The 86,905-nt window shown below is 75.0% G+C and carries 86 protein-coding genes, 1 tRNA gene and 2 pseudogenes (1 of these 89 running past the window's edge); 37 read left to right on the forward strand and 52 right to left on the reverse strand.

All coding sequences use genetic code 11. The annotated features are described in order from the left end of the window. The 4 genes from WJX68_RS18240 to WJX68_RS18255 all read left to right on the forward strand — a co-directional run. On the forward strand, window positions 1-1,074 hold the 3' portion of the coding sequence (locus WJX68_RS18240) for a spinster family MFS transporter (RefSeq protein ID WP_340292544.1). 279 nt of this gene lie to the left of the window's left edge; the window shows 1,074 of its 1,353 coding nt (coding positions 280-1,353); its start codon lies beyond the left edge, outside the window; the stop codon is at window positions 1,072-1,074. A gap of 491 nt (window positions 1,075-1,565) precedes the next feature. Next, window positions 1,566-4,733 carry an acetyl-CoA carboxylase family protein gene (locus WJX68_RS18245; protein WP_340292547.1) on the forward strand — a complete coding sequence of 1,056 codons (3,168 nt, stop codon included), beginning with the start codon at window positions 1,566-1,568 and terminating at the stop codon, window positions 4,731-4,733. A gap of 277 nt (window positions 4,734-5,010) precedes the next feature. Then, window positions 5,011-5,502, forward strand: a complete 492-nt coding sequence (locus tag WJX68_RS18250; protein ID WP_340292549.1) for an inorganic diphosphatase — start codon at window positions 5,011-5,013, stop codon at window positions 5,500-5,502. A gap of 28 nt (window positions 5,503-5,530) precedes the next feature. Then, the gene (locus WJX68_RS18255; RefSeq protein WP_340292550.1) at window positions 5,531-5,812 is read left to right on the forward strand and encodes a hypothetical protein; all 282 of its coding nucleotides are present in this window, start codon (window positions 5,531-5,533) and stop codon (window positions 5,810-5,812) included. Between the two features lie 12 nt (window positions 5,813-5,824). On the opposite strand, the gene WJX68_RS18260 is transcribed toward WJX68_RS18255, so the two are convergent. Next, complete coding sequence (locus WJX68_RS18260; protein WP_340292551.1) at window positions 5,825-6,889, reverse strand: amidohydrolase family protein; 1,065 nt, start codon at window positions 6,887-6,889, stop codon at window positions 5,825-5,827. 158 nt (window positions 6,890-7,047) lie between these two features. Between WJX68_RS18260 and WJX68_RS18265 the strand changes: the two genes are divergently transcribed. Genes WJX68_RS18265 through WJX68_RS18275 form a run of 3 tightly spaced genes read left to right on the forward strand, consistent with a single transcriptional unit; the run spans window position 7,048 to window position 9,802 of the window. Further along, entirely contained in the window at window positions 7,048-7,656 is a 609-nt protein-coding gene (locus WJX68_RS18265; protein WP_340292553.1) for a TetR/AcrR family transcriptional regulator, read from the forward strand. Beyond that, complete coding sequence (locus WJX68_RS18270) at window positions 7,653-8,834, forward strand: oxygenase MpaB family protein (protein WP_340292556.1); 1,182 nt, start codon at window positions 7,653-7,655, stop codon at window positions 8,832-8,834. The genes WJX68_RS18265 and WJX68_RS18270 overlap by 4 nt, the downstream gene beginning before the upstream one ends. Window positions 8,835-8,866: 32 nt before the next feature. Continuing rightward, window positions 8,867-9,802, forward strand: coding sequence for an SDR family oxidoreductase (locus tag WJX68_RS18275; protein ID WP_340292558.1), 936 nt, complete (start codon window positions 8,867-8,869; stop codon window positions 9,800-9,802). A gap of 45 nt (window positions 9,803-9,847) precedes the next feature. Here WJX68_RS18275 and WJX68_RS18280 read toward each other — a convergent pair whose 3' ends face one another. Continuing rightward, window positions 9,848-10,450, reverse strand: coding sequence for a TetR/AcrR family transcriptional regulator (locus tag WJX68_RS18280; protein ID WP_340292560.1), 603 nt, complete (start codon window positions 10,448-10,450; stop codon window positions 9,848-9,850). A gap of 78 nt (window positions 10,451-10,528) precedes the next feature. On the opposite strand from WJX68_RS18280, the gene WJX68_RS18285 reads away from it, so the two are divergent. Continuing rightward, window positions 10,529-11,383, forward strand: a complete 855-nt coding sequence (locus WJX68_RS18285) for an SDR family NAD(P)-dependent oxidoreductase (RefSeq protein ID WP_340292563.1) — start codon at window positions 10,529-10,531, stop codon at window positions 11,381-11,383. Here WJX68_RS18285 and WJX68_RS18290 read toward each other — a convergent pair. From WJX68_RS18290 to WJX68_RS18335, 10 genes and pseudogenes are all read right to left on the reverse strand, one after another. Further along, window positions 11,332-12,342, reverse strand: a complete 1,011-nt coding sequence (locus WJX68_RS18290; RefSeq protein ID WP_340292565.1) for a CPBP family glutamic-type intramembrane protease — start codon at window positions 12,340-12,342, stop codon at window positions 11,332-11,334. The genes WJX68_RS18285 and WJX68_RS18290 overlap by 52 nt on opposite strands. 149 nt (window positions 12,343-12,491) lie before the next feature. After that, window positions 12,492-13,109, reverse strand: a complete 618-nt coding sequence (locus WJX68_RS18295; protein ID WP_340292567.1) for a response regulator transcription factor — start codon at window positions 13,107-13,109, stop codon at window positions 12,492-12,494. After that, window positions 13,106-14,320 carry a sensor histidine kinase gene (locus tag WJX68_RS18300; protein ID WP_340292570.1) on the reverse strand — a complete coding sequence of 405 codons (1,215 nt, stop codon included), beginning with the start codon at window positions 14,318-14,320 and terminating at the stop codon, window positions 13,106-13,108. Before WJX68_RS18300 ends, WJX68_RS18295 begins: the two co-directional genes overlap by 4 nt. Window positions 14,321-14,340: 20 nt before the next feature. Then, window positions 14,341-14,592, reverse strand: coding sequence for a hypothetical protein (locus WJX68_RS18305; protein WP_340292572.1), 252 nt, complete (start codon window positions 14,590-14,592; stop codon window positions 14,341-14,343). 318 nt (window positions 14,593-14,910) lie between these two features. After that, on the reverse strand, window positions 14,911-16,515 hold the full coding sequence (locus tag WJX68_RS18310) for an alpha/beta fold hydrolase (protein WP_340292574.1): 1,605 nt from the start codon (window positions 16,513-16,515) through the stop codon (window positions 14,911-14,913). A 5-nt stretch (window positions 16,516-16,520) separates the two neighbouring features. Continuing rightward, on the reverse strand, window positions 16,521-17,471 hold the full coding sequence (locus WJX68_RS18315; RefSeq protein ID WP_340292577.1) for a CPBP family glutamic-type intramembrane protease: 951 nt from the start codon (window positions 17,469-17,471) through the stop codon (window positions 16,521-16,523). A 199-nt stretch (window positions 17,472-17,670) separates the two neighbouring features. Next, window positions 17,671-17,844: pseudogene (locus tag WJX68_RS18320) on the reverse strand (nucleotidyltransferase domain-containing protein); the annotation flags it as partial. A 90-nt stretch (window positions 17,845-17,934) separates the two neighbouring features. Beyond that, a tRNA-Val gene (locus WJX68_RS18325) sits at window positions 17,935-18,006 on the reverse strand. A 15-nt stretch (window positions 18,007-18,021) separates the two neighbouring features. Continuing rightward, a complete protein-coding gene (locus WJX68_RS18330) occupies window positions 18,022-18,483 on the reverse strand; it encodes a peroxiredoxin (RefSeq protein ID WP_340292723.1) in 462 nt (153 codons plus the stop codon). Continuing rightward, window positions 18,480-18,911 (reverse strand): DUF3052 domain-containing protein, encoded by a 432-nt coding sequence (locus WJX68_RS18335; protein ID WP_340292725.1) that lies wholly within the window; start codon window positions 18,909-18,911, stop codon window positions 18,480-18,482. The genes WJX68_RS18330 and WJX68_RS18335 overlap by 4 nt, the downstream gene beginning before the upstream one ends. Window positions 18,912-19,299: 388 nt before the next feature. Here WJX68_RS18335 and aceE point away from each other — a divergent pair, with 388 nt between their 5' ends. Continuing rightward, window positions 19,300-22,092: a pyruvate dehydrogenase (acetyl-transferring), homodimeric type gene (aceE, locus tag WJX68_RS18340; protein ID WP_340292580.1), complete on the forward strand. Its 2,793-nt coding sequence runs from the start codon at window positions 19,300-19,302 to the stop codon at window positions 22,090-22,092. Window positions 22,093-22,314: 222 nt separating this feature from the next. Continuing rightward, window positions 22,315-22,518, forward strand: a complete 204-nt coding sequence (locus tag WJX68_RS18345; RefSeq protein ID WP_340292583.1) for a cold-shock protein — start codon at window positions 22,315-22,317, stop codon at window positions 22,516-22,518. 89 nt (window positions 22,519-22,607) lie between these two features. Here WJX68_RS18345 and WJX68_RS18350 read toward each other — a convergent pair whose 3' ends face one another. Continuing rightward, complete coding sequence (locus WJX68_RS18350; RefSeq protein ID WP_340292585.1) at window positions 22,608-23,372, reverse strand: pirin family protein; 765 nt, start codon at window positions 23,370-23,372, stop codon at window positions 22,608-22,610. A gap of 9 nt (window positions 23,373-23,381) precedes the next feature. On the opposite strand from WJX68_RS18350, the gene WJX68_RS18355 reads away from it, so the two are divergent. From WJX68_RS18355 to WJX68_RS18375, 5 genes are all read left to right on the forward strand, one after another. Next, window positions 23,382-24,785, forward strand: a complete 1,404-nt coding sequence (locus WJX68_RS18355; RefSeq protein WP_340292587.1) for a PucR family transcriptional regulator — start codon at window positions 23,382-23,384, stop codon at window positions 24,783-24,785. 141 nt (window positions 24,786-24,926) lie between these two features. Beyond that, window positions 24,927-25,850: an ACP S-malonyltransferase gene (locus WJX68_RS18360; protein WP_340292589.1), complete on the forward strand. Its 924-nt coding sequence runs from the start codon at window positions 24,927-24,929 to the stop codon at window positions 25,848-25,850. Window positions 25,851-25,855: 5 nt separating this feature from the next. After that, window positions 25,856-26,836 (forward strand): beta-ketoacyl-ACP synthase III, encoded by a 981-nt coding sequence (locus WJX68_RS18365; protein WP_340292727.1) that lies wholly within the window; start codon window positions 25,856-25,858, stop codon window positions 26,834-26,836. A gap of 52 nt (window positions 26,837-26,888) precedes the next feature. Beyond that, entirely contained in the window at window positions 26,889-27,131 is a 243-nt protein-coding gene (locus WJX68_RS18370; RefSeq protein WP_068798712.1) for an acyl carrier protein, read from the forward strand. Between the two features lie 49 nt (window positions 27,132-27,180). Continuing rightward, window positions 27,181-28,428: a beta-ketoacyl-[acyl-carrier-protein] synthase family protein gene (locus tag WJX68_RS18375; protein ID WP_340292594.1), complete on the forward strand. Its 1,248-nt coding sequence runs from the start codon at window positions 27,181-27,183 to the stop codon at window positions 28,426-28,428. A 49-nt stretch (window positions 28,429-28,477) separates the two neighbouring features. On the opposite strand, the gene WJX68_RS18380 is transcribed toward WJX68_RS18375, so the two are convergent. The 4 genes from WJX68_RS18380 to WJX68_RS18395 form a co-directional block, all read right to left on the reverse strand. Beyond that, complete coding sequence (locus WJX68_RS18380) at window positions 28,478-29,023, reverse strand: hypothetical protein (RefSeq protein WP_340292596.1); 546 nt, start codon at window positions 29,021-29,023, stop codon at window positions 28,478-28,480. A gap of 46 nt (window positions 29,024-29,069) precedes the next feature. Then, the gene (locus tag WJX68_RS18385) at window positions 29,070-29,561 is read right to left on the reverse strand and encodes a DUF3145 domain-containing protein (RefSeq protein ID WP_340292600.1); all 492 of its coding nucleotides are present in this window, start codon (window positions 29,559-29,561) and stop codon (window positions 29,070-29,072) included. 227 nt (window positions 29,562-29,788) lie between these two features. After that, on the reverse strand, window positions 29,789-30,865 hold the full coding sequence (locus WJX68_RS18390) for an MBL fold metallo-hydrolase (protein WP_340292602.1): 1,077 nt from the start codon (window positions 30,863-30,865) through the stop codon (window positions 29,789-29,791). A gap of 14 nt (window positions 30,866-30,879) precedes the next feature. Continuing rightward, the gene (locus WJX68_RS18395; RefSeq protein ID WP_340292605.1) at window positions 30,880-31,548 is read right to left on the reverse strand and encodes a transglutaminase-like domain-containing protein; all 669 of its coding nucleotides are present in this window, start codon (window positions 31,546-31,548) and stop codon (window positions 30,880-30,882) included. A 196-nt stretch (window positions 31,549-31,744) separates the two neighbouring features. Here WJX68_RS18395 and WJX68_RS18400 point away from each other — a divergent pair, with 196 nt between their 5' ends. Genes WJX68_RS18400 through WJX68_RS18410 form a run of 3 tightly spaced genes read left to right on the forward strand, consistent with a single transcriptional unit; the run spans window position 31,745 to window position 33,015 of the window. Then, window positions 31,745-31,957 carry a helix-turn-helix domain-containing protein gene (locus WJX68_RS18400; RefSeq protein ID WP_340292729.1) on the forward strand — a complete coding sequence of 71 codons (213 nt, stop codon included), beginning with the start codon at window positions 31,745-31,747 and terminating at the stop codon, window positions 31,955-31,957. Window positions 31,958-31,979: 22 nt separating this feature from the next. Further along, window positions 31,980-32,726, forward strand: coding sequence for a methyltransferase domain-containing protein (locus WJX68_RS18405; protein ID WP_340292608.1), 747 nt, complete (start codon window positions 31,980-31,982; stop codon window positions 32,724-32,726). Window positions 32,727-32,778: 52 nt separating this feature from the next. Beyond that, the gene (locus WJX68_RS18410; protein ID WP_340292610.1) at window positions 32,779-33,015 is read left to right on the forward strand and encodes a hypothetical protein; all 237 of its coding nucleotides are present in this window, start codon (window positions 32,779-32,781) and stop codon (window positions 33,013-33,015) included. Between the two features lie 6 nt (window positions 33,016-33,021). On the opposite strand, the gene WJX68_RS18415 is transcribed toward WJX68_RS18410, so the two are convergent. After that, window positions 33,022-33,489, reverse strand: a complete 468-nt coding sequence (locus tag WJX68_RS18415; RefSeq protein WP_340292612.1) for an NUDIX hydrolase — start codon at window positions 33,487-33,489, stop codon at window positions 33,022-33,024. A 77-nt stretch (window positions 33,490-33,566) separates the two neighbouring features. Between WJX68_RS18415 and WJX68_RS18420 the strand changes: the two genes are divergently transcribed. Further along, window positions 33,567-34,574, forward strand: coding sequence for an alpha/beta fold hydrolase (locus WJX68_RS18420; RefSeq protein ID WP_422785726.1), 1,008 nt, complete (start codon window positions 33,567-33,569; stop codon window positions 34,572-34,574). A gap of 10 nt (window positions 34,575-34,584) precedes the next feature. Here the strand turns inward: WJX68_RS18420 and WJX68_RS18425 are convergent, their stop codons facing one another. The 5 genes from WJX68_RS18425 to WJX68_RS18445 all read right to left on the reverse strand — a co-directional run bounded on the left by WJX68_RS18425 (window position 34,585) and on the right by WJX68_RS18445 (window position 40,329). Beyond that, window positions 34,585-35,250: a hypothetical protein gene (locus tag WJX68_RS18425; RefSeq protein ID WP_340292615.1), complete on the reverse strand. Its 666-nt coding sequence runs from the start codon at window positions 35,248-35,250 to the stop codon at window positions 34,585-34,587. Between the two features lie 76 nt (window positions 35,251-35,326). Further along, window positions 35,327-38,194, reverse strand: a complete 2,868-nt coding sequence (locus WJX68_RS18430) for a vitamin B12-dependent ribonucleotide reductase (protein ID WP_340292617.1) — start codon at window positions 38,192-38,194, stop codon at window positions 35,327-35,329. 142 nt (window positions 38,195-38,336) lie between these two features. Further along, window positions 38,337-38,825, reverse strand: a complete 489-nt coding sequence (nrdR, locus tag WJX68_RS18435) for a transcriptional regulator NrdR (protein WP_340292733.1) — start codon at window positions 38,823-38,825, stop codon at window positions 38,337-38,339. Window positions 38,826-39,250: 425 nt separating this feature from the next. Beyond that, window positions 39,251-39,940 (reverse strand): hypothetical protein, encoded by a 690-nt coding sequence (locus WJX68_RS18440; protein ID WP_340292619.1) that lies wholly within the window; start codon window positions 39,938-39,940, stop codon window positions 39,251-39,253. 152 nt (window positions 39,941-40,092) lie between these two features. Continuing rightward, the gene (locus tag WJX68_RS18445) at window positions 40,093-40,329 is read right to left on the reverse strand and encodes a hypothetical protein (protein ID WP_340292622.1); all 237 of its coding nucleotides are present in this window, start codon (window positions 40,327-40,329) and stop codon (window positions 40,093-40,095) included. 219 nt (window positions 40,330-40,548) lie between these two features. Here WJX68_RS18445 and lexA point away from each other — a divergent pair, with 219 nt between their 5' ends. After that, a complete protein-coding gene (gene lexA, locus WJX68_RS18450) occupies window positions 40,549-41,307 on the forward strand; it encodes a transcriptional repressor LexA (RefSeq protein ID WP_340292624.1) in 759 nt (252 codons plus the stop codon). A gap of 30 nt (window positions 41,308-41,337) precedes the next feature. On the opposite strand, the gene WJX68_RS18455 is transcribed toward lexA, so the two are convergent. Genes WJX68_RS18455 through WJX68_RS18475 form a run of 5 tightly spaced genes read right to left on the reverse strand, consistent with a single transcriptional unit; the run spans window position 41,338 to window position 46,469 of the window. Beyond that, on the reverse strand, window positions 41,338-42,375 hold the full coding sequence (locus WJX68_RS18455) for a hypothetical protein (protein WP_340292626.1): 1,038 nt from the start codon (window positions 42,373-42,375) through the stop codon (window positions 41,338-41,340). Between the two features lie 38 nt (window positions 42,376-42,413). Next, the gene (gene hflX, locus WJX68_RS18460) at window positions 42,414-43,880 is read right to left on the reverse strand and encodes a GTPase HflX (RefSeq protein WP_340292628.1); all 1,467 of its coding nucleotides are present in this window, start codon (window positions 43,878-43,880) and stop codon (window positions 42,414-42,416) included. A gap of 55 nt (window positions 43,881-43,935) precedes the next feature. After that, on the reverse strand, window positions 43,936-44,808 hold the full coding sequence (dapF, locus tag WJX68_RS18465; protein ID WP_340292631.1) for a diaminopimelate epimerase: 873 nt from the start codon (window positions 44,806-44,808) through the stop codon (window positions 43,936-43,938). 9 nt (window positions 44,809-44,817) lie between these two features. Next, window positions 44,818-45,747: a tRNA (adenosine(37)-N6)-dimethylallyltransferase MiaA gene (gene miaA / locus WJX68_RS18470; protein ID WP_340292633.1), complete on the reverse strand. Its 930-nt coding sequence runs from the start codon at window positions 45,745-45,747 to the stop codon at window positions 44,818-44,820. Continuing rightward, window positions 45,744-46,469 carry a class III extradiol ring-cleavage dioxygenase family protein gene (locus WJX68_RS18475; protein ID WP_340292636.1) on the reverse strand — a complete coding sequence of 242 codons (726 nt, stop codon included), beginning with the start codon at window positions 46,467-46,469 and terminating at the stop codon, window positions 45,744-45,746. The genes miaA and WJX68_RS18475 overlap by 4 nt, the downstream gene beginning before the upstream one ends. Window positions 46,470-46,674: 205 nt before the next feature. Here WJX68_RS18475 and WJX68_RS18480 point away from each other — a divergent pair, with 205 nt between their 5' ends. The 4 genes from WJX68_RS18480 to WJX68_RS18495 all read left to right on the forward strand — a co-directional run bounded on the left by WJX68_RS18480 (window position 46,675) and on the right by WJX68_RS18495 (window position 51,569). Continuing rightward, window positions 46,675-48,054 (forward strand): DUF349 domain-containing protein, encoded by a 1,380-nt coding sequence (locus WJX68_RS18480; protein ID WP_340292639.1) that lies wholly within the window; start codon window positions 46,675-46,677, stop codon window positions 48,052-48,054. 59 nt (window positions 48,055-48,113) lie between these two features. Continuing rightward, the gene (locus WJX68_RS18485) at window positions 48,114-48,488 is read left to right on the forward strand and encodes an ArsR/SmtB family transcription factor (RefSeq protein WP_340292641.1); all 375 of its coding nucleotides are present in this window, start codon (window positions 48,114-48,116) and stop codon (window positions 48,486-48,488) included. A gap of 25 nt (window positions 48,489-48,513) precedes the next feature. After that, window positions 48,514-49,938 (forward strand): ABC transporter substrate-binding protein, encoded by a 1,425-nt coding sequence (locus WJX68_RS18490; protein ID WP_340292644.1) that lies wholly within the window; start codon window positions 48,514-48,516, stop codon window positions 49,936-49,938. Window positions 49,939-50,024: 86 nt separating this feature from the next. Further along, entirely contained in the window at window positions 50,025-51,569 is a 1,545-nt protein-coding gene (locus WJX68_RS18495; RefSeq protein WP_340292646.1) for an amidase, read from the forward strand. Between the two features lie 77 nt (window positions 51,570-51,646). On the opposite strand, the gene WJX68_RS18500 is transcribed toward WJX68_RS18495, so the two are convergent. Together WJX68_RS18500 and miaB are read right to left on the reverse strand one after the other, a co-directional pair. Then, window positions 51,647-52,093, reverse strand: a complete 447-nt coding sequence (locus WJX68_RS18500) for an Rv2732c family membrane protein (RefSeq protein ID WP_340292648.1) — start codon at window positions 52,091-52,093, stop codon at window positions 51,647-51,649. Beyond that, window positions 52,090-53,595 carry a tRNA (N6-isopentenyl adenosine(37)-C2)-methylthiotransferase MiaB gene (miaB, locus tag WJX68_RS18505; protein WP_340292650.1) on the reverse strand — a complete coding sequence of 502 codons (1,506 nt, stop codon included), beginning with the start codon at window positions 53,593-53,595 and terminating at the stop codon, window positions 52,090-52,092. The genes WJX68_RS18500 and miaB overlap by 4 nt, the downstream gene beginning before the upstream one ends. Window positions 53,596-53,658: 63 nt before the next feature. Here miaB and WJX68_RS18510 point away from each other — a divergent pair, with 63 nt between their 5' ends. Continuing rightward, entirely contained in the window at window positions 53,659-54,624 is a 966-nt protein-coding gene (locus WJX68_RS18510; RefSeq protein ID WP_340292652.1) for a TAXI family TRAP transporter solute-binding subunit, read from the forward strand. Here the strand turns inward: WJX68_RS18510 and WJX68_RS18515 are convergent. Continuing rightward, the gene (locus tag WJX68_RS18515; RefSeq protein WP_340292654.1) at window positions 54,618-56,057 is read right to left on the reverse strand and encodes a sensor histidine kinase; all 1,440 of its coding nucleotides are present in this window, start codon (window positions 56,055-56,057) and stop codon (window positions 54,618-54,620) included. The genes WJX68_RS18510 and WJX68_RS18515 overlap by 7 nt on opposite strands. Before the next feature lie 12 nt (window positions 56,058-56,069). After that, entirely contained in the window at window positions 56,070-56,753 is a 684-nt protein-coding gene (locus tag WJX68_RS18520) for a response regulator transcription factor (RefSeq protein WP_340292656.1), read from the reverse strand. Between the two features lie 122 nt (window positions 56,754-56,875). On the opposite strand from WJX68_RS18520, the gene WJX68_RS18525 reads away from it, so the two are divergent. From WJX68_RS18525 to WJX68_RS18540, 4 genes are all read left to right on the forward strand, one after another. Next, complete coding sequence (locus tag WJX68_RS18525) at window positions 56,876-57,604, forward strand: amino acid ABC transporter ATP-binding protein (protein ID WP_340292735.1); 729 nt, start codon at window positions 56,876-56,878, stop codon at window positions 57,602-57,604. Between the two features lie 29 nt (window positions 57,605-57,633). Then, a complete protein-coding gene (locus WJX68_RS18530) occupies window positions 57,634-58,524 on the forward strand; it encodes a glutamate ABC transporter substrate-binding protein (RefSeq protein ID WP_340292658.1) in 891 nt (296 codons plus the stop codon). A gap of 75 nt (window positions 58,525-58,599) precedes the next feature. Beyond that, window positions 58,600-59,247, forward strand: a complete 648-nt coding sequence (locus WJX68_RS18535; RefSeq protein ID WP_340292660.1) for an amino acid ABC transporter permease — start codon at window positions 58,600-58,602, stop codon at window positions 59,245-59,247. After that, complete coding sequence (locus WJX68_RS18540; protein ID WP_340292662.1) at window positions 59,244-60,137, forward strand: amino acid ABC transporter permease; 894 nt, start codon at window positions 59,244-59,246, stop codon at window positions 60,135-60,137. The genes WJX68_RS18535 and WJX68_RS18540 overlap by 4 nt, the downstream gene beginning before the upstream one ends. 78 nt (window positions 60,138-60,215) lie before the next feature. Here the strand turns inward: WJX68_RS18540 and WJX68_RS18545 are convergent, their stop codons facing one another. The 6 genes from WJX68_RS18545 to WJX68_RS18570 form a co-directional block, all read right to left on the reverse strand. Then, the gene (locus WJX68_RS18545) at window positions 60,216-60,965 is read right to left on the reverse strand and encodes an AAA family ATPase (RefSeq protein WP_340292664.1); all 750 of its coding nucleotides are present in this window, start codon (window positions 60,963-60,965) and stop codon (window positions 60,216-60,218) included. Window positions 60,966-61,045: 80 nt separating this feature from the next. Beyond that, window positions 61,046-61,966 (reverse strand): S1 family peptidase, encoded by a 921-nt coding sequence (locus tag WJX68_RS18550; RefSeq protein ID WP_340292666.1) that lies wholly within the window; start codon window positions 61,964-61,966, stop codon window positions 61,046-61,048. A 168-nt stretch (window positions 61,967-62,134) separates the two neighbouring features. Next, a complete protein-coding gene (locus WJX68_RS18555) occupies window positions 62,135-64,150 on the reverse strand; it encodes a dipeptidyl-peptidase 5 (RefSeq protein ID WP_340292668.1) in 2,016 nt (671 codons plus the stop codon). A gap of 49 nt (window positions 64,151-64,199) precedes the next feature. After that, entirely contained in the window at window positions 64,200-65,024 is an 825-nt protein-coding gene (locus WJX68_RS18560; RefSeq protein WP_340292671.1) for an HpcH/HpaI aldolase/citrate lyase family protein, read from the reverse strand. Between the two features lie 122 nt (window positions 65,025-65,146). Continuing rightward, on the reverse strand, window positions 65,147-65,485 hold the full coding sequence (locus WJX68_RS18565) for a hypothetical protein (RefSeq protein ID WP_253068382.1): 339 nt from the start codon (window positions 65,483-65,485) through the stop codon (window positions 65,147-65,149). Window positions 65,486-65,513: 28 nt separating this feature from the next. Then, window positions 65,514-66,182, reverse strand: a complete 669-nt coding sequence (locus WJX68_RS18570) for an alpha/beta hydrolase (protein ID WP_340292678.1) — start codon at window positions 66,180-66,182, stop codon at window positions 65,514-65,516. 80 nt (window positions 66,183-66,262) lie between these two features. On the opposite strand from WJX68_RS18570, the gene WJX68_RS18575 reads away from it, so the two are divergent. Then, window positions 66,263-66,517, forward strand: a complete 255-nt coding sequence (locus WJX68_RS18575) for a hypothetical protein (protein ID WP_340292680.1) — start codon at window positions 66,263-66,265, stop codon at window positions 66,515-66,517. A gap of 76 nt (window positions 66,518-66,593) precedes the next feature. Here the strand turns inward: WJX68_RS18575 and WJX68_RS18580 are convergent, their stop codons facing one another. The 7 genes from WJX68_RS18580 to WJX68_RS18610 form a co-directional block, all read right to left on the reverse strand. After that, window positions 66,594-67,373, reverse strand: coding sequence for a succinate dehydrogenase/fumarate reductase iron-sulfur subunit (locus WJX68_RS18580; RefSeq protein ID WP_340292681.1), 780 nt, complete (start codon window positions 67,371-67,373; stop codon window positions 66,594-66,596). Further along, window positions 67,373-69,304, reverse strand: a complete 1,932-nt coding sequence (locus WJX68_RS18585) for a fumarate reductase/succinate dehydrogenase flavoprotein subunit (RefSeq protein WP_340292683.1) — start codon at window positions 69,302-69,304, stop codon at window positions 67,373-67,375. The genes WJX68_RS18580 and WJX68_RS18585 overlap by 1 nt, the downstream gene beginning before the upstream one ends. 8 nt (window positions 69,305-69,312) lie before the next feature. Beyond that, window positions 69,313-70,128 carry a hypothetical protein gene (locus WJX68_RS18590; RefSeq protein ID WP_340292685.1) on the reverse strand — a complete coding sequence of 272 codons (816 nt, stop codon included), beginning with the start codon at window positions 70,126-70,128 and terminating at the stop codon, window positions 69,313-69,315. A 177-nt stretch (window positions 70,129-70,305) separates the two neighbouring features. Beyond that, entirely contained in the window at window positions 70,306-70,962 is a 657-nt protein-coding gene (locus WJX68_RS18595; protein ID WP_340292687.1) for an alpha-ketoglutarate-dependent dioxygenase AlkB family protein, read from the reverse strand. Between the two features lie 76 nt (window positions 70,963-71,038). Continuing rightward, a complete protein-coding gene (locus WJX68_RS18600; RefSeq protein ID WP_340292689.1) occupies window positions 71,039-71,788 on the reverse strand; it encodes a succinate dehydrogenase/fumarate reductase iron-sulfur subunit in 750 nt (249 codons plus the stop codon). A 12-nt stretch (window positions 71,789-71,800) separates the two neighbouring features. Continuing rightward, window positions 71,801-73,768, reverse strand: coding sequence for a fumarate reductase/succinate dehydrogenase flavoprotein subunit (locus WJX68_RS18605; protein WP_340292691.1), 1,968 nt, complete (start codon window positions 73,766-73,768; stop codon window positions 71,801-71,803). 3 nt (window positions 73,769-73,771) lie between these two features. After that, complete coding sequence (locus tag WJX68_RS18610; RefSeq protein ID WP_340292693.1) at window positions 73,772-74,449, reverse strand: succinate dehydrogenase cytochrome b subunit; 678 nt, start codon at window positions 74,447-74,449, stop codon at window positions 73,772-73,774. Between the two features lie 126 nt (window positions 74,450-74,575). On the opposite strand from WJX68_RS18610, the gene WJX68_RS18615 reads away from it, so the two are divergent. Next, window positions 74,576-75,535 carry a LysR family transcriptional regulator gene (locus tag WJX68_RS18615; RefSeq protein WP_340292696.1) on the forward strand — a complete coding sequence of 320 codons (960 nt, stop codon included), beginning with the start codon at window positions 74,576-74,578 and terminating at the stop codon, window positions 75,533-75,535. A gap of 13 nt (window positions 75,536-75,548) precedes the next feature. Here WJX68_RS18615 and WJX68_RS18620 read toward each other — a convergent pair whose 3' ends face one another. After that, entirely contained in the window at window positions 75,549-75,980 is a 432-nt protein-coding gene (locus WJX68_RS18620) for an STAS domain-containing protein (RefSeq protein WP_340292698.1), read from the reverse strand. Between the two features lie 123 nt (window positions 75,981-76,103). On the opposite strand from WJX68_RS18620, the gene WJX68_RS18625 reads away from it, so the two are divergent. Beyond that, window positions 76,104-77,471 (forward strand): mycothione reductase, encoded by a 1,368-nt coding sequence (locus WJX68_RS18625; RefSeq protein ID WP_340292700.1) that lies wholly within the window; start codon window positions 76,104-76,106, stop codon window positions 77,469-77,471. Here the strand turns inward: WJX68_RS18625 and WJX68_RS18630 are convergent. Beyond that, window positions 77,468-78,628 carry a low temperature requirement protein A gene (locus WJX68_RS18630; RefSeq protein WP_340292703.1) on the reverse strand — a complete coding sequence of 387 codons (1,161 nt, stop codon included), beginning with the start codon at window positions 78,626-78,628 and terminating at the stop codon, window positions 77,468-77,470. The genes WJX68_RS18625 and WJX68_RS18630 overlap by 4 nt on opposite strands. 62 nt (window positions 78,629-78,690) lie before the next feature. Between WJX68_RS18630 and WJX68_RS18635 the strand changes: the two genes are divergently transcribed. The 3 genes from WJX68_RS18635 to WJX68_RS18645 are packed head-to-tail and all read left to right on the forward strand — an operon-like array spanning window position 78,691 to window position 81,155. Beyond that, entirely contained in the window at window positions 78,691-79,839 is a 1,149-nt protein-coding gene (locus tag WJX68_RS18635; RefSeq protein WP_340292705.1) for a low temperature requirement protein A, read from the forward strand. Window positions 79,840-79,851: 12 nt separating this feature from the next. After that, on the forward strand, window positions 79,852-80,190 hold the full coding sequence (locus WJX68_RS18640) for a GNAT family N-acetyltransferase (protein ID WP_340292707.1): 339 nt from the start codon (window positions 79,852-79,854) through the stop codon (window positions 80,188-80,190). Continuing rightward, window positions 80,187-81,155, forward strand: a complete 969-nt coding sequence (locus tag WJX68_RS18645; RefSeq protein WP_340292709.1) for a pirin family protein — start codon at window positions 80,187-80,189, stop codon at window positions 81,153-81,155. Before WJX68_RS18640 ends, WJX68_RS18645 begins: the two co-directional genes overlap by 4 nt. On the opposite strand, the gene WJX68_RS18650 is transcribed toward WJX68_RS18645, so the two are convergent. Next, on the reverse strand, window positions 81,139-81,441 hold the full coding sequence (locus WJX68_RS18650) for an ACT domain-containing protein (protein WP_340292712.1): 303 nt from the start codon (window positions 81,439-81,441) through the stop codon (window positions 81,139-81,141). The genes WJX68_RS18645 and WJX68_RS18650 overlap by 17 nt on opposite strands. A gap of 186 nt (window positions 81,442-81,627) precedes the next feature. On the opposite strand from WJX68_RS18650, the gene WJX68_RS18655 reads away from it, so the two are divergent. Further along, window positions 81,628-82,380, forward strand: coding sequence for an SGNH/GDSL hydrolase family protein (locus tag WJX68_RS18655; protein WP_340292715.1), 753 nt, complete (start codon window positions 81,628-81,630; stop codon window positions 82,378-82,380). A 10-nt stretch (window positions 82,381-82,390) separates the two neighbouring features. On the opposite strand, the gene WJX68_RS18660 is transcribed toward WJX68_RS18655, so the two are convergent. Genes WJX68_RS18660 through pdhA form a run of 3 tightly spaced genes read right to left on the reverse strand, consistent with a single transcriptional unit; the run spans window position 82,391 to window position 85,952 of the window. Continuing rightward, window positions 82,391-83,899, reverse strand: a complete 1,509-nt coding sequence (locus tag WJX68_RS18660; protein WP_340292718.1) for a dihydrolipoamide acetyltransferase family protein — start codon at window positions 83,897-83,899, stop codon at window positions 82,391-82,393. After that, window positions 83,896-84,858, reverse strand: a complete 963-nt coding sequence (locus WJX68_RS18665; protein ID WP_340292737.1) for an alpha-ketoacid dehydrogenase subunit beta — start codon at window positions 84,856-84,858, stop codon at window positions 83,896-83,898. Before WJX68_RS18665 ends, WJX68_RS18660 begins: the two co-directional genes overlap by 4 nt. A 35-nt stretch (window positions 84,859-84,893) precedes the next feature. Continuing rightward, the gene (gene pdhA, locus WJX68_RS18670) at window positions 84,894-85,952 is read right to left on the reverse strand and encodes a pyruvate dehydrogenase (acetyl-transferring) E1 component subunit alpha (RefSeq protein WP_422785727.1); all 1,059 of its coding nucleotides are present in this window, start codon (window positions 85,950-85,952) and stop codon (window positions 84,894-84,896) included. Between the two features lie 181 nt (window positions 85,953-86,133). On the opposite strand from pdhA, the gene WJX68_RS18675 reads away from it, so the two are divergent. Continuing rightward, window positions 86,134-86,562 (forward strand): Lrp/AsnC family transcriptional regulator, encoded by a 429-nt coding sequence (locus tag WJX68_RS18675; protein ID WP_340292721.1) that lies wholly within the window; start codon window positions 86,134-86,136, stop codon window positions 86,560-86,562. 9 nt (window positions 86,563-86,571) lie between these two features. Here the strand turns inward: WJX68_RS18675 and WJX68_RS18680 are convergent. Beyond that, window positions 86,572-86,905, reverse strand: a pseudogene (locus tag WJX68_RS18680) (phenylacetate--CoA ligase); the annotation flags it as partial.

Here is an 86,905-nt window from a genome sequence, read left to right on the forward strand (position 1 = left end):
TGGGGCATCGTCGCCTGGAGCCTGCTGACCGCGGCCAGCGGCGCCGCCTGGAACTACGTGTCGCTGCTGCTCCTGCGGATCGGCGTGGGCGTCGGCGAGGCCAGCTACGCGCCCGCCGCGAACTCGACGATCGCCGACCTCTACCCCGCCGGGAAGCGGGCGCGGGCGTTCGGGCTGTTCCAGCTCGGGCTGCCGGTCGGTCTGGTCCTCGCGTACTTCTCGGTCGGCGCGATCGCCGAGGCGTTCGGGTCGTGGCGGGCACCGTTCGTGCTGGCCGCGGTCCCCGGACTGCTGATCGCGGTCGGGTTCTTCCTGGTCCGCGAGCCGCGCCGCGGCGCGTCGGAGCCTGCGGTCGCGACGGCGCCGGCGAAGCCCGCGGCCGTGGACCGCGCGTTCCGGCGGATCCTCGCGGTGCCGACGATGTGGTGCCTGATCATCGCCGGGATCGGCGCGAACCTGGCCGCGTACTCGGTGAACACGTTCACCGTCCCGCTGTTCCAGCGCTGGTTCGGGGCCTCGCTGACCGGGGCCGCGGTGCTGACCGGTGTCGTCGTCGGTGTGACCGGGCTGGTCGGGCTGCTCGTCGGTGGCTGGGTGTCGGACCGGGCGGCGCGGCGCTCGCCGGGGGCACGGGTGCTGGTCGGCGCGGTGGCGACGCTGGTGTCGGTGCCGCTGACCGGGTTCGCCCTCACCGTCGGGCCGGACGCGGTCGGCACCTTCGTGGTGCTCTTCGGCGCCGGGTGGCTGCTGCAGTACCTCTACTACACCTCGGCGTACCCGGCCGTCGCCGACGTCGTCGAGCCGCGGCTGCGCTCGACGGCGACGGCCGTCTTCTTCGCCGCGTTCTACCTGCTGGGCGGGGCGGTCGGGCCGGTCATCGCGGGCGCGCTGTCCGACGTGTTCGCCGCGGGCGCGCTCGCCGAGGGCGTGGCCCCGGCGGCGGCTGCGGCGAGCGGGCTGCGGCAGGCGCTGGCCGTGCTCGTGCCGGTGTCGATGGCGATCGCGTCGCTGGGGCTGTTCCTGGCGGCGCGCACCGTCGGGCGCGACCACGAGCGCATGACGGCGGCCGGCTGAGCACGCTCGGCGCGGCAGCCGCGTCCAGTCCCGCTCGCCCGGATCGGAGCCGATCGCGTCGAGGGTGACCGTCGTGGAGTCCCGGCGCTGCTCGGGCAGCCGCACCCGGCGGACGTGCGCGCCGTCGAGCCACACCTCGGCCGGATCGCCCTGCGCGGTGGTGACGACGAGCCGTCGCCACCGCTCCCCCCGGTGGGCGACGACACCGTGGTCCTGCGCGGTCGTCGCGCCGTCGAGCCGGTCGAACACCGCGAGCGGGCTGAGCGGCTGGTCCGCCGCGGGGGCGCCGGCCGCGTCGAGGCGGCGCCCGGGCCGTCCGGTCCGGACCCGTGGGGGTCTCGCCCGAGCCTGCCCGCGTGCGACGCGCCACGCCTCGGTCCGCAGGACAACCCCGGGGTCCGTCCGGAGGAGGCCGGAGGAGGGGACCGGGGTGGAGTCCCGGCCGCCGCGGCGGGGCCGGCACCGCCGTCACGCGTGCCTACAGTACGGACATGATCGTCCCGCAGCCCGCGCGCCGAACCGGACCCGCACCGGCCCTGCTGGTCGCGAACCGGGGCGAGATCGCGGTCCGGATCATGGCGACGGCGTCCGCGCTCGGGATGCGCACCGTCGCCGTGCACCCCGCCGACGACGCCGCGTCGCTGCACGTCGAGCGGGCCGACGAGGCGGTCGAGCTGCCCGGTGCCGGCCCCGCCGCCTATCTCGACGTCGCCGGGCTGGTGGCCGCGGCCGAGCGGACCGGCGCCGGGATGCTGCACCCCGGCTACGGCTTTGCCGCGGAGGACCCCGCGCTCGCCCGCCGCTGCGCCGAGCGCGGCGTGGCCTTCGTCGGCCCCTCCCCCGACGCGCTCGCGACCTTCGGTGACAAGACCGCGGCCCGTGCCCGGGCCGTCGCCGCCGGGATCGCGGTGCCCGCCGGCGGGCCGGCGTCGCACGCCGCGGAGCTGCTCGCCGAGCACGGCGCGATCATGGTCAAGGCCGTCGCCGGGGGCGGTGGCCGCGGGGTCCGGCCGGTCACCGACCCGGCGGCCCTCGACGACGCGCTGGCGCGCTGCGCGTCCGAGGCCCGCGCGGCGACCGGCGACGGCACCGTCTACGTCGAACGGCTCGTGACGCACGCCCGCCACGTCGAGGTCCAGGTCGCCGGGGACGGGCACGCCGTCGTCGCGCTCGGCGACCGCGACTGCAGCGCGCAGCGACGCCGGCAGAAGCTCGTCGAGATCGCCCCGGCGCCCGCCCTGACCGACGACGTGCGCGCCGCGCTGCACCGGGCCGCGACCGCGGTGCTGGGGCCCTACCGCGGGCTCGCGACCGTGGAGTTCCTGCTCACCGGCGACGACGTGCTGTTCTGCGAGGTCAACCCGCGGCTGCAGGTGGAGCACACCGTCACCGAGGAGGTCACCGGGCTGGACCTCGTGGAGGTGGGCCTGCGGCTCGCGCAGGGCGCCACGCTCGCGGGGCTCGGGCTCGCCGGGGGTGTCGTGGCCCGCGGAACCGCACTGCAGGTCCGGGTGAACGCCGAGACCGTGCGCGCCGACGGCGCCGTCGTCCCGGCGACCGGCACCCTGACCCGGTTCGCGCCGCCGTCGGGGCCGGGGGTGCGGGTGGACACCCACGGCCGGCCCGGCGCCGAGGTCGGGCCGCGCTACGACTCGCTGCTGGCCAAGGTCGTGGTCCGGGGCGACGCGGCGACGGTGGCCGGCCGCGCCGACCGGGCGCTGGCCGAGTTCGACGTCGCCGGGGTCGCGACGAACCGCGCCCTGTTGCGCGCGCTGCTCGCCGTCGACGGGCTGACCACGGGCGGGCTCGACACGGGCTGGGTCGACGCCCACCTCGCCGAGCTGGTCCCCGGCGACGACCGCGCCGACACCGACGGCGCCGGGCCCGGCGCGGTCGTCGCGGAGCAGGCCGGGGTCGTCGTCGCGGTGGAGGCCGCCCCGGGCGACCGCGTGGCGGCCGGCGCCCCGCTGGTCGTGCTGGAGGCGATGAAGATGGAGCACGTGGTCGCCGCCCGCCACGCCGGCACCGTCACCGCCGTGCTGGTCGAGGCCGGCGCGTCCGTCACCGCCGGTACCCCGCTGCTCGCCCTCACCGACGACGGCGGGGAGCCCGCGACCGCCGCCGCGGGCGCCGGGACGGACCCGGCGCACGTCCGTCCCGACCTGGCCGAGGTCCTGGAGCGGCGCGGCCGCCTGGACGACGGGAACCGCCCCGCCGCCGTCGCCCGGCGGCGCCGCGCGGGCCGCCGCACCGCCCGGGAGAACATCGCCGACCTCGTCGACGCGGGCAGCCTCACCGAGTACGGCGGCCTGGTGATCGCCGCGCAGCGCCGGCGCCGCGACGTCGGCGAGCTCGTCGAGCGCACCCCGGCCGACGGGCTGGTCACCGGCACCGCGACCGTCGACGGCGTCCCGGTCGCCGTGCTGGCCTACGACTACACGGTGCTCGCCGGCACCCAGGGCGTGCACAACCACCGCAAGACCGACCGGCTGCTGCGGCTGGCGCTGCGCCGCGCGCTGCCCGTGGTGGTGTTCGCCGAGGGCGGCGGCGGGCGGCCGGGCGACACCGACACCTCCGCGGTGTCCCAGCTCGACGTGCCGACGTTCCGGCTGATGTCCGATCTGGCCGGGCGGGTCCCGACGGTCGCCGTCGTCGCCGGGTACTGCTTCGCCGGCAACGCCGCGCTGGCCGCGGTGTGCGATCTCATCGTGGCGACCCGCGACAGCAGCCTCGGCATGTCCGGGCCCGCGATGATCTCCGGCGCGGGCCTCGGCGACGTCGCGCCCGGCGACGTGGGGCCGATGTCGGTGCAGGGCCCCAACGGGGTGGTCGACGTCGTCGTCGACGACGAGGCCGCCGCCGTCGCGGTCGCCCGCCGCTACCTGTGCGACGTCTCCGGTGTCGTGCTGCCCGCCGCGTGCGCCGACCAGCGGCGGCTGCGCCACCTCGTCCCGGAGAACCGGGTCCGTGCCTACCCGGTCCGCCCGGTGCTGGAGACCCTGTTCGACACCGGGAGCGTGCAGGAGGTCCGCGCGGAGTTCGGGCACGGGGTCGTCACCGCGTTCGCCCGGCTCGGCGGCCGCGCCGTCGGCGTGCTCGCGAACGACCCCGCGCACCTGGGCGGCGCCGTCGACGGCGACGCCGCGGACACCGCGACCCGCTTCCTGACCCTGTGCGACGAGCGCGCCCTGCCCGTGGTGTCGCTCGTGGACACCCCGGGGTTCATGGTCGGCGCCGACGCCGAGCGGACCGCGACCGTGCGCCGTTTCGGCGCGCTGTTCCGGGCGGGGGCACGGCTGTCGGTGCCACTGGTGGCCGTCGTGCTGCGCAAGGCCTACGGCCTGGGGGCGATGGCGATGACCGGCGGCGACCTGCACGCCGCGCTGCTGACGGTGGCCTGGCCGACCGCCGAGTTCGGCGGCATGGGCCTGGAGGGCGCGGTGCGGCTGGGCTACCGCGCCGAGCTCGACGCGATCACCGACCCCGCCGCCCGCCGGGCCCGCTACGACGAGCTGCTCGCGGACTACTACGAGCGCGGCAAGGCGCTCGGCGTGGCCACCGTCGGCGAGGTCGACGACGTCATCGACCCCGCCGACACCCGCGACGTGCTGCTCCGCGCCCTCGACGGCGCCGGCCGGGGGTCCGCGGGTGGAGCGTGACGCCCGCGGGCTGCGCGCCGTCGTCGACGACCTCGTCGCGGGCCGCACCGGCCGGGCCCCGGCCGCCGACCGGTTCGCCTGCCGTTCCTCTCCGTCCGCGAGGACGGCCCCGGCGGGAGGAGCAGCCCTGGGCCGGCGGCGCCGTGTGCACGGTGTGGGACCGGCCCCTGATCCGGCACTCCGGACAGGTCCGGGCGCGCCGGGACGTGCATCGGGGCGGCCGACCGTGTACTGACTGGTGGTTGCCGTTCCGCCACTGCGTCGAGGAGGACCCCCCGTGGAGTTCGACATGCTGGTCGAGGTGCCCAAGGGCAGCCGCAACAAGTACGAGGTCGACCACGAGTCGGGCCGGATCCGCCTGGACCGGACGCTGTTCACCGCCACCCAGTACCCCGGCGACTACGGCTACATCGAGGACACCCTCGGCGAGGACGGCGACCCGCTCGACGCGCTGCTCGTCTCCACCGGGGAGCCGCTGTTCCCCGGCGTGCTGGTGCTCGTGCGGACCATCGGCATGTTCCGGATGACCGACGAGGCGGGCGGCGACGACAAGCTGCTCTGCGTGCCCGCGCACGACCCGCGGATGGAGAACCTGCGCGACATCCACCACCTGCCCGAGTTCCACCGCCGCGAGATCCAGCACTTCTTCGAGATCTACAAGGACCTCGAGCCGGGCAAGAGCGTCGAGGGCGCCGACTGGGCCGGGCGGGCGGCGGCGGAGGCGGAGCTGGAGGCGTCGCGGAAGCGGTTCCGCGAGAGCGGGCACTGACCGCCCCCGCCGGGGTTACCGTGGACCGATGAGCCCCAAGGCCGACTCCCGTCTCGCCGAGTTCCTGCGCCGCGTGCTCGCCGCCGGGGGCGACGCGTCACCGGTGGCGGTCATCTTCGGCGACGGCGCCGTCGCCGAGTCCCAGGAGTCCATGGCGCTGCAGTTCGCCGCGGCGGTGCGCGAGACCGGCCACGTCGAGCCGGTCGAGGGCGCCGGCCTGCGACGGGTGCGCGTCACCGAGGCGGGCCGGGAGTGGCTGGCGGACTACGACGGACGCTCCCGCGACCAGCACCCGCGGTTCTCCTCCTAGCCCCGCCGCCGGTCACACGGGGCGTCCGCCGACCCACACCCGGCGGACCCCGCGGGTCGCGCCGACGCCGGCGCCCGGGTCGCCGTCGACGAGCAGCAGGTCCGCCCGCAGCCCGGGCGCCACCCGCCCGCGGTCGTCGAGGCCGAAGCAGCGCGCGGGCAGCGAGGTCGCCGCGCGCAGCACCTCGACCGGGGAGTACCCGGCGCCGGCCAGCAGCTCCAGCTCCCCGTGCAGCGTGGCGCCGAGCGGGATCGTGAACGGGATGCCCGGCTGCTCGACCGAGTCGGTGCCGGCCAGCACCGTCACGCCCGCCTCCCGCATCGCGGCCACCGAGTCCCGCGCCACGTCGTAGCTCGTGCCGGGGACGCGGCCCGCGAGCACCGCCGCCACGCTCAGCGTCGGGATCACCACCCGGCCCGTCCCGGCCATCCGGTGCGCGAGCGCGGCGTCGACCGGGACGCCCATCGGGACGTGGGTGAGCACGTCGACGCCGGCGTCCACCGCGGCCGCCATCTCGCCGGCGTGGGTGGCGTGCGCGACCACCCGCCGACCGGCGTCGTGTGCGGCCGCGACGACCGCCCCGAGCACCTCCGGGGACGGGCCGCCGTGTCCCGGCGCCTCGAGCACGATCTTGACCAGGTCCGATCCGTCGGCGACCCGCCGCGCGACGCCCTCCGCGGCGCCCGCCGGGTCGGTGAGCACCGCGTACCCCGGCATGCCGAACTGCGCGTGCGGGCCGCCCGGCCCGATGAACGGCACCCCGGCGCTGAGGATCTGCGTCGTGCCGGCCGCGGCCCGCAGCGCGGCGGTCACCGACGGCGGCCAGGACGCCATGTCGACCGCCGTCGTCACGCCGTGCGCGGCGAGCGCGTCGAGGTGCGCGCGCTGCGACAGGTGGACGTGGGCGTCGATCAGGCCGGGCAGCAGGGTCGCACCCCGGAGGACCTCCGCACCGTCGGGGACGGTCACGTCCGGTCCCGCGGCGGTGATCAGACCGTCGGTGACGACGACGGTGCCGGCGCCGTGCAGCACCTCGCCGTCGAAGATCCGGTCGGCGGTGACGGCGAACGTGGTCATCGGGGTGCCCTCCGGTCGCGTTCCGGACGGACGCCGTGCGCGCCCGGCCCGTAGCGCCGCGGGCGGAGCGCCGCGACGCGTCGACGCGAGTGTGGCGCGTCGTCCGTCCGGTGCACCGGGGTGGCCCCCGCCGGACAATTCGTACTACCGTACGAATTGTGGACGGCCGACATCACCGCAGCGCGCGCACCCGCGCCGCCCTGCTCGACGCCGCGGTCGAGATCATCTGCACCCGGGGCGTCACCGCGGTGACCCAGCGCGCGGTGGCCGCCCGCGCGGGGACCTCGCTGGCCTCGACGACGTACCACTTCCGCACCGCCGACGACCTGCTCGTCGCCGCGTTCGAGCTGACCAGCGCCCGCACCATCGCCGAGATGCGGCGGATGGCCCGGGAGGCGGCCGAGCAGGGGCTCGGGCTCGTCGACGGCGCCATGGCCGTCGTGGCCCGCGCGCCCTACGGCGACCGCCTGCCCCCGGACGGCGTCATCCAGCTGACGCTCAGCGCGATCCACAACCCGCGCCTGCGGCCGATCGCCGACGCGTTCGTCGAGGACCTGGCGGGCCTGTTCGTCCCGCTCGTCGGGTCGACGGACACCGCACGCACCCTCGCCCGGTCGCTGTCCGGGCTGATCCTGCACGAGATGGCGCGCGGCACCGGGGAGCCCACCGCGACCATGCGCGCCGATCTCGAGCGGCTCTTCGCCGCGTTCGGTGTCACCGACGCCGCTCCCGTCCCGGTCCGCCACCACGAGGAGGAGCACCGATGACCACCACGACCGCCTGGCCGAGCTCCCGATCGAGCCGGTCCGCCGTGCTCGCCCAGTTCGGCGAGGGCCGGGCCGACCTGATGCAGTGGGCGCTGACCACGGGTGACCCCCTGGCCGACGCCGTCGTCGCCGAGATGCGCGAGATCGGGGCGGCGACCGCGCGCCCGCTGCTCACCCGGGGCATCGAGCACGGTCTCGGCTCCCTGACCGACCCGCCGCCCGCGCTCGCCGCCCTGCTCACCGCCACCGAGACCCCGCCCGCCTACGTCGACGACGACCTGCTCGACCTCGCGCCGCGGCCCTGGTTCAGCTCCCCGACCCCGGTGCACATCCTCTCGCTGAGCGCGGGGGCGCTGGTGCGGGTCTACGAGTCGCCCTCGATCGCGAAGGTCCTGTCCACCACCGGCCGGCTCGTCGACCGCGCGGAGCGGCGGCTGACCGAGACCGGGACCTGGCTGACCCAGGCGATGCTGCCCGGGGGCCTGCGACGCGGCGGACCGGGCTACGTCGCCACGCTCAACGTCCGCATGCTGCACGCGCACATGCGCGCGCTCGCCCTCGACCGCGGCTACGACAGCGCGGCCGACGGCGTGCCCGTCAACCAGGTGGACCTCGCGCGGACCTGGATGGACTTCACCCTCACCTCGTGGGTCGCCGAGGAGATGCTGGGCTTCGACCTCACCGGGCGCGAGCTCGCCGGGCTCTACCGCTACTGGTGGTACGTCGGGCACCTGCTCGGCATCGACGCCCGGCTCGTCGAGGGGATCACCGGCCACGACGCCGCCCGCCGGGTCGACGACCTCCTGCAGGCCGTGACCGGCCCGGTGTCCGACGAGTCCGCCCTGCTCACCGCCGCGACGCTGGACTCGATCGCGTCCCTGCTCCAGGACCTGCTGCGGGTGCCGGCCCGGCTCTCCCGGCCCGCGCTGGACGCCATCACCCGCCGCATCCACGGCGTCGCGACGAGCACGGACCTGCAGGTCCGTCCCGCCCCGGTCGCCGACGCGCTGCTGGGGCCCGCCGTCGCAGGCCTCCGGCAGGCCCGGGCGCGCCGCCGCCGCTCGCCGGAGCGCTGGCGGGCGGCCATCGACGCCGGCGTCGCCGCCGAGCGCGAGCGTGCGGGGTCCCCCGGCGAACCCACCGCCTACCAGCGCGGGGCCACCGGCTCGGCCGACTGACCCGGTACCCGCGGACGACAGGAGACCCCGCCATGCCGCGCACCATCGACATCGCCCTCCCCGACCTCACCGGGACGCTCGCCGTCGTCACCGGCGCCAGCGACGGCATCGGGGCCGTCATCGCCCGCCGCCTCGCCGCGGCCGGTGCCGAGCTGGTCATGCCGGTGCGCAACCCCGCCAAGGGCGAGCGTGCGGCCGAGCAGATCCGCGGCCGGGTCCCCGGCGCACGGATCACGACGCACCCCCTCGACCTGGCCTCGCTGGCGTCCGTCGCGGAGTTCGCCGGGCGGGTCGTGGCCGACGGCCGCCCGGTGCACGTCCTGGTCAACAACGCGGGCCTGATGAACCCGCCGACCCGCCGGACCACCCAGGACGGCTTCGAGCTGCAGTTCGGCACCAACCACCTCGGCCACGTCGCCCTCACCCACGGCCTGCTCCCGGTGCTGCGGGCGGGCCGGGCGCGGGTCACGAGCCAGACGAGCGTGTCGGCCCGTCGCGGCACGATCAACTGGGACGACCCGAACTGGGAGCGCTCCTACGACGTGAACCGCGCCTACACCCAGTCCAAGATCGCGACCGCGCTGTTCGGCCGTGAGCTCGACGCGCGCAGCCGGGCGGGCGGGTGGGGTATCACCAGCACCGTCGCCCACCCCGGGGTCTCCCCCACGAACCTGCTGGCCGCGCAGCCCGGCATCGGACGCCGGCGCGACACCCTCGGCGCCCGGATGGTGCGGCTGTCGTCGCGGATCGGGCTGGTCGGGACGGTCGAGTCGGCCGCACTCCCGGCCCTGCTGGCCGTGACCGGTCCCGACGGACGGGGCGGGCGGTTCTTCGGCCCGGCCGGACCGGGCGGCGTCGGTGGCGCGCCCGCGGAGCAGGAGCCGTGGCCGCCGCTGCGCAGCGCGGAGGACGCCGCACGGCTGTGGGAGCTGTCCGAGGGGATGGTCGGCCTGCGTTTCCCGGCCTGACCGGATCCGGGCGGACGCGTCGGCACCGTCCCGGGCCGGGGACGCTCAGGGCGCCATGGCCCGGCAGGCGCGGCGCGCGACGGCGTCGGCGTAGGCGTGGTCGAGCGGCCCCGTCCGCAGCTGCCACCGGTGGAACACCGGCGCGACGACGAGCTCGAACGCCTCGGTGTCGCCGACCGCGTCGTCGATCCGTCCGGCCGACCTCGCCGTCGCGAAGCGCTCGGCGAACAGGGCGATCTGGGGTGCGACGACCAGGTCGAGCACCCGGGCCCGGGTCGCGGTGTCGACCAGCGCCTCGACGCACAGGGCCCGCAGCAGCGCGTCCCACTCGGGCCGGGCGAGCTCGTCGACGACCGACCGCAGCACCACGGCCAGGTCCGCGGCCAGGTCACCGGTGTCCGGGACCGCGCCGCCGGCGGTCGCGGCGCGGTCGTTGCGGTGGGCGACGGCGTCGACCATCAGCGCGCCGCGGTGCGGCCACCGGCGGTAGATCGTCGCCTTCCCGACGCCGGCGCGGGCCGCGATCGCCTCGATCGTCACCTGCGGGTAGGGCAGCTCCGCCGCCAGCGCCAGGGCCGCCTCGAGGGTGGCCGTGCGCGCGCGTTCGGAGCGGCCGGGCGGGGCGCCGTCGCGGCTGTCGTTCTCCACGGGATACAGGGTAGCGTCCGAAACGGAACGTTCCGTATCGTTCTATGTGTACACGCCCACGACGACGAGGAGGGACCCATGACCACCCCCGAGAGCCCCGTGTGGTTCGTGACGGGCGCGGGCCGCGGGCTGGGCCGGGCACTGACCCGCGCCGCCCTCGCCGCCGGGGAGCGGGTGGTGGCGACGGTCCGGCGCCCCGACGCGCTCGCCGACCTGCGTGCGGACTTCCCGTCGGCGCTGCACGTGACGCGCGCCGACGTCCGCGACCGGGACGCCGTCGCCGCCGCGGTCACGGACGGCATCGCGCGGTTCGGCCGGCTCGACGTGGTCGTCAACAACGCCGGCCACGGTCTCGTCGGGACGGTCGAGGAGGTCTCCGCGGCCGAGGCGCGCGGCATCGTGGACACCAACCTGCTGGGCCCGCTGTGGGTGGCCCAGGCGGTGCTGCCCCACCTGCGCGCCCGGGGAGCGGGCCACATCGTGCAGGTGTCGACCACGGGTGCGGTCGGCGCGATGCCGGCACTGGGGCTCTACAACGCGAGCAAGTGGGGCCTGGAGGGCTTCTCCCAGGCGCTGGCCGGCGAGGTGGCGCCCTTCGGCATCCGCGTCACCGTCGCCCAGCTCGGCGGGTTCGACACCGGCTGGGCGGGCGCGGGCATGCACTACGCGAGTCCCGCCGGCGTCTACGACGACCTGCGGCGCGAGCTGTTCGGCACGGCCGAGGTCCCGTGGCCCGCCGACGGGCCCCTCGGAGCGCCCGTGGACGTGGCGGTCGAGGCCCTGCGCGCGCACGTCCGCGCACCGGACGGACCGTTCCGGCTCCTCGTCGGCGACGACGCGCCCGGCCAGGTCACCGCCGCGCTGCGGGCACGCTGCGCGGACTACGCCGGCGACGACCGGTTCGCCTGGCCGGTCCCGGAGGGCACGGCCTGACCGGGCGCGGACCGACGCCGGCGGGCGGCTCGGCGTTCGTGAAGCCAGACGATCACGAGCATGCAGACGTTCATGGCGGCCAGGATCAGCAGCGGCGGCCCCCCGGTCTCGGTCGAGCGGTCCACGGTGGACGTACCGCCCGCGGCCATGACGTTGTTGACGACACCGAGCAGCACGTTGTTGACGACGTGGAAGGCGATCGATGCCTCGAGTCCGCGGCTGAGGATCGCCATGAGACCGGTGCAGACGGCGATCAGGGCGAAGTAGCCGGCCAGCCACGGGTCGGTCGCCCCGTGGGCCGCGGCGAACACCACGACCGACACCGCGAGGCCGAGGGCGAGGGCCGGACGGGTCGCACGCACCCAGCTCGCCGCCGCGGGCAGCAGGACCCCGCGATAGGTCAGCTCCTCACCGGCCGCCTGCAGCGGGGTGGTGAGCAGGGTGACCGCCAGCAGGGCGACCGTGGTGCCGGAGATGCCGAAAGCGGTCCACGGTGTCGCCTCGGGCGCGACCAGTCCCATCGTCGCGAGACCCGCCGCCACCAGCGGGAGAGCGGCGGCGAGGTAGTGGACCAGCCGTCGCCGGTCGAACGCGCGACGTGGGCTGAGCAGCAGACGCCACGACGCCCCGGTCATCCGCATCAGCAGCAGGACCGCGACGACACCGGTGGCGGCGATGGACAGGTTGGCCGCAGCCGACTTGAGGGGCGTGAACTCGGAGGAGAACGGGTCGTCGCTGCCCTCGATGACGCCGACGACCGCCCAGGCGGCCAGCTGGAACCCGAGAAGACAGACGGCGATCGCGGCACCGAGCAGGAGCGGCTGCCACCACAGCAGCCGGACGTGGGCGCCGAACGGCCGCGTGAGGTCCACGGTGTCCGCGCCGTGGGCCACCGTTCCGAGGGGGACGGTGGCGTCGATCGACGTGGGCGGGGCCGGCCGGCGGGCGGGGTCGGGCATGGCGCTGTTCCTTCCGGTGGTGGTCGGCGCCGGGCGCGGGCACGCCGCACCCGTGGGAGAGGGGTGATCGATGTGGTGGGGGCGGTCCGCGGCGCACCGCGGTCCGGCGGCCGGGACCGGACCGGTCGTGTGTGGCCGCACTCAGCGGGTCAGAGCCATCCGCGTTCGTGTGCCAGGCGGGCGGCGTCGTGGCGGCCGGCGGTACCGGTCTTCTGCATCGCGCTGGACAGGTAGTTGCGGACCGTGCCGTGGGCGAGGTGCAGGCGGCGGGCGATGTGCGCCACGGAGTAGCCCGCGCGGGTCTCGGTCAGGACCTCGATCTCGCGGTCGGTGAGCGGACAGTCGTCGATCACCGAGGCCGCGAGGACCTCGTGGGCGATCCACCGTCGCCCGGCGCGGAGTTCGTGGATCACCCCGACGATGTCCTCGGGGTCCGCGCTCTTGCTCATGAACCCCTGCACCCCGAGCCGGAGCGCTCGGCGCAGGACTCCGGGGCGGGCGTGGCGGGTGAGCATGAGGACGAGCTGGTCGGGGTGGTCCTCCCGGATGCGGGCGACGGCGTCGAGACCGTTGGTGCCGGGCATCTCGAGGTCGATGACGAGCACGTCCGGACGGTGTTCGAGGGTCTCGCGCACCGCCTGCTCGCCGTCCTCCGCCTGCGCGACGACGGTGATCGTCCCGTCCAGCGGCAGCAACGATGCCATCGCGCTGCGCAGCAGCTTCTCGTCGTCGGCCAGCACGATGCGGGCGGTCGCCGGGCCGGTCACCGGTGCCCCGTCCCCTCGACGGCGGGGGTGTCGAGGAGGGCGGCGACGGTGAACGTCGTCGGCGTGGTGCTCACGTGCAGTCCCCCGCCGACCGCGACGAGGCGCTCGCGCAGGCGGGCGAGTCCGCGCAGCTCGAGCCCGGGACCCGCGTCGGTCTCGGTCTCGGTCTCGGTCTCGGGGCCGGGGTCGAGGCCGTCGTTCACGACCTCGATCCCGGTGGTCGACGCGGAGATGACGACGGTGCGCGGGTGGGCGTGGCGGAGCAGGTTGGTCGTGGCCTCGCGCAGCACCTGGGCCAGCAGCGGGTGGGCCGGGGCGTCGCCGGGGACGTGCCGGATCTCGACCACGATGCCGGCGGCCTCCCCGAGTCGGCGGGTGTTCTCCAGCTCGGCGGCCAGGTTGAGCTGGTGGCGGGCGTGGGCGAGCTCGCGGGTACCGGCGATGGCGTCGGTCGCGACCGCGCGGATCTCGGCGAGTTCGGCGTCGGCCGCCGCGGTGTCGCCGTTGCGGACGAGCACCTGCGCGTAGGCGAGCTTGAGCTTGATGACGTGCAGCGAGTGCCCGTGGATGTCGTGCAGGTCGCCGGCGAAGCGCATCCGCTCGTGGGCGATCGCCAACTCGCGCTCCGCCTGCCCGGCCCGTTCCAGGCGCCGGACGACGGTCCACGCCTGCTCGCTGACGACGATCACCCCGGCGACGAACAGGGTGCCCACCAGGGGGAGCAGGACGTACTGGCCGGCGAGGGCCACCGTGGGCGGCCGGGGCAGGAGCGCCGTGGCACCCGAGCCGGCGGTGACCGCGGCCAGGACGACGACCCACAGCCATCGGTGCCGCAGGCGCCCGGCCAGCAGCATGGACCCGATCAGCCCGAAGGGCACGAAGGTGATCGGGCTGGCGGCGGTCAGGGCGGCCACGAGCCAGTTCACACCGGTGAAGGCCAGCGCGAACACCGAGCTGCGCGGGTAACCGTCCAGGCTCCACTCGCGCAGCACCCCGAGGGCCAGGACCAGTCCGACGCCGGCGATGAGCCCGTCCCACCAGGTGTTCGCCGTGAGTACGACTCCGATCACACACAACGGCGCGATCGCGGCGAGAGCGGTGAGCATCGCGGTCCGCCGCACCTGCGTGGACACCGTGCCCGCACCCGCACCGGGATCCACGGCGACATCGCCACCGGTCGCGACGGTCCGGGTGGTACGGGTCCCGGTCACGGCCCTCCGGACGGTGTCGGTCACGACCGCGTCCGCTGCCGACGGTGCTGCTCGGCGAACCGTCCGATCACGGTCCTGCCGACCAGCGCCCCGATGAGCACGACCAGCGCCACCCACTGCAGGAACCGGTTCTGCAGGAAGAACCCGGTCACCGGTTCCGGCAGCACCGTGAACAGCCCCGTGTCGTGGAGCAGTCCGAAGTAGGCGATCACCACGGTCACGGACACGACGGTGACGCCGGTGAGGCTCATGTCCAGCAGCTTCGTGTTCATGGTCGACAACGGTCCGGCACGCTCCCTGTCGACGGTAGTGACATGGCGTCATGTCCTGCGACGACCGCACCCACTGTGCCATCGCCACCTCGCCCACAGAGGGTGGTTCACGCCGGACCCCGCCGACGACTCGTCGACCGGCACCGGGGACGACATCGACCGAGCCCTCGTCCACGAGTGTCACCAGGGCGGCGTGCACCGCGCCCGAGCACCGTCGTGCTGCTCGGCGAGCCCGCCTCCTCGTCCTCGGTCAGGCCGCGGTCCGCGACGCGTCACGGAGCGGCCGCGCCGGTAGCGGGGGCGGACCGGACCCGGTCGTCATGCCGGTACGGCGACCGTCGCGAACGGCGCCGCGTCCTGGGCGCAGACCGTGCCCGGGCGGGGCAGGGTCAGGCCCGTCAGGTAGGCCACCTCGGCCCGGGCCGCACACGCGCTCGGATTGAGGAACACCGTGTGGCCGTAGCCGCGCACGGTCAGCAGCCGCGACCCGTTGTCCAGCTCGTCCACCATGCGCGTCGCGTTGGAGATCGGCGTCGCCGGGTCCGAGGTGGTGTTGAGTACGAGCAGCGGCGTCCGGCTCCGGTCGAACGGGCCGCGGAACGGCGCTGCCGCCTTCACCGGCCAGGTCGAGCAGATCTCGTCGGTCCACAGCGCGTCGAGGGCGATCGGCCCGTCACGACGTTCGGCCTGCGCGGCCAGGGCCGGGAAGTGCGCGGTCGGCGCGACCGGCGAGTCGCCGCACTGGATCGCCGTGGACGACTCGGCGCCCGGGTAGGGCCCGACCCCCGCCGGCGGCGGCTCGGGCGTGACCGGCGGCGGGACCGGCGTGTCACGCAGGCGCCACAGCTTCTCCAGCGCCGTGCCCAGCCCGCTCCAGCCGCTCGCCGAGTTGCCGGCCACCGGGCTGGTGAACGGCTGGACGATGTCCAGCCCGTCGGACGCCTGCGACAGCAGCTGCTCGTAGGTGATCGGCACGCCGCCGAAGGAGATCGGCCCGCGACGCAGCCGGTCGAGCAGCGTCGCGAACTTGGCGTGGGTCGTGGCCGGGCTGCCCGCGGAGAAGGGGCAGTGGACGGTGTCGGTCCGCCCGCACAGCGTCAGGAGGTCGTCGAACACCTGGGCGGCTGCCGGCCCTGACCCGATGCGCCCGCCGGTGCCCGAGGTCGACCCGGGCCGCCCGATGCCCGTCCAGGAGCTGGGGGCGACGTTGCCGTCGAGCACGAGCGCGCGGACCTTGTCCGGGAACATGGCGGCGTAGGTCGCGCCCAGGAACGTGCCGTAGGACAGGCCGAGGTAGCTCAGCTTCGCGTCGCCGACGGCCTGGCGCAGGTGGTCGAGGTCGCGCGCGGTGTCGGCGGTCGAGACGTGCGCGAGCAGGTGCTGCGTGTCGCGGCGGGCGCACCGCTGCCCGAACTCGCGGTAGGTGGCGATGTAGGCGCGCTGTGCCGCGGCGCCGACAGGGAAGTACTGGGCGTCGCCCAGGAATGCGAGCTCCTGGGCGAGGTTGTCGAAGCACTGCGGCGGGTTGCTCTCCGCGACGCCGCGCGGGTCCCAGCTCACGATGTCGAAGCGCTCGTTCAGGCCCTTCGGCAACAGCGAGATCCAGCCCGGGATCTGGCCGGTGCCCGAGCCGCCGGGCCCGCCGGGGTTGAGGAACAGGCTGCCGATGCGCGGGCCGGGGCCGGTGGCCGGGCGGCGCACGAGCGAGAGCGTGATCGACGGCCCCTGCGGGCGGGCCCAGTCGAGCGGAACCGGGACGGTGGCGCACTGGAACCCGCCGGCCTGCCCGCCGCCGCTGTCCGGATCGCACACGCCCCACGTCACGGTGGGTGCAGGGGGCCGGGGCGACGCCTCCGCCGGGCCGGCGACGAGCCCGAGCGCGGCCAGCGCGGCCGCGCCCACCGCCACGAGGCGGCGTGCCACGCGGCTCACCGGGCACCCGTCAGCGGCTGGTCGCCCGTGCCGGTGGCCGAGGCGCCCGGGTGCAGGTCGAGCTCCTCCGCCTCACGGGCGTAGCGCGGGTACGACAGCCTCCCGCGCGTGACGACCAGCAGCACCGCGGCGAGCAGCACGCAGGCGATCGTCTGCCCCAGCCCGATGGCCTGGTCGGCCGCCTCGTGCGAGATCACGCCGCGCTCGGCGAGATCTTGCAGGTAGGTGACGGTGCCGTCGACCGAGCCGTGCATGAGGATCGCGAGCAGCAGGCTGGCGCGGGTGTTGTTCGTCAGCCAGGTGAAGGCGAAGGTGAGGGCGGTCGTGGTGACCACGAAGATCGCGAGCCCCGTCACGCCGTCGACGAAGCCGGTCGCGAACCAGACCGGCACGTACAGGAAGAAGTGCCACGCGCTCCACAGCACGCCGAGCAGGAACGTGCCCCTCAACGCCCCGAATCGGTGCTGCATCCGCGGCAGCGCGAACCCGCGCCAGCCCGTCTCCTCGAACAGCGGGCCGAAGACGAAGTGCACGATGTAGGCGGCCGGGTAGGCGGTCAGCGACGCCGGCGCGAACGCGACGACGATGTCCGGCGTGCCCAGCGCCGCCGCGACGAGCATCGCCGCCCCCGGCAGCAGCACGATCGCGACCAGCCACCACTGTGCGCCGACGCGCCAGGACACGAGCCGCTGCAGCAGGCGGCGCACGCCCGCCCGCCCCTGCGTGACGGCCGTCAGCGCGAACGCGGTGCCGGTGACCCCGACGGCGATGCCGGGCAGGACGTAGAACGCGGGCGCGTGCCGCTCGGCCGAGAACGGCGGCAGGCCCAGGACGACGACGGGCACCCACAGCAGCCAGCTGACCGCGTAGGAGCACACGAAGAACGCCGTGAGCGGATGGGAGCGGATCCCGACGACGATCCGGTTCGGACGGGTGTACCGGGACACGACAGGCCTCCAGGGGCGTCGGGGCGAGGCCGTACACGGTGAGCGTGCCCGCGCGCCTCGAACCAGAGGCTTCTGCTACTTGACCGCCGGCTCGGTGGGCCGACCGTGCACGCGCAGGCGGTCGCGCGGGTCGAGACCATGCAACGGCTCCCTCCCGGCCCGACCGGGCACCCGGCCGCAGCTCGTCGAGCAGATCCACGTCGCTGGACGGGGTGGGCTCGCCGCGGGCGACGGAGCCGAACACGAGAAGCGTCGCGATGCGGTACCGGCGGCACGCCTCGTCGAGCTGCGCCGTGTCGACTCCGTCGAGGACGTCGGCCTGCACCGGCGCAGGCCCTCCTGCCGGCCCGATCTCGTCGGACTTCCGCGTCACGTCGGGACGCAGGCCGCGCCCGCGCGGGTCCGGCGTGTCACGCTCTCCAGGATCACCGATCGTGGAGGCAGCGAACTCTGCTCAGGGACGTGGGCGCGGCAGGGTTCGAACCTGCGACCGCTCGGGTGTAAACCGAGTGCTCTCCCGCTGAGCTACGCGCCCGGGACGGTCACATCTTCACACGGCCGACAGCGCCCGCCGCCACCCGTCCTGGTCCCGCGGCTGCCCCGGCTGGTTCACCTCCGCGAAGGCCACGGTCCCGTCCGGGCGGACCAGGAAGGTCCCCCGCACGGCCATGCCCTTGTGCGCGTCGAACACCTCGTACGCCGAGGCGACGGCCCCGTGCGGCCAGAAGTCCGACAGCAGCGGGAACCCGAACCCCGCCGAGGAGGCCCAGGCCCCCAGCGCGAACGTCGGGTCGCACGAGATCGCCAGCACCTGGGTCGAGGAGTTCTGGAAGTCCCCGAGCGTCGACTGCACCGCGGTCAGTTCGCCACCGCAGATCCCGGAGAACGCGAACGGGAAGAAGACCAGCAACGCCGAGCGCCCCGACCCGAGCACCGACCCCAGCGAGACGGGGGCGCGGTGCTGGTCGGGGAGCTCGAAGTCCGGCGCGCGGTCGCCGACGACCGGGCTCAGCGCTTGCCCTTGCCCTGCTTCGGCGGGACGAGCTTCGAGCCGACCCAGTCCTCCCCCAGCGTCGCGTTGGACGTCTGGGACAGCCCGGCGGTCGGTGCCGCCTCGGCGATCTCGGAGGGTTCGATGTGGCCGTCACGGCCGGTCTTCGGCGTCAGCACCCACACGAACCCCTCGTCGGAGAGGGGTGTCCGTGCGTCGACGAGGGTGTCGATGAGGTCGCCGTCGCCGTCGCGGAACCACAGGAGGACGACGTCGATGACCTCCTGGGCGTCCTCGTCGAGGAGCTCCTCGCCGGTCGTCTCCTCGACGGCTTCCCTGACCTGGTCGTCGACGTCGGTGTCGTAGCCGAGTTCCTGGACGATCATGCTCGGCTCGATGCCAAGCTTTGCCGCGATGTCGGACGCACCGGCATCTGCCGCGGTCACCACTCGTTCCCCTTTCACGCTGCTCACGCAGTCCATCGTCATCGGTTCCGCGTGCGGGCGCCACCCTTCGCGCGAAATCGGATGGGGCATCCGATCACGGGGGCACGACCGGATGCAACCGGCCGGCGGGCCCGCGGCGATGACGCGCAGGTCACCCGGCCCTCCGTTCAGTTACGTACGAGTAGTACCTATCCTCGCGCCCAGCACCCGAAACCGTGAACGACGAGTTTCGGGCCCGCGCCGGAACGGGCACGATGGACGTATCCACGCCACGACCGCTCACTCCGGCCGGCAGCGCCGCCCCACCGACCCGCGGATCGGGAGGCGTCAGGCGGCGAGGACGACAGGGCCGGGCGATCCCGGCCACCGACGGACCAGGCAGGGAGAACCCTTGACCGCGCAGAGCAGCAAGGCCGGCAGTTCGGACAACGGGGACAAGCCCCGCGTCAACGTCATCCGGGGCGGGCTCGCGGCCCATCTGCCCGACATCGACCCCGAGGAGACCGCCGAGTGGCTGGACTCCCTGGACGCGGTCCTCGACAACGCCGGCCGGCAGCGCGCCCGCTACCTCATGCTGACCATGCTCCAGCGTGCCCGGGAGAAGCACGTCGGCGTCCCCTCGCTGACGACCACCGACTACGTCAACACCATCCCGACCGACCAGGAGCCCTGGTTCCCGGGTGACGAGGAGGTCGAGCGGACCTACCGGCGCTGGCTGCGCTGGAACGCCGCGATGACGGTGCACCGCGCGCAGCGCCCGGGCATCGGCGTCGGCGGCCACATCTCGTCCTACGCCTCGTCCTCGACGCTGTACGAGGTCGGCTTCAACCACTTCTTCCGCGGCAAGGAGCACCCCGGCGGCGGCGACCAGGTCTACATCCAGGGCCACGCCTCCCCCGGCATCTACGCCCGCGCCTTCCTCGAGGGACGGCTGTCGGAGGACCGCCTCGACGGCTTCCGCCAGGAGCTCAGCCACGCCGGCCCGGGCGGCGGCCTGCCGTCCTACCCGCACCCGCGCCTCATGCCGGACTTCTGGGAGTACCCCACGGTCTCGATGGGCATCGGGCCGATGAACGCGATCATGCAGGCGCGGTTCAACCGCTACCTGGGCGACCGCGGCTTCAAGGACACCAGCCAGCAGCAGGTGTGGGCCTTCCTCGGCGACGGCGAGATGGACGAGCCCGAGTCGCGCGGCCTGATCCACGTCGCGGCGAACGAGGGCCTGGACAACCTCAACTTCGTCGTCAACTGCAACCTGCAGCGCCTCGACGGCCCGGTCCGCGGCAACGGCAAGATCATCCAGGAACTGGAGGCGTTCTTCCGGGGCGCCGGCTGGAACGTCATCAAGGTCATCTGGGGCCGCGAGTGGGACTCGCTGCTGCACGCCGACCGCGACGGCGCCCTGATCAACCTGATGAACACCACGCCCGACGGCGACTACCAGACCTACAAGGCCAACGACGGCGCCTACGTCCGCGACCACTTCTTCGGCCGCGACCCGCGCACGAAGTCCCTGGTCGAGCCGATGAGCGACGCCGAGATCTGGAAGCTCAAGCGCGGCGGCCACGACTATCGCAAGGTCCACGCCGCCTACGCCGCGGCGACCGCGCACCACGGCCAGCCGACCGTCATCCTGGCCAAGACCATCAAGGGGTACGGCCTGGGCACGCACTTCGCGGGCCGCAACGCCACCCACCAGATGAAGAAGCTGACGCTCGACGACCTCAAGCAGTTCCGCGACGAGCAGCGCATCCCGATCAGCGACAAGCAGCTCGAGGCCGACCCGTACCTGCCGCCGTACTACCACCCCGGCGAGTCCGACGACGCGATCCAGTACCTGCGCGAGCGCCGCCGCCAGCTGGGCGGGCCGCTGCCGTCGCGCCGCACCACCAGCAAGCCGCTGGTGCTGCCCGGGGACAAGGTCTACGACTTCGTCAAGAAGGGCTCGGGCAAGCAGGAGGTCGCCACGACGATGGCGTTCGTCCGGCTGCTGCGCGAGCTCATCAAGGACAAGGAGATCGGCGCCCGCTTCGTGCCGATCATCCCGGACGAGGCCCGCACGTTCGGCATGGACTCGATGTTCCCGAGCCAGAAAATCTACAACCCGAACGGCCAGAACTACACCTCGGTCGACGCGGACCTGATGCTCGCCTACAAGGAGTCCGAGCAGGGCCAGATCCTGCACGAGGGCATCAACGAGGCCGGGTCGGTCGGGTCGTTCACCGCGGCCGGCACGTCGTACGCCACGCACGACGAGCCGATGATCCCGATCTACATCTTCTACTCGATGTTCGGCTTCCAGCGGACCGGCGACTCGATCTGGGCCGCCTCGGACCAGATGGCCCGCGGGTTCCTGGTCGGCGCCACCGCCGGGCGGACCACGCTGACCGGCGAGGGCCTGCAGCACAACGACGGGCACTCGCTGCTGCTGGCCGCGACCAACCCGGCGATCGTCGCCTACGACCCGGCGTTCTCGTTCGAGGTCGCGCACATCGTCCAGGACGGCCTGAAGCGGATGTTCGGGGAGGACCCCGAGAACGTCATCTACTACCTGACCGTCTACAACGAGCCCTACGTCCAGCCCAAGCAGCCCGAGGACGTCGACGCCGAGGGCATCCTGCGCGGCATGTACCGCTACGCGCAGGCGCCCGAGGGCAACGGCCCGGTGGTCCGCCTGCTGGCGTCGGGCGTCTCGATGCCGTGGGCGCTGCAGGCGCAGCGGATGCTGGCCGACGAGTGGGACGTGCGCGCCGAGGTCTGGTCGGTGACGTCGTGGGGCGAGCTGCGCCGCGACGGCGTCGAGGCCGAGCACGCGAACCTGCTCAAGCCCGGCGACGACCCGGTCGTGCCGTACGTGACCTCGAAGCTCGGCGAGGGCGAGCACGGCGACGCCCCCGTCGTCGCGGTCTCGGACTGGATGCGTGCGGTGCCCGACCAGATCCGCCAGTGGTCCCCGGCGCCGTTCCTGTCCCTGGGCACCGACGGGTTCGGCCTGTCCGACACCCGCCCGGCCGTCCGCCGCCACTTCGCGGTCGACGCCGAGTCCATCGTCGTCGGCGCGCTGTCGGCGCTGGCGAAGCAGGGCCTGGTGAAGACCGAGACCGCGGCCGAGGCCGCGGCCGGCTACAAGATCGACGACCCGCAGGCCGCCGGCCCGCAGATCGGCGACGGCGGGGCCGCCTGACCCCGTCCCGTCCGCGACGGCCCGCCTCCCGCACCGGGAGGCGGGCCGTCGTGCATTTCGCCCCTCCCAGGGCGGCGCAGATCACGATAGGCTCCGCGCGACGGCTGTCACCACGATCACTCGTCGGCGCGACACGCCGTCCTGACCAGGGCGCGGACCGTGTGCGTCGCTGGCCGGCGGCCCGGGGCGAGGTGTCCCGGACCGATGATGTGAGGAGCAGGAATGGCAGAGGGCACCGTCAAGTGGTTCAACAGCGAGAAGGGCTACGGCTTCCTCGCTCCCGACGGTGGTGGTGCGGACGTGTTCGTGCACTACTCGGCGATCCAGACGAACGGCTACAAGACCCTCGACGAGGGGCAGCGCGTGTCGTTCGACATCGAGCAGGGCCAGAAGGGCCCGCAGGCCAGCGGCGTCACCCCGCTGTGACCGGTCCGGTCACCGCGCCGCGGTGACCGGCGACCTCGTACCGGCCCGGGCGCCGTCGTCCGGGCCGCGGCCCGTCGCGCCCGGGTGGCTCACCACCCCAGCGCCGCGTGCATCTCCCACACCAGGATCTCGGCCCCGTCCGGTCCGGCGGTGACCCGCCGGCCGCCGTCGTCGACGAGCCTGGCCGCGTCCCCGGTCGCGAGCGCGTCACCGGGCACGTCCTCCAGCCCCGCGGCCCCGCGCGCCACGAACGCGTGCACGAACGGCGCCGCCGGCAGCGAGCCGGCCGAGCCCGGGGCGAGCCGGAACACCGTCAGCGCCGCCGCGCGCTGACGCAGGCCCAGCAGCGCGCTCCCGCGGTGGCGGGCCAGCCCGGACGCGAGCACGAGCGGCTCACCGGCCGTGGGCCGCGCGTCGCGCACCGCGTGCAGCGGGTCGCCGCCCGGCTCGTCGGGCACCACCCACATCTGCACGAACCGCACCCCGGTCTGCGGCGTCGCGACCTCGGAGTGGCGCACACCGGACCCGGCGCCGAGGTACTGCACCCGCCCGGGCCCGACGCGGGTGGTGCGGCCGCTGCCGGAGTCGCGGTGCTCCAGCTCGCCCTCGAGGACCCAGGTGAGGATCTCGGTGTCGCGGTGCGGGTGCTCGTCGTAGCCGTGCCCGGGCACGAGCCGGTCCTCGTCGTGCAGCAGCAGCAGGCCGAAGTGGGTGTTGGCGGGGTCGTACTCGGCGCCGGTGGTGAAGCTGTGCCACGACTCGATCCGGCCGGTGGCGGTGTGCTGCCTGCGGCCGGCCCGGTGCAGGGTGACGTGCGGGTCGCGTGGCCCGTCGTGCGCTGTGGGTGTGCCCATCGTCGTGTCATGCTGCCGCACGTGCACCGCCACCCGGTCGCGGCCGCGACGCTGCGCCGCCTCGAGCTCGCCTCCTCGCCGCTGGCCGCGGCGTGCCTGGCCGAGATGGAGCGGCGCTGCCCGTGGTTCACCCGGCTGCCCGCCGACCAGCGGGCGGGCGTCTCGCTGGTGACCCAGACCGGCGTCGCGAACTTCGTGGCGTGGCTGCGCGAGCCCGACCGCACCACCCCGTTGACCGCCGAGGCGTTCCGGATCGCGCCGCGCGACCTGGCCCGGCGGATCAGCCTGCGCCAGACCGTGGAGCTGGTGCGCATCGCGGCCGACGTGTTCGAGGAGCACCTGCCCCCGCTCGCCGACGGCACCGACGAGCGTCACGAGCTGACCGAGGCGGTGCTGCGCTTCGGCCGCGAGATCGCGTTCGCGGCCGCCACCGTCTACGCCGGGGCCGCGGAGTCCCGCGGTGCCTGGGACGCCCGGCTGGAGGCCCTCGTCGTCGACGCCGTGCTGCGCGGCGACTCCGACGGCGCGCTGGTCTCGCGCGCCGCCGCGCTGGGCTGGGACCCGGCGGCACCGGTGCACTGCCTGGTCGGCGCGGCGCCCGGCGCGGGCCCGGAGTCCCCGCAGCTGATCGTGGAGCTGCGCCGGGTGGCCGCCCGGCTCGGGCACGACGTGCTGGTCGGCGTCCAGGGGCGGCGCCTGGTCGTGCTGCTGCACCTGCGCGGGCGCCCGGCCCGCCGCGTCACCGACCGGCTCGCCGAGCGGCCCGGCCCCGGGGACCGTCCGGCCGGCGCCGTACCGCCCGCGGGGCGGGGCGAGCGGACCGCCGGCACCGGCACCGCCACCGCGCACGTCCTGGCCGAGGTGGCCGCGCACTTCGGGCCCGGGCCGGTCGTCTCCGGACCGTCGAGCACCGACCTCGCCACCGCGGGCGCCGCCGTCGCCGAGGCCCTCGCCGGGCTCGCCGCCGCCCCCGGCCACCCGGACGCCCCGCGCCCGGTCGACGCCGCGGACCTGCTGCCCGAGCGCGCGCTGCACGGCGACCCGGCGGCGCGGCGGCGGCTCGCCGAGGACGTCCTCGCCCCGCTGCACGACGCGGGCGGCGAGCTCCTGCGGACCCTGGCCGCGTACCTCGAGGGCGGCGCCAGCCTGGAGGGCTGCGCGCGCACGCTCTACGTGCACCCCAACACCGTGCGCTACCGGCTGCGGCGCATCGGGGAGCTCGTCGGGCGCTCCCCCACCGACCCGCGGGAGGCCTTCGTGCTGCGCGCGGCGCTGGTCGCGGACCGCACCGCACGGGCGGGCGGCGGCCCCGCCGTCGCCGCGCACACCCCGCTGACCCCCCTCGACCCGGGCGGGGCGCATGATCACGAGGCGGACGACGCGCGCGTCCCGGTCGGCGGCGCGTTGTCGTGAACCCTACAAACACCGACCCCTACGTATCGGTAACGAGGCCCCCGTCACACCGGCCGTTGGTAGGTTTCCTCCAACTTCGGTGCGCGGACTTCGTCGTAACCGGTATCCCGATGCCACCCCCGAGAGGTGTGTGATGTCCCGGTGATCGCCCTGCTCGCGCCCGGCCAGGGGGCCCAGACCCCCGGCATGCTCGCCCCGTGGCTGGAGGATCCCGCCGCCGCGGAGGCCGTCGCCGGCTGGTCCGAGGCCGTCGGCCTGGACCTCGTCCGCCTGGGCACCACCGCCGACGCCGGCGAGATCACCGACACCGCGGTCACCCAGCCGCTGATCGTCACCCTCGGGCTGCTGGCCGCGCGCCGGCTGCGCGAGCGCGTCGAGCTCCCGCCCGCGACGGTCGTCGCCGGGCACTCGATCGGCGAGATCACCGCCTGCGCGATCGCCGGGGTCCTGACCGACGACGCCGCGGTCGCCCTCGCCGGGGTCCGCGGCCGCGAGATGGCCGCCGCCTGCGCCGCCGCACCCACCTCGATGGCCGCCGTCCTCGGCGGCGAGGAGGAGGTCGTGCTGGCCCGTCTCGCGGAGCTGGGCCTGGACCCGGCCAACCGCAACGGCGCCGGGCAGATCGTCGCGGCCGGGGCGAAGGAGGCGATCACCGAGCTGGTCGCCGCCCCACCGGAGAAGGCGCGGGTCAAGGAGCTCCCGGTCGCGGGGGCGTTCCACACCGCGCACATGGAGCCCGCCCGTGCCGCGCTGGAGAGCCACGCGGGCTCGGTCCCGGTGTCGGACCCCACGCTGACCCTGCTGTCCAACGCCGACGGCGGCACCGTCGACTCCGGGGCCGAGGCGCTGCGCCGCCTGGTCGCCCAGGTGACCCGCCCGGTCCGCTGGGACGCCTGCATGGACACCCTCGCGGCCCGCGAGGTCGGCGCGACCCTCGAGCTGCCCCCGGGCGCGACGCTGACCGGGCTGGTCAAGCGCGCGGTCAAGGGCACCCCGACGCTCGCGCTGAAGACCCCCGAGCAGCTCGACGCGGCCGTCGACCTGATCTCCGAGCACGGGAAGTGAGCCGCATGCGTCTCGCCCAGCCGGTCGCCGGCGCCCGCTTCCTGGGCATCGGCAGCTCCCAGCCCTCCCACGTCGTCACCAACGCCGACCTGGAGAAGCGCGTCGAGACCGACGACGCCTGGATCCGCAGCCGGGTCGGGATCGCCGAGCGCCGCATCGCCGACGCCGACACCACCCTGCCGCAGATGGCGATCGAGGCCGGGCGGGCGGCACTGGCCGACGCGGGCGTCGACCCGTCCGCGATCGACGCCGTCGTCGTCGCCACCTGCACGATGCCCAACCCGATCCCCAACGCCGCGGCCCAGGTCGCGACCGGGGTCGGCGCGAACGGCGTCGCCGCGTTCGACCTGAACGCCGCCTGCGCCGGCTTCTGCTACGCCACCGCCGTCGGCGCGGACATGATCCGCTCCGGCAGTGCGCGTCACGTGCTGGTGATCGGCGCGGAGAAGCTGTCGGACTGGGTCGACTGGGACGACCGCTCGACCTGCATCATCTTCGCCGACGCCGCGGGCGCGGCCCTGCTGGGCCCGGCCACGACCGAGGACGAGGTCGGTGTCGGCCCCGTCGCCTGGGGCAGCGCCGGGGACATCGCGTCCACCATCCGGATCCTGTCGGAGTCGACGAACAAGCTGCACCAGGAGGGCCAGTCGGTCTTCCGCTGGGCGACGACGGCGATCGCCCCGGTCGCGCTGGAGGCCGTCGACCGGGCCGGGCTGACCCCGGCCGACATCGACGTGCTGATCCCGCACCAGGCGAACCTGCGCATCGTCGAGGCGATCGCGAAGAAGCTGCGCCAGAAGGGCGCGCGCGAGGACATGGTCGTCGCCGACGACATCGTGCACTCGGGCAACACCTCGTCCGCGTCGATCCCGATGGCGCTGGACCACATGCGCGCCGCCGGCCGGGTACGGTCCGGCGACGTGCTGCTCCTCGTAGGCTTCGGCGCAGGGCTGTCCTACGCCGGACAGGTCGTGGTCTGCCCCTGACGGGCGCCGCGACCTGGCACAGAACCCCAACCACCGCGCAAGGAGAACCATCGTGGCTGACAACGCCGAGATCCTGTCCGGGCTGGCCGAGATCGTCGAGGAGGTCGCCGGCATCGACACCGCCGAGGTGACCCCGGAGAAGTCCTTCGTGGACGACCTGGACATCGACTCGCTGTCCATGGTGGAGATCGCCGTACAGGCCGAGGACAAGTTCGGCGCCAAGATCCCGGACGACCAGCTCGCCGAGCTCAAGACCGTCGGCGACGCCGTCGACTTCATTTCCAAGCACCAGTGAGCCCCACCGGCGGGCAGCACGCACGCCCCGCCGGGGAGAAGGAGACGTCATGACCGACGGAGTGGTCGTCACCGGTTTCGGGGCCACCACCCCGCTCGGCGGGGACGCCGCCTCCACCTGGGAGGCGCTGCTCGCCGGCAAGTCCGGGGTGGGCCCGACCCGGGCCGACTGGACCGAGCGGTTCGACCTGCCGGTGCACATCTCGGCCCAGCTCGCGGTGGAGCCCACCGAGGTCCTGCCCCGCGTGCAGGCCCGCCGGATGGACCGCTGCGAGCAGGTCGCGATGGTCGCCGCCAAGGAGGCCTGGGAGCACGCCGGGCTCGGCGCGGTCCCCGGCGAGGACGGGGCCGCCGTCGAGGGCGAGCGGCTCGCCGTCGTCATCGGGGCGGGGATCGGCGGGGCGCCGACGCTGCTCGCGCAGGACGACCTGCTCGAGGAGCACGGCCTGCGCAAGGTCTCGCCGCTGACCGTGCCGATGCTGATGCCGAACGGCCCGGCCGCGCTGGTCAGCCTGGAGTACAAGGCCAAGGGCGGGGTGCACTCCCCCGCCTCGGCGTGCGCGACCGGCGCCGAGGCCCTGGCCTGGGCCTACAAGCTGCTGCGCGACGGGGAGGTCGACGTCGTCCTCGCGGGCGGCGCCGAGTCCTGCATCGTGCCGATCACCGTGGCCGGCTTCGTCCAGTCCCGGACGCTGTCCACCCGCAACGACGACCCGGAGCGCGCCTCCCGGCCGTTCGACACCGGGCGGGACGGCTTCGTCCTCGGCGAGGGCGCCGGCGTGCTGGTGCTCGAGCGCGAGGAGTTCGCGAAGGCGCGCGGCGCGACCGTGCACGGCCGCCTCGCGGGCATCGGCCTGACCTCGGACGCGTACCACATCACCGGGCCCGACCCGGAGGGCGAGGGCCAGATCCGGGCGATGACGAAGGCGGTGGCCGGGGCCGGCCTGTCCGCCTCCGACATCACCCACGTCAACTGCCACGCGACCTCGACCGTCGTCGGGGACGTGGGCGAGGCGACGGCGGTGAAGCGGGCGCTCGGCGACCACCCGGTGCTCACCGCGCCGAAGTCGGCGCTCGGGCACCTCGTGGGTGGCGCCGGGGCCGTCGAGGGGATCATCGCGCTGCTCACCGTGCGCGACGACATCATCCCCGCGACGCTCAACCTCGTCGACAAGGACCCCAAGGTCGAGCTGGACGTCGTCGCCGGCGAGCCGCGCAAGACCGTGGTCGACGCGGCCGTCAACAACTCGTTCGGCTTCGGCGGGCACAACGCCTCGCTGGTGTTCACCAAGGCCTGACGGCTCGTGGACGGTTCCCGGGGCCGCGCCCCGGGAACCGCTCCCGGCCTCAGCAGGGTGCGCGCAGGACCCCGTTCGGGTCGCCGACGCCGAGCCGCGGCGGGGACCCCGCCATCGGGTAGGCCACCTGCCAGCAGATCCGTCCGACCTGCAGGCCGGGCGGGCCGTCGTCGGGGGCCTGGACGCTGACGAAGCGCACCAGCGCGAGCACCCCGCCACCGGGCGCGGGGTCGATGCGGTCGATCCGGATGGTGCCGTCGGTGGTCGAGCCGATCCCGTCGAGCCACGCCTCGCGGGTCTCGCGGCCCGCGGTCTCCGGGCTGACGACGCGCGTCCAGGTGGCGTGGTCGCGCCCGTTGACGGCGTTGAAGTACAGCTGCACCTGCTCCAGCACGAGCTGCGCGGCCGGATGCTCGGCCGCCCCCGCGCTGACGCTCACGACGCCGCTGCCGGCCCCGCTGTCGGGCACCGCGGGCGGCGCGGACGCCGGCGCCACCCCGGAGCGGGTCGCGCCGGACACCGTCCACGCGAACCCGCCGACGGCCACGAGCGCCACCAGCAGCACACCGGCCGTGATCGCCGCCCGCCCGTTCACCGTCGCCCCCCGACCATGCCGGACAGTCTGCCCGGCGGCGGAGCGCTCAGCCGACCCGGTGGGTCAGTAGGGTGACGGCGGCGCCGTCGCCGGCGAAGCGGAAGGACTCCAGCTCGTCGTCCCAGGCGGTGCCGAGCAGCTGGTCCAGGCGTCGCGACAGCCCGGCCCCGCCGTGCTCGGCCATGACCGCGCGCAGCTGGTCCTCGGGCAGCACGACGTCACCGTTGGCGCTGGTGCGCCCGTGCCACATGCCCAGGCCCGGGACGTGCATGAACCGCTCCCCGTCCATGCCGGGGCTCGGCTCCTCGGTCACCTCGAACCGCAACATCGACCAGGCCCGCAGCGCACCGGCGAGTGCCCCGCCGCTGCCGGCGGGACCGCTCCACGTGCACTCGGCCCGCATCTGCCCAGGCGCGACCGGCTGCGCGGACCACTCGAGGGAGACCCGCGTTCCGAGAACGCCCGAGAGCGCCCACTCGACGTGCGGACAGACCGCAGTCGGCGACGAGTGGACGAACACCACTCCGCGTGTGCTCACTGCCAACCTCCGCTGTCGTCGACGAGGATCGTCTTCCCCTACGTCCTCGGCGTGCGGCGGCGTGTGCTGGAGACCCGCGGTACGGATGTGCTGCGTGTGGGTGTGGTGACCTCCGTGGCGTGTGTGGACGATCGGTGGCCTCACTCTGCCCGATTCCGCTCCGGGGAGCCACCCCGACACGACCACCGGGTGAACCGGCCACGGCGTGTCGCGCCCCGGCGCGCGGGTCAGGCGGTGTAGGTGGCGAGGACCGCGCCGGTGGCCGGGTCGGGCGCCTCGCGGCGGCGCAGCTCGCCGCGGTCGGCGAGCACGTCCAGGTGCGCCCCGGTCTCCAGCACCGCGAGCATCCGGTTGAACAGGTCCATGTCCCCGAGCCGGTGCTCGCGGCGGGTCCAGCGCAGGACCCGGGCGACGGCGTCGGCCGTCGGGTGACCGGCGGCGACGGCGTCGCGGCACTGGGCGAGCCGGACGTCGTGGTGGGCCAGCAGCTCGTCCACTCGGGCGTGCGCCCGCCCGCCGACCGGGCCGTGCGCCGGCAGCAGCGTCGCGTCGGGACGCGAGCGGACCAGCCGCAGCGAGTCCAGGAACTGGCCGAGCGGGCTGGCGACCGGCGCCGGCTGCAGCCCGATCGACGGCGTGATCCGCGGCAGCACGTGGTCCCCGGCGAACAGCAGCTCGTGGGCCTCGTCGGCGAACACGAGGTGCCCGCGGGTGTGGCCCGGGGTCTCCAGCGCGGTCAGCGTGCGGGTGCCCGCGGGATCGGCGACGGCGATCGCGGCGCGGTCGGCGATCCACTCGTCGGGCGCCTCCCACTCCTCGGCGGCCGGGCGCGGCCACGGGCCCAGGCGCCCGATCTCCTCGACGATGCCGGTGGCGCCGCAGCGCAGCAGCCTGGTCCGGTCGGGCTCGCCGTGCGGGCGGTCCGGGTCGGCGATGATCTCCAGGTTGGGCCGCTCCCCCGCACCCAGCAGAACCCGGCTGCCGTACTCGCGGCGCAGCACCGAGGCCAGCGTGTAGTGGTCGCGGTGGGCGTGGGTGACCAGGAACCGGCGGACGTCGCCGAAGCCCGACCCGAGCGCGGCGAGGGCCTTGCCGAGCAGGTCACGGGCCTCGTCGATGGCCCAGCCGGAGTCGACGAGCGTCCAGCCGGTGTCGTCGGCCAGTGCGTAGACGTTCACCGCGCGCAGGCCGTCCTGCGGCAGCGGGAGCGGGATCCGGTACACGCCGGGGGCGCACCGGAACACCCCGGACGCGGTCCAGTCGCCGTCCGGGTCGTCGTCGGTCACGGTCGTCGGGGCGGTCACCACCCGACCCTAGTTCACGACGTGAACGCGTCGGTCCCCCCGGCGTCCGCGGTGAACATCCCCTCGCCGTAGTGGTCGCGGAAGGTCGCCAGGACCTCGTCGAGGGGCAGGTCGTGGAAGGTGCCGCGGTCACGGGTGTAGGTCATGTGGCGGGCGCCGTCGCCGTCGAACTCGTGCATCAGCGCGTCGGCGGTGCCGTCGAACCCGATCGGCGCGACGCCGAAGCGGGCGCACAGCTCCGCGTTGAACGCCGGGGTGGCCTTCACCCAGCGCCCGTCGAGCCACAGCGCCGTCCAGCCGTGCCAGACGAACAGGTCCGAGCCGCGCATCCGGGCCCGCAGCCGCGGGGTGGACAGGTGGTTGCGGACGTCGGAGAACCCGAGCCGGGCCGGGATGCCCGCGGCCCGCGCCGCCGCGGTGAGCAGCACCGCCTTGGGCACGCACCAGTTCGACGGCGCGACGGCGACGGCGCTCGCCCGGTAGTCCCCGGGGCCGGTCGCGATCCGGAACGGGTCGTAGCGGATCTCGTCGCGCACCGCGGTGAACAGTGCGACCGCGCGCGAGCGGTCGTCGGCCGCGCCCGCGACGACGCGGTCGGTGAAGGCCCGTACGGCCGGGTGGTCGGCGTCGGTGAACCGGCCGGGCTCCCGGTCGGCCCCGGACGGCGGCGCGTGACGATCCATGGCCGCCCCACCCTACGCCCGTTCGCGATCACCCCGCGTGTCCGGACGGACACCCGGAGCCGACATCTTCCGGACAGTCCACCCGAGGGTGGGACACGTTCGCACCGGGAGGGTGGTCCGATCCGCGCTACCGTCCGTGCGTTCGGTGATCGCGAGGTCGACCTGGGGGCGGGTCGGCGACGAGGAGGGGCGCAGCATGGCGGCAGGGATCCCGGAGCAACGGTCCGGGCAGGACGCGCCGTTCCTCACCGTGGCGGAGGTGGCCGACCGGATGCGGGTCTCCCGGATGACGGTGTACCGGCTGGTGCACTCCGGGGAGCTCCCGGCGGTGCGGTTCGGGCGGTCGTTCCGGGTACCGCCGGAGTCGGTGGAGACGTTGATCGAGTCGGCCCGCTACACCGGCGGGTGAGGCGGGGCCCGTGATGCTGCCGGTGGACGCCGCGAGCGCGCGACGGGTCGCGGACACCTACGACACGGACGAGGCGCGGACCGAGCGGGCGCGCACCCTGGAGCTGCTGCGGCCGCGTCCCGGGGAGCGCGTGCTGGTCGTCGGCACCGGGCCGGGGCAGCTGCTGGACGAGGTGGCGCGGGCCGCCGGGCCCGGCGCGACGGGCGTCGACCCGGACCCGGTGATGGTGACGCTGGCACGGCGCCGCTGCGGGACCCGCGCGGTCGTCGAGCAGCGTGCCCTGTCCGGGCGCGGGTCGCTGCCCGACGGGCCCTTCGACGCCGTCGCCTGCCTGCAGGTGCTCGAGTTCGTGGCCGACGTGCCGGCCGCCGTCGCCGAGCTGCACCGGGTCCTGCGCCCCGGCGGCGGACGGCTGCTGGTGCTCGACACCGACTGGTCCTCGCTGCACTGGCCGGGACCGGGGCAGGACCGCCACCGCCGCGTCCGCGACGCCTGGTGCACCACGGTGCCGCGGCCACGGCTGCCGCACCAGCTGGGCCCGCTGCTGGCCCGGGCCGGGTTCACCGGCGAGTGGACGCACCGGGCGCCGATGCGCGGACCGGCCTCCACCGGCTACGGCGCGGCGCTGCGGGAGATGGTGGCCGACGCCGCCCCGGGGCGGTGCGGGCTGACCCGCGCCGAGGTCGACGCGTGGGCGGCCGGGGTCGCGGCCTGCGGCGACGACCCGTTCTCGCTGGACCGCTGGTTCCTCGGCGCCACCCGGCCCTGACACCCGGCGCGCCGTGGCGCGCGGGCACCGCCATCGGGCAGCATCACCGGCCGTGGGCTCCCCGTCGTCGCAGACCCCGATCCCCGCGCGCATCCGGATCGGGCAGCAGCCCGACTTCGTGCGCCTGTTCCACGTGCTGCCCCGCGCCGGGGAGTGGGTGAACTTCGCGCCGCCGGGGATGGCGCGCGACGACTACGAGGTCGACTGGGTGCTGCACTGGGCGCTGGACCCCGACGACGAGGACAGCCCGGAGATCACCGTGGAGATCCAGCTCGTCGACCCGGGGTGACCCCGGTCAGAAGCCGTGGCTGCGGACCGCGGTGACCGGGCCCGCGCGCAGCGCGTCGAGCACCGCGCGCTCGTGCGGGACGGTGTCGGCCGGCAGCGCGGCCAGCGCGAACCAGTCCAGGCCCGCCGTCCGGCCGTCCTCGGCCCGGCGGGGCTCGCCGGCCCACCGGCGGCAGGTGAAGAAGAAGTCGACGCGCTCGTCGAGCGGGTCGCCGGTCGCACCGGTGCGGTGCACCGTGGTGAGCGGGACGAGGTCGGCCGGGTCGACGGCGATGTCCAGCTCCTCGCGGGCCTCGCGCACGGCCGCGGCGAGGGCGTCCTCGCCCGCCTCGACGTGCCCGGCCGCGGCGGCCGCCCAGTGGCCGTCCATGAACCCGGTGTTGCTGCGCAGCTGCAGCAGGACCTCGGTGCCGTCGCCGGTGCCGCGCAGCAGCAGGACGTAGGACGCCGGGACCACCCGGTAGCGCTCGCTCACCGATCCCACCCTAGGCGGCGCGGCCCCGTTCACCGACGGCAACACCGGGGTAACGACCCGCCCCTAGGGTCGCGCCGGTGGCGGCCCCCTCCTCCCCGGCGCGTCCGGTCGGCGACCGGCTCGGCGTCGTGCCGCGGCGGGACTCCGAGCTGCGCTTCCGCACGGTGCACGGCTACCGGCGGGCGTTCCGGGTGGCCGGGGCGGGGCCCGCGGTCGTGCTGGTGCACGGCATCGGTGACAGCTCCGCGACCTGGGAGGCCGTCATACCGGCGCTGGCCCGCCGGCACCTGGTGATCGCCCCGGACCTGCTCGGGCACGGCGACTCGGACAAGCCCCGCGCCGACTACTCGGTGGCCGCCTACGCCAACGGGGTCCGCGACCTGCTCGGGGTCCTCGGCGTGCCGCGGGCGACGCTGGTCGGGCACTCGCTCGGCGGCGGCGTCGCGATGCAGTTCGCCTACCAGTACCCCGACCGCACCGAGCGGCTCGTGCTCGTCGGCACCGGCGGCGCCGGCCCGGAGGTGACGCCGCTGCTGCGCGCGGCGAGCCTGCCCGGCGCCCGGGCGCTGCTGGCCGCGTCGCAGGTGCCGCCGCTGCGGTGGCAGGTCGGGTGGGCCGCCGACGCACTGCGCCTGCTCGGCACCGACCTCGGGCGCGACGCCGCCGACCTGCTGCGGCTGGTCGACGCGCTGCCCGACGCGACGTCGCGGGAGGCGTTCATCCGCACGCTGCGCGCCGTCGTGGACTGGCGCGGGCAGGTCGTGACGATGCTGGACCGCTGCTACCTCACCCGCGGGATGCCGACGCTGCTGGTGTGGGGTGCGCACGACGCGGTCGTGCCGCTCGCGCACGCCCGCACCGCGCACGCGGCCATGCCCGGCAGCCGCCTCGAGGTGTTCGACGACGCCGGGCACTTCCCGCACCACAGCGACCCGGCGCGCTTCGTCGGGCTCCTGGAGGCGTTCCTGGACGGCACCGATGCGGCGCGGTGGAGCCCGGAGCAGTGGCGCGGGCTGCTGCGCTGCCCGGCGGCCCCGCCGGCGGGGGCGCCGGGGTCGCGGCCCGGCCCGGTCTCGGCGACCTGAGCGGCGCCGCTCAGAGGACGATGCCCAGCCAGGACCCCGCGCAGAGGTGGCAGGCGCCGTGCGTCGTGGCGTCGCGTAGCACCGGGCGCAGGCAGAGCGCGCAGTGGGTGATCCGGCGCCGGGCCCGGCGCAGCAGCCCGTCACGGACCTCGCGCACGGCCAGCGCGGCGTCGCCGTCGGGGTCGGTGCAGCCGGGCAGCACCGGCACCGCGACGACGTCGGCCGGGTCCAGCACCGGGGGGTGCCCGGCCCGGCGGAGCTCGGGCCGGGCGAGCAGCGCCCCGCGCGCCGGGTCGAGACCGAGCATGAGCTGCGGCGGGTCCCCCGCGACGAACCACGCCGTGGCGTCCGGTGCGCCCGGCGGGGTGAGGCCCGCCGAGCGCAGGTCGGTGTCGGTCCAGCCGCCCCGCCGCAGGTCGGCGGGGGTGAGGCCGAAGTGGCGCAGACCGTCGGCGGGCAGGTCGAGCGCACGCAGCTCGGCCGGGGAGGGGACGCCGACGTAGACGGTGCCGCGCGGGCCGTCCGGCGCGTCCGCGACACCGCCGTGGCCGTCGGCGACGCGCCAGCCGGCCGCCACCACCACCGCGAGCACCCGCGGGTCGACACCGAGGCGGGCCGCCACCTCGGCGGTCCGGTCCCCGCCGGCCCCACCGTCCTGCTCGTACCCGCCGGTCACACCTGTCCCCCCGTCCGACGCGCGCCGGGGCGGCCCCGGGTCTCCCGGAGCCGCCCCGTCGTGGTGCGGTGCCGCGTCAGCTGCAGCCGCTGGTCGAGCCGCAGCCCTCGCAGAGGTAGCAGGACCCGGCGGGGCGCATCTTCGTCCCGCAGGTCATGCACAGCGGGGCGTCGGCCGCCTTGCCCAGGCGCAGCTCGAGCAGCTCGGTGGAGCTGCCGACCTCGACCGGCGCGGGCTCGACGCCCGCCTCCTTCGGCTCCTCGGTCGTCGGGACCGAGGACCGGAACTCGTCGAGGTCCAGCTTCTCGGCGGTGCCGTAGTCGTTCTCGACCTGGGCCGACCGCTCGTCGGAGGAGAAGATGCCCAGCTGGGCACGCTTCTCGTACGGCAGGTGGTCCAGCGCCAGGCGGCGGAACAGGTAGTCCAGCACCGAGGTCGCGATCCGGACGTCCGGGTCGTCGGTCATGCCCGCCGGCTCGAAGCGCAGGTTGGAGAACTTCGAGACGTAGAACTCCAGCGGGATGCCGTACTGCAGACCCACCGAGATCGACATCGAGAACGCGTCCATCACGCCGGCCAGGGTCGAGCCCTGCTTGCCGAGCTTGACGAAGATCTCGCCGAGGCCGTCGTCGGGGTAGCTGCCGGCGGTCAGGTAGCCCTCCGCGCCGCCGACGGTGAACGACACGGTCTCGCTCGGCCGCTTCTTCGGCAGCCGCTTGCGGACGGGGCGCTGCTCGACGACCGTGACCTTCTCGGCCGCGGCGGTGTCGCCGGCGGCCTTCGTGTCGCCGCCCTTGCCCGCGGACAGGGGCTGGCCGACCTTGCAGTTGTCGCGGTAGATCGCCAGGGCCTTGAGGCCGAGCCGCCACCCCTCGAGGTAGATCCGCTCGACGTCCTCCACGGTCGCCCGCTCGGGCATGTTGACCGTCTTGGAGATCGCGCCGGACAGGAACGGCTGCGCGGCGGCCATCATCCGGACGTGGCCCATCGGGGCGATCGTCCGGTCGCCCATGGCGCAGTCGAACACCTCGTAGTGCTCGGGCTTCATGCCCGGGGCGTCGACGACGTGGCCGTGCTCGGCGACGTACTCGACGATGGCCTCGGCCTGCTCGGCCTGGTAGCCGAGGTTGTCCAGCGCACGGCGCACCGTCTGGTTGACGATCTGCATGGAGCCGCCGCCGACCAGCTTCTTGAACTTGACCAGCGCCAGGTCCGGCTCGATGCCGGTCGTGTCGCAGTCCATCATCAGGCCGATGGTGCCGGTCGGCGCCAGCACGGACGCCTGGGCGTTGCGCCAGCCGTGCTCCTCGCCGGTGACCTGGCACCGGCGCCACACCTCGGTCGCCAGCTTCTGCACCGGCGCGCTCGCGGCGAAGGTGCGGATGCGGTCGTTCTCGGCGGCGTGCTTGCGGATGACCCGCTGGTGGGCCTCGGCGTTGCGGGCGTAGCCCTCGTAGGGGCCGACGATCCCGGCGAGCTCGGCGGAGCGCTTGTAGGCGGCGCCGGTCATCAGCGAGGTGATGGCACCGGCGAGCGCGCGGCCGCCCTCGGAGTCGTAGGCGTGCCCGGTCGCCATGAGCAGCGCGCCGAGGTTGGCGTAGCCGATGCCCAGCTGGCGGAACTTCCGGGTGGTGTCGGCGATCGGCTCGGTCGGGAAGTCCGCGAAGCAGATCGAGATGTCCATCGCGGTGATGATCAGCTCGACGGCCTTGGCGAAGGTCTCGGCGTCGAACCGGTCGTCGGGGTCGAGGAACTTCAGCAGGTTCAGCGACGCGAGGTTGCAGCTGGAGTTGTCCAGGTGCATGTACTCCGAGCACGGGTTGGACGCGGTGATCCGGCCGGACTCCGGGCAGGTGTGCCAGTCGTTGATCTGGCCGTCGTACTGGATGCCGGGGTCGGCGCAGTTCCAGGCCGCCTCGGCGATGCCGTGGAAGAGCCTGCGGGCGTCGACCTTCTCGATGACCTCGCCGGTCATCCGGGCACGCAGACCGAAGTCGGTGCCCCCCTCGACGGCGCGCATGAACTCGTCGGACACGCGCACGGAGTTGTTGGCGTTCTGGTACTGGACCGAGGTGATGTCCGAGCCGCCGAGGTCCATGTCGAAGCCGGCGTCGCGCAGGACGCGGACCTTGGCCTCCTCCTTGGCCTTGGTCTCGACGAACTCCTCGATGTCGGGGTGGTCGACGTCGAGGACGACCATCTTCGCCGCCCGGCGGGTCGCGCCACCGGACTTGATGGTGCCCGCGGAGGCGTCGGCACCACGCATGAACGACACCGGGCCGGACGCGGTGCCGCCGGAGGACAGCAGCTCCTTCGACGACCGGATCCGCGAGAGGTTCAGACCGGCACCGGAGCCGCCCTTGAAGATCAGGCCCTCCTCGCGGTACCAGTTCAGGATCGACTCCATGGTGTCGTCGACCGAGAGGATGAAGCAGGCGCTGACCTGCTGCGGCGAGGCGGTGCCGACGTTGAACCACACCGGCGAGTTGAAGCTGAACACCTGGTGGATGAGCATCCAGGTCAGCTCGTGGTCGAAGATCTCGGCGTCGCCGTCGGTGGCGAAGTAGCCGTGCTCGATCCCGGCCCGCTTGTAGGTGCCGACGACCCGCTCGACGAGCTGCTTGAGGCTCGACTCGCGCTGGGCCGAGCCCACCGCGCCGCGGAAGTACTTGCTGGTGACGATGTTGGTGGCGTTCACCGACCAGTCGCGGGGGAACTCGACGCCGCGCTGCTCGAAGTTGACGGTCCCGTCGCGCCAGTTCGTCATGACGACGTCGCGGCGCTCCCACTCCACCTGCTCGTAGGGGTGGACGCCCTCGGTGGTGAAGACGCGCTGGACGGTGAGCCCGGTGCGCCTGGCACCGGACTTCCCGCGTCCGCGTGCGGGCTTCGCCGCCGCGCTCTCACCGGTTCCGGTCGTCGGGCCCCCGACGGTCTCGGTCATGAACTGCCTCCGCACATATCACCGTGTCCCGCCCGCACGCTGGGGTGCGCGGACGGCTTCTCTCCGGGACGAGCACGACGGCGGCGCCGGACCGGGGTGCGCCCCTCGTGCCCGCACCGGTCCCGCTCCCGCCGAGCGCCGCTCAGCCGTCCCGGTTGTGGCCGGCCTCGTCGTCGGCTGCTTCCCCGGCAGCCGAACGCAGGTCGGCGATCTCCTTCTCGAAGTCCTCGATGGAGGAGAAGGATCGGTAGACGCTCGCGAACCTCAGGTACGCGACCTCGTCGAGCTCGCGCAGCGGCCCGAGGATCGCCAGCCCCACCTCGTGGCTGGGGATCTCCGCCGCCCCGCGGGCACGCACCGTCTCCTCGACCCGGTGGGCGAGCTGCTGCAGGTCGTCCTCGTCGACCGGCCGGCCCTGACACGCCCGCCGAACCCCGCCGACGACCTTCTGACGGCTGAAGGGTTCGGTCACCCCGCTGCGCTTGACGACGGCGAGCACGGCCTCCTCGACCGTGGTGAACCGTCGTCCGCACGAGGTGCAGGACCGGCGGCGGCGGGTGCACGTCCCGTCGTCGGCGGTCCGGGAGTCGATCACGCGGGAGTCCGGGTGTCGGCAGAACGGGCAGCGCACGAGGCCCACACCCCTCTTCCGTGACGTTCCGGAAACTCTCCGCAGCGATCCGTCCCCCCAACCAGTGGCGGAACGACATCAATGTAACCCCTACATCTAGGGGTGCGCCATCCCGGGGCGGGTACCGCCACGAGCTTCGCCCGATCGGGATCCGAGCCTGGCACACCACGCTGCGCGACCGGTCCGTCTCCGACGATCATGGGTCGCACCATCGGCCCAGGTGGCGCCCCGCGACGGCGCCGCGACCGCCGTCCGTCGCTCCGGACGGGCCGCGGCGGGCGGCCACCCGATGCGGGGACACGCCCGCTGGACGCGCCGGACGGCGTGCGCGCGTCGTGACGGTGACGACGGCACGGCGCACCGGTGGCCGCGCGGCGACACCGCGGGCCGCGGAGCCCGGCGGGCAGCCCTGGACGGAGTACCGGTCAGTGGCCGACGGTCACCGCGGGCGCACCCGCGGACGGGGCGTTCCACCCGGCGGCGGCGTCGCCCAGCAGACCCAGGCCGACGACGACGGTCGCGGTGCACAGCGCGACGGCGAGACCGGCGAGCAGGCGCTCGACCCGGCCGCGCACGCCCGCCCGGGCGCGGGCACGCCGCGGCCGGGGCGGGACGAGACAGCGCCGCTCCAGGGGCCGGACGGTCCGCGGCGGCGGGACGGCCACCGAGCGGGCCGGACGCACCGCACCGGGCGCCGACGCCGGAGCGCACGGCGCGGTCCACAGCGCCGCGGCGCGCGGGGCGCCCGAGGGGCCCTCGGTCCGCACGGGCCCTCCGGCCCCGGCGGCTCCGGCGCGGCGGGCCCGGGCCGCGGGGTGGCGGGCCACCGACGCGGCCAGCGCCCGCTCGCGCGCACCCTGCGGCGCCCACCGCCGCGCGGCCCGCTCGGCGGCCGGGACCCGCGCCGCGCGCGGCGGCGCGGGCGCACCGGACGGCGCCGCGGCCGGCGAGCCCGGCACCGGCTCCCCGAGCGGCACCGCGCGCGCGGCCGCTCCCCCGGCCACCCGCAGGCCACCGCCGCCCGTGCCGGTGCCCGTCGCCCCGGCCCCGGCCGTGACCCCGGCCAGGGCTCCGGCGCGGCCGTACCCGCGGACCCGCTCGTCGCGCTCTCGCATCGTTCCTCCTGCCGTCGGACCGCCCGTCCCCCGGGCGGCCTCCCCTCGCCCCGACCGGCCCTTCCCCGAGCCCGGTCGAACGGGCGTACGAGCGGTGTAGCAGCCGGCACCGACAAGAACCGCGTCGCCGCAGGTCGGAGCCGGTTCCACGGTCACCGCGCGCCGGCCACGGTCACCGGCGCCACGGGCGCCTGCGCGACCGCGGCGACGTCGGCGAGCACCCCGAGGGCGAGCACCGCGACCGCCGAGGCCGCCGCGACCCCGGCCGCCGCGACCGCGCGGCGCACCGGACCGGGCGCGGCACGACCGCGCAGCGGCCGCACGGGCCCCGCCGTCGCGACCGGACCCGCCACCGCCGTCGCCGCCGTCACCGCCACCGGGAGCACCACCGCGGACCGCCACCTCTCGCCTCGCCACCGCCGCACGGCCGGACGCCCCGCGGACCGCGCCCGATCGAACCCGTGTTCGATCGAACGCCCGTGCGATGTTGTACCACCGCGGGCCGACGGAATCCACGACACGCCCCGGCGAACTTCGAACGCATGTTTGGCGAACCGGCCGGGGGCGGCTAGGGTCGGCGCCGTAAGTACCCCGAGGAGGCGAATGCGATGGCAGCGGACGAGACCGGAGGCGGTGGACCCGGCGTGACCGGTACTGCCGCCGGCCGGGGATCCGCGAAGGTCCGGGAGTTCCCCGACCCCGCGGCCGACACCCGCGGCCTGACCCCGCGGCAGAAGAAGGTCCTGGCCGTGATCCGGGACTGGGTCGACCGCTACGGCTACCCGCCGAGCGTGCGCGAGATCGGGGACGCGGTGGGGCTGACCTCCACCTCCTCGGTGCACCACCAGCTGCGCACCCTGGAGCGCAAGGGCTTCCTGCGGCGCGACCCGAACCGCACCCGGGCGGTGGACGTCCGCAGCCCCGAGCAGATCGCCGGGACCGACGGCGCGGACACCGACGCCGACACCGCCGACCTGCGGTCCGAGCGCCCGGCGCCGGCCTTCGTCCCGCTGCTCGGCGACATCGCCGCGGGCGGGCCGATCCTGGCCGAGCAGGCCGTGCAGGACGTCTTCCCGCTGCCGCGCGAGATCGTCGGCGAGGGCACCCTGTTCCTGCTCAACGTCAAGGGCGACTCGATGGTCGACGCCGCGATCACCGACGGCGACTGGGTGGTCGTGCGCCAGCAGCCGGTGGCCGAGCAGGGCGAGGTCGTCGCCGCGATGATCGACGGCGAGGCCACGGTGAAGACCTTCCGCCGCAGGGACGGCCACATCTGGCTGATGCCGGCGAACGACGCCTACGACCCCATCCCGGGCGACGACGCGTCGATCCTCGGCCGGGTCGTCGCGGTCCTGCGCCGGCTCTGACCGGCGCCCCCGGCCGGGCCGGGGCGGGACTCACCGGCGGCGCCGCCGCCCGTGCAGGGCCATCGCCCCGACCCCGGCCAGCAGCACCGCGCCCAGCACGGCGGCGCCCGTGGCCGCGGGCAGCCACGGCGGGCCGGTGTCGACCGCCGGTGCCCGCCCGGGCTGGGCGACCACCGGCGCGCCGGGCCCGGTCGCGGCGGCCACCGCCCCCGGCGCCGCGACGACACCCGCCGCCGACAGGCCGCGGGCCTCGCTGCCCGAGTGCAGCGTGCCCCGCCCGTCGGGCGCGACCGCCTCGCCCTGGGCCTCCCCGGGCAGCGGCACCTGCAGGGGCGCCCCGCGCAGCGCCGTGACGACCGCGCCGGCGTCGGCCGGCCCGTCGGCGGGCAGCGGGAACACCCAGGCGTCGGTGTAGGTCCGCAGCACGACCGCGCGCCCGCCCGTCGCCCCCGGCGGGGACACGCCCCCGCCGGTGACGGTCCGCGAGCCGGCCGCCCCGAGCGGGCCGCCGCCCGTCCCGGACCAGGGCAGGACGACCTGCCCGGCCCGCACCCAGTCTCCGTCCGGTCCCGGACCGGCGGCGCGGTACACCCCGGCCGCACCGGTGGTCTTGTCGACGACCAGCGGCACGCCGTCGTCGCCGACGAGGACGGCCTCGGCGTCGCGCGGGCCGTCGGGATAGCGCAGGTCGTGCACCCGGACCGGACCGGCGGGAGGGAGCACCACGAGCCGCACCGAGGGGCGCCGCGCGCCGTTGTCGCCGATGTCGGCGACCCACAGCGACCCGTCGGCACCCAGCCCGAGGTCCTCGACGTCGGTGACGGCGACCCCGGTGTCCCGGACGGCGCTCACGGCACAGGTCGCCGGGTCGAGCGTGTACACCCGGGCGGTGCCGCCGCCGTCGGTGATCGCCTCGTAGCGCGCCGCCCCCGCCCCGGGCTGCCCCGGCGCGACCAGCCCGGACAGCTCCGACAGCCGCGGGTCGTCGACCGTGCAGACCGGCTCCGGGGCCGGTACCGGCGACGACGCGACACCCGCACCGGGCAGGCACAGCAGCGCCGCGAGCACCGCGCCGCCACGGCGGGAGCGCCGCAGGCGCGTCCGTGTCAGTGCCCGGCCGCCGTCGCCGGCAGCCCGCTCCCGTCCGTGTCGGGAACCGCGGAGCCGGCGACCGCGAACGGCAGGACCGCGGTGCCCAGCTCCGGCCCGACGCGGGCGCGGATCCTGGTGCCCTCGCCGGTGTGGGACTCGCTGAGGATCTCGCCCTCCTCGTGCAGCCGTGCCACCAGCCCACCCTCGGTGTAGGGCAGCAGCAGGTCGACCTCGAACTCCGGGCGCGGCAGCCGCTCGGCGATCCGCTCGCGCAGCTGCGCGATCCCGGCGCCGCTGTGCGCGGAGACGAACACCGCGTCGGGCTGGGCGTGCCGCAGCCGGGCCAGCGCGAGGTCCCCGGCGGTGTCGGTCTTGTTGATGACGAGGAGCTCGGGCGGCATCGTGTCGCCGGACTCCTCGCCGATCTCGACGAGTACCTGGCGGACCGCGGCGATCTGGTCGTCGGGCAGCGGGTCCGAGCCGTCGACGACGTGCACGAGCAGGTCGGCGCGGGCCGCCTCCTCCAGCGTGGAGCGGAACGCCTCCACCAGCTGGTGGGGCAGGTGGCGGACGAACCCGACGGTGTCGGTGAGGGTGTAGGCGTGCCCGTCGGGCGTCTCGGCCTTGCGGGTGGTCGGGTCCAGGGTCGCGAACAGCGCGTCCTGCACCAGCACGCCGGCGTCGGTGAGCTGGTTGAGCAGGCTGGACTTGCCCGCGTTGGTGTAGCCGACGATCGCGACCGACGGGACCTCGTTGCGGCGGCGGTTGCCACGCTGGGTCTCGCGGACCTGGCGCATCGCGCCGATCTCGCGGCGCAGCTTGGACATGCGGGCGCGGATCCGGCGGCGGTCGAGCTCGATCTTCGTCTCACCCGGGCCGCGGCCGCCGATGCCGACGCCGCCCGCGGCGCGGCCACCGACCTGCCGGGACAGCGCCTCGCCCCAGCCGCGCAGGCGCGGCAGCAGGTAGGACAGCTGGGCCAGCTCGACCTGGGCCTTGCCGTCCCGGGAGCGGGCGTGCTGGGCGAAGATGTCGAGGATCAGCGCGGTCCGGTCGATGACCTTGACCTTGAGCCGCTCCTCGAGCTGGCGGAGCTGGCCGGGCGAGAGCTCGCCGTCGCAGATCACGGTGTCGGCGCCGGTGGCGCGCACGGTGCCGAGCAGCTCCTCGACCTTGCCGGAGCCGATGAAGGTGGCCGGGTCGGGGGTGGAGCGGCGCTGCACGAGCCCGTCCATCACCTCGGACCCGGCGGTCTCGGCGAGGCGGGCGAGCTCGGTCAGGGAGTTCTCGGCCTGCTCGGCCGTCCCCTCGGTCCAGACGCCGACGAGGACGACGCGCTCGAGCTGGAGCTTCCGGTACTCGACCTCGGTGATGTCGGTGAGCTCGGTGGACAGCCCGTGGATGCGGCGCAGCGACGAGCGCTCCTCGAGGTCGAGCTCGCCGCCGGTCGGGACGTCGGAAGGGGTGTGGGCATCAGTCATCTTGCCGCCCAGTGTCCCACGTCGTGTCGCGCGTGTCCGCCCGGATTCGGCCCGGTCAGGCGGGCGCGTCCCACCAGCCGCGGTCGAGCTCGCCGGTGGCGAGCAGCACCGCCGGGCCGTGCAGCACCGCGGGACCGGTCCGGGCAGGCGAGCCGGCCGCGACGGTCACCCGCAGCCGCCCGCCGGGGGTCGTGACGTGCACGTCGCCGGCGTCGTGCCCGGCGTGCCGCAGCGCCGCGACGACGGCGGCCACGGTCCCGGTGCCGCAGGCGCGGGTCTCGCCCACGCCGCGCTCGTGCACCCGCATCCGGATGCTGCCGCCGTCGGCCGGCCCGGACAGCGGGGTCAGGAACTCCACGTTGACGCCGTGCGGGAACACCACCGGGTCGTACGCGGGCGCCCCGGTGAGGTCCAGTGCGTCCGGGTCCGACCCGATCACGCAGGCCAGGTGCGGGTTGCCGACGTCGAGGGCGAGGCCGTCGAACCGGGCCCCGCCGGTCGTCGCCACCGACGCGGGGCCGATCCCCACCGTCCCGAGGTCCACCGACACGGTGTCCTGCCCGACGGTCGTGTCCAGCACCCCGTTGCGGGTGCCGACCGGCCCGCCGCCGGGCGCCCAGCCGCGCTCGTGCAGGTAGCGGGCGAACACCCGCAGCCCGTTGCCGCACATCTCGGCGACCGAGCCGTCGCCGTTGCGGTAGTCCATGAACCACTCGACGCCCTCGACCGGCTCCCCCACCCCGGGCTCACCGGCCAGCTTCGCCCAGCGCACCACCCGCAGCACGCCGTCGGCGCCGAGGCCGCGGCGGCGGTCGCACAGGGCGGCGACCCGGGCCGGGGTCAGGTCGAGCGCGGCGTCCGGGTCGGGCAGCACGACGAAGTCGTTCTGCGTGCCGTGCCCCTTGCTGAACGCGATGCCGCCGGTCATGGCTCCACCCTACGAGCGGGCCCCGGCGGTCAGCACCGACAGGGCCGTCGCGGCGAGGCCCGGGTCGGCGCCGTCGAGCCAGTGGATGCGCCGGTCGCGGCGGAACCAGGACCGCTGCCGGCGCACGAACCGGCGGGTCGCGCGCACCGTCTCCGCGCGGACGGCGGCCAGGTCGGGGTGGTCGGGGTCGCGGTCGAGCGCGTCGAGGACCTGCCGGTAGCCCAGCGCCCGCGACGCGGTCCGCCCCTCGGCCAGCCCGTGGGGCAGCAGCGCGCGGGTCTCGGGCACGAGCCCGTCGGCCAGCATCCGGTCGACCCGCAGCGCGACGCGGTCGTCGAGCTCGGCGACGTCGCGGTCCACCCCGAGCAGCACCGCGTCGTAGCGGGGGGCACCGGCGGTGGGCAGGCTCGCGCGGAAGGGGCGCCCGGTCAGCGCGACCACCTCCAGCGCCCGCACGATCCGCCGCCCGTTGGAGGGCAGCACCTGCTCCGCGGCGGCCGGGTCGACGGCGGCGAGCCGGGCGTGCAGTGCGGCCGCGCCGTCGCGTTCCAGCTCCGCGGTCAGCTCCGCCCGCAGCGCGGGATCGGTGCCGGGGAACTCCAGCTCGTCGAGCACCGCCTGCACGTACAGCCCGGACCCGCCGACCAGCACCGGGGTGCGCCCGGCGGCGCGCAGGCTCTCGACCACCGCGCGGGCGGCGCGCTGGTAGGCCGCGACCGAGGCGGTCTCGGTGACGTCGAGGACGTCGAGCTGGTGGTGCACGACCCCGCGCCGCTCGTGCGGGGCGAGCTTGGCGGTGCCGATGTCCAGGCCCCGGTAGAGCTGCATCGCGTCGGCGTTGACGACCTCCCCGCCGAGCGCGAGGGCCAGCTCCAGCCCGAGGTCGGACTTGCCGGTCGCGGTCGGCCCGACGACCGCGACCAGCGGCGGCGCGCTCACGCCGGTTCCCACACCGCGACGTGGTAGGCGACGCCGTAGGGCATCGAGGTGTGGCGGTGCGCCGCGGTCCAGGACCGCCCGTCCGCGGCGCCGGCCAGCACCTGCCACGGGGCGCGCCCGGCCGCCCACAGCGCGGCCGCCGCGGCCGGGTCCAGCCCGGCCAGCCCCGCCGGGTCGGCGCGGTCGAACGCGGCGGCCACGACGGTGTCGAACGCCTCGGCGCGCGGGTCGAAGCCGCCGGGCGCCTTCTGCGCGTGCTTGGCCGCCCCGTCGCCGACGACGAGCAGGCCCACCTGCTCACCGGCCAGCTCCGCGCCCAGCGCCAGGCACTCGGCGGTCGGGGCGTCCGGGGCGACGAGCTCGCCGCGCACCGAGGCGACCGGGGCGCCCGCCGTCGCCCAGGCCGCGACCAGCAGCGGCAGCGGCAGCTCCGCGCCCTCGTCCGCGGCCGTGTCGCCGCCGTCGCCGCCGCCGTCGCCGCCGGGCAGGGCGACCGGCACGTCGCGGCCGTAGCCGGCGAAGGTGCCGCGGGTGCCGGGGGCGACGGTCCGCCGCCCGCCCGGGTCCGCGCCCACCGCGACCCAGGTGTCGGCGTGCTCCGCGAGCGCCGCGACGGCGGTGCCCACGGCCTCGCGCAGCCCCTCGGTCTCGACCGCCGCGTCCCCGCAGAGGGCGGGCACGAGCAGCGGCGGCTGGGGCAGGACGGCGATCGCGACGGGCACGGTGTCCGAGCCTAGCCAGCGCCGCGCCGTACCCGCCGGTCCCACCCGGACCCGGACGCGCGGTTCCCCCGAGGCCGGTCGACCTGCTTGAATCGCGGTTCCGGCCTCCTCGCGACGAGGGGCAACCGGTGCGCGCACGGCCCCGGGCGGACCTCCGCCACGGGGCGCCCGCCGTCACGGCGGGCCGAACGAGGAGGACGAACCGGTGTCCGAGAGCCACGAGACCCCCGCCGCACGGCCCGCGCCGCCCAAGCCGGGACCGCCCCGGCCGGGACCGCGCCCGGGCCCGCCGCCCGCGGCCCGTCCCGCGCCCGGCCCGGCCGCCGCCCCGGTCGCGCCGCCCGCCGCGCACCCCTCGCCGGTGCCGTCGGCCGCGGACGACCCGCGCCGCTGGGGCCGCGCCGACGAGGACGGCACCATCACCCTGGTCACCGCCGAGGGCGAGCGCGTCATCGGCTCCTACCAGGCGGGCCCGCCGGCCGAGGGGCTGGAGCACTTCGCCCGCCGGTTCGACGCGCTGGTCACCGAGACCGAGGTGCTCGCGGCCCGGATCGCCGGCGGCGGCGACGCGAAGGCCTCGCTGAGCGCGCTCACCACGCTGCGCGACGGGCTGGCCGAGGCGCACGTCGTCGGCGACGTGCCGGCACTGCGGGCCCGCATCGACGAGCTCGTCGGCCGGGCCGAGGAGGGCGTCTCCGCGGCGCGCGAGGAGCGCGAGCGCGCCCGCCACGACGCCGTCGCCCGCAAGGAGGCGCTCGCCGTCGAGGCCGAGAAGCTGGCGGGCGACTCCACGCAGTGGAAGCAGGCCGGGGACCGCTTCAAGGCGATCCTCGACGAGTGGCGCACCGTCCGCGGCGTCGACAAGAAGACCGACGAGCAGCTGTGGAAGCGCTTCTCCAAGGCCCGTGAGGCGTTCAACCGCCGCCGCGGCTCGCACTTCGCCGACCTGGACCGCCAGCGCGTCACCGCCAAGGCCCGCAAGGAGGAGCTGGCCGCGCAGGCGGAGGCGATCGCCGACTCCGACGAGTGGAACGCGACCGCGGCCGCCTACCGCGACCTCATGACCGAGTGGAAGGCCGCCGGACGCGCCCACCGGGAGGCCGACGACGCGCTGTGGGCCCGCTTCCGCGGCGCCCAGGACCGCTTCTTCGCGCGCCGCAACGAGCACTTCTCCGCCCGCGACGCCGAGTTCGCCGGCAACGCCGAGGCCAAGCGGGCGCTGCTCGCCGAGGCCGAGACGATCGACCTGTCCGACCCCGACACCGCCCGCGCGCGGCTGCGCGAGGTCCAGGAGCGCTGGGAGGAGATCGGGAAGGTCCCGCGCGAGGACATCCGGACCCTGGAGGGGCGGCTGCGCGGGATCGAGGAGAAGGTCGCCGCCGCCGCCGCCGCCGAGTGGCGCCGCACCGACCCCGAGGCGCAGGCCCGCGTCGAGCAGTTCCGCTCCCGGGTGGAGCAGTTCGAGGCGCAGGCGGAGAAGGCCGAGGCGGCCGGGGACCGCAGGCGGGCCGAGCAGGCCCGCACGCAGGCGCAGCAGTGGCGGGAGTGGCTGACCGCCGCCGAGCAGGCGGTCGACGGGCGCTGACCTCGGACGTGGCCGGGCTCGCGCACCCACCCGCGCCGACGCCCGGCTACCCTCCGGTCATGTCATCGGATCGTGACACGACGGGTGAGCAGGCGCCGGCCGACCTCGCGTTCGACGCGCTGGCCGACCCGGTGCGCCGGCAGATCCTGTCCGTGCTGTCCGAGACCGACGAGCTGAGCGCGGGCGGGCTGGCCGAGCGGATCACCACCGTCGGGCGCACGGCGGTGTCCACGCACCTGCGGGTGCTCCGGGTCGCCGGCCTGGTGACCGAACGCCGTTCCGGGCGCTACCGCTACTACGCGATCGACTCCCGGGGCGCCGCGGCCGACGTGATCGCGCTGTTGCGCTCGCTGTTCCAGGGCTCGCTGCGCGACGCACGGTCCGCGGCCGAACGGCACGACTCCGCGGGCACCCCGCGGGAGGACGTCGGATGACCCCGCGCCCACCCCGGGCGCGGTAGTGGGCGCGCTGGCGATCACGGTCGAGGACCTCGCGGCCGTCCCCCCGGAGGTCGTGTTCGACCGGTTCGGGACGGGTGACGACGGCGGCTGGCTGTTCGGGGCCGTCTGCGACCGGCTCGCCGTGGGCGCCGTCGTGACCCTGCAGGCACCCGTCGGGGGCGGCCCGCCGGTGGAGATGCTGGGGCGGATCAGCGACCTGCGCCGCCCGGTCGCCGTCACCATCGAGCACGACCAGCCGTGGCGGGGCCGGATCCGGCTGCGCTTCGACCGCGCCCCGGGCGGGACCCGGATCCGGCTGCACGCCGAGATCGACGAGCGCGGCCTGGAGTGGGTGATGCGGCGGCGCGGGCTGCCGGTGCGGGAGCGGGTCGCGACCGGTCCCCGGCTCGGTGTGCTGACCAGCCGGTCCGGCCCGGGCAGCCTGTTCGCCGCGGCCGTCGCGAACGTGGCGGGGCTCGCCGTCGACGAGGTGAACGGCGACGGCGGCGTCGACGGCGGGCAGGTGGAGCTCCTGCTGGCCGACGACGCGACCGACCCCGGCACCGGGGCGCTGGAGGCGCTGCGCCTGGCCCGGGCCGGCTGCTCGACGATCGTGCTGATGACGACCTCGGCCACCTACGACGCGGTGGCCGCCGCCCTGGCCGGCCACGACGTGCTCGTCATCCTCGCCAACATGAACGAGGGCGGTGGCGAGTCGCGGCTGCGGATCCGGCTCGGCGAGCGCCCGCACACCCAGCTCGCGCTGGCCGCCGGGCCCCTCATGCGGGCCGCCGGCGGGCGCCGCTGGTTCCTGGCCGGCAACGCCTACGTCTGGCCGCGCACCGTGCACGCGGTCGCCCGCTCGGTGCTGCCCCAGCACGGCGGCGTGCTCGTCGGCGAGCGCTTCGCCCCGCTGGGCACCCGCGACTTCACCCCGGTGATCGAGGCCGTGCGGGCCTCCGGCGCGGACGTCGTGCTGAACACCTTCGTCGGCGCGGACAGCGCCGCGTTCGAGCGGCAGGCGCACGCGATGGGCCTGCGCGAGCGCACGGTCAGCCTGGGCCCGGCGATGGACGAGGCCACGCTGGAGCGGATCGGCCCCGCGGCCGCCGAGGGCATCCACGCCGTCTCCGGGTACTTCCAGCTGCTGCAGACCGAGCGCAACGGGTCCCTGCTGGAGCGCTACCGGGCCCGTTTCGGCCGGTGGGCGCCGCCGCTGTCGACCCTGTCCGAGTCGATGTTCGAGGCGATCCAGGTGTGGGCGACGGCGGCCCGCCGGGCCCGTACGACCGCGCCGGGCCCGGTCGCCGACGAGATCCGCCGCGGCCGCTTCGACGTGCCGCGCGGCACGATCGCGCTGGACGGCGACGACGCCCCCGTCGGCCAGCAGCTGCACGTCGTGGCGACCGACGGCACGCGGTTCGTCCCGGTCCACGTCCCCTGACCGTCATGTCAACCCGTCAGTACTGATTGACATGAGCAGGCACTGTTCCTAGGTTCCCTCCCATCCCCCGGATGTGAGGAGTGCTCGTGTCGATCCCACCCCCCGACGCCGCCCGGCTGGCGGAGCTGAACCGGCACCACTCGTTCGGCCTGTCCGAGGCCGAGCTGGCCGAGTTCGGCCCGGCCGTCGCCGCGACCCTGGGCGCGTCGGAGCGCGTCGAGGAGCTCTACCGCGCGACCGCGCCCGACGCCCCGGAACGGTCGTGGTCCGAGCCGGCCGACAACCCGCTGGGCGGCTGGTACGTGACGACCTCGGTGACCGGTGCCGCCGACGGGCCGCTGGCCGGGCGCACCGTCGCGCTGAAGGACAACATCTCCCTGGCCGGCGTGCCGATGACCAACGGCTCCGCGAGCGTCGAGGGCTTCGTCCCGCGTCGCGACGCGACCGTCGCCACCCGCCTGCTGGCGGCCGGGGCGACGATCACCGGCAAGGCGGTCTGCGAGGACCTGTGCTTCTCCGGCGCGAGCTTCACCTCGCGCCCCTGGCCGGTGCGCAACCCGTGGGACACCACCCGCATCTCCGGCGGGTCGTCGAGCGGCAGCGGTGCGCTGGTCGCCGCCGGGGCCGTCGACATGGCCGTCGGCGGCGACCAGGGCGGCTCCATCCGGATCCCGAGCGCGTTCTGCGGGACGGTCGGCCACAAGCCCACTCACGGGCTGGTCCCCTACACCGGGGCGTTCCCGATCGAGGCGACGATCGACCACCTCGGCCCGATCACCCGCACCGTCGCCGACGCGGCCCTGATGCTCGGGGTGCTCGCCGGCGTCGACGGCCTGGACCCGCGCCAGCCCACCGCGCTGGACCCGGTCGACTACGTCGCCGCGCTCGCCACGCCGGCGGCCGGGCTGCGGGTCGGCGTCGTCACCGAGGGCTTCGGCCGGCCGGAGAGCGACCCGGGTGTGGACGAGGCGGTACGGGCCGCGGTCGGCACGCTGCGCGAGGCCGGGCTGACCGCCGAGGAGGTCTCGATCCCCTGGCACCTCGACGGCATGGCGGTGTGGAACGTCATCGCCACCGAGGGCGCCGCGCACCAGATGGTCGAGGGCAACGCCTACGGCATGAACTACCCGGGGCTCTACGACCCGGAGCTGATCGCGCACTACCACCGGCAGCGGCACGCGCGCGGCGCCGAGCTGTCGAAGACGGTGAAGCTCGTCGGGCTGTCGGGCAGCTACACCGCCGGGCTCGGGGGCGGACGCTGGTACGCGATGGCCCGCAACCTGGCCTTCGAGCTCCGCGCCGCCTACGACGCCGCGCTGAGCACCTACGACGTGCTCGTCATGCCGACGCTGCCCTACACCGCGCCGGAGCTGCCCGGCCTCGACGCCGGTCTGGACACCTACCTCCCGACGGCGCTGGGGATGATCGGCAACTGCGCCCCGATCGACGTCTCCGGGCACCCCGCCGCGTCCGTCCCCGCAGGGTCGGTCGACGGGCTGCCGGCAGGCCTGATGATCGTCGGCAGGCGCTTCGACGACGCCACCGTGCTGCGCGTCGCCCACACCTTCGAGCAGGCCGTCGGCGGGTTCCCCGCCCCGCCTGCGCTCACCACCGTGGGCGGACCGCACTGAACGGGGTCCCCGCCCCCGCACCGGCGCCGCGCCGAGCCGCGCCCCGCGGGGCGGGGGCCCCCGCGGGGCGGGGGCCCTCAGTCCCGACGCAGCGCGGCGCCCGCCCAGACGAAGGTCAGCAGCACGACCGCGACGACGCCGAGCACCATCCCGAACCCGGGCCCGGCGCCGTTGCCGGTCTGCTGCGACCAGATCGCCCACAGCCCGGTGACCGAGGTGATCCCGCACCCAACGGCGGCGACCAGCGCCAGCACCCACAGCCGGGTCAGCAGCGCGGCCGCCGACACCACGATCGCGGTCGCGGTCAGGGTGAAGGAGAACAGCGTCGGCAGCGGCCCCGACGCCCCGCCGGACAGCACCCGCCAGCCCGGCGTCCCGGCCACCCAGGGCAGCAGCAGCGCCGCGACGGCCGCGACGATCGCGACCGCGATGAGCATGGCCCGCCCGCCCGGGTCGATCCGCCGGGTCACCCCGCGCCCGGCGCTCTCGATCTCGGCTCGGGTCTGCGGCGAGACCTCGCTCATCGGGCACCTCCGGTGCTGGTGGGGACCCCGCAGGCGCCCGCGGCGGCGGGCTCCTCGGCCGGCTTGCCGAACGCGGGCAGTCCCAGTGTCGTCGGGGCGCCGGACGGGCGCTCGCCGGCCTCGGCGGCGTCCCCGGCCCGGGTACGGCGGTGGGTCAGCACCCCGCCGTCGGCGACGAGGTGGTGCGGGGCGCCGCGGTCGATCCGCACGGTGACCAGGTCGCCGGGCCGGATCCCGGTGGCGGTGCCGGGCGCGAAGTGGACCAGCCGGCCGTCGCGGGCGCGGCCGGTGAGCCGGGCCGTCGCGGCGTCCTTGCGGCCCTCACCGGTGGAGACCAGCAGCTCGACCTCGGTGCCCTCCTGGGCGCGGTTCTCCTCCCAGGAGATCCGCTCCTGCAGCGCGACGAGCCGCTCGTAGCGCTCCTGCACGACGGCCTTGGGCAGCTGGTCGGGCAGGTCCGCGGCGGGGGTGCCGGGGCGCTTCGAGTACTGGAAGGTGAACGCGGCGGCGAACCGGGCCCGCTCCACGACGTCGAGGGTGTCCTGGAAGTCCTGCTCGGTCTCGCCCGGGAAGCCGACGATGATGTCGGTGGTGATCGCCGCGTGCGGGATCGACTCCCGCACCTCGTCGAGGATCCCCAGGAACCGCGACGACCGGTAGGAGCGGCGCATCCGGCGCAGCACGTCGTCGGAGCCGGACTGCAGCGGCATGTGCAGCTGCGGGCACACGTTCGGGGTCTGCGCCATCGCCGCGATCACGTCGGAGGTGAAGTCGCGCGGGTGCGGGCTGGTGAAGCGCACCCGCTCCAGCCCCTCGACGTCCCCGCAGGCCCGCAGCAGCGCCGCGAAGGCGGACCGGTCCGCCGTGCCGTCGGAGAAGCCCGAGCCGTAGGCGTTCACGTTCTGCCCCAGCAGCGTCACCTCGAGCACGCCGTCCGCGGCGAGCGCCTGCACCTCGGCGAGTACGTCGCCGGGACGCCGGTCGCGCTCCTTGCCGCGCAGCGCGGGCACGATGCAGAACGTGCAGGTGTTGTTGCAGCCCACCGAGATCGACACCCAGCCGGCGTAGGCGGAGTCGCGCCGCGCCGGCAGCGTCGAGGGGAACACCTCGAGCGCCTCGGCGATCTCGACCTGCGCCTGCTCGTTGTGCCGGGCCCGCTCGAGCAGGGTGGGCAGGGCGTGCAGGTTGTGCGTGCCGAACACGACGTCGACCCACGGCGCCCGCCGCGTGATCGTGTCGCGGTCCTTCTGCGCCAGGCAGCCGCCCACGGCGATCTGCATCCCGGGGTTCGCGACCTTGCGCGGGCGCAGGTGCCCGAGGTTGCCGTAGAGCTTGTTGTCCGCGTTCTCCCGCACCGCGCACGTGTTGAACACGACGACGTCGGCGGTGTCGGGGTCCTCGGCGCGGGCGTACCCGGCGTCCTCCAGCAGACCCGCCATCCGCTCCGAGTCGTGCACGTTCATCTGGCACCCGTAGGTGCGCACGGTGTAGCTGCGGCTCACACCCCCGAGGGTAGGCGCCGGTGCCGCTCGACCGGCGATCGCCTCCGGCGGGATGATGGGCGGGTGCACCGGTCCGGGGTCCCGCTCACGCGGCGCACCGTGCTGCGCGCCGGCGCCGCGCTGGGCGCCGCGGGACTGCTCGGCGGCTGCACGGGGCCGCAGCCGCCGTCGCCGCTGGTGATCGCGGGCGGGGTGCAGCCGGGCGTCTACATCAACCTGGCCCGCGCCCTGTCGGCGATCTGGCGGGAGCGGCTCGGGCTGCCCGCCGCGCCGGAGGTGCTCGGCACCGCGGGCAGCGCCCAGAACATGGAGCTGCTGACCAGCGGCCGGGCGACGGTCACGATCAGCCAGGTCGACGTGGCCGCCGACGTCGCCGCGCGCACCACCGGACCCGCCGAGCCGCGGGCGCTCGCCCGCCTCTACGACGACGTCACCCACGTCGTCGCCCGTGCCGACTCGGGGCTGCGCGGCCTCGACGACCTGCGCGGACGGCGGGTGTCGATCGGGCCGGGCGGCAGCGGCTACCAGCCCATCGCGATCCGGCTGCTCGACGTCGCCGGCATCGGCGTCGCCGGCCTCGGCACGCGCGCCGAGCTCGGCCTCACCGACGCCGTCGCCGCGCTGCGCGAGGGCCGGATCGACGCGTTCTTCTGGTCCGGCGGGGTCCCGACCGACGGCATCCGCGAGCTCGCCGCGCAGGTCCCTATCCGGCTGCTGGAGCTCGGCACGGCGCTCGACCGGATGCGCGACCGCTTCCCCGTCTACTCGGTGGCCACGGTCCCGGCGAACACCTACGGGCTGCCCGGCCCGGTGTCGTGCCTGTCGGTGCGCAACGCGCTGCTGGTCACCGCCGGGATGGACGCCGACCTCGCCCGGGCGCTGATCCGCGCCGCCTTCGACGAGCAGCCGCGCCTGGCGCAGGCCAGCCCGGCCGCGGTGACGATCGACTCCCGCTCGGCGATCGGCACCCAGCCGATCCCGCTGCACGAGGGCGCCGTCGCGTTCTACCGGGCCACGAAGGGCTACTGAGCCGCGGGCCCGAGCGGTCCCCGCCCGGCCGGGCGCAGCCACAGCGTCACCCGCAGCCCGCCGCCCGGGGCCGGGCCCAGCTGCAGGGACCCGCCGGCCGCGACCGCGGTCCGCGCGGCGATCGCGAGGCCGAGCCCGCTGCCCTCGACGTTGGTCTGGCCCGGTGCGCGCCAGAACCGGTCGGTGGCCCGCGCGCGGTCCTCGGCGGTCATGCCCGGCCCGCCGTCGACGACGCTGACCCCGATCAGGTCGGTGGTGCGCAGCGTCGCGACCCGGACCCGGCGCCCGGCGGGGGTGTACTTGAGCGCGTTGTCGAGCACCGCGTCCAGCACGGTGTCCAGGCCCGTCTCGGAGATGGCGGCCCGCAGCCCGTGCGGGCCGCTGCGGCGCAGCTCGATCCCGGAGTGCTCGGCCAGCGGGCGCCAGTTGTCGACCCGCTCGGCGATGACGACGTCGAGGTCGGTCTCCCCCGCCCCGGCCGGGTCCTCGACGGCGCGTTCGGCACGGGCCAGTGCCAGCAGGCCGTCGAGCACCCGGGACAGGCGCTCGGCCTCCTCCATCGCGGCCAGGTGGTCGTCGGAGGCGTCGGCCCGCACGTGGCCGTCGAGGTTCGACAGGCGCAGGCGCAGCGCCGTGAGCGGGTTGCGCAGCTGGTGGGAGGCGTCGGCCACGAAGGCGCGCTGCGCGGCGAGCGCCTCGCGCACGGTCTCGGTCATCCGGTCGAACGAGCCCGCGAGCGAGCGCAGCTCCGGCGGTCCGCTGCGCCGGGTCGGCGAGCCGGGCCGCTCCCCGGCGGCCACCGCCGTGCCGACCCGCCCCATCGCCTGGTCGAGGCGGCGCACCGGGCGCAGCACCCACGCCGTCAGCGGGAGCGCGACCAGGATCCCCGCGAGCAGCGCGAACACCGCCGCCCCGGCGATCAGCGACCAGGTGCGCACGGTCTCGGCGCGCAGCGCGTCGGTCGGCGAGACCGTCTCCACCGCGCCGACCACCTCGCCGTCGACGAGCACGGGCTCGGCCAGCACCAGCGGGCTGTCCTCCCACGGCATCAGCAGCGGGTAGCTCGCCGAGCGCCGCCCGGCGAGCGCGACCCCGGTCCGCTGCTGCGCGTAGGCGTCGAGGGCGGGCAGCTGCTCGCGCGGCCGCGACGCGGTCAGCAGCGCGCCGCTGCGGTCGACCACGAGCACCGCGACGTCGTACACCTCGTCGTAGCGGGCGATCTCGGCGGTGAAGGTGCTCAGCGCGGAGCTGCCGGCGGGCGCCTCGATGAGCGGGCGCTGGGCGGCGGAGGAGAAGGAGATCGTGTCGGTGAGGCGGTCGGTGAAGACCTCCTCCTGGGCGCGCTGCGCGGCGGTCAGCGCGAGCGGGACGCCGAGTCCGGCGGCCAGCAGCCCGACCAGGACCAGCACGACGAGCAGCAGCCGGCTGCGCACGGCGCGGCGCTCTCAGTCCTCGGTGGCGGCGAACCGGTACCCGACGCCGCGGACGGTGCGCACCAGCTCGGGCCGGCCGAGCTTGGTGCGCAGGGTCGCCACGTGCACGTCCAGGGTCCGGTTCGCCCCTGCCCAGCCGCGCCCCCACACCTCGGCGACGATCTGGGCGCGGGTGCAGACGGCGCCGTCGGCGCGGGCGAGCAGCGCGAGCACCTGGAACTCCTTGCGGGTGAGCACCACCTGCTCCCCCGCGACGGTGACCTCGTGGCGCTCCGGGTCGACGCGGACGTCGCCGACCGTCACCGGGGCGGATCCGGCGGGGGCGACGGAGCCGTCGTCGCCGACCTTGCGGCGGCGCTGCACGGCGTGCACCCGGGCGACGAGCTCGCCGATGTCGTAGGGCTTGACCAGGTAGTCGTCGGCGCCGGTGTGCAGGCCGGCGATGCGGTCGCTGACCTCGCCGCGGGCGGTGACCATCAGCACCGGCACCTCGGAGACCGCGCGGATCTCCCGGCAGACGTCGAGGCCGTCGGCGTCGGGCAGGCCCAGGTCGAGCAGCACGACGTCGACCCCGTCGAGGTGGTCGACGGCGCCGCGGCCGCGGTCGAGCCGGGTGGTGGTCATCCCGTGCCGGTGCAGCGCCGGACGCAGCGCGGCGGCGACCCGGTCGTCGTCCTCGATGAGCAGGATGTGCACCCGCGCCCGTCCCTTCCGTTACGTGGCCGAGACCCTAAAGGTTCCTCAAGGTGGTGGACTCACATGTCCGTTCCGTCCAGGCTCTCGCCATGTCCGGAGGCAGCATGACCAGTACGACACCCATGGTGCGGATGGCCGGGGTGCAGAAGCACTTCGGAGACCTCCACGTGCTGCGCGACATCGACCTCGACGTCGCCCGCGGTGAGGTCGTCGTCGTCCTCGGGCCCTCCGGTTCCGGCAAGTCCACACTCTGCCGCACGATCAACCGGCTGGAGCCGATCGACACCGGCACGATCGAGATCGACGGCACCGCGCTGCCCGCGGAGGGCAAGGCCCTGGCCGGGCTGCGCGCCGACGTCGGCATGGTGTTCCAGTCGTTCAACCTGTTCGCGCACAAGACGATCCTCGAGAACGTCACGCTCGCGCCGCTCAAGGTCCGCGGGGTCTCCAAGGCCGAGGCCGAGAAGACCGGGCTGGCGCTGCTGGAGCGCGTCGGGATCGCGAACCAGCGCGACAAGTACCCGGCGCAGCTGTCCGGCGGGCAGCAGCAGCGCGCCGCGATCGCCCGCGCGCTGGCGATGAAGCCGAAGGTGATGCTCTTCGACGAGCCCACCTCGGCGCTGGACCCGGAGATGGTCAACGAGGTGCTCGACACGATGACCTCGCTGGCCAAGGAGGGTATGACGATGGTCGTCGTGACCCACGAGATGGGCTTCGCCCGCCGGGCCGCGCACCGCGTCGTGTTCATGAGCGACGGCGAGATCGTCGAGGACTCCACGCCCGACGACTTCTTCACCGCGCCGCGCAGCGACCGGGCCAAGGACTTCCTGGGCAAGATCCTCTCCCACTGACCCACCCCACCCCGACGAGCGGAGCGAACGTGAAGAGAACCCGCATCCTGGTGGCGGCCGCCCTGGCCGCCGCCCTGGCCCTGGCCGGCTGCGGCCAGGAGGGCGCACCGGGCGCCGAGGGCTCGGGCTACACCCCGACCGTCGCGCAGAACGTCGAGGTCGCCGGCTCGCCGACGTTCGCGGCGATGAAGCAGCGCGGCCGCGTGGTCGTCGGCGTGAAGGACGACCAGCCGGGCCTCGGCTTCCGCGACGCCACCACCGGCCAGTTCACCGGCTTCGACATCGACATCGCCAGGATGGTCGCCGGCGGTCTCGGCTTCTCCCCGGACCAGATCGACTTCAAGGTCGTCCCGTCCGCGGCGCGTGAGGACGTCATCGAGCGCGGCGAGGTCGACTACTACGTCGGCACCTACACGATCAACGACAAGCGCAAGCAGCGCGTCGGGTTCGCCGGGCCGTACTACACCGCGGGCCAGGGCCTGCTGGTGCGCGCCGACGACAACGCGATCACCGGCCCGCAGACGCTGCAGGGCAAGAAGGTCTGCTCGGTCACCGGCTCGACCCCGATCCAGCGGGTCCGGGACCAGAACCTCACCGAGGCGGCGAACATCGTCGAGTTCCAGACCTACACCCAGTGCGTCGACCAGCTGATCAACAAGCAGGTCGACGCCGTCACCACCGACGACGCGATCCTGCTCGGCTACGCCTCGCAGAACCCGGAGCAGCTGAAGGTCGTCGGCGAGAAGTTCTCCTCCGAGCCCTACGGCATCGGCCTGCCGAAGAACGACACCGCCCTGCGCACCAAGGTCAACGACCTGCTGCAGGCCGCGATCGACGACGGCACCTGGAAGACGATCTACGACGGCACCCTGGGCAAGTCCGGCACCCAGGCCCAGCCGCCGGCGATCGACCGCTACTGATCCCGTGACGCGGCCGGTCCCCGGGTGGTCCCGGGGACCGGCCGCGTCCCCGACGTACGGAAGGAGGGCACCGCGGTGAACGTCCTGCTGGACAACGCCGACGTGTACTGGCGCGCGATCGTCGGCACGATCGGGCTGTTCGTCGTCTCGGCGATCGGCTCGCTGGTCCTCGGCACCCTGATCGCGGGGCTGCGCGTCAGCCCGGTCCCGATCCTGCGCAGCTTCGGCGGCCTCTACGTCACCCTGCTGCGCAACACGCCGCTCACCCTGGTGCTGTTCTTCTTCGCCTTCGCCTACCCGCGCCTGGAGCTGGTGGAGTTCTCCTTCTTCACCCTGGCCTGCATCGGCCTGACGCTCTACACGGCCGCGTTCGTCTGCGAGGTCGTGCGCTCGGGCATCAACACGGTGCCCGTCGGGCAGGCCGAGGCCGCCCGCGCGCTCGGCTTCACCTTCACCCAGACCCTCGGCCAGATCGTGCTGCCGCAGGCCGTGCGCGCGGTCGTCCCGCCGATGACCAACATCCAGATCGCGCTGCTGAAGAACACCACGATCGCCTCGGGCTTCGCGGTGTTCCAGCTCGGCAGCGTCTACAACGTGCTCTCCGAGCGCGGCTACAACGTCATGGTCGGGCTGCTGTGGATCGCGGCGATCTTCGTGGTCCTGGTGGTGCCGCTGACGGTCCTGCAGCGACGGCTCGACGCGAAGTGGGGTGTCGCCCGATGAGCTCGGTCCTCTACGACGTCCCCGGGCCCGCCGCGGTCCGGCGCAACCGGACCCTCGGCGTCGCCGGCTCGCTGGTGGTGCTCGCGCTGCTCGCCTTCGTGGTGTGGCGCTTCGCCGAGGCCGGGCAGTTCTCCCCGCGCCTGTGGGAGTGGATCACCTACGTCCGCATCCAGTACCTGCTGCTCGGCGCGCTGTGGGCGACGATCAGCGCGTTCGCGGTGGCCGCGGTGCTGTCGCTGGCCTTCGGCGCGTTCTTCGCCGCCGGGCGGCTGTCGGACCACCGCTGGGTCAGCGTCCCGGCGACGACGGTCGTCGAGTTCTTCCGCGCCGTCCCGCTGCTGGTCCTGATCTTCATCCTGTACTTCGGCCTGTCCCGCGGGCTCGGCATCGAGATCGACGCCTTCTGGGCGGTGGTGCTCGGCCTGATGCTCTACAACGGCTCGGTGCTCGCCGAGGTCTTCCGGGCCGGGGTCAACGCGGTGCCCCGCGGCCAGCGGGAGGCGGCCTACGCGCTGGGTCTGCGCAAGACCCAGGTCATGACGAGCGTGCTGCTCCCGCAGGCGCTGCGCTCGATGCTGCCGACGATCCTGTCGCAGCTCGTGGTGGTCCTGAAGGACACCGCGCTCGGGTTCATCATCCTCTACCCCGAGCTGCTCTACCAGGCGCGCTTCCTGGGCAGCCAGAACCAGCTGGGCTCGCCGATCCTGCCGGTCGCGCTGGTCATCGCGGTCATCTACATCGGGCTGTGCCTGATCCTGACCGGTGTCTCGCGCCTGGTGGAGAAGCGCCTGTCGCAGGGGCCGCGCAGCGGCGGGGCGAAGCCCGCCGACCCGGAGCTGACCGCGCCGCAGATGCCGTCGGGCGCCGGGTTCGGGGGCGGCGCGGCCTGAGGTCGTGCGGGCACGGGCCCGGGAGGACGTCACGTCCCCCGGGCCCGTCCTCGTCGCGGGGCCGGCGGTGGCCCGGGGTCAGAGGTGGCGCAGGAAGGCGCCCGGGTCGGCGAGGAACCCGCGGGTCAGCCGGACCGGGAGCGCCTCGTCGTAGCCGACGCGGCGGATCGCGCCGTCGTCGCCGATCTCCAGGATCGTCGCGCCAGGCAGCGCGAGCAGGACCGGGGAGTGGGTGGCGACGACGAGCTGTCCGCCCTGCGCGACGAGGTCGGTCATCCGGGCCAGGACGGCGAGCGCGCCGGTGACCGACAGCGCCGCCTCCGGCTCGTCGAGCAGGTAGAGCCCGCGCGGGCCGAACCGGTGGCGCAGCAGGGCCAGGAACGACTCGCCGTGGCTGCGCTCGTGCCCGGAGCCGCCGTAGGCCGGGAGCAGCGGCGCGCCGCCGGGCTCGCGGTCGAGCCGCTCCACCTCGGTCGCGACGTTGTAGTAGGACTCCGCCCGCAGGAAGAAGCTCGTCCGCTCGCGGCCCGGCCGGCGCACCACCCGCAGGTGCGACCCGAGGTCGGACTCGCTGGAGCGCGTCGCGAACCGGAACGAGCGCGACCCGCCCTCCGGGTTCAGTCCCAGCGCGACGGCCAGCGCCTCGACCAGCGTCGACTTGCCCGAGCCGTTCTCCCCCACCAGGAACGTGACGCCCGGGTACAGGGCGAGGCCGCCGTGCTCGCGCAGCCACGCGACGACGCCGATGTCGAACGGGTGGCCCGAGGCCGGCGCGCCGGGGTCGAGCGTCATGCGGGCGACGAAGTGCCCGGCGGCGGGACGTGGCATCGGCGCCCACCGTAGCGACGGCGCGGGGCCCGGACGCCTGCGCGTCCGGGCCCCGTGCGGTGCGGTGCGGTGCGGGAGGGTCAGCCGGTGACCAGGGTCAGGCCGTAGGCCTCCAGCGCGTCGGTGACCGGCTCGAAGTAGGTGGTGCCCCCGACCGAGCAGTCGCCGCTGCCGCCCGAGGTCATGCCCTGGGCCTGGCCCTGCGGGGTGATGTAGGTGCCGCCGGAGTCGCCGGGCTCGGCGCAGGCCGACGTGCGGACCAGGCCGTAGACGACGTCGCCGCCGCCGTAGTTCACGGTCTGGTTGCGGGACTGGACCACGCCGCAGCGGTAGCCGGTCGTCGAGCCGGAACGGCAGACGTCGGCGCCGATGCCGGCCTGCACCGCGCCGCGCACGGTCGGGCCGTTCTCCACCCGGGCCGACGGCGTCCACGCCGCGGTGTTCTCGACGCGGATCGAGCCGAAGTCGCTACCCGGGAAGTTGGTGCGCTCGACCGGCCCGATCGCGGTGCCGTTCGCGCCGTTCCAGGTGCCGCCGAGCTCGGTGCAGTGCCCGGCGGTGATCACGTACGCGGTGCCCGCGGAGTCGGTGGCGCTGAAGCCGATCGAGCAGCGGCCGCCGGCCTGGGCGAGGATCGCCTGCCCGCCGACCAGGTCGGCGTACTTCTCGGCCGGGGCGGAGTTCGGCTCCACCCGCAGCACCGACGGGTCGATGCCCTCGGTGAAGGCGTCGGTCTCGGCGGTGCGCGCGCCGACGACGTTGACCACGACCTGCTCGGTCGCGGGGTCGATCCACCAGCCGGCGACGGCGGCCGGCACGCCGCGGGAGCGGGCGTTCGGGTCGCCCTGGGCGCGGGAGTCGAGCTCGGCCATGGCGACCTGCGGGTCACCCGACGACGGCTGGGCGGGCGCGGCGGCCGCGGTGCCGGCCACGGCGAGCGTCAGCAGCACCGCGGCGCCGACGGCGGCCGCGGCGCGGGCACGGAGGGGGGAACGGGACACGGTGGTCCTCCAGGATGTGCTCCTCGGGCCGCGACGGGGGTCGCGGCCCGTTCGCTCCGGGGGAAGCGATGTGGATCATCCTGGCGTTGATTCGCCCGAATGGGGAGTCTCGTCTTAGCCCGTTCGGCGTAGTACGGCCGTCTCAGAAATCGTTGCGTAGTCGCGGTGTCACCCGAGGGCGTCGTCGTTGTCGATCTCGACGGGCTCGATGCCCTCCTCCGGCGGCAGCGCGAAACCGAAGACCCGGGAGTAGAACGCCAGCTCGGCGTCGAGCGCCCGCCGGATGTTGGCGGCCGCGCGGAAGCCGTGCTGCTCGCCGGCGAACAGCAGGTAGGCCACCGGGACACCGCGCGAGCGCAGCGCGTCGACGATCATCTCCGACTGGTTCGGCGGGACGATCGCGTCCTCGTCGCCCTGCAGCACGATCAGCGGGGTGGCGAAGCGCTCCACGTGGGTCAGCGGCGAGCGCTCGGCGTACACGGCCCGGGCCGCCGGCCACGGCCCGACCAGCCCGTCGAGGTAGCGCGACTCGAACTTGTGGGTGTCGCGGGCCAGCGCGGCCAGGTCGGCGACGCCGAAGTGGTCGGCCCCGGCGGAGAAGGGGGTGTCGGCGCGGGCCAGCGCGGCCAGCGTGGTGAACCCGCCCGCCGAGCCGCCGCGGATCGCCATCCGCACCGGGTCGACGCGGCCGGTGTCGGCGAGCGTGCGGGCCGCGGCGAGGCAGTCGGCCACGTCCACGATCCCCCACGCGCCCTTCAGCTGCTCGCGGTAGGCGCGGCCGTAGCCGGTGGAGCCGCCGTAGTCGACGTCGACGACGCCGAACCCGCGGCTGGTCCAGTACTGCACCCCGACCGACAGCACGGGTGTCGCCGAGCCGGTGGGACCGCCGTGGATGACCACGAGCAGCGGCGGCAGCTCCCCGGCGGGGGCGTCGTGCGCGCCCAGCGGCGGGTAGTAGAGCGCGTAGCCGGTGCGCGGGCTGCCCGCGGCGTCCGACGACAGGAACGTGATCGGCTCGGGCACCGACACCGTCTCCGGGTGCAGGCCCAGGTCGCGCGGGGCGCGCAGGGTCTGCACGCCGGCGGCCCCGGGCTCCCCCGCCCCCTCGGGGGCCGGAACGATCCGGTGCACACCCGGTTCCGCGGTGGGCGACCCGGCGACGCAGACCACCGCGTAGGGCCCGTCGGCGCGCACCGAGCCGATCGCGGTGAACGGGGTGTCCAGCTCGATGATCCGGCCGTCGAGTTCGCGCACGGCGAGCGCGTCGAAGCCCTGCGACGAGCGCGCGAACACCACCCGGCCGTCGTCGAGGACGGCGTAGCGCGACCCGCCGAGCGCCCACCCGGGCACCCCGATCTCGGCGTCGAGCCGGACCAGGGTCTCGATGTCGTGGCCGGGCATCCAGCGGTAGAGGTTCCACCAGCCGGTGCGGTCGGACAGGAAGGTGAGCGACCCGTCGGGCTGCCACTGCGGTTCGGTGACCGACTCGCCCGGCCCGCCCGCGACGACGGTGTCCTCCCCGCTCGCGAGGTCACGGACGGTCAGCTCCACGTCGTCCCACGGCATCGACGGGTGGTCCCACGACAGCCACGCCAGGGTCTCGCCGTCCGGGGAGATGCGCGGTGCGGCGACGAAGTCCGAGCCGCTGACCAGGACCTCCGGCACCGACGGCCGCCGGGCGTCGAGCCGGACGATCTCGTTCACGACCTCGGCGGACGGCGTGTGCTCGGCGTGGTGGTGCTCACGGACCGCGACCAGCCAGGAGCCGTCGGGGGCGACGTCGCCGTCGGCCCAGCGGTCCCCGCGCGGCACCGCGGGGGCGGGGGTGAGCGCGACCGGCTCGCCGCCGCGGTCGAGGCGGTAGAGACGCTGGTCGGTCCACTCGACGTACCAGACGGCGCCGGGGCTGCCGGCGTGCAGCCACCACGCGCCGCCGCCGTACTCGTGCACGGCGGTGCGGGCGTTCGCGCCGTCGGGGAGCAGGTCGCCGCGGGCGCCGTCGTCGGTGCGGCGGACCAGCTGGATCCGGCCGCCCTCGGCGGCCCGGCCCTCGGCCCAGACCACGCCGGTGTCCTCGGTCCCGGGCTCGCCGTCGGGCCGCACCTCGTCCAGCCGGACCGCGGCCGTCACCACCACCTCGGACGTGACCGGTGTCGGCCACGACCCGTACCCGGAGATCGTCACGGCGCCCACGCTAGTCATGCCCGGGGCGCGGTGCCCGTAGGCGGGGTCCCTACCTCCCGGCCCGCGCGACGGTCGCGCGGGCCCGGGCGAGCACCGGTGCGTCGACCATCTCGCCGTCGTGGCGGAACACCCCGGGGTGGTGCTGCGCCTCGGCGAGCAGGGCGCGGGCGTGCTCGACCTCGGCGTCGGTCGGGCGGAACCCGCGACGCACCACCTCGACCTGCGAGGGGTGGATGCAGACCTTCGCCGCGAAGCCGGCGTTCGCGGCGTCGGTGGCGTCGGCGAGCAGGCGGTCGGTGTCGGCGATGTCGGTGAGGACGGTGTCGACCGGGACCGCGCCGGCGGCGCGGGCGGCGTAGAGGACGCGGGTGCGGGCCTCGGTGAGCGCCGGCCCGTAGCCGCCGCCGGCGGTCCGCCCGGTGCGCCCGCCCAGGTCGGCGAGCAGGTCCTCGCTGCCCCACATGAGCGCGGTGCAGTTCGCGGCCCGCGCGATCGCGGGCGCCTGCAGCACGCCGTGCGCGGTCTCGCAGAGCGCGATCACCGGGTGCGGGGCCAGCGCCTCGACCGCGGCGGCGCTGGTGGCCATCGGCAGCATCAGCGTGAGGCCGGGGTGGGCGGCCAGCGCGGCGACGTCGCCGTCGTGGGCGGCGGTGCCCGGCGCGTTGATGCGCACGATCACCCGGGTCCGGTCCAGCTCCGCCAGCGCGGCGACGACCGCGTCGCGCGCAGCGTCCTTGTCGTCCGGGCCGACCGCGTCCTCCAGGTCGAGGATGACGGCGTCGGCCGCGGCGAGCGCCTTGGCGTAGCGGTCGGGCCGGTTCCCCGGGCAGAACAGCACGGCGGGCCCGTGGTCGAGGGGCTGGGCGGTGTCCACGGGCGTTCCTCCGGTCCGACGGCGACTCTCGCCCGCCCAGCATCTCCGGTCGCCCGGTGATCGGCAGCGCCGGCGGGTCCCGGCCGGTCGGCGGTGCCGCCCGGCGGGACGGCCGCGGGCCCTCACCCGTCCCGGCGCCGGGCCGACACCGCCTCCCGCAGCAGCCGCACCGCGTCCGGCAGCGCCCCCGGCCGCAGCACCGGCGCCAGCCCCACCACGCCGCGCAGCCCGGTCCACCAGCGGACCTGCCCGTCGGTGCGCAGCACCCCCACCCCCGGGGTCCGGCAGCCCGCGACGGCGGCGGGCAGGTTCGGGTAGATCTCGGCGAGCCGCGGCTCCCGGCAGGACCGTGCCCGCACCCGCACCGTCACGCAGCCGGGCAGCTCCTGCGCGATCCGCGAGCAGGGGGCGCAGGCCGCGTCGTGCACCACCACGAGCTCCCGGATCCGCGTGCGCGCCACGCGGCCATCATCGCCGCACGCCGCGCCGTCACCGCAGCAGGGCCGCCGCCAGCTCGACGGGGTGCGACAGCATCGGGTGGTGCCCGCCGGGGACCACCTCCGGCACCACGCCGCGCAGCCGCCGGGCGAGCATCGTGCGCACGAACGCGGCGGGGAACAGCTTGTCCTCGCGGCACAGCAGGTAGCGGGTCCGCACGTCCGGCCAGGCGTCGCGCGGCCAGGGCTGGTCGAACGGCGTCGCCGACTGCGCGCGCTCGTGGCGCAGCGCCTCGTCGGCCACCGGCTCGTCGACGTCGTGGTAGAAGAGCGCGACGACGTCGTCGGGGTCGCGCCCGTCGCGCGCGTCCTGCGCGGCCCGGGCCGCGCCCTGCCCGGTCGCCTCCCACCAGTCCGACGCGGACTCCCCCGGCGCCGGCACCATCGCCGTCACCAGGACGAGCTCACGGACCGCGAGCCGGTCGCAGACCAGCGGAGCGCTGAACCCGCCGAAGGAGTGCGCGACGACCACGAGGTCGCCCGGGTCGCTCCCCACCGCCGCGACGACGGCGTCGGCGTAGGTCTCCAGCGTGGCGGTGTCGTCGTCGCAGGGCAGCTCGGCGGGCACCGCGCGGTGCCCGCGGCGGGTCAGCTCCGCGGCGAGCGGGCCGAGGTACCAGGTGTCGCTCCCCGCCCCGGGGACCAGCGCGAACGTCGTCATGTCCACTACGACCGGTCCCGGCGGGCGGACTCATCGGCCGCGCGCGGGTACCGTCGGCGACCCACCCGCGAGGAGGCCCGATGAGCGACCCGACCCCGCAGCCCGAGCCCGCCGTGCCCGACCCGGTCGAGCCCGCGTCGGGCTGGACCGACTCCGGTGCGCCGACGTTCTCCCGGGTCCGCGAGACCGTCGAGGCCCGTGCGGCGACCGCGGGCGCCGCCGCCGGGCTCGCCGCCGACGACGACCGCGCCCGCGAGGCCGAGGACGCGTTCGCCGAGCGCGAGCGCCGGGCGGCCGAGCGGCTCGCCGAGATCCGCCGCTCGCTGGGGGGCTGACCCGCCGCACCCCGCGCGCGGCCGCCGCACCCCGGACGGCGGGTGCGACGCCCGCCGCCGGGGCACGGGACCCCGCTCAGTCCGCCTTGCGGCGGAAGATCTTGTCCCCCAGCCAGACCAGAGGGTCGTACTTACGGTCCACCGCGCGCTCCTTGAGCGGGATCAGCGCGTTGTCGGTGATCTTGATGTGCTCGGGGCAGACCTCGGTGCAGCACTTGGTGATGTTGCAGTAGCCCAGCCCGTGGTCCTCCTGCGCCTCGGCCGCCCGGTTGCCGTGGGCGTCGAGCGGGTGCATGTCGAGCTCGGCCATCCGCATCAGGTAGCGCGGCCCGGCGAACGCCTCCTTGTTCTCCTCGTGGTCGCGGACCACGTGGCAGGTGTTCTGGCACAGGTAGCACTCGATGCACTTGCGGAACTCCTGGCTCCGCTCGACGTCGACCTGCGCCATCCGGTACTCGCCCGGCGCGACCCCCTCGGGCGGGGTGAAGCTCGGGATCTCCCGGGCCTTGGTGTAGTTGAACGACACGTCGGTGACGAGGTCGCGGATCACCGGGAAGCTGCGCAGCGGCGTCACGGTGACGATCTCGTCGTCGGCGAAGGTGTTCATCCGGGTCATGCACATCAGCCGCGGGCGGCCGTTGATCTCCGCCGAGCAGGAGCCGCACTTGCCGGCCTTGCAGTTCCACCGCACGGCGAGGTCGCCGGCCTCGGTGGCCTGCAGCCGGTGGATGACGTCGAGGACGACCTCGCCCTCGTTGACCTCGACGGGGTAGTCGACGAGCTCGCCCTTGGTGTCGTCGCCGCGCCACACCCGGAAGTGGTGCAGGTGGGTCTGCTTGTTCTCGGTCGACGTCATCAGGCGCCCTCCCCCGCGTCCGAGCGGTGCCCGCCCAGCTCCTCGCCGGTGTAGTACTTCTTCAGCTCGTCCATCTCGAACAGGTCGAACAGGTCGGACCGCATCGGGATCTGTTCCTGGCGGGTCAGCTCGACGTCGTCCTCGCCGATGGCCCGGCAGACCAGCAGCAGATGGCGCCAGTCGGAGTCCATGACGGGGAAGTCGTCGCGGGTGTGCCCGCCGCGCGACTCCTGGCGCTCCAGCGCCGCCTTGCCCGTGCACAGCGCGACGAGCAGCATGTTGCGCAGGTCCAGGGCCAGGTGCCAGCCCGGGTTGAACCGGCGGTGCCCCTCCACCGAGACGGTGCGCGTGCGGGTCGCGATGTCCTCGAGCTTCTTCAGGGCGAGCTCCATCTCGTCGCCCTTGCGGATGATCCCGACGAGCTCGTGCATCGTCTTCTGCAGCTCCTGCTGCACGACGAACGGGTTCTCCCCGCCCGCGGTCGCGCTGGAGAACGGCAGCATCGCCCGCTCCAGCGCCGCGGTCACGTCGGACTCGGCGACGGCCGGGCGCCCCCGGTCCGCGTGCTCCGCGGCGTGCAGCCCGGCGCGGCGGCCGAACACCAGCAGGTCCGACAGCGAGTTGCCGCCGAGCCGGTTGGAGCCGTGCATGCCGCCCGCGACCTCGCCCGCGGCGAACAGCCCGAGGACCCTCGACATCGCGGTGTCCGGCTCGACCTCGACCCCGCCCATCACGTAGTGGCAGGTCGGGCCGACCTCCATCGGCTCCTTGGTGATGTCGACGTCGGCCAGCTCCTTGAACTGGTGGTGCATCGACGGGAGCCGCTTGAGGATCTCCTCGGGCTTGAGCCGGGTGGAGACGTCGAGGAACACCCCGCCGTGCTCGGTGCCGCGGCCCGCCTTGACCTCGGAGTTGATCGCGCGGGCCACCTCGTCGCGGGGCAGCAGCTCCGGCGGGCGCCGGTTGTTGTCCGGGTCGGTGTACCAGCGGTCGCCCTCCTCCTCGGAGGTGGCGTACTGCTCCTTGAACACGTCCGGCACGTACTCGAACATGAACCGCGTGCCGTCGGTGTTGCGCAGCACGCCGCCGTCGCCGCGGACGGACTCGGTGACCAGCAGGCCCCGCACCGACGGCGGCCAGACCATGCCCGTCGGGTGGAACTGCAGGAACTCCATGTTGATCAGCGTGGCGCCGGCGCGCAGGGCCAGCGCGTGGCCGTCGCCGGTGTACTCCCAGGAGTTCGACGTGACCGAGTAGCTCTTCCCGACCCCGCCGGTGGCCAGCACGATCGCCGGGGCGTCGAAGCGCACGAACCGGCCGTCGCCGCGGAAGTAGCCGAAGCAGCCGGAGATCGCGGCCGGGCCGCCGTCGGTGGGGGTGGTGAACAGCTCGGTGATCGTGCACTCGTGGAACACCCGGATGCGCGACTCCGCGTCGCCGGTCTCGGCGAGGTCCTCCTGCTGCAGCGAGACGACCTTCTGCTGCAGGGTGCGGATCAGCTCCAGGCCGGTGCGGTCGCCGACGTGCGCCAGCCGCGGGTAGGTGTGCCCGCCGAAGTTGCGCTGGCTGATCTTGCCGTCCTTCGTGCGGTCGAACAGCGCGCCGTAGGTCTCCAGCTCCCAGACCCGGTCCGGGGCCTCCTTGGCGTGCAGCTCGGCCATCCGCCAGTTGTTGAGGAACTTCCCGCCGCGCATGGTGTCGCGGTAGTGGACCTGCCAGTTGTCGTTCGGGTTGGCGTTGCCCATCGACGCCGCGCAGCCGCCCTCGGCCATCACGGTGTGCGCCTTGCCGAACAGCGACTTGGAGATGATCGCCGTCCGCTTGCCCTGCAGGCGGGCCTCGATCGCCGCCCGCAGGCCGGCGCCGCCGGCCCCGATGACGACGACGTCGTACTCGTGACGCTCGATCTGCTCGTCGGTGTGGTCGGTCATGTCCGGGTTCACCCCACGATCCGGAGGTCGGTGATCCAGCCGGCCGAGACGGCCATGACGTAGAAGTCGGTGATCGCCAGGCTGGCCAGCGTCGCCCACGCGAACTGGTTGTGCCGCGTGTTCAGCTTCGAGACCTGGGTCCAGAGCCGGTAGCGCAGCGGATGCTTCGAGAAGTGGTTGAGCCGCCCGCCGACGACGCTGCGGCACGAGTGGCAGGACAGCGTGTAGCCGAACAGCAGGACGACGTTCGCGACCAGGACGATGTTGCCCAGCCCGAGCCCGAACCCGCCGTCGGGCTTCACGAACGCCAGCACCGCGTCGTAGGTGTTGATCAGCGTGATGATCGCGGCGATGTAGAAGAAGTAGCGGTGCGCGTTCTGCAGGATCAGCGGGAACCGCGTCTCCCCGGTGTAGCGCGCGTGCGGCTCGGCCACCGCGCAGGCCGGCGGGGACAGCCAGAACGCCCGGTAGTAGGCCTTGCGGTAGTAGTAGCAGGTCAGCCGGAACAGCAGCAGGAACGGCAGCGACACCGCCGCGTAGGGCAGCCACCAGACGTCGGGCAGGAACTGCCCGAAGTGCGACGCCTCCGGCGCGCAGCCGACCGAGACGCACGGCGAGTAGAACGGCGTCAGGTAGCCGTACTCGGGCACGAAGTAGAAGTCCTGCATGAAGGCCCGCACCGTGGCGTACGCGACCCAGGCGACGAACGCGACGAACGTCGCCAGCGGTGGCAGCCACCACCGGTCCGTGCGCAGCGTGCGGGCGGCGATCGTGGCCCGGCCGGAGGCCGTCACGCCGCCGCTGGTGTCAGTGGTGGATGACACGCGCGGGAGCTCCTGTCGTCTCGACGACGTCGACCTCGCCCGGCTCCCCGCGATACGGGGTCGAACACCTGACACGACGCCGTGTCCTTGCACTGGTCGTGCGAGACTACGACGCAGATCACATGTGATCTACGTCGGGTGCGCGATTGGCGGTCCGATCGAGACGTGGCTCACACGTCACCGCCCGTCGAGGCCCGATTCGCGCAGCGTGACGTTGAGCCGGCCCGACCGCAGGCCCGTCCCCGGTGGTCCCGGGTCGTCGAGCAGCCGGGGCACGCCGTGGTACGCGAGCCGGCTGGCGCCGCCGAACACCACCAGGTCACCGGAGTACAGCTCGACGTCGGTGAACGGCCGCCCCCGGTGCTCGGGGGTGCCGAGCCGGAACACACACGCCCGCCCGACCGACAGCGACACCACCGGCGCCCCCGAGCGCTCCTCGCGGTCCTGGTGCATCCCCATCCGGGCGTCGCCGTCGTAGACGTTGACCACCGCGACGTCCGGCCGGTACGCCGCCGCGTCCGGGTGCCCGGTCGCCGCGAGCGCGGACCGTCCGAGGTCGGCCAGCCACCCCGGGACCGGCGGGACGGGCGAGCCGTCCTGGTCGTCGCGGGTGCGGGAGTAGCGGTAGGGCAGCCAGTGCCACCCCAGGCAGACCGAGCGCACCGACATGACCCCGCCCCCGGGCAGCGTCACCGTCCGCAGGCCCGGGCCCGCGCGCACCCAGTCGCGGCAGGCGTCGGCGAGACGGCGCTGCCCGGGCAGGTCCAGCCAGTCCGGCACGTGCACCGCGCCGGGCCCGAGCCCGCGCCGCTCGCGGCCGAACAGCCCGTCCATGTCCCCACCCCCGCGACGCACGACGGCCCGGGCACGCCCGCGTGCGGGGCGGCCCGGGCCGTCGGGACGGCGTGTCCTACTTCTTCTTACCGCCCACCGTCGCCGCGAGGTAGTCGCGGTTGAGCTGGGAGATCACGTCGAGCGGGATCTCCTTGGGGCAGGCGGTGGCGCAGGCGCCGGTGTTGGTGCAGCCGCCGAAGCCCGCGGCCTCGTGCTCCTCCACCATCGTCACGACGCGGTCGTAGCGCTCCGGCTGGCCCTGCGGCAGCTCGCCCAGGTGGGTCAGCTTGGCGCCGAGGAACAGCGACGCCGACCCGTTCGGGCAGGCCGCGACGCAGGCGCCGCAGCCGATGCAGTTCGCCGCGGCGAACGAGCGGTCCGCGGCCGCCTTCGGCACCGCGTTGGAGTTGGCCTCCGGCGCCGACCCGGTGTTCACCGAGACGTAGCCGCCGGCCTGGATCATCTTGTCGAACGCCGCGCGGTCGACGACCAGGTCCTTCAGGACCGGGAACGCCCCCGAGCGGAACGGCTCGATGACGATCGTGTCGCCGTCGGAGTAGTGGCGCATGTGCAGCTGGCACGTGGTGGTGGCGCGCTGCGGGCCGTGCGGACGGCCGTCGATGACCATGCTGCAGGAGCCGCAGATGCCCTCGCGGCAGTCGTGGTCGAACGCCACCGGCTCGTCACCGGACAGGATGAGCTTCTCGTTGAGCACGTCGAGCATCTCGAGGAACGACATGTCCTCGTCGGCCTCGACGCTGTAGTTGACCAGGCGACCCTTGTCGACCGCGTCGCGCTGGCGCCAGACCTTCAGGTTGAGCTTCACGGGGTCCTCGCCTTACTTGTAGCTGCGCTGGGTCGGGTGCACGTACTCGAACGTGAGCTCCTCCTTGTGCAGGACCGGAGCCTGCCCGCGGCCGGTGTACTCCCAGGCCGAGGTGAAGGAGAAGTTCTCGTCGTCGCGCTGCGCCTCGCCGTCCTCGGTCTGGCTCTCACCGCGGAAGTGGCCGCCGCAGGACTCGCGGCGGGCGAGCGCGTCGAGACACATGAGCTCGCCGAGCTCGAGGAAGTCGGCCACCCGGCCGGCCTTCTCCAGGCTCTGGTTGAGCTCCGCGCCCGTGCCCGGCACCTTGACGTTGCTCCAGAACTCGCGGCGCAGCTCGGGGATGCGGTCCAGCGCCTTGCGCAGGCCCTCCTCGGTCCGCTCCATGCCGCAGTAGTCCCACATGATCTGGCCCAGCTCGCGGTGGAAGGAGTCCACCGTGCGGGTGCCGTCGATCGACAGGAACTGGTCGATCCGCTCGTTCACCGACTGCACGGCCTCGACGACCTCGGGCGCGTCGTCGCCGACGGCGTCGAGCTCGTTCTTGGCCAGGTAGTCGCCGATGGTGACCGGCAGGACGAAGTAGCCGTCGGCCAGGCCCTGCATCAGCGCGGACGCGCCGAGGCGGTTCGCGCCGTGGTCGGAGAAGTTCGCCTCGCCCGCCACGTAGAGACCCGGGATCGTCGACTGCAGGTCGTAGTCGACCCAGAGCCCGCCCATCGTGTAGTGCACGGCGGGGAAGATCCGCATCGGGACCTCGTAGGGGTTCTCCCCCGTGATCCGCTCGTACATCTCGAACAGGTTGCCGTACTTGTTCTCGACGGCCTTGCGCCCGAGGCGCTGGATGGCGTCGTCGAAGTCCAGGTAGACGCCCAGGCCCGACGGTCCGACGCCGCGCTTCTCGTCGCAGACCTCCTTGGCGGCGCGCGAGGCGATGTCGCGGGGCACCAGGTTGCCGAACGCCGGGTACTTGCGCTCGAGGAAGTAGTCGCGCTCGTCGTGCGGGATCTCGTTCGGCCCGCGGTCGTCGCCGAGCTTCTTCGGGACCCACACGCGGCCGTCGTTGCGCAGCGACTCCGACATCAGGGTCAGCTTCGACTGGTGGTCGCCGGAGACCGGGATGCAGGTCGGGTGGATCTGGGTGAAGCAGGGGTTCGCGAACAGCGCGCCCTTGCGGTGCGCCCGCCAGGAGGCGGTGACGTTGCAGCCCTTGGCGTTGGTCGACAGGTAGAAGACGTTGCCGTAGCCGCCGGAGGCGAGCACGACCGCGTCGGCGGTGTGCACCTCGATCTCGCCGGAGACCATGTCGCGCGCGACGATGCCGCGGGCGCGCCCCTCGACGACGATCAGCTCCAGCATCTCGTGCCGGGCGTACATCTCGACGGTGCCGGCCTTCACCTGGCGCTCCAGCGCCTGGTAGGCGCCGATCAGCAGCTGCTGACCGGTCTGGCCGCGGGCGTAGAACGTCCGGGAGACCTGCACGCCGCCGAAGGAGCGGTTGTCGAGCAGACCGGCGTAGTCGCGGGCGAACGGGACGCCCTGCGCGACGCACTGGTCGATGATCTGCCGCGAGATCTCCGCGAGGCGGTGGACGTTGGACTCCCGCGCGCGGAAGTCGCCGCCCTTCACGGTGTCGTAGAACAGCCGGTAGACCGAGTCGCCGTCGTTGCGGTAGTTCTTCGCCGCGTTGATGCCGCCCTGCGCCGCGATCGAGTGCGCCCGGCGCGGGCTGTCCTGGTAGCAGAAGGTCTTGACGTGGTAGCCGGCCTCGCCGAGCGTCGCGCTCGCGGAGCCGCCGGCCAGGCCGGAGCCCACGACGATGATCTTCTTCGAGCGCTTGTTCGCCGGGTTGACGAGCTTGACGCCGAAGCGGCGGCGCTCCCAGCGGGTCTCGATCGGACCCGAGGGCACCGCCTTGTCGACGACCGGCTCACCGGTCGCGTAGTCGGCGTAGGAGACGTGGTGGGAAGAGGCGTCAGTCATGGGTCAGACCACTCCGAACGTGACGGCGAGGGGCACCGAGATGAAGCCGAGCGTGAGGACGGCGGCGACGACGGTCGACACCGCCTTGATGGTGCGCTCCCGGCTGTTCGACGACCACCCGAGCGTCTGGATCCCGGAGAAGATGCCGTGCTGGACGTGGAACCCGAGCGCGACGACCGCGAGGACGTAGAACAGGGTGACGTACCAGCGGCCGGGGGTGAAGTCGGCCGCGAGGTTGTCGGCCACCGCCAGGTGCACGCCGTTCGGGTTCAGCGTGCCCGCGGTGAGGTCGAGCAGGTGGTAGATCACGAACAGCACGATGATGACGCCGCCCCAGCGCATGGTGCGGGCCGCGTAGCTGCCCTTGACCTGGTAGGAGCCACCGGCGTACTTGACCGGACGCGCCCGCCGGGCACGCAGGGCCAGCAGCGTCGCCGACCAGATGTGCGCGACCACCGAGACCAGCAGCACGACCCGGACGATCCAGAGCATGCCCGAGTAGGGCAGCGCGGGCTCCAGGATGGTGCGCAGCCAGGCCGCGTAGTGATCGATCGACTCGGGGCCGAAGAAGATCTTCAGGTTCCCGATCATGTGCAGGACGACGTAGAGCAGCAGGAAGACCCCGCTCACCGCCATCACGAACTTCAGCAGCGCACTGGGAGTGCGCGGGCGCCGGGGCATGGCGGGCTTCGCTCCGCCTGCCCGGGACTTCTCGGACATCGTGACCACGGCCTCTAGTGGACATACCAACAGGTGAGGCGGTCCAATGCATGAAACGGCCGACGGTCATAGCCGTAAGCTATGCACGTGACACTTCAGCAGCTCATGTACTTCGTGGCTGTGGCACACGTGCGCAGCTTCACTCGCGCGGCCGACCAGGTGGGTGTCGCCCAGCCGACGCTGAGCCGGTCGCTGCGCGCCCTGGAGGACGAGCTCGGCGCCCCCCTGATCAACCGCGGCGCCGCGGTCACCCTGACCCCGGCCGGGGAGGCCGTGCTGCCGCTCGCCCGTCGCATGCTCGCCGACTCCGACATGGTGCGCACGACGGTGGCCGAGCTCGTCGGACTGCGCAGCGGGCGGGTACGGGTCGGCGCGACGCCGTCGCTGTGCATCGGCGTGCTGTCCGACGTGCTGCGCGTGTTCCACGCCCGCCACCCCGAGGTCGCCGTCGAGCTGGCCGAGGACGGCTCGCAGCCCCTGGAGGCCGCGCTGGTGCAGGGCGCGCTGGACGTCGCGCTGGTGATCGTGCCCCCCGACGGCGTCGACCCGACCCTGCACACCGCCCCCCTGCTGCGCGAGCGGCTCTCGGTCGCCTCCCCGCGGGCGCGCCGGCCGCTGACCGCACGCGGGTCGATGACCGTCGCCGAGCTGGCCCGCCACGACCTCGTCATGGTCCGGCGCGGCTACGACCTGCGGGAGGTGACGCTGCGGGCCTACGCGGAGGCCGGGGTGACCCCGCGGATCGCGGTGGAGGGCGGGCAGATGGACGCGGTGCTGCGGATGGTCGAGGCCGGGACCGGGGTGGCGGTGGTGCCCGACCTGACCTTCATCGGACGCCCGCGGCTGCGCCGCACGGTGCTCAACCCGGCGCTGTACCGCACGGTCGCGCTGGCGCGCCGCGCCGACATCGCGCCGACCCCGGCGGTGATCGCGTTCGCCGACACCCTGCTCGAGCACATGTCCGACACCTCGGTGTCGCTGCGCGACGGCTCGACCGACGTGCAGGTGCTGCACCGGCACCGCAGCGGGCGCGAGCTGCTCGGCTGAGCCGCGCCCCGGCTCAGTCCGGGACCGGGTAGACCGGCGGCGGGTCGCCGGGGGCGCCGGGCGGGTGCGGGTCGATGACGGCGAGGTGCTCCAGCGTCCCGGTCACCTGCAGGACCCGCCGCACCGCGCGCGACACCCCGCAGAACAGCTCCAGCTCCACCCCCGCGTCGACGGCGGAGCGCCGGCAGGCCAGCAGGGCCGCCACCCCGGCCGAGCCGAGGAACCGCACGGCGGACAGGTCGAGCACGATCCGCGGCGCGGCCGCGCACCAGGCGTCGACCTGATCGGCGAGGAACCCGGCCGTGGCCGCGTCGATCTCGCCGCGCACGTGCAGGGCCACCGGCCCCGCCGGGTGCGGGACGGCCTCCACGGCCAGCCCGCCGCCGTCGGCGGTGCGGGCGGAGAGGCCGGGCACGCCTCCGGGCCCGTCCGTCCGCTCGGTCATGTACCGGCCGCCTCCCGCGGGGCGCTGCACCGCCGCGCGGCACAGAGTGCCAGCCCGCGGCGAAGATCGCCGGACGGCCGCCGTCGGCGCGCGGGGCGCCGCCGGTCTCCCTACGCTCGCGACGTGGCCCATCACGACCTCGTCATCGTCGGCACCGGCTCCGGGAACATGATCGTCGACGACCGGTTCGCGGGTCTCGACGTCGCCCACGTCGAGGCGACCCGGTTCGGCGGGACCTGCCTGAACGTCGGGTGCATCCCGACCAAGATGCTGGCCTACACCGCCGAGGTCGCCGAGACCGTGCGGGCGGCGTCCTCGCTCGGGGTGGACGCCCGCGTCGAGCGGGTGCGCTGGCGCGACATCCGCGACCGGGTCTTCGCCCGGCTCGACCCGATCGGCGACGAGGGCCGCGCCTACCGCCGCGCGCACGGCACCGTCCACGAGGGCGCCGCCCGCTTCACCGGGCCCCGCGCGATGACGGTGGACCTGGCCGGCGGCGGCACCGCGGAGCTCACCGCGGACCGGATCGTGCTCGCCGTCGGCGGGCGCCCGGTGGTCCCGCCGCCGGTGGCCGACTCGGGAGTGCCCTTCGACACCTCGGACACGATCATGCGGATCGACGAGCTCCCCGAGCACCTGGCGATCATCGGCGGCGGCTACATCGCGGCGGAGTTCGCGCACGTCTTCGGCGGTCTCGGCTGCCGCGTGACGATCGTCGAGAACGCCGGCACGCTGCTCGGCGGCATGGACGAGTCGGTCGTCGAGCGGTTCACCGAGGCCGCGCGGGAGCGTTTCACCGTCCACACCGGGCACGCCGTGGAGAAGGTGACCGGCGCCGCGGGCGACGTGCGCCTACACCTCGACGACGGCACCGAGATCCGGGCCGACCGGCTGCTCGTCGCGGCCGGGCGCACGCCCAACTCCGACCGGATCGACGCGGGCGCGGGCGGCGTCGACGTCGACGACGCCGGCCGCGTCGTCGTCGACGGGTTCGGGCGCACCTCGGCCGAGGGGGTCTGGGCGCTGGGCGACGTCTGCACCTCGCACCCGCTCAAGCACGTCGCCAACCACGAGGCCGAGGTCGTCGGGCACAACCTCGCCCACCCCGGCGACCTGCGGGCAGTCGACCACGACCTGGTGCCCGCGGCGGTGTTCACCACCCCGCAGATCGGCACGGTCGGGCGCACCGAGCAGCAGTGCCGCGAGGAGGGCCTGTCCTACCGGGTCGGCATGACCGACTACGCCGACGTCGCCTACGGCTGGGCGATGGAGGACGAGCGCGGGTTCTGCAAGGTGCTCGTCGCGCCGGACGGCACGCTGCTCGGCGCGCACGTGCTCGGCCCGCAGGCCTCCACCCTGGTGCAGCAGCTGGTGCAGGCGATGGCGCTGGGCGTCACCGCCGCGCGCCTGGCCGAGGTGCAGTACTGGATCCACCCCGCGCTGACCGAGGTGATCGAGAACGCGCTGCGCGACGCGGCCGAGGAGGACTAGGCGCGCCGCTCCGCCAGCTCGGTCACCACCGCCAGCGCGACGACGACGGCGAGCACCACCAGCCCGATCGCGATCGCGGGCAGCGCGTGCCCGGCCGCCAGCGCGGCCGTGGCCGCCACGACCAGGACCGCGGCGGCCACGTACCGCGAGCGGCCGACCGTCCCCGTCCGTCCGCGCAGGTAGAGGGTGTTGCCCGCGATGTAGAGCAGTGGCCCGCCGACCGAGGTCAGGACCAGCGCGGGCCCGTTCTCGGGGTGGGTGAGGTGCAGCTCGATCGCGACGGCGAACACCACCGCACCGGCCACCATCAGCCCGTGGGCGTAGGCGAAGGCGGCGCGGGCCGCCCGGACCGAGGCGTCCCCGGCGCCGGCGCGGCTGCCGTGCCCGGCCAGCGCGAAGTAGGACCACCACAGCGCCACCAGCCCGACGAACCCGAGCAGGGTGATCAGCACCGCGTAGGGCGTCACGACCTCCAGGTCGGTCAGCGTGAAACCCATGATCAGGATGGACTCGCCGAGCGCGATGATGAACACCAGGCGGTTCCGTTCGGCGAGGTGCTCGAGGTCGACCGGCCAGTCGGTCATCGGGGTGCGCCCCAGGCCCGGCACCCGGTACTCGGCCCGCGGGCCCGCGATGTCCACGGCGACCGCCAGCGCCCACACCACGAGCCGGGCCACCGGCGGCAGGAACGCCCCGGCGACGAACAGCACCGACGCCGCGGTGCTCCACACCAGCAGCAGGCGGTAGTTGCGGGCGAGCACGTGCCCGCGCATCGTGACGACCAGGAACAGCGGTCGACCGATCTGCGCGGTGGCGAAGCACAGCGCGAACAGCAGGCCCCCGCCGCCGAACGCCGCGGGCAGCGCCAGCGCCATCCCCAGCGCGGCCAGCATGAGCCCGGCGTTGAGCAGCCGCACCGACGTCCGGCCCGGGTCCAGATAGTTCATCGCCCAGGCCGAGTAGTTCCACAGCCACCACACCGCCGCGAACAGCACCGCGGTCTCCAGCGCCCCGACCGGGGTGAGGTGGTACAGCAGCGTGTGCGAGACCTGCACGATCGCGAACACGTAGACCAGGTCGAAGAACAGCTCGACGGGGGCGACCTCGGAGTCCCCGGCGGGGCGCATCAGCCGGGGCCGGGTGTCCTGAGTGGTCATCGGCGGGGTCCCTTCACCGTGTCGTCGCGACGAAGGGTAGTGCGGAGCGCAACGATGGCCGGGTGACCCTCGGCCTGCGCCCGATGCGCCCCCGCGACCCCGACGAACCGCACCGCGCGGCGAGCCCGCTGGAGCTGTTCTTCGACCTCGTGTTCGTGGTCGCGGTGTCGCTGTCCTCGGCGGGGCTGCACCACGCCGAGTCCGGCGGGCACGTCGGCGCCGGCGTGGGGTCCTACCTGCTGGTGTTCTTCGGCATCTGGTGGGCGTGGATGAACTTCACCTGGTTCGCCTCCGCCTTCGACGTCGACGACTGGCTCTACCGGGTCACGACGCTGGTGCAGATGGCGGGCGCGCTGGTGCTCGCGGCGGGCAGCCCGGCGGCGATGGAGGGCCACGGCTACGGCGTCGTCGTCGCCGGGTACGTGATCATGCGGCTCGCGATGGTGACCCAGTGGCTGCGGGCCGCGCGCTCGCACCCGGAGCTGCGGCGCACCGCGCTGCGCTACGCGGGCGGGATCACCGTGATGCAGCTGCTGTGGGTCGGGTGGGCGCTGTGGGTGCCGCACCCGGCCGGGTTCGTGCTGCTCGCACTGGGCGAGGTCGCGGTGCCGGTGCTCGCCGAGCGGGCGCGGAGCACGCCGTGGCACCCGCACCACATCGCCGAGCGCTACAGCCTGTTCACCCTGATCCTGCTGGGCGAGTCGGTGCTCGCGTCGACCACCGCCGTGGTCGACGCGCTGTCCTCGGCGCAGCACCTGGGCCCCCTGCTGCTGCTCTCGGCCTGCGGGCTGGTGCTGGCCGCGGGGATGTGGTGGACCTACTTCTGCCGCGAGCAGCACGAGCACGTGCGCGTCATGCCGCGGGCGCTGGTGTTCGGCTACGGCCACTACCTCGTCTTCGCCGCCGCCGGGGCGTTCTCGGCCGGCATCGAGGTCGCCGTGGACGTCGACACCGCCGCGGCGGGGCTGTCCGCCGCCGCGGCCGGGGCGACGCTGACGGTGCCGGTCGCGCTGTTCGTGCTGGGCATCTGGGCGCTGGCGATCCGGCCCACGCTGACACCGGGGCGCAACGCGGCCGTCGTCGCGCTCACGGTGCTGCTCGGCTGCTCGGCGCTGGTGCCGTTCACCCCGGTGGTCGCCGCGGTGCTGATGGTGGCCGTGGTCGTGACCGTCGAGACCGCGCGTGACGTGGTGCGCCACGCGGTGTCCTGAGAGGCTGGGGACATGCCCGGCAGCGACGACACGGTCGTCACCCACGACACCGGCCACCACCGCTACGAGATCCTGGTCGGCGGGACCGTGGTCGGGCGGGCCGAGTACGTCGACGCCCACGAGCAGCGGATCTTCCACCACACCGTGATCGACCCGGCCCACGAGGGCCACGGGCTCGGCTCCACCCTGGTCCGCTTCGCCCTCGACGACACCCGCGCCGCCGGGCAGCGGATCGTGCCGGTGTGCCCGTACGTGCGGCACTGGGTGGCGACCCACCAGGGCTGGGCCGACATCCTCGACCTGGTGACCCCGGACGCCGTCGCCACCGCCCGCCGGTGGTCGGCGCGATGAGCAACGTCGAGACCGCCCCGGAGGAGGTCGTCTGCGGCGGCGACGCCGCGGCGCCGGAGCTCGTGACCCCGCGCGACGTGCCGCTGGGCGGGCCGCGCGCGATGACCGTGCGGCGCACCCTGCCGCGGCGCACCCGGTCCCTGATCGGGGCCTGGTGCTTCGTCGACCACTACGGCCCCGACCGCGTCGCCCGCACCGGCGGGATGGCCGTGCCGGGGCACCCGCACACCGGGCTCGCGACGGTGTCGTGGCTGTTCACCGGCGAGGTCGAGCACCGCGACACCACCGGCGCGCACGCGATCGTCCGCCCCGGCGAGCTGAACCTGATGACCGCGGGCTCGGGCATCGCGCACTCGGAGTTCTCGACGCCGGGCACCGAGGTGCTGCACGGGGTGCAGCTGTGGCTGGCGCTGCCGGCGGCGCACCGTGCCACCGCGCCCGCGTTCACCCACCACGCCCCGCCGCGCGTGCAGGCCGGACCGGCCGCGCTGCGCGTGTTCCTCGGGTCGCTGGCCGGGTCGACCTCGCCGGTGGCGACGTTCTCGCCGCTGCTCGGCGCCGAGGTCGTGCTGCCCGCCGGGGCGACCGTGCGGCTGGACGTCGACCCGGGGTTCGAGCACGGCGCGCTGGTCGACACCGGCTCCGCGCGGGTCGCCGGGACCGGTGCGGCCCCGGGCGAGCTGGTCTACACCCCGCCGGGGCGGACGACGCTGGAGCTGACGGCCGGCGACGACGGCGCGCGCCTGGTGCTGCTCGGCGGGCGGCCGCTGGGCGAGCGGATCGTCATGTGGTGGAACTTCGTCGGCGCCTCGCACGACGAGGTCGCCGCGTACCGCGAGCAGTGGGAACGCGAGCGCGCCGCCGGCGGCGACCCGGGCGGCCGGTTCGGGGCCTTCCCGCAGGCCTGGACCTCGACGCTGCCCGCGCCCGAGCTGCCGAACGCGCGGCTCACCCCGCGGGGCTGACCCCCGGCTCGGCCCGCACGACCACCACCACGCGGCGCAGCTGCTCCAGCAGCAGCTCCGCGGCGCGGCCGTCGTGGGCGACGACGAGGTCCACGCGCCCGACCTCGCCGGACAGGTCGACCTGCAGCGAGCGCACCGCCCAGCGGCGCGACCGCAGCACGGTCATGACCTTCAGCAGGCCGTCGTCGGCACCGGTGAGCAGCAGCGAGACGGCGTGGCCCGCGGCCGGTGCCGTCGGCCCGGGGGCGTCGTCGGTGGCGGCGGGCGGGGCGGTGAGGGCGTTCATCGGATCTCCGGTGTTCGGCGTCGAACGGGCGATCCGGCCAGGTCCGGCGGGCACGACGTGCCACGCGCCGGCTCCCTGGGTTCAGCCGGCGCGTCGGGTAATGATCCGCCCACGCACGGTCCCAGGGTAACAGGCGTCACCACCCCCGGCAGCGGTGTCGTGATCGTCGGCGCGGATGCTGGGGCCGTGCGGTACGTGGCGATCGGGGACAGCTTCACCGAGGGCGTCGGCGACGAGGGCCCGGACGGGGTGCCCCGCGGCTGGGCCGACCGGGTCGCCGCCGGGCTGGCCGGCGCCACCGGCGAGACCGTGCACTACGCGAACCTGGCCGTGCGCGGGCGGCTGCTCGCCGACGTCGTCGGGCCGCAGCTCGACGCCGCGCTCGCCCTCGACCCGGTGCCGACGCTGCTCACCCTCAACGGCGGGGGCAACGACATGCTGCGCCCGCACGCCGACCTCGCCGAGCTCGCCCGCCTCACGGTCGGCGCGGTGGACCGCTGCGCCGCGGCGGGCGTCCGGCTGGTGCTGCTCAGCGGGGCGGACCCCTCGGCGCGGCTGCCGTTCGGGCGGCTGGTGCACCGGCGCGGCGCCGAGCTGTCGGCCGGGGTGCGCAGCCTCGCGGCCGGGCGCGAGCTGACCTTCGTCGACGTCTTCGCCGACACCGAGATCCGCCGCCCGCGCTACTGGTCGCCGGACCGGCTGCACCTCGGGCCGTCCGGGCACGTGCGCGCGGCCGGCCTGGTGCTGGACGCGCTCGGGGTGCGCGGGTCCGCGCCCGCCGCCGTCGCGGCGCAGGACCCGCCGCGGGCGGTCGCGGGCGAGCTGGCCTACTACCGCCGGCACGTCCTGCCGTGGGTGGGGCGACGGCTGCGCGGCCGCTCGTCGGGTGACGGCCGGCCGGCCAAGGCACCGTCGTGGACCGAGGTCGCGGCGCCCTGACCGGCGACGCTCACAGGTCGGCCAGCGCCGAGAGCGGGGACTCGACCGCGTCGGCGACGAAGCGCAGGAACCCGCCCGCGGTGCCGCCGTCGCAGACGCGGTGGTCGAAGACCAGCGACAGCTGGGTGACCGAGCGCGCCACGACCTCGCCGTCGACGACCCACGGGCGCGGGATCACCCGTCCGACGCCGAGCATGGCGACCTCGGGGTGGTTGATGATCGCGGCGCTGCCGTCGACGCCGAGCACGCCGTAGTTGTTGAGCGTGAACGACCCGCGGGTGAGCTCGGTGGCGGTGACCGAGCCGTCGCGGGCGGCGGCGGTCAGGCGGCGGATCTCGGTGTCGAGGCCCCGCATGCCGAGCCGGTGCGCGTCGGCGACCGAGGGGACGACGAGGCCGCGGCCGGTCTGCGCGGCGATGCCGAGGTGCACGCCGTCGAGGTGCAGGATCTCCCCCGCCGCGGTGTCGACGCGCGCGTTGAGCTCGGGGAAGCGGGCCAGACCGGCGACGACGAACCGCGCCAGGATCGCGAGCAGGCCGACCGGGCGGCCGTCCGTGCCGGTCAGCTGCGGGCGCAGGGCGAGCAGGTCGGTGGCGTCGACGTCGACCCAGGTCGTCGCCTCGGGGATCTCGGCGCGGCTGCGGGTGAGGGTCTCGGCGACCGCGCGGCGGACCCCGCGCAGGGCGACGACCTCGCGGACGGGCAGGCCGGTGCGCGCGTCGCGGCGGGCCGGACCCGCGGGGCCCTCGGGGGCCGCACCGATGGGGGCGGTGCCGGTGGGGGCGGTGCCGGTGGGGGCCTGCGGGGTGGCGGGGACGGCCGGGTCCGCGGCGGCCCGCGCGGCCGCGGCGACGGCGACGTCGTGGCGCAGCACCATCCCGCCCGGGCCGGTGCCGGGGATCGTCGCGACGTCGAGGCCCAGGTCGCGGGCGAGGCGCCGGACGACCGGGGACCGCACCGGTCGCCGCTCCCCGTCGCCCTCCGGGGCACCGGGGGCGTCGGGGGTGCCGGTCGTGGCGGACGCACCCGGCGACCGCGGCGGCGCGGTGTCCGGCGCGGTCGCCGGCGCGGCCTCCGACGTGGCGGCCGGTGCCGGGACCGGGGCGACCGGCGACGGGGCGGTCGCGGCGGCGGGACGCGCGGGCTGCGGGGCCCGCCCGGCCCGTCCGGGGCGCCGCCGCCGTCGCGACCCGGGCGGCTCCTCGGTGGTGCCGTAGCCGATCAGGACGTTGCCCGACCCGGCCCGCTCCTCCTCGCGGTAGGTCTCGGCCGCCGACCCCTCGGCACCGACCGACACCAGCGGCGCACCGACCCGCAGCGTCTCGCCCTCCGCGCCGTGGCGGGTGAGCACCGTGCCCGCGTACGGCGAGGGCACCTCGACCACGGCCTTGGCCGTCTCCACCTCCGCGACGGGCTGGTCGACGCCGATCGTCTCGCCGTCGTCGACGAGCCAGCGGACCAGCTCGGCCTCGGTGAGCCCCTCCCCCAGGTCGGGCAGCGTGAACACCTGGGCGCTCACGCGGCGTCCTCCCAGCCGAGGGTGTCGATCGCGTCGAGGACGCGGTCCACGCCGGGCAGGTGGTGCTGCTCCAGCTTCGGCGGCGGGTAGGGCACGTCGAAGCCGGTCACCCGGCGCACCGGCGCCTCCAGGTGGTGGAAGCAGCGCTCGGACACCCGGGCGGCGATCTCGGAGGCGACCGAGGCGAACCCCGGTGCCTCGGCGACGACGACCGCCCGCCCGGTGCGCCGGACCTGCGCGCAGACCGTCTCGTCGTCGAAGGGCACGATCGAGCGCAGGTCGACGACGCCGACGTCGAGGCCCTCGGCCTCGGCGGCCGCGGCCAGCGCGACCGGGACGGTGGGGCCGTAGGCGATCAGCGTGACGTCGGCGCCGGGGCGGCGGAGCACGGCGCGGCCGATCGGCGGGACCGGGACGGCCGTGTTCACCTCCTCCTTGGTGAAGTAGTGCTTCTTCGGCTCCAGGAACACCACCGGGTCCGGTGACTCGATCGCGGCGCGCAGCAGGCCGTAGGCGTCGGCGTTGGTGGCCGGCGCGACGACGGTCAGCCCGGCGGTGTGGGCGTAGTAGGCCTCGGAGGAGTCGCAGTGGTGCTCCACCCCGCCGATCCCGCCGGCGTAGGGCACCCGGATCACCATCGGCAGCCGCATCCGGCCCGAGGTGCGGTTGCCGAACTTCGCGACGTGGCTGGCGATCTGCTCGAACGCCGGGTAGGCGAAGGCGTCGAACTGCATCTCGACGACCGGGCGCAGCCCGTTCATCGCCATCCCGACCGCGGTGCCGACGATGCCGGACTCCGCGAGCGGGGTGTCGAAGCAGCGGCGGTCGCCGAACTGCGCGGTCAGCCCGTCGGTGACCCGGAAGACGCCGCCGAGCGGGCCGACGTCCTCCCCGAAGACGACGACCGTCGGGTCGGCGGTCATCGCGTCGCGCAGCGCGGTGTTGATCGACCGGGCCATGGTCAGCTTGACCGGCTCGGTGGGGTCGGCGGTGCTCACGGCGTGACCTCCAGCTCGGCGCGCAGCAGGTCGCGCTGTTCGCGCAGCTGCGGGGTGGGGTGGGCGTAGACGTGCGCGAAGAGCTCCTCGGGGTCGACCGGGCCCTCGGCCGCGATGCCGGTGCGCAGCGCGGCGGCCATCGCCTCGGCGTCGTCGGCGACCGCCTGCTCGGCGGCGGCGTCGAGGTGCCCGGCGCCGGTGAGCCAGGCCCGGACGCGGCGCAGCGGGTCGCGGCCGGCCCAGGAGGCGACCTCGGACTCGTCGCGGTAGCGACCGGCGTCGTCGGCGTTGGTGTGGGCCTCCATGCGGTAGGTGTCGGCCTCCACCAGCGTCGGGCCCTCGCCCGCCCCGGCGCGGTCCACGGCGTCGTCGAGCACGGACAGCAGGGCGGCGAGGTCGTTGCCGTCGACGCGGACGCCCGGCATCCCGTAGCCGACGGCCTTGTCGGCGAGCCGCGCCGCGGCGCTCTGGCGGTGCAGCGGCACCGAGATCGCGTACTTGTTGTTCTGCACCAGGAACACCACCGGTGCGCGGAACACCGCCGCGAAGTTCAGGGCCTCGTGGAAGTCGCCCTCGCTGGTCGCGCCGTCCCCGCACAGCGCCATGACGACGGTCGGCTCGTCCTTCAGCCGGGCCGCGTGCGCGACGCCGACGGCGTGCAGCAGCTGCGTCGCCAGCGGGGTGGCCTGCGGGGCGACCCGGTGGGCGGCGACGTCGTAGCCGCAGTGCCGGTCGCCGCGCAGCATGGTCAGCACCTCGACCGGGTCGACGCCGCGCGCGACGATCGCGGCGGTGTCGCGGTAGGTCGGGAACAGCCAGTCGGCCCCCGACAGCACCATCGCCGCGGCCACCTGGCAGGCCTCCTGCCCGCGCGAGGACGGGTACACCGCGAGCCGCCCCTGGCGCACCAGCGCACCGGCCTGCTCGTTGAGGCGCCGCGCGCGCACCAGGGCGCGGTAGCCCTCCAGCAGCCGGGCGGGCGCGGGGAGCTCGGCGCCGGGGACGGCGGTGCCGTCGGGCTCCAGCAGGCGGACGGTCTCCTGACGGTCGGGCACGGCCACTCCCTCGGTCGGCGCTGGCGAGGACACTGTGCATCGAGAATGACGCATCAGCCGTACGATCGGCCATGATCGTGGAGATCACGAGACGAACGACCGCAAGCCGCGATCACCGCGGGACGGGTGGTCCCGGTCACCCCGCTCCCGCGGTGCCCGGCGAGACGAACGGAGGACCCGCGTGCTGGACGAGATCGACCGCCGGATGGTCGCGGAGCTGCAGCGCGACGGACGGCTGTCCGGCCGGGCCCTCGCGGAGCGGCTGACGATCTCGCGCGCGAACGCCTACGCCCGCCTGGCCCGCCTGGTCGACGACGGCGTCGTCACCGGGTTCACCGCGCAGGTCGACCCGGAGAAGGTCGGGCTGCACACCTCGGCGTACGTGACCCTGACCGTGCGTCAGAACAGCTGGCGCGAGCTGCGCGAGCAGCTGCGCGCGATCCCCGAGGTGCGCCACATGGCGCTGGTCGGCAGCGACTTCGACGTGCTGCTGCTCGTGCGCACCACCGGCAACGACGCGCTGCGCAGCGTCGTGCTCGAACGCCTCCAGGCGCTGCCCGCGGTCGTCTCCACCCGGACGATCCTGATCTTCGAGGACGAACAGCTGTGACCCGGCGGGTCAGCGGCGGTCCTTGAGGCGCTGCAGCTTCCCGACCGAGCGCTCCAGGGTGTCGGGGTCGACGACGTCGCACGTCACGCTCACCCCGACGGTCTCCTTGACCGCCCGGACCAGCTCGGCCGCCGCGCCGTCGCGGCGGTCGGCCGGGGTGTCGTGGCGGGCCTCGACCCGCACCGTCATCGCGTCGAGCCGGCCCTGTGTCGTGAGTTCCAGCTGGAAGTGCGGGGACAGCCCCGGGGTGCGCAGCACGATCTCCTCGATCTGGGTCGGGAAGACGTTCACCCCACGCAGGATGATCATGTCGTCGGACCGGCCGGTGATCTTGGCCATCCGG

It is taken from the genome of Pseudonocardia spirodelae (genome assembly GCF_037727765.1).
Taxonomy (GTDB): Bacteria; Actinomycetota; Actinomycetes; order Mycobacteriales; family Pseudonocardiaceae; genus Pseudonocardia; species Pseudonocardia spirodelae.

Excerpts from the sequence above, each read along its gene's own strand:
- lexA (WP_340292624.1), top strand. The coding sequence starts at position 40,549 with ATGGCAGCGGACGAGACCGGAGGCGGTGGACCCGGCGTGACCGGTACT.
- WJX68_RS18255 (WP_340292550.1), top strand. The coding sequence starts at position 5,531 with ATGAGCCCCAAGGCCGACTCCCGTCTCGCCGAGTTCCTGCGCCGCGTG.
- WJX68_RS18540 (WP_340292662.1), top strand. The coding sequence starts at position 59,244 with ATGAGCTCGGTCCTCTACGACGTCCCCGGGCCCGCCGCGGTCCGGCGC.
- WJX68_RS18355 (WP_340292587.1), top strand. The coding sequence starts at position 23,382 with ATGCTGCCGCACGTGCACCGCCACCCGGTCGCGGCCGCGACGCTGCGC.
- WJX68_RS18525 (WP_340292735.1), top strand. The coding sequence starts at position 56,876 with ATGGTGCGGATGGCCGGGGTGCAGAAGCACTTCGGAGACCTCCACGTG.
- WJX68_RS18620 (WP_340292698.1), bottom strand. The coding sequence starts at position 75,980 with ATGACCGAGCGGACGGACGGGCCCGGAGGCGTGCCCGGCCTCTCCGCC.
- WJX68_RS18580 (WP_340292681.1), bottom strand. The coding sequence starts at position 67,373 with ATGACGTCGACCGAGAACAAGCAGACCCACCTGCACCACTTCCGGGTG.
- dapF (WP_340292631.1), bottom strand. The coding sequence starts at position 44,808 with ATGACCGGCGGCATCGCGTTCAGCAAGGGGCACGGCACGCAGAACGAC.
- WJX68_RS18440 (WP_340292619.1), bottom strand. The coding sequence starts at position 39,940 with ATGCGAGAGCGCGACGAGCGGGTCCGCGGGTACGGCCGCGCCGGAGCC.
- WJX68_RS18350 (WP_340292585.1), bottom strand. The coding sequence starts at position 23,372 with ATGGGCACACCCACAGCGCACGACGGGCCACGCGACCCGCACGTCACC.
- WJX68_RS18400 (WP_340292729.1), top strand. The coding sequence starts at position 31,745 with ATGGCGGCAGGGATCCCGGAGCAACGGTCCGGGCAGGACGCGCCGTTC.
- WJX68_RS18595 (WP_340292687.1), bottom strand. The coding sequence starts at position 70,962 with ATGGACGGGCTGTTCGGCCGCGAGCGGCGCGGGCTCGGGCCCGGCGCG.
- WJX68_RS18245 (WP_340292547.1), top strand. The coding sequence starts at position 1,566 with ATGATCGTCCCGCAGCCCGCGCGCCGAACCGGACCCGCACCGGCCCTG.
- WJX68_RS18365 (WP_340292727.1), top strand. The coding sequence starts at position 25,856 with ATGCGTCTCGCCCAGCCGGTCGCCGGCGCCCGCTTCCTGGGCATCGGC.
- WJX68_RS18500 (WP_340292648.1), bottom strand. The coding sequence starts at position 52,093 with ATGAGCGAGGTCTCGCCGCAGACCCGAGCCGAGATCGAGAGCGCCGGG.
- WJX68_RS18665 (WP_340292737.1), bottom strand. The coding sequence starts at position 84,858 with ATGGCCCGGTCGATCAACACCGCGCTGCGCGACGCGATGACCGCCGAC.
- WJX68_RS18650 (WP_340292712.1), bottom strand. The coding sequence starts at position 81,441 with ATGAACGCCCTCACCGCCCCGCCCGCCGCCACCGACGACGCCCCCGGG.
- WJX68_RS18375 (WP_340292594.1), top strand. The coding sequence starts at position 27,181 with ATGACCGACGGAGTGGTCGTCACCGGTTTCGGGGCCACCACCCCGCTC.
- WJX68_RS18630 (WP_340292703.1), bottom strand. The coding sequence starts at position 78,628 with ATGACCACTCAGGACACCCGGCCCCGGCTGATGCGCCCCGCCGGGGAC.
- hflX (WP_340292628.1), bottom strand. The coding sequence starts at position 43,880 with ATGACTGATGCCCACACCCCTTCCGACGTCCCGACCGGCGGCGAGCTC.
- WJX68_RS18275 (WP_340292558.1), top strand. The coding sequence starts at position 8,867 with ATGCCGCGCACCATCGACATCGCCCTCCCCGACCTCACCGGGACGCTC.
- WJX68_RS18610 (WP_340292693.1), bottom strand. The coding sequence starts at position 74,449 with ATGCCCCGGCGCCCGCGCACTCCCAGTGCGCTGCTGAAGTTCGTGATG.
- WJX68_RS18290 (WP_340292565.1), bottom strand. The coding sequence starts at position 12,342 with ATGCCCGACCCCGCCCGCCGGCCGGCCCCGCCCACGTCGATCGACGCC.
- WJX68_RS18305 (WP_340292572.1), bottom strand. The coding sequence starts at position 14,592 with ATGAACACGAAGCTGCTGGACATGAGCCTCACCGGCGTCACCGTCGTG.
- WJX68_RS18545 (WP_340292664.1), bottom strand. The coding sequence starts at position 60,965 with ATGCCACGTCCCGCCGCCGGGCACTTCGTCGCCCGCATGACGCTCGAC.
- WJX68_RS18640 (WP_340292707.1), top strand. The coding sequence starts at position 79,852 with ATGCCCGGCAGCGACGACACGGTCGTCACCCACGACACCGGCCACCAC.
- WJX68_RS18585 (WP_340292683.1), bottom strand. The coding sequence starts at position 69,304 with ATGACCGACCACACCGACGAGCAGATCGAGCGTCACGAGTACGACGTC.
- WJX68_RS18345 (WP_340292583.1), top strand. The coding sequence starts at position 22,315 with ATGGCAGAGGGCACCGTCAAGTGGTTCAACAGCGAGAAGGGCTACGGC.
- WJX68_RS18605 (WP_340292691.1), bottom strand. The coding sequence starts at position 73,768 with ATGACTGACGCCTCTTCCCACCACGTCTCCTACGCCGACTACGCGACC.
- WJX68_RS18270 (WP_340292556.1), top strand. The coding sequence starts at position 7,653 with ATGACCACCACGACCGCCTGGCCGAGCTCCCGATCGAGCCGGTCCGCC.
- WJX68_RS18285 (WP_340292563.1), top strand. The coding sequence starts at position 10,529 with ATGACCACCCCCGAGAGCCCCGTGTGGTTCGTGACGGGCGCGGGCCGC.
- WJX68_RS18575 (WP_340292680.1), top strand. The coding sequence starts at position 66,263 with ATGAGCGACCCGACCCCGCAGCCCGAGCCCGCCGTGCCCGACCCGGTC.
- WJX68_RS18645 (WP_340292709.1), top strand. The coding sequence starts at position 80,187 with ATGAGCAACGTCGAGACCGCCCCGGAGGAGGTCGTCTGCGGCGGCGAC.
- WJX68_RS18430 (WP_340292617.1), bottom strand. The coding sequence starts at position 38,194 with ATGACCGAGACCGTCGGGGGCCCGACGACCGGAACCGGTGAGAGCGCG.
- WJX68_RS18395 (WP_340292605.1), bottom strand. The coding sequence starts at position 31,548 with ATGGATCGTCACGCGCCGCCGTCCGGGGCCGACCGGGAGCCCGGCCGG.
- WJX68_RS18260 (WP_340292551.1), bottom strand. The coding sequence starts at position 6,889 with ATGACCACGTTCGCCGTCACCGCCGACCGGATCTTCGACGGCGAGGTG.
- WJX68_RS18570 (WP_340292678.1), bottom strand. The coding sequence starts at position 66,182 with ATGACGACGTTCGCGCTGGTCCCCGGGGCGGGGAGCGACACCTGGTAC.
- WJX68_RS18485 (WP_340292641.1), top strand. The coding sequence starts at position 48,114 with ATGTCATCGGATCGTGACACGACGGGTGAGCAGGCGCCGGCCGACCTC.